At 58.4% G+C, this 115,343-nt stretch carries 78 protein-coding genes and 1 pseudogene (1 of these 79 running past the window's edge); 55 read left to right on the forward strand and 24 right to left on the reverse strand.

Annotated elements, in window-relative coordinates:
- Together PQG80_RS20980 and PQG80_RS20985 are read left to right on the forward strand one after the other, a co-directional pair.
- On the forward strand, positions 1 to 1,525 hold a 1,525-nt coding region (locus PQG80_RS20980; protein ID WP_271753520.1), incomplete at its 5' end, for a Z1 domain-containing protein.
- The gene (locus PQG80_RS20985; protein WP_271753521.1) at positions 1,515 to 2,477 is read left to right on the forward strand and encodes a PD-(D/E)XK motif protein; all 963 of its coding nucleotides are present in this window, start codon (positions 1,515 to 1,517) and stop codon (positions 2,475 to 2,477) included. The genes PQG80_RS20980 and PQG80_RS20985, both read left to right, overlap by 11 nt.
- A 141-nt stretch (positions 2,478 to 2,618) precedes the next feature.
- Here the strand turns inward: PQG80_RS20985 and PQG80_RS20990 are convergent, their stop codons facing one another.
- Positions 2,619 to 2,828, reverse strand: a complete 210-nt coding sequence (locus tag PQG80_RS20990; protein WP_271753522.1) for a helix-turn-helix domain-containing protein — start codon at positions 2,826 to 2,828, stop codon at positions 2,619 to 2,621.
- 345 nt (positions 2,829 to 3,173) lie between these two features.
- On the opposite strand from PQG80_RS20990, the gene PQG80_RS20995 reads away from it, so the two are divergent.
- From PQG80_RS20995 to PQG80_RS21025, 7 genes are all read left to right on the forward strand, one after another.
- Positions 3,174 to 3,467, forward strand: a complete 294-nt coding sequence (locus PQG80_RS20995; protein WP_271753523.1) for a hypothetical protein — start codon at positions 3,174 to 3,176, stop codon at positions 3,465 to 3,467.
- An 88-nt stretch (positions 3,468 to 3,555) separates the two neighbouring features.
- Positions 3,556 to 3,882, forward strand: coding sequence for a nucleoside triphosphate pyrophosphohydrolase (locus PQG80_RS21000; RefSeq protein WP_271753524.1), 327 nt, complete (start codon positions 3,556 to 3,558; stop codon positions 3,880 to 3,882).
- A 14-nt stretch (positions 3,883 to 3,896) separates the two neighbouring features.
- Complete coding sequence (locus tag PQG80_RS21005) at positions 3,897 to 4,481, forward strand: hypothetical protein (protein WP_271753525.1); 585 nt, start codon at positions 3,897 to 3,899, stop codon at positions 4,479 to 4,481.
- Positions 4,482 to 4,508: 27 nt separating this feature from the next.
- Positions 4,509 to 4,772, forward strand: coding sequence for a hypothetical protein (locus PQG80_RS21010; protein WP_271753527.1), 264 nt, complete (start codon positions 4,509 to 4,511; stop codon positions 4,770 to 4,772).
- Positions 4,744 to 5,313 carry a hypothetical protein gene (locus PQG80_RS21015; RefSeq protein ID WP_271753528.1) on the forward strand — a complete coding sequence of 190 codons (570 nt, stop codon included), beginning with the start codon at positions 4,744 to 4,746 and terminating at the stop codon, positions 5,311 to 5,313. The genes PQG80_RS21010 and PQG80_RS21015 overlap by 29 nt, the downstream gene beginning before the upstream one ends.
- A gap of 160 nt (positions 5,314 to 5,473) precedes the next feature.
- Positions 5,474 to 6,430, forward strand: coding sequence for a sigma-70 family RNA polymerase sigma factor (locus PQG80_RS21020; RefSeq protein ID WP_271753529.1), 957 nt, complete (start codon positions 5,474 to 5,476; stop codon positions 6,428 to 6,430).
- A gap of 74 nt (positions 6,431 to 6,504) precedes the next feature.
- The gene (locus PQG80_RS21025; protein WP_271753530.1) at positions 6,505 to 6,930 is read left to right on the forward strand and encodes an SRPBCC family protein; all 426 of its coding nucleotides are present in this window, start codon (positions 6,505 to 6,507) and stop codon (positions 6,928 to 6,930) included.
- 80 nt (positions 6,931 to 7,010) lie between these two features.
- Here the strand turns inward: PQG80_RS21025 and PQG80_RS21030 are convergent, their stop codons facing one another.
- On the reverse strand, positions 7,011 to 7,427 hold the full coding sequence (locus PQG80_RS21030; protein ID WP_271753531.1) for a VOC family protein: 417 nt from the start codon (positions 7,425 to 7,427) through the stop codon (positions 7,011 to 7,013).
- A 445-nt stretch (positions 7,428 to 7,872) separates the two neighbouring features.
- Between PQG80_RS21030 and PQG80_RS21035 the strand changes: the two genes are divergently transcribed.
- From PQG80_RS21035 to PQG80_RS21045, 3 genes are all read left to right on the forward strand, one after another.
- Positions 7,873 to 9,129: a S1 family peptidase gene (locus PQG80_RS21035; RefSeq protein ID WP_271753532.1), complete on the forward strand. Its 1,257-nt coding sequence runs from the start codon at positions 7,873 to 7,875 to the stop codon at positions 9,127 to 9,129.
- Positions 9,130 to 9,235: 106 nt separating this feature from the next.
- Complete coding sequence (locus tag PQG80_RS21040; RefSeq protein WP_271753533.1) at positions 9,236 to 9,667, forward strand: hypothetical protein; 432 nt, start codon at positions 9,236 to 9,238, stop codon at positions 9,665 to 9,667.
- Positions 9,668 to 9,695: 28 nt separating this feature from the next.
- Positions 9,696 to 9,839: an SRPBCC family protein gene (locus PQG80_RS21045; protein ID WP_271753535.1), complete on the forward strand. Its 144-nt coding sequence runs from the start codon at positions 9,696 to 9,698 to the stop codon at positions 9,837 to 9,839.
- A 166-nt stretch (positions 9,840 to 10,005) separates the two neighbouring features.
- Here PQG80_RS21045 and PQG80_RS21050 read toward each other — a convergent pair whose 3' ends face one another.
- A complete protein-coding gene (locus PQG80_RS21050) occupies positions 10,006 to 10,428 on the reverse strand; it encodes a VOC family protein (protein WP_271753536.1) in 423 nt (140 codons plus the stop codon).
- 277 nt (positions 10,429 to 10,705) lie between these two features.
- Between PQG80_RS21050 and PQG80_RS21055 the strand changes: the two genes are divergently transcribed.
- Positions 10,706 to 11,251 carry a hypothetical protein gene (locus PQG80_RS21055; RefSeq protein ID WP_271753537.1) on the forward strand — a complete coding sequence of 182 codons (546 nt, stop codon included), beginning with the start codon at positions 10,706 to 10,708 and terminating at the stop codon, positions 11,249 to 11,251.
- Positions 11,252 to 11,331: 80 nt separating this feature from the next.
- Here PQG80_RS21055 and PQG80_RS21060 read toward each other — a convergent pair whose 3' ends face one another.
- The gene (locus tag PQG80_RS21060) at positions 11,332 to 12,315 is read right to left on the reverse strand and encodes an aldo/keto reductase (RefSeq protein ID WP_271753538.1); all 984 of its coding nucleotides are present in this window, start codon (positions 12,313 to 12,315) and stop codon (positions 11,332 to 11,334) included.
- An 84-nt stretch (positions 12,316 to 12,399) separates the two neighbouring features.
- Positions 12,400 to 13,137, reverse strand: a complete 738-nt coding sequence (locus PQG80_RS21065) for a hypothetical protein (RefSeq protein WP_271753539.1) — start codon at positions 13,135 to 13,137, stop codon at positions 12,400 to 12,402.
- Between the two features lie 769 nt (positions 13,138 to 13,906).
- Here PQG80_RS21065 and PQG80_RS21070 point away from each other — a divergent pair.
- Positions 13,907 to 14,923, forward strand: coding sequence for an SGNH/GDSL hydrolase family protein (locus PQG80_RS21070; protein ID WP_271753540.1), 1,017 nt, complete (start codon positions 13,907 to 13,909; stop codon positions 14,921 to 14,923).
- Between the two features lie 49 nt (positions 14,924 to 14,972).
- Here PQG80_RS21070 and PQG80_RS21075 read toward each other — a convergent pair whose 3' ends face one another.
- Together PQG80_RS21075 and PQG80_RS21080 are read right to left on the reverse strand one after the other, a co-directional pair.
- Complete coding sequence (locus PQG80_RS21075; RefSeq protein ID WP_271753541.1) at positions 14,973 to 16,700, reverse strand: sensor histidine kinase; 1,728 nt, start codon at positions 16,698 to 16,700, stop codon at positions 14,973 to 14,975.
- Positions 16,697 to 18,307, reverse strand: coding sequence for a response regulator transcription factor (locus tag PQG80_RS21080; RefSeq protein ID WP_271753542.1), 1,611 nt, complete (start codon positions 18,305 to 18,307; stop codon positions 16,697 to 16,699). The genes PQG80_RS21075 and PQG80_RS21080 overlap by 4 nt, the downstream gene beginning before the upstream one ends.
- A 221-nt stretch (positions 18,308 to 18,528) precedes the next feature.
- On the opposite strand from PQG80_RS21080, the gene PQG80_RS21085 reads away from it, so the two are divergent.
- The 12 genes from PQG80_RS21085 to PQG80_RS21140 all read left to right on the forward strand — a co-directional run bounded on the left by PQG80_RS21085 (position 18,529) and on the right by PQG80_RS21140 (position 42,228).
- The gene (locus tag PQG80_RS21085; protein ID WP_271753543.1) at positions 18,529 to 19,491 is read left to right on the forward strand and encodes an ABC transporter permease; all 963 of its coding nucleotides are present in this window, start codon (positions 18,529 to 18,531) and stop codon (positions 19,489 to 19,491) included.
- Positions 19,492 to 19,516: 25 nt separating this feature from the next.
- Complete coding sequence (locus tag PQG80_RS21090; protein ID WP_271753545.1) at positions 19,517 to 20,401, forward strand: carbohydrate ABC transporter permease; 885 nt, start codon at positions 19,517 to 19,519, stop codon at positions 20,399 to 20,401.
- A gap of 62 nt (positions 20,402 to 20,463) precedes the next feature.
- A complete protein-coding gene (locus tag PQG80_RS21095; protein ID WP_271753546.1) occupies positions 20,464 to 22,095 on the forward strand; it encodes a type 2 periplasmic-binding domain-containing protein in 1,632 nt (543 codons plus the stop codon).
- Positions 22,096 to 22,199: 104 nt separating this feature from the next.
- Complete coding sequence (locus tag PQG80_RS21100) at positions 22,200 to 23,525, forward strand: alpha-L-fucosidase (protein WP_271753547.1); 1,326 nt, start codon at positions 22,200 to 22,202, stop codon at positions 23,523 to 23,525.
- Positions 23,526 to 23,555: 30 nt separating this feature from the next.
- Positions 23,556 to 25,805 carry an alpha-L-fucosidase gene (locus PQG80_RS21105; RefSeq protein ID WP_271753548.1) on the forward strand — a complete coding sequence of 750 codons (2,250 nt, stop codon included), beginning with the start codon at positions 23,556 to 23,558 and terminating at the stop codon, positions 25,803 to 25,805.
- 231 nt (positions 25,806 to 26,036) lie between these two features.
- Positions 26,037 to 27,788 carry a sensor histidine kinase gene (locus PQG80_RS21110; protein WP_271753550.1) on the forward strand — a complete coding sequence of 584 codons (1,752 nt, stop codon included), beginning with the start codon at positions 26,037 to 26,039 and terminating at the stop codon, positions 27,786 to 27,788.
- A gap of 19 nt (positions 27,789 to 27,807) precedes the next feature.
- Complete coding sequence (locus PQG80_RS21115; RefSeq protein WP_271753551.1) at positions 27,808 to 29,442, forward strand: response regulator; 1,635 nt, start codon at positions 27,808 to 27,810, stop codon at positions 29,440 to 29,442.
- 100 nt (positions 29,443 to 29,542) lie between these two features.
- Positions 29,543 to 31,282, forward strand: coding sequence for an extracellular solute-binding protein (locus tag PQG80_RS21120; protein ID WP_271753552.1), 1,740 nt, complete (start codon positions 29,543 to 29,545; stop codon positions 31,280 to 31,282).
- 59 nt (positions 31,283 to 31,341) lie between these two features.
- Positions 31,342 to 32,241 (forward strand): ABC transporter permease, encoded by a 900-nt coding sequence (locus tag PQG80_RS21125; RefSeq protein WP_271753554.1) that lies wholly within the window; start codon positions 31,342 to 31,344, stop codon positions 32,239 to 32,241.
- Positions 32,242 to 32,264: 23 nt separating this feature from the next.
- Entirely contained in the window at positions 32,265 to 33,152 is an 888-nt protein-coding gene (locus PQG80_RS21130) for a carbohydrate ABC transporter permease (protein WP_271753556.1), read from the forward strand.
- 105 nt (positions 33,153 to 33,257) lie between these two features.
- Positions 33,258 to 37,841, forward strand: a complete 4,584-nt coding sequence (locus tag PQG80_RS21135) for a fibronectin type III domain-containing protein (RefSeq protein WP_271753557.1) — start codon at positions 33,258 to 33,260, stop codon at positions 37,839 to 37,841.
- A gap of 262 nt (positions 37,842 to 38,103) precedes the next feature.
- Positions 38,104 to 42,228 carry an S-layer homology domain-containing protein gene (locus tag PQG80_RS21140; RefSeq protein WP_271753558.1) on the forward strand — a complete coding sequence of 1,375 codons (4,125 nt, stop codon included), beginning with the start codon at positions 38,104 to 38,106 and terminating at the stop codon, positions 42,226 to 42,228.
- A gap of 99 nt (positions 42,229 to 42,327) precedes the next feature.
- Here PQG80_RS21140 and PQG80_RS21145 read toward each other — a convergent pair.
- From PQG80_RS21145 to PQG80_RS21170, 6 genes and pseudogenes are all read right to left on the reverse strand, one after another.
- A pseudogene (locus tag PQG80_RS21145) lies at positions 42,328 to 42,466 on the reverse strand (ArsR/SmtB family transcription factor); the annotation flags it as partial.
- Positions 42,467 to 42,506: 40 nt separating this feature from the next.
- Positions 42,507 to 42,938 (reverse strand): hypothetical protein, encoded by a 432-nt coding sequence (locus PQG80_RS21150; protein WP_271753559.1) that lies wholly within the window; start codon positions 42,936 to 42,938, stop codon positions 42,507 to 42,509.
- Positions 42,935 to 44,389 carry an RCC1 domain-containing protein gene (locus PQG80_RS21155; protein ID WP_271753560.1) on the reverse strand — a complete coding sequence of 485 codons (1,455 nt, stop codon included), beginning with the start codon at positions 44,387 to 44,389 and terminating at the stop codon, positions 42,935 to 42,937. The genes PQG80_RS21150 and PQG80_RS21155 overlap by 4 nt, the downstream gene beginning before the upstream one ends.
- 244 nt (positions 44,390 to 44,633) lie before the next feature.
- Complete coding sequence (locus tag PQG80_RS21160) at positions 44,634 to 45,317, reverse strand: ABC transporter ATP-binding protein (RefSeq protein WP_271753561.1); 684 nt, start codon at positions 45,315 to 45,317, stop codon at positions 44,634 to 44,636.
- Positions 45,317 to 46,438 (reverse strand): ABC transporter permease, encoded by a 1,122-nt coding sequence (locus PQG80_RS21165; protein ID WP_271753562.1) that lies wholly within the window; start codon positions 46,436 to 46,438, stop codon positions 45,317 to 45,319. The genes PQG80_RS21160 and PQG80_RS21165 overlap by 1 nt, the downstream gene beginning before the upstream one ends.
- A 119-nt stretch (positions 46,439 to 46,557) precedes the next feature.
- Positions 46,558 to 47,121, reverse strand: coding sequence for a TetR/AcrR family transcriptional regulator (locus PQG80_RS21170; RefSeq protein ID WP_271753563.1), 564 nt, complete (start codon positions 47,119 to 47,121; stop codon positions 46,558 to 46,560).
- A gap of 334 nt (positions 47,122 to 47,455) precedes the next feature.
- Between PQG80_RS21170 and PQG80_RS21175 the strand changes: the two genes are divergently transcribed.
- From PQG80_RS21175 to PQG80_RS21195, 5 genes are all read left to right on the forward strand, one after another.
- Positions 47,456 to 47,830, forward strand: coding sequence for a hypothetical protein (locus PQG80_RS21175; RefSeq protein WP_271753565.1), 375 nt, complete (start codon positions 47,456 to 47,458; stop codon positions 47,828 to 47,830).
- Positions 47,831 to 48,532: 702 nt separating this feature from the next.
- Entirely contained in the window at positions 48,533 to 49,084 is a 552-nt protein-coding gene (locus PQG80_RS21180) for a VanZ family protein (protein ID WP_271753566.1), read from the forward strand.
- Positions 49,085 to 49,273: 189 nt separating this feature from the next.
- Complete coding sequence (locus PQG80_RS21185) at positions 49,274 to 49,603, forward strand: ArsR/SmtB family transcription factor (RefSeq protein WP_271753567.1); 330 nt, start codon at positions 49,274 to 49,276, stop codon at positions 49,601 to 49,603.
- Complete coding sequence (locus PQG80_RS21190; protein ID WP_271753568.1) at positions 49,600 to 50,019, forward strand: SRPBCC family protein; 420 nt, start codon at positions 49,600 to 49,602, stop codon at positions 50,017 to 50,019. Before PQG80_RS21185 ends, PQG80_RS21190 begins: the two co-directional genes overlap by 4 nt.
- 22 nt (positions 50,020 to 50,041) lie before the next feature.
- A complete protein-coding gene (locus PQG80_RS21195) occupies positions 50,042 to 50,392 on the forward strand; it encodes a DoxX family protein (protein WP_271753569.1) in 351 nt (116 codons plus the stop codon).
- A 76-nt stretch (positions 50,393 to 50,468) separates the two neighbouring features.
- Here the strand turns inward: PQG80_RS21195 and PQG80_RS21200 are convergent, their stop codons facing one another.
- From PQG80_RS21200 to PQG80_RS21210, 3 genes are all read right to left on the reverse strand, one after another.
- Positions 50,469 to 50,846, reverse strand: coding sequence for a hypothetical protein (locus PQG80_RS21200; protein ID WP_271753570.1), 378 nt, complete (start codon positions 50,844 to 50,846; stop codon positions 50,469 to 50,471).
- A 141-nt stretch (positions 50,847 to 50,987) separates the two neighbouring features.
- The gene (locus PQG80_RS21205; protein WP_271753572.1) at positions 50,988 to 51,401 is read right to left on the reverse strand and encodes a cupin domain-containing protein; all 414 of its coding nucleotides are present in this window, start codon (positions 51,399 to 51,401) and stop codon (positions 50,988 to 50,990) included.
- A 21-nt stretch (positions 51,402 to 51,422) separates the two neighbouring features.
- Complete coding sequence (locus PQG80_RS21210) at positions 51,423 to 52,475, reverse strand: NAD(P)-dependent alcohol dehydrogenase (RefSeq protein WP_271753574.1); 1,053 nt, start codon at positions 52,473 to 52,475, stop codon at positions 51,423 to 51,425.
- Between the two features lie 220 nt (positions 52,476 to 52,695).
- On the opposite strand from PQG80_RS21210, the gene PQG80_RS21215 reads away from it, so the two are divergent.
- The 6 genes from PQG80_RS21215 to PQG80_RS21240 all read left to right on the forward strand — a co-directional run bounded on the left by PQG80_RS21215 (position 52,696) and on the right by PQG80_RS21240 (position 61,891).
- Complete coding sequence (locus tag PQG80_RS21215; protein ID WP_271753575.1) at positions 52,696 to 53,244, forward strand: TetR/AcrR family transcriptional regulator; 549 nt, start codon at positions 52,696 to 52,698, stop codon at positions 53,242 to 53,244.
- A 138-nt stretch (positions 53,245 to 53,382) separates the two neighbouring features.
- Positions 53,383 to 55,713 (forward strand): AraC family transcriptional regulator, encoded by a 2,331-nt coding sequence (locus PQG80_RS21220; protein WP_271753576.1) that lies wholly within the window; start codon positions 53,383 to 53,385, stop codon positions 55,711 to 55,713.
- Between the two features lie 184 nt (positions 55,714 to 55,897).
- The gene (locus PQG80_RS21225) at positions 55,898 to 56,830 is read left to right on the forward strand and encodes an ABC transporter permease (RefSeq protein WP_271753577.1); all 933 of its coding nucleotides are present in this window, start codon (positions 55,898 to 55,900) and stop codon (positions 56,828 to 56,830) included.
- Positions 56,831 to 56,865: 35 nt separating this feature from the next.
- Positions 56,866 to 57,732, forward strand: a complete 867-nt coding sequence (locus tag PQG80_RS21230) for a carbohydrate ABC transporter permease (protein ID WP_271753578.1) — start codon at positions 56,866 to 56,868, stop codon at positions 57,730 to 57,732.
- Between the two features lie 131 nt (positions 57,733 to 57,863).
- Positions 57,864 to 59,348, forward strand: coding sequence for an ABC transporter substrate-binding protein (locus tag PQG80_RS21235; protein ID WP_271753579.1), 1,485 nt, complete (start codon positions 57,864 to 57,866; stop codon positions 59,346 to 59,348).
- Between the two features lie 32 nt (positions 59,349 to 59,380).
- Positions 59,381 to 61,891 (forward strand): right-handed parallel beta-helix repeat-containing protein, encoded by a 2,511-nt coding sequence (locus PQG80_RS21240; RefSeq protein WP_271753580.1) that lies wholly within the window; start codon positions 59,381 to 59,383, stop codon positions 61,889 to 61,891.
- A 494-nt stretch (positions 61,892 to 62,385) separates the two neighbouring features.
- Here PQG80_RS21240 and PQG80_RS21245 read toward each other — a convergent pair whose 3' ends face one another.
- The gene (locus PQG80_RS21245; RefSeq protein WP_271753581.1) at positions 62,386 to 63,195 is read right to left on the reverse strand and encodes a Nif3-like dinuclear metal center hexameric protein; all 810 of its coding nucleotides are present in this window, start codon (positions 63,193 to 63,195) and stop codon (positions 62,386 to 62,388) included.
- Positions 63,196 to 63,509: 314 nt separating this feature from the next.
- Here PQG80_RS21245 and PQG80_RS21250 point away from each other — a divergent pair, with 314 nt between their 5' ends.
- The 12 genes from PQG80_RS21250 (at position 63,510) to PQG80_RS21305 (ending at position 85,230) form a co-directional block, all read left to right on the forward strand.
- Positions 63,510 to 65,111, forward strand: a complete 1,602-nt coding sequence (locus PQG80_RS21250) for a response regulator transcription factor (RefSeq protein WP_271753582.1) — start codon at positions 63,510 to 63,512, stop codon at positions 65,109 to 65,111.
- 49 nt (positions 65,112 to 65,160) lie between these two features.
- Positions 65,161 to 66,900, forward strand: a complete 1,740-nt coding sequence (locus PQG80_RS21255; RefSeq protein ID WP_271753583.1) for a cache domain-containing sensor histidine kinase — start codon at positions 65,161 to 65,163, stop codon at positions 66,898 to 66,900.
- Positions 66,901 to 66,993: 93 nt separating this feature from the next.
- Positions 66,994 to 67,650 (forward strand): glycosyltransferase, encoded by a 657-nt coding sequence (locus PQG80_RS21260; protein WP_271753584.1) that lies wholly within the window; start codon positions 66,994 to 66,996, stop codon positions 67,648 to 67,650.
- 198 nt (positions 67,651 to 67,848) lie between these two features.
- Positions 67,849 to 68,742 carry a cation diffusion facilitator family transporter gene (locus tag PQG80_RS21265; RefSeq protein ID WP_271753585.1) on the forward strand — a complete coding sequence of 298 codons (894 nt, stop codon included), beginning with the start codon at positions 67,849 to 67,851 and terminating at the stop codon, positions 68,740 to 68,742.
- A gap of 180 nt (positions 68,743 to 68,922) precedes the next feature.
- On the forward strand, positions 68,923 to 70,650 hold the full coding sequence (locus PQG80_RS21270; protein WP_271753587.1) for a type 2 periplasmic-binding domain-containing protein: 1,728 nt from the start codon (positions 68,923 to 68,925) through the stop codon (positions 70,648 to 70,650).
- A 122-nt stretch (positions 70,651 to 70,772) separates the two neighbouring features.
- Positions 70,773 to 71,747 (forward strand): ABC transporter permease, encoded by a 975-nt coding sequence (locus PQG80_RS21275; RefSeq protein WP_271753589.1) that lies wholly within the window; start codon positions 70,773 to 70,775, stop codon positions 71,745 to 71,747.
- Between the two features lie 16 nt (positions 71,748 to 71,763).
- On the forward strand, positions 71,764 to 72,699 hold the full coding sequence (locus tag PQG80_RS21280) for a carbohydrate ABC transporter permease (RefSeq protein ID WP_271753590.1): 936 nt from the start codon (positions 71,764 to 71,766) through the stop codon (positions 72,697 to 72,699).
- Positions 72,700 to 72,715: 16 nt separating this feature from the next.
- The gene (locus PQG80_RS21285; protein WP_271753591.1) at positions 72,716 to 73,948 is read left to right on the forward strand and encodes a family 8 glycosyl hydrolase; all 1,233 of its coding nucleotides are present in this window, start codon (positions 72,716 to 72,718) and stop codon (positions 73,946 to 73,948) included.
- Positions 73,949 to 74,109: 161 nt separating this feature from the next.
- Positions 74,110 to 76,209 (forward strand): alpha-glucuronidase family glycosyl hydrolase, encoded by a 2,100-nt coding sequence (locus PQG80_RS21290; RefSeq protein WP_271753592.1) that lies wholly within the window; start codon positions 74,110 to 74,112, stop codon positions 76,207 to 76,209.
- 714 nt (positions 76,210 to 76,923) lie between these two features.
- Positions 76,924 to 82,548 carry an endo-1,4-beta-xylanase gene (locus tag PQG80_RS21295; RefSeq protein ID WP_271753593.1) on the forward strand — a complete coding sequence of 1,875 codons (5,625 nt, stop codon included), beginning with the start codon at positions 76,924 to 76,926 and terminating at the stop codon, positions 82,546 to 82,548.
- A 226-nt stretch (positions 82,549 to 82,774) separates the two neighbouring features.
- Positions 82,775 to 84,325 carry an MFS transporter gene (locus tag PQG80_RS21300; RefSeq protein WP_271753594.1) on the forward strand — a complete coding sequence of 517 codons (1,551 nt, stop codon included), beginning with the start codon at positions 82,775 to 82,777 and terminating at the stop codon, positions 84,323 to 84,325.
- A gap of 167 nt (positions 84,326 to 84,492) precedes the next feature.
- On the forward strand, positions 84,493 to 85,230 hold the full coding sequence (locus tag PQG80_RS21305) for a C40 family peptidase (protein ID WP_271753595.1): 738 nt from the start codon (positions 84,493 to 84,495) through the stop codon (positions 85,228 to 85,230).
- A 65-nt stretch (positions 85,231 to 85,295) separates the two neighbouring features.
- Here PQG80_RS21305 and PQG80_RS21310 read toward each other — a convergent pair whose 3' ends face one another.
- Both PQG80_RS21310 and PQG80_RS21315 read right to left on the reverse strand, forming a co-directional pair.
- Positions 85,296 to 89,015, reverse strand: coding sequence for a non-ribosomal peptide synthetase (locus PQG80_RS21310; RefSeq protein ID WP_271753596.1), 3,720 nt, complete (start codon positions 89,013 to 89,015; stop codon positions 85,296 to 85,298).
- A gap of 94 nt (positions 89,016 to 89,109) precedes the next feature.
- Positions 89,110 to 90,861, reverse strand: coding sequence for a methyl-accepting chemotaxis protein (locus PQG80_RS21315; protein ID WP_271753597.1), 1,752 nt, complete (start codon positions 90,859 to 90,861; stop codon positions 89,110 to 89,112).
- 451 nt (positions 90,862 to 91,312) lie between these two features.
- Between PQG80_RS21315 and PQG80_RS21320 the strand changes: the two genes are divergently transcribed.
- Entirely contained in the window at positions 91,313 to 105,364 is a 14,052-nt protein-coding gene (locus tag PQG80_RS21320) for an S-layer homology domain-containing protein (RefSeq protein WP_271753599.1), read from the forward strand.
- A gap of 122 nt (positions 105,365 to 105,486) precedes the next feature.
- On the opposite strand, the gene PQG80_RS21325 is transcribed toward PQG80_RS21320, so the two are convergent.
- Entirely contained in the window at positions 105,487 to 106,317 is an 831-nt protein-coding gene (locus PQG80_RS21325; protein WP_271753626.1) for an AraC family transcriptional regulator, read from the reverse strand.
- A gap of 174 nt (positions 106,318 to 106,491) precedes the next feature.
- On the opposite strand from PQG80_RS21325, the gene PQG80_RS21330 reads away from it, so the two are divergent.
- Positions 106,492 to 107,874, forward strand: coding sequence for a family 4 glycosyl hydrolase (locus tag PQG80_RS21330; protein WP_271753600.1), 1,383 nt, complete (start codon positions 106,492 to 106,494; stop codon positions 107,872 to 107,874).
- 100 nt (positions 107,875 to 107,974) lie between these two features.
- Here the strand turns inward: PQG80_RS21330 and PQG80_RS21335 are convergent, their stop codons facing one another.
- Positions 107,975 to 108,910 carry a VOC family protein gene (locus PQG80_RS21335; protein ID WP_271753601.1) on the reverse strand — a complete coding sequence of 312 codons (936 nt, stop codon included), beginning with the start codon at positions 108,908 to 108,910 and terminating at the stop codon, positions 107,975 to 107,977.
- A gap of 226 nt (positions 108,911 to 109,136) precedes the next feature.
- Between PQG80_RS21335 and PQG80_RS21340 the strand changes: the two genes are divergently transcribed.
- Together PQG80_RS21340 and PQG80_RS21345 are read left to right on the forward strand one after the other, a co-directional pair.
- Positions 109,137 to 110,210 carry a zinc-binding alcohol dehydrogenase family protein gene (locus PQG80_RS21340; RefSeq protein ID WP_271753627.1) on the forward strand — a complete coding sequence of 358 codons (1,074 nt, stop codon included), beginning with the start codon at positions 109,137 to 109,139 and terminating at the stop codon, positions 110,208 to 110,210.
- Positions 110,211 to 110,279: 69 nt separating this feature from the next.
- Positions 110,280 to 110,660: a winged helix-turn-helix transcriptional regulator gene (locus PQG80_RS21345; RefSeq protein ID WP_271753603.1), complete on the forward strand. Its 381-nt coding sequence runs from the start codon at positions 110,280 to 110,282 to the stop codon at positions 110,658 to 110,660.
- Positions 110,661 to 110,807: 147 nt separating this feature from the next.
- Here the strand turns inward: PQG80_RS21345 and PQG80_RS21350 are convergent, their stop codons facing one another.
- The 3 genes from PQG80_RS21350 to PQG80_RS21360 form a co-directional block, all read right to left on the reverse strand.
- Positions 110,808 to 110,984 (reverse strand): YjfB family protein, encoded by a 177-nt coding sequence (locus PQG80_RS21350; RefSeq protein ID WP_271753605.1) that lies wholly within the window; start codon positions 110,982 to 110,984, stop codon positions 110,808 to 110,810.
- Positions 110,985 to 111,048: 64 nt separating this feature from the next.
- Entirely contained in the window at positions 111,049 to 111,825 is a 777-nt protein-coding gene (locus PQG80_RS21355) for a class I SAM-dependent methyltransferase (RefSeq protein WP_271753607.1), read from the reverse strand.
- A 77-nt stretch (positions 111,826 to 111,902) separates the two neighbouring features.
- Positions 111,903 to 113,108 (reverse strand): MFS transporter, encoded by a 1,206-nt coding sequence (locus PQG80_RS21360; RefSeq protein WP_271753608.1) that lies wholly within the window; start codon positions 113,106 to 113,108, stop codon positions 111,903 to 111,905.
- A 194-nt stretch (positions 113,109 to 113,302) separates the two neighbouring features.
- Between PQG80_RS21360 and PQG80_RS21365 the strand changes: the two genes are divergently transcribed.
- Both PQG80_RS21365 and PQG80_RS21370 read left to right on the forward strand, forming a co-directional pair.
- The gene (locus PQG80_RS21365) at positions 113,303 to 113,902 is read left to right on the forward strand and encodes a TetR/AcrR family transcriptional regulator (RefSeq protein ID WP_271753609.1); all 600 of its coding nucleotides are present in this window, start codon (positions 113,303 to 113,305) and stop codon (positions 113,900 to 113,902) included.
- Positions 113,903 to 114,581: 679 nt separating this feature from the next.
- Positions 114,582 to 115,343: the 5' portion of an ABC transporter substrate-binding protein gene (locus PQG80_RS21370; protein ID WP_271753610.1), read on the forward strand. It continues 345 nt past the right edge of the window; only the first 762 of its 1,107 coding nucleotides appear in the window; its start codon is at positions 114,582 to 114,584; its stop codon lies off the right edge, out of view.

The raw sequence follows: 115,343 nt of genomic DNA on the forward strand, positions 1-115,343 counted from the left end.
GCATAAAAAGGGAAAGAAGTCTCCTACTTATGAAGAAATAACAAACTTAATTAATGTTTTTAAAATTCGAGCGTATGTAGCATTTACAGCAACCCCACAAGCAAATTTGCTTATCGACACAATTGATGAATTGTCGCCGGATTTTTGTGTATTAGTTGAACCTGGAGAAGGTTATACTGGCGGCTCTGTTTTTCATGGAGTCAATCAAGATAAATATATTAGGATAATACCAGAAACAGAGTTGCCATTTGATGATTATGTTCCAGAAACACTCAAAAAAGCTCTGGCTACATTTTTTGTAGGGGGGGCGATAAGATCGCTAAGAAAAGATGACGATTATCATTCAATGCTTGTGCATACGAGTGGAACAAAAAATGATCATCATATTACTGGTGAAATAATAAAAACATTAATAGAAAATTGGAGGCAAAAAATTCTGCTTCCTCCCCATGACCCAGCAAGAGCTAGTATAGTGAGTTGCTTGTTTTACGCTTATGAGGATATTGAAACCACCGCAGAGAGTGAATTGCCTGCCTGGGAACTGGTTTTGCCCAAAATTAAAGACGAAATAACTAAACTTATGACCTGGATTGTTAATAGTTCCCCAAATGCAGAGAATCCAACTGAAAAATTAAATTTAAAGAATAATATATTTATAGGAGGAAATATGCTTGAGCGTGGCGTAACACTTGACGGGCTTGCTATTACATACATTACTCGTCGTGCAAAATCCCCTCAAGCTGATACCGTGGAGCAAAGAGCAAGATGGTTTGGTTATAAGAAAAAGTACTTAGATACTTGCCGAATATTTGCGCCACAGAATGTAAAGGATGAGTTTGCTTATTTACTCGGAGATGAAGATGATTTATGGGAGACTTTGAAGTTAAATGAAGAAGAAGGACTAGACATTAATTTGTGGAGCAAAATAATACAATGTTCAGCTCCGTTTAGGCCGACGAGAACAAATGTAGCGTCGGCCAAGAAGGTTGATTATGAGCAGTTTACTACACAAAGTAGAGTCGAACTTTCTGCTGAAATTGCAACTCATAACGTAAAGGTGGTTCAAAAGTTTTTCGACGAAGCAAATGGTGTTGAAACTGATTTTGGAGGCACCATACATTTGCTTGCTTCGGAGTATAGATTAAAAGATCTATTCGAAAAGCTGATTTTGCAAATAAAAACTAGTCGAGTCGATGATGATGCTTTGTCTATCATAAACACTGTAATTAGAAGATTACTACGATTCGATTCCGATCAAGAGATCGAAGTGTTGTATATGAGGCGAGGTAATGTAGGGGATAGAAAGTATACCGGAAACAGTGTAGACCAGGTTATGCAGGGCGCAAGTAAGAAATATAAAGGTGATCGTTATTTCATGGGAGATACATTCCATCTCCAGGTTCATATATTAGAGCCTCATTATAATGATAATCCGCTTGTAAATGCTACTGTTTCTCTCGTATTATACGTTCCCAATTCGTATGTTGAACATGTTCGTAGGCTGGTGAAATTAAGTGGAAACTAATTCTTCATCTGACTTATTAAAAAAGCTGACAGATTTAAATCCAGATATAAAATACGATTATTTTGGTATTGAAGTCAATAACCTAGTTTTTTTGACTATTGATCGAAACAAATTTGTTTCACTTTTAATTAGAACTGAAGACCGAATTAGTTATAAGATGTCAACTGATTTAATTTCGTTATCATTAAGTGAATCATGTACAGTAACGATCAATAACAAACCCATGGCTTCAAGATGCCATGTTATGTGTTGTAAAACTGCGAGTGATGAGATAACAAAATCGTTTTTGGCCTTATGCCAAGCCTTTGCCGTTCAGATCAATGTAACTAAAAATAGCAATCATGTAATCGAGTTTTTCAGTAATTTGACTCAGTTGTTTAAAATAACACCTTCTATGGATCTGACATTGGAGAGACAAGGCTTGTGGGGAGAATTGTTTGTAATACAACACTCCCAAAGAATAAAGTCCTTTGTTACATTTTGGCACAACGAGACGAATAGGAAGTTTGACTTTTCCAAGGAGAACTTAAGGCTTGAGGTTAAGACCACAACCAACTCCAATCGAATTCATATATTCTCTCATAATCAATTGTATCGCAATGACCAAGTGCAGATAATTATTGCTTCAATTATGCTAAAGTATGATGATGCGGGGCTTTCTTTAAGAGAGTTAATAAATGACATTCGAGAGTCATTGCACGGTGACATAGATTTATTATATAAACTTGAAAAGGCTGTCCGAAAAGCAGGCATGTTGGACCAGCATGAGGTTGGGCCGACTTTCGATGTGTCCTATGCAAAAGATCAACTTTATTGGTTCAACTGTAGAGATGTTCCTCGTTTTAATCAATTTGAACCAGAGGGAGTATCTAACACTAAATACTCGGTTGACATTACTAATTCAAGCAGATTATCCGAAGAGTGGGTGGGTGAGTGGTTATCAGCATGGTAATTACAACTTTATAATTATAAATCTTAAATTTTTTTAGTCTTAGTCAATAATTTGCTTAGATATTCTGTGTTCGGGCTATAGAATTTGAAATAGATCCTTATTTTGTTGTTAGTCTTCGACTAAGAGTCGAAGACTTTTATTTTATATTTCTTCGGCTTTCCTCCGATCCCTCCACTCTTCAATCTCACGCGGGTCCACGTCTAAAATTTCGCATATATGCAGCGCGATATTAACGGTTGGAGCACTGAGGCCATGCTCAATATTCTGATAGTGCTTCAGCGATACGTTGATCGCGCGACTTACTTGTTCTTGCGTGAAGCCCTTTTGATTTCTAGCCTCTATGAGTTTCATAACCATCCAATCTCCTCTTGCCTACATTTCTTCCATCGTAGACAATTCCCGAAATTTTAATGACAAAATATAATTGGCGAACTATAATTCCTATAAGAGTTCTTTTCCATGCCATCATGAGGGAGGCCAACCATACTCCACTTACTCCATCAGTATGAGGAGGAAAAGCGAAAGTTAAACGAGCTGGGGCGCCGGTCGTTGGAGCAGGGGATACCGCTGTATATAAATGAGGCGGTGCAGGCGCAGAGTCGGAAGGTGGACGAGCTGATCGTTCAGTTGCATAAGAGGAAGGCAGGACGCGAAGAGCGGCTGCGCAAATAAATAATGCAGGGAGGGGAGAGGTGGATGGAGGTTCCGTCTTGGTTCCGAAATGCAATTCAGCAACGGCTTGATGAGATTACATCCGATAGCGAGGTAGGTCCTGAGCTGCTCCAGGCGCATATAGATGAGCAGAAGGCCTTTGAGTCGTTGTACGATGGCATGGATGCGACACAATTCAACAGGTACATGGCATGGGAAGATCGGCATCTTTTTAGGAGGGCTCTGGAGAATGAGCGTCTGTACATGGAAGGCGTGAAAGACGGAGCTCAGTTGGCTACGGCACTGATGGCTGATTCATGCAAGACATATGATAAATGAAGTTGAGCCTTGGAGCGTGGTGAAGCGAGTTTCTTTGACGCGCTAATATAGAGCTATACCACGCACTTATGCAAAAGGATGAAAATAGATGCCAATCTACAACAAGCTTGTGCGTGACCGGATTCCCGAAGTCATTGAATCCTCGGGCAAGGCTTGCCGGACACGGATCTTGAATGAAGAAGAATATCATACCGAACTCGTCGTTAAACTTAGAGAAGAGTCGGAGGAATACTTCGCTGCTCAGCGTGCGCAGGATTCTCTGGAAGAACTTGCAGATATGCTGGAGGTCATCCGCGCAATAGCAGTCGTGCACGGCGCTTCATGGGAGCAGTTGGAGGCGATCCGGGAAGAGAAGGAGGCAGCTCGCGGCGGATTCCGGGATCGCGTGTATCTCATCGACGTCGAAGAAGTGTGAGGAGGGACGACCGATTGTCCATTCGGTTTAGAAGCACGATAATAACCGTTATCGTCGCGGCGCTTTGCGCAACCCTTTTGTACTACGGCATCGATTATATGAAAAGAAGGACGACTACGCATTCCGACGAGGCCATAGCGACCAATATCGATCAGGCGATTTTGAATGCGCCGATTGTCATTATGGGGATTGTGACAGACGGCAAGGGGGAGCCCCGGAACTTGAGACGGGATGCAACGGACCCAACGAAGGAAGAGGCTCGCGTGGTCGTTCCCGGAACAGACTACAACGTCACCGTGACCCAAGTATTGAAAGGCAATCTGGAGACGGGAAGTCAGATCAAAATTGCAATAGGCGGCGGAAATTACAAATCTAAAAAAGCGCCGTTACGCGCGACGGTACTGGCCGGAGAAGAATATATTTTTACCATTGCGCCTAGTAGCTCGGGTGCTCAGCAGTATTACGGCATTATCGAACCGTTCATTTACCAGCTCAAGGACAATCGTGTAGTAGCGATTAGCAATATTGAAAAGTATAAAGCGGCATTCCAAGAAACCGAGATCAGCGAGGCTGAATTTTGGGATAAGTTTAAGGAATGAGCATGGATTATAAGGAGTGAACGGACCTTGTACAGCTTTGAAAACTTTAAAGAAGATCTCAGTCATGGAGGAGAGGCGAATTTTACATACAAAGGTTTGATTTACGCCATTGTCAGAACCGGTGGCGATAATCCTCTCGATGGTTGGTACTATTGCGATCAGACGAAGTCGCATGAAGAAATCGTTTTTTACGACAGAATGTCTTCGCTGTTAGATAACTCTATAATCGATGGAAGAAGTCTGAAAGAGGTATTTAATAGCGATGAGATTGAAGATATTACGATTTGGTAAAGATGACAACAGCTTCGTCCTAGCGGGCGGCACGACACAGATGAGATACATCTTAAGTTACGGGCTCATCGTTTTGCTTGCTTTTACGATGGTAGCGCGCAGCCAAGAGAGAGCGGACGAACAGTTCACTCAGGTGACCGGCTATATTATCGACATTCAAAATCATGAGATCCTCCTATCCGCCAGTCCGGATCGCCAGCCTCCGATGTGGTTTTCCAATGCGCCTTCGGGCTTGGAGATCGGTCAGCAAGTCACAGTCATTCCAGACGCTCAGGGACCTGTCGCTTTGGAAGTACCATCGCATCTTCTAGCTAAGAAGGTAACCGTGTTGGCTCAATCTTCTGACCATCCTTCCAAGCTGACGGAGCAAGAGGCCGTGCGACAAGCGATTCGTAAGGTTGTGTTTCCGTACTACGCCATTGAAGACGTGACTTACAATTCCGCGGACGCTGCGTGGGAAGTGCGGGTTCGGGAATGGGTGAACGAAGTATTTGTAAGCGAGAATCCAAAGACGACTCGAACGATTGTTGTGCGAGAATAATGAAGACGCCGGCAGATGCGCCCAGCGTCTTTAAGCGTTGCCCACATATGGCCATCCAAAATCCATACAAGATCGCGCCAATTAATTCAATTGAGGCTATCCGCTTCATTGCATATAATGAAGGTACCGCCCTTCGGGGAGATCGTTAAGGGAGGCCGCGATGACCGAGACCGCATTTGACGAACCTTTATTTGCAAGCTTGAAGCCGGGCTTAACCTCGTTCTGTTACCGGATGCTGGGCTCCATGGACGATGCGGACGATGCCGTTCAGGAGACGAGTATTCGGGTCTGGCAGAGCGGGAGCACGTTCAGACAGGATGCCTCGTTCAAAACTTGGGTCTACCGCATTGCGTCCAACCTGTGCTTGGACAAGCTGAGACAATCCAAGCGCCGCGCGCTTCCCGTCGATCTATTCGACCCGGCCGCCGCTATCGTCGAGCCGCGCGATACGCAGCCGGACGCCGCCTGGATCTGGCCGTCTCCCGACTTTGGGGGCAATCCGGAGGATCGGCTAGTTCGCAGAGACACCCTTCAGCTGTGCTTCATTGCGCTCTTGCAGACCTTGCCTCCGCGTCAACGCGCCGTACTCATTTTGAAGGATGTATTTGAATGGTCCTCCAAGCAGATCGCGGAGACGCTCGCGATGTCGCCCGCAGCGGTGAACAGCGCCTTGCAACGAGCACGAGAGACGATGGGCCGGGCGCAGCTTCGCTCGGATGAGCTTAGCAGCATGGACGTTCAGCCGGAGCCGCAGCTGTTGTCCCGGTATGTGGAAGCCTTCGAGCAATTCGATATTAATGCGCTCGTCGCGTTGTTCCACGAGGAAGGCTGCATGTCGATGCCGCCCTTCGAGATGTGGATTCGCGGCAAGGACGATTTGTCCGATTTCTATTCGCTTACGCGCTGGCATTGCGAGGGTTCGCGATTTGTGCCCGTCACAGTGAATGGTGGTTATCCGGCGCTGGCCCAGTATATGCCGGGCAAAGAGGACGCCAGCCTGGTACCCTGGGGCATCCACGTCATCGAAACCAAAGACAATCAAATCCTGCACGTTCAAAACTTTATCAATACGAAATTATTTTCGAGATTTGGGCTGCCTGAGCGAATCGACCGATGAATTTGGTCATTGGCCTACGTCTATATCATTGAGAATACCAAATGACGAATATGATGAGAGAGGTGTCCATTCAAATGGAAACGAATCAACCGACGAAAGTAACCGTGCAAGCCGTCATTCAAGCCCCTGTCGAGAAGGTATGGCGCTATTGGAACGAGCCGGAGCACATCACGAAGTGGAATCAAGCGTCCGAAGACTGGCATGCGCCGAGAGCCGAAAACGATCTGCGGGTCGACGGCAAGTTTACGACACGGATGGAAGCGAAGGATGGCAGCATGGGCTTTGATTTTGGCGGCGTCTACGATGTCGTGAATCAGCATGAGGCGATCGGCTATACCATGGATGACGGAAGAAGAGTGGATATTGCCTTTGTCGATCAAGGCAGCGAGACGAAGGTCATTGAGACGTTCGACGCGGAGAGCTCCAACCCCGTCGAGCTCCAGCAAGCGGGCTGGCAAGCGATCATGGACAGCTTCAAAGCCTATACCGAACAAAACTAATCATCGCGAAGAAGACGCTGGGGAAGGTGCCCGGCGTCTTTTCTTTTCGAATCCAAATACGAACCGTGCTCTGCATAGCCTTAACCTTGAGCTGCATCCGCGTTCATGTAGTTGATCGCCCACAGATGGCCGTCCAAGTCCACGAAGCCCCAATGGTACATGAACCCATGATCCTCAGGTTCAGCGTGTAATTTTCCGCCCAAGGAGACTGCGGTATTCACGATCTCATCGACCTTTTCCCGGCTCTCGAAGGCGAGTGCGATCGTCATCTGCGCATACATGCTCGTATCGACGATCTCCCTCTCTGTGAGCGTAATAAAGAATGCTTGGTTGATCAGCATGACCTGCAGATTGTCGCCGATCACGATGGCTGCTGAATTCTCGTTATCGGGGTATTGCGGGTTGAGCTCGAAGCCGATTCCGGTGAAGAACGCCTTCGATTGCTCTACGTTTTTTACAGGCAGGTTGAGGCTTGTGAATCTCGACGATAATGCCATGTTCAAAACACCTCATCGTCAAATGAATTTGTGGTCCATTGTTGTCTTCGTTTGTATAGACGACAGTCGATTCGGGAATTCATCGGTCTGATTGGTTCGAAAGCCGAAATTTTGAAAATATTTTGTCTTTTTGAGCACAAGGAGTGAATCCCCCAGGAGACCCAAGCGGGATGGATCTTGGCTCGGCATATATTGCGCAAGGCGGGAGTTTAGTAGGTTAGAGAGGTTACACTTTGATAGTAAATTAGACATAAAAAAATGAGTATTGTTAACCAGCAAAAAGTTATCAAAATTTACATAATTCGACTGACTCCTAATAGATTTCATTATATACTTATTTTGTATTAATGACCATTTGTATGGAAGGAGCTGAGAGGGAATAAGTTCGATAGTTTTGGTAAGTTGAGCTGACTTCGTGTAAAAAACTATTAGGAGGATCTAACAGATGAAAAAAGTCAGTAAATCGATTCTTACTATTCTAACAGCTGCAAGCGTAATTTTACCCTCATCTGTATTTGCAGAACCAGCTGAAAGCGAAGCTAATTTAAATATGTCTGCTGAACAACAGGAGCAATACAACATAGAGAAACAGTATTTGAACGATGTTGTTCATACGATTAACTCCACTATTGGGTCGACCGAGGCACTCGACGAATATGGAGAACTTTATATTGATACACAGACTGGATACAAGTTTGTCTTGGCTCTTGCGTCTACGGACGAAAAAACAAATCAACTGGGGGAAAAACTAAAAAGTATCGTACCGAGCGAATTTTTGGAATTTAAATCTGTAAAATATTCAAAGTCTCAACTCGATAAAATGAGAGATGAGATTGCTCAAGATCTTGAAGGATCAGGAGTTACAAACTATGAGATCAATACGAGTGTCAAAGACCAAAAAGTAGAAGTGAATCTCGAAAGGGAGACACAAGCAAGAGGGAATACTATCGAGGCTTTGTTTGACACAAGTGAAATTGATCAAAGTGTAGTCGATGTGAACTACGACGTAGTTATAGATGCGGAACCAGCCTTAGCAAGAACTGCTAACTTTACTACGATGGGCGGCGGAATCGCAATTGATAATAGCAATTGTAGTACAGCCTTTACGGCAACAAAAGACACTAAGGAATTTTTAGTTACGGCAGGGCATTGTGTTACTAGCATAGGCAGCGCTGCGAAACAGAATACAACCAATGTAGGCACTCAACATCTTAGCGCATATGGCGATTATGGTACTGATGTTGGACTGATACTGCTCACAGACACTTCTCGTAGCATTGGGAATGGATATTATTATAACGGTCTTGCAAATGGGGAGTATGACAAGAATTACACGACTACAACTACCGTTATTAACGGACAATTGATCTGTAAATCCGGTATAAAGACGAGTGTAACCTGCGGATCTGTCACTAATACCAGCGCCACTGTAACTTATGGAACAATCCATCTCACAGGGATGATACAGGCTAAGAAAGATGACGGAGGCCTTGTGTTAGGCGGAGACAGCGGCGGAATCGTATTCAATCCGTATAATTACGGTCAATTAATTGGTATCGTATCAGGAAGGAGTCTTGCCACCTCGACTCTACCTGAAGGTTATTACGGTTATTTCACGAAAGTTGGCAATGCACTAGCTAATGGTGGAGCTGTAACATTGTACACAAGTAGTTCCACTAAGGCAGTTAACCCGAACAGTTAATCATTTCGTAAGACAGTGGGTGTTAAATAGTCGGGCACCCACTGTCTGCTGCAACAACTCAGCACTGTAAAACGTTTGAAGATTAAACAACATAAGGGGTGCTGAAATGAAGTTAAAAACCATTTGTGCTTTCTTGTTGACCTTTTGCTTTGTTGTTTTGGTGAGCGGGTGCGGGAAGAGTAGCGATAATGAGACAGGAACTGAAACAGAAATAAATCATTTATTTTTGATTAAACCAGGTGACCTATCTAAAGCGACGATTTTGCTTGGTGATGGTACACTCTCAAAAGAGTTGTCAGAGAAAAGTGACATTGAAGAACTTACAAAGTATTTGGATGAAGCGAAGATTGCCGAAGGTTCTGCAACCGCAGATAAACCGAGGCTGATTAGCCTGCATAAAAACGATGGGACCGTAATTTCAATTGAGCTGACGGGAACAGGGACAATTTTCATCGACAAAAATACAAACATTGCTTATACAACAAATAAGCAAGATGTTCCCTTTCTAACCTGGATTGAAAATAAAGAGAAACAATAAGTTTCTCTTTTTGCATAAAGGGAGAAGAGTGGATATTGCATTCGTCGACCAAGGCAGCGAGACGAAGGTCATTGAAACGTTTGACGCGGACAGCAGCCACCCCGTCGAGTTCCAGCAAGCAGGCTGGCAAGCGATTATGGATAATTTCAAAGCCTATACCGAACAAAACTAATTATCGCGAAGAAGACGCTGGGGAAGGTGCCCGGCGTCTTTTCTTTTTGAATCTAAATACGAACCGTGCTCTCCGTAGCCTTAACTTTGAGCCGCATCCGCGTTCATGCAGTTGATCGCCCACAGATGTCTAAACAACGACTGATGCGTACGAGCTTCGCTCTCCGTTATCCTTCACCTTGAGCCGCATCCGCGTTCATGTAGTTGATGGCCCACAGATGGCCGTCCAAGTCCACGAAGCCCCAATGGTACATAAACCCATGATCCTCAGGTTCAGCGTGCAATTTCCCGCCCAGGGAGACCGCGGTATTCACGATCTCGTCGACCTTTTCCCGGCTCTCGAAGGCCAAGGCGATCGTCAGCTGCGCATACTTGCTCGTATCGACGGTTTCCCTCTCCGTGAGCGTAGTAAAGAATGATTCCGCGATCAGCATGACCTGCAGGTTGTCGCCGACGACGATGGCTACCGCATTCTCATTCTCGGGGAATTGCGGGTTGATCTCGAAGCCGATTCCGGTGAAGAACGCCTTCGATTGCGCTACGTTTTTAACATGCAGGTTCAAGCTCGTGAATGTGGACGTTAATGCCATTTTCAAAACACCTCTTCGTCAATTTGGTATGTGGTCATGAGTGCCTTCGTTTATATAGACGACAGCAGATTCGGGAATTCATCGGTTAATGGGTTCCTACTATCCTAAGAATAGCAGAATTCATTTTTATATGGTTATTTAATGAAATGATACTTTTAGTCCGTCGCAATTTAATGAACCCTATCATATCATAGAAGCTATGTTTCTTGCCGTCGGAGGACCCATCGGTTCTAGCCAAATAATGATGATCACGAAGTAAAAAAGGAGAAAACAAACCATGCCTTCATTTACAAAGACCGCTTCTCTATCCATACTACTTGCACTGGCTTTAACGACTGCTTCAGGTTGCGGACAAGGGGATAAGTCTTCTGAGAACGCTGCCGAAAAATTGATTGAGCAATCTTCAGGCGTTAAGGTTAAAGAAGATGGTAATGGGGTGTCGATCAGTTCGGATAAGGGAGAGGTCCTGTTGAACGGGGAAGCCAAGGAACTTCCAGAGGGATTTCCTCTGTCTGTCTCCCCTGGTTCAAAGATAGAGAGTTCGATGGTGACCGATGCGGAAGAGGGCAAAAATTATATAGTAGCCCTAACTAGCGATACGTCGATTAATGAACTAGCTGAATTTTATGAAAATGCGCTTGAAGAAAAAGGGATAACTCCCGAGCGTACGGATCTCCAGGAAGACGAGGGAGACGGCTTAAATTCCGTATTCCTTAACGGTAAATCGGATTCCCTGAACGTTACCGTGCAAATCGTTAAAAATGAGCAAGAAAAGAACAAGGAGAGTTATCAGCTGAATCTTCTTGTGACGCAACTAAAATAACAAATGAAAAAATATAGGAACCAAAGCAGCGGATCCCCATATGGCGGATCCGCTGCTTTTTGAGCGCCTTTCCCGATCTATTAGTAAGCACCCCGAATATGTTCGCTAACCTGTTCCCGGTAAAACTGTCGCAGCCGCTCGTGTTCTTCCGCAGTGAACGGCTTCGTAGCCAGGACACCGAGGTTGTCCTCGACCTGACGCACGTTCTTGAACCCCGGGATCACGCAGGTGATCTCCTTGAAGTCCAGCAGCCAGCGGAGCGATGCGCGCGTCATGTTGTCGCGGCCTTCCGCGATCCAGGAGAGCTGCGACGCGAGCTCTACGCCTTTGGCGAAGGGAAGGCCTGCGAACGTCTCGCCCACGTTAAAGGCTTCGCCGTTCTGGTTGAAGTTGCGGTGGTCTTCGGCTTCGAAGGAAGCATCCGCCGTAAACTTGCCGGTCAGGAGGCCGCTGGCGAGCGGCAGCCGCACGAGCAGGCCGACACCGCGCTCGGCCGCCCGGGGGAGGAGCTCTGCGATGGGCTTCTGCCGGAAGATGTTGAATATAATCTGCAGCGTCTGCACGCCCGACTTTTCCACACAGAACAAGCCTTCCTCCACGGTCTCGACGCTGACGCCGTAAGCGCGGATCTTGCCTTCCTGCTGCAGCTTGTCCAATACCTCGAACACGGCGCCTTGCTTCAGGATCTCGAACGGCGCGCAGTGGATCTGATACAGATCGATCGTATCGCGTTCCAGCCGCTTCAGGCTGTCCTCGCACCACTGGCGCACCTGCCGCTCCGAATAGGTCTGCGGGTCGTGGATATCGCCCTGGCGGCAGAACTTCGTGGCGATGTGGATCTGGTCTTCCTTGCCCTTGGTGGCGCGTGCGAGCAGCCGCTCGCTCTTGCCGTCGCCGTAGACGTCGGCCGTATCGAAGAAGTTGACGCCCTCTTCCATCGCCTTATCCAAGGCGCGGAGCGACTCCGCATCGTTCGTCTGCCCCCATGAGCCTCCGATCGCCCAAGTACCGAAGCTGACCTCGCTAACCTGCAAGCCCGTTTTGCCGAGCGGTCGTAAGTTCATATGCTCATCCTCCATTGTCAGTACCTGAAGTTTTATCTACCGTATTGTAGCAGACGGATGGTTGAATGCGCTATCACCGTTGCGCTACATCAACCCGGCCGCCTTCTTAATCCGCGTCCGCTCGCTGACGACAACCGTCTTCATCGCCTCGGTGCCATACACGCCTGCCGTGAAGGAGTTCGCGTTCTCGTAGAAGACCATCCGGAAGGAAGTCCCGTCCTGCAGATGAACGCGCAGTAAGATGCCGTATTCGGGCTTATTGTCCTTGTAGATCGTATCGAAGCCAACCAGCTTCAGCTGCGGCAGGTCCCTGGCGAAGATGGCCGACGCCTCCGGCGTAAAGTCGCCGATCGGGCTGCCGTCCATTCCGCTCTCCAGGCTGACCTTGGCGATCTTCCCATCTATGTCCCACAGGTCGCCGATCGTCTTCGCATTCGGATTGCGATCGGCCTCATACACTTTGCCGCCCGCCATCACGCGGTACGACGGTTTATAGCCGTTCATCGCGTAGATCGGCGTGCCGATCGGCAGGTAGGCGGCATCGCCGTTTTTGGTCTTATGCTTCGTACAGGCATGCTCATCTAGCATATAGGATACCTCGCCGACCTTCTCTCCTCGCCAGCCGTCTACGACTTCCTTGGTTCCGTCGGGATTGGACGTATACATAATATCGTTCAGCATGAGAAAGTCGACCCATTCGGTTTCGGCGAAGCAGTCTCCCCCGATCCCGCCGACCAGCGTATTCTTTAGCACGCAGCCGGCCGCGGACAGCATCGCTGCCAGCATGAGTACGGCCACGGCCAGCCGTGTCATTGCCTGCATGGTTTTCACCTCATCACCTAGACGATTCCAGACGAACCATAGTTACATGGATTGCTCTGATAAATAAGGCACAAGACAGCCGCCAATGAATGTGTATAATTTAGGTAGACACGGCGCATATATCCAAAGATAACACAATTAAATAGAATAGGCGGAAACAAATGAATCGGATTCGAATGAATAAGACTTATCAAACGGTTCTTCTCGTCGTATTCCTAATAATGATTCTCCTAGATGCCACCTTGCTCATCCTATTCCTGAACGACTACCTGTTATTTTTCTTTACCGGAAGCAGGATCTTGGCATTAATAGGGGCTCATTTCTTCATGCTGATTTTGTTTTCTCTCGCTTTTTACTGGGCAAGAGCTATCCTAATCATTACAATACCTATGGGGATATGCATCGGAGTGGGATCATATTTGTACGTTCATTACGCGCTTCCCCAATGGAGCTATCAATATTTTGACTCTCCCAGACAGACCAACACGGTTGTCCTTCGTTATCGAGCTGCAACATTAGGGGAGAGCCAGTATTTTTTTGAGTTCTATCAGAAGCCCTCGAATAAAATGCTTATGCATCATAGGACATCGTACGATTTCAAACTGGGGTTAAAGGAACAAGAGAAGTATAGGGGCATCCAAAATGTACAGTGGTTAAATGAGTCCACTATTCAGTTCGATGTACAAGGCGTTTCGAAAACATTATCGTTGGATTGAGGAACGAGGATCAGTCGCAGTAACGACAGCCATATCGGCAAGGGGAGACGAAGATGAGTCAAGGAACCGACTTTTGGAAAAGCCGCGAATACTACCGCAATCTGCTCTTTTTAAAGGAAACGAACGAAGGGGTGCAGCCCGTCCGATTCACGGAACGCCAGTTGGCGCACTTCGCCGCGAACGAGGCGTACCGTCTGCGGTCGCAATGCCCGGCCGGCGCGAGCATCGTCTTGCGGACGGACGCAGAATGGCTTGAGCTGGACATCTTCGTTGAAGGCTCCGTGCGCAATCATATTCACGCCATGGCGCTCGTGAACGATCGTTGGACCAGCCTGCAGGCCTGCGAGCCGCTCGGTTCGTTGCCCCGTGCGGTTACGTTCCGCTTTTTGCTGGATCCCTCGGGACAAGCGAGCGAATCGAGGAAAGTCGAAATCTACTTGTCGCAGTTCTCGCAGCTTACGATTACGAATGTCCGTCTATCGCCCGGCGCATCTGCTTCCCCCGCGGAGGATCGGCCGTCCCGCAGACTGCTCGCCCTGGGAGATTCGATCACGCAAGGGTTCGACAGCCGCAATCCTGCCGGCACCTATGCGGTTCGGCTGTCCAGGCTGCTCGGCGCGGAGCTGCTCAACCAGGGCGTAGGCCAGCATGATTTCGACCCGGCCAGCTTCGATCCGGAGCTGACGTTCGAACCGGATCTGATCACGGTCGCGTACGGCGTCAACGACTGGGCGAAGGATAAATCCGCCGAAGAAATCGCCGCGAATGCCGAGCATTTGCTGAAAAAGATTCGTTCTCGCTACGCGGACACGCCGATGATCGTCATCACGCCGATCTGGGCCTACCACCAGGACGAGCGCAAATCCGCGGGTGCGCTTGACGACGTCCGGGCCGCCATTACAGGCGTCGCCGCCGAATTGGACTTAGTTCACGTGGCCGAAGGGACCGAGCTGGTGCCGGGATTGCCTTTTCTGTTCGCAGACGGCGTGCATCCCACGGAAGAGGGCTTCGGCCACTACGCCGCGTCCCTGCATCGTATCGCGCAGCGCATACTGACCGATCGGCAGTGAATAAGACGCAGGAGCCGACCGCCAGCCGGTAACTCCTACGCGGCATCCTTCACACCACCTGCCGCGGTATCCTCACCCGCATACACGCCCCGGGCCCATCTACCGCCTCGATCGTCAGCCCGAAGTCGGCGCCGAAGATGAGCTTGATGCGCTCGTCGACGTGCTTGAGGCCATAGCCGGCGGTCGGCGTGGAGAGCAGCTCCGCGAGCCGCTCGGGCTCGATGCCCGGCCCGTTGTCCCGCACGCTAAACGCAATGGTATCGTCGTGCAGGCGCGCCGAGATCTCGATCAGGCCCTTGCCGCCGTCGGTCTTGCGGTTGATGCCGTGCTTGACGGCGTTCTCGACCAGCGGCTGCAGGATGAGGTTGATCATGCCATAGGCGTAGATCTCCTCGTCGATGTCGTAGCGCACGTCGAAGCTGTGCCCGCTCGTCGTCAGGATGATGTCCAGATACGACTGGACGTTGATGATCTCGTCCCTCACCGATATGATATTATCCCCGCGGTTGAGCGCGGTGCGGTAGAAGCGGGACAGGCTCGTCACCATGTGGCTGATCTCTTGATCGTCGCTCCGCAGCGCCTTCCAGTTGATGAAGGACAGGGTGTTGTACAGGAAGTGCGGCGTGATCTGCGACTTGAGCGCCTTGAGCTCGGCTTCCTTCTGGATGATCTTGTTCTTGTAGCCTTCGTTGATCAGCTCGTTGATCCGCTGCATCATATGGCCGAACCGCTCGGTCAGCTCGCCGATCTCGTCCCGCGAGGTGTTCTGGATGCGCAGCTCGAGCTCGCCGTCCTCGGCCCGCTTCATCCAGTTGTTCAGCCGGTACAGGCGCCGGATCATGGAGTTGGCGAAGAGGGAGATGACGACGATCAGGATGAGCAGGCAGATGCCGGCGATGATCAGGGTCGCACTCACGATGCTGCCGGAGTCCTCCACGATGTCCCGGTAGGGCACGAGGCAGTACAACGTCCAGTCGGTGCGCGGGATCGCCTGCTTGATCATCAGCATCTGGGTCCCGTCGATGCTCGTCTCGCCCATCTGGCTATTCTGTATTTTCCCCATCAGCGCGACGGTCTGCGTATCCATCACATGGTTGGAGTAGATGGACGCCCCCTGGCCATCCACCAGGAACACCCAGTGCTGGCGCAGGGTATCGGGCAGGTCAGAGAACAGCGTGCGGTTATTGACCCGGATGTACAGCACGTTGTCCTCGCTCGCCGTCACGGCGGACCGGTCGGAGGCATACAGCTTGGGAAATGGGCCGGCGAGAAACAGCGCGTTGCTCTCATGATACCATTTGACGCCCTTCACCTTCTCCACGTCCGCGTACCAGGGCAGCGCCTTGATCCGGTCGATCTTGTTGATATACTCGCCGTATTCGGGCAGCTGGCTGTTGGTGTAGATCGACAGCTGTGTCGTATCCTTGTTCAGATTCATCAGCATGTTGAGGTACGGATTGAGGAACTGGTTGAAGTCCAGATACAGATTGTACAGATCCATATACCTGTTGGACAGGATGCGCTGCACCACGTTGTTGTACAGGATCAGGCTGGACATCGTCTCGTAGTGGTCCATGTTGGACTGGACGCTCTCCGAGATGACGTCCACGTTCCGCTGGAAGCTCTCGAGCGCCTGCTCGCGCAGGAAGGTCTTGGATTGATAGTAGGAGTACATGCCCAGGATCAGGATCGGGATGATGCTGATCACGAGATACGTCAGGATGAGCTTCTGCCGGAACCGCAGCCGGTCCAGGAACCGCCGGGCCAGCCGGATCATGGCAGGTTCCCTTCCCGGATCTGCGTCGGGGTCTTGCCGTAGTAGTTCTTGAACAAGGTGCAGAAATAAGGGAAGTTCGCGTAGCCAACGTCGTGGCTGATGTCGATGATCTTGCGGTTGGTCTCCTGCAGCAGCGCCTTGGCCTTGGCCAGCCGGTGCATGGTCAGATACTTGATCAGGCTGAGCCCGGTCTGCTTGACGAACAGATGGCTGAGATAGCTGGGCGTCAGATAGACGCGCTCGGCGATGAGCTCGACCGACAGCTCGGACCGATACTCCCGCTCGATGATCTGGATGACGTCCGCCACGACCTTGTGCACCGACTCCGGCGGCGGAGTCGGGGAGGCAGGCGCCAGCTGCGCTCCGTAGGCCTCGAAGATGGCGATCATGACGCCGCGCAGATCCTTCAGCACCGCGGTCTTGTAGATCGTCTCCAGGCTGCGCTTGAAGAAGTCCGGATCCTTGGCCTTGGCGGACCTCAGGATCGCGCGCACGATCTCCGAGCAGATGTACTTCACGTAGATGACGGAGAATTGGTCGCTGTTCCTCAGATGGTCGAACAGCGTCTCGAAGCGCGTGCGGACGAGTCCGAATTCCCCCCGTTCGATCAGGCCGTTCATCTCCTCCAGCGTCTGCTCGATATTCTGGGTGTCGCCGGGCTGCTCCGCGAGGGTCGCGGTCAGCCGGACGCCGCCCTCCTCGTAGAAGAACTTGCTCTCCAGGATCGCCTCGACCCTCCGGTATTCATCGCGCATGCCCGCCGCGTCCCGGAACGTCTCGCTGACGATGACGCTTATCTCCTGCTGCGACGGCTGCGACCGCGCCTTGAACCACGCCATGATGTCGCGGCCCAGCTGGACGAACCGCTCCTCGGGCTCCGCAGGCTCCTCAGCCTCGGCCTCCACCTCCAGCAGGATCAGGCTCTGGTATTCGTTCATGTTGATGATGGAGCTGGGGTAGGGCAGCCACTCGGTCAGGCTCTGCTCGAACTCGGGGTCCGCCGAGTCGAAGAACCGCTGCCTCGTATCCAGCATCAGCATGCGGTAACGCCGTTCCCCGGACGGATTCCCGTTCGGCAGCACCTGGTTCCACGGCAGCAGGGCTTGCCTCGGATCGCCCGCCGCCACGGCTTCCGCATCGCCGCCGCTGCTCAGCAGATCCGCCAGGATCCGGTGTTTTTCCCACTGGATGCTCTTCCGGCTCTCCTGGCGGAGCGACTGCTGCGTCCGCTCCTCCTCCTCGAGCATCTGCATCGCCTTCATCAGCACGTCGAGGAAGTTGGTCACGTCCACGGGCTTCAGGATGTACTGAATCGCCTGCAGATGGATCGCCTTCTGCGCGTACTCGAACTCGCCGTAAGCGCTTAAGAAAATGATCTTCACGGACGGCCGCAAGCCGCGAACCTGCTCGGCCAGCTGCAGTCCGTCCATCTCCCGCATGCGGATATCCGTCAGCAGGATGTCGACCGGATGCTCCGATATATACTGAAGCGCCTCTTCGCCGCTCGCCGCCTCCGCGACCTCGAGCGCGAGGCCGTATTTGTCGATAAGGAACTTCACGCCGTCCCGCTCGAAGCGCTCGTCATCCACGATCAGTATGCTGTACACGGCCGATGCCTCCCCCGTAAACCTCGATTCTCCTAGCCGGTGTCTTCCTATATGATTATCAGGCTGCGCCAAAAGTCTCGTCAATATCGCCCGGAGAACATCGCAGTAAAGTGAAACGAATCGAAGATATGAGAAGAATACAGCGCTTCCAAACCTGTGCTACGATGTACCTGCGACCAAGAGCGCAAGTCGTACGCAACCAAGAGAGAGGAGGGGGAACCGTGTCGGACATCGGCGCATCGGCGGAATACCGCGAGCTCCGGCCCAGGGCGGGACCCGGCGAGCGAGCCAGACGCTTCGTCAAATATCGCGCGCTGCTGCTCATGCTCGTACCCGGTTTTATCTTTTTGATCATCTTCAATTATATCCCGATGTACGGGGCGATCCTAGCCTTCAAGGAATTCAAGATTATGGGAGGCATCGCGAACAGTCCCTGGGTGGGCATGAAGTACTTCGACAAGGCCTTCCATGACCCCCACTTCTACGTGGTGCTCAAGAATACGCTGATCATCAGCTTCTACAAACTCCTGTTCGGCTTCCCGGTTCCGATCCTGTTCGCCATCCTGCTGAACGAGCTGCCGGGCCGCCGGTTCAAGCGATGGGTGCAGACGATCTCGTATCTGCCGCACTTTATCTCGTGGATCGTCCTGTCGGGCATCTTCATCACGATCTTCTCGCTGGAAGGCCCGATCAACCTGCTGCTCAAGGCGATGGACCGCCTGCCGATTATCTTCATGGCGGATGAGCATTACTTCCGGTCGATTCTGGTCGGGACCTCCATCTACCAGAGCTTCGGCTGGGGCTCGATCATCTATCTCGCGGCGATCGCGGGCATCGACCCGCAGCTGCACGAGGCGGCCATCATCGACGGCGCGGGACGGTTCAAGCGCATGATCTATATCACGCTGCCGATGCTGGTGCCCGTCATCTCGATCATGCTGATCCTGTCCATGGGGTCCATCCTGGACGCCGGCTTCGATCAGATCTTCAATATGTACAACGCGCAGGTGATGGACGTCGCCGATATCATCGATACGTACGTGTACCGGATCGGACTCATCAATGCCAACTACAGCTACTCCACGGCGGTCGGGCTGTTCAAGTCGGTCGTGGCGCTCATCCTCGTCCTCGGCGTGAATCGGATCGTGAAGGCGATCGGCGGGAACGAGCACACGCTGTGGTGATGCCGCAGAGCAAGGAGGTTCTACGATGACGTACCGCAAGAGTCTTACGGAGAAAATGATTGACGTGCTGCTGTACGCGGGCATGATCGTCCTGATGTTCGTCACGCTGTATCCCTTCTGGAGCCAGATCGTGCTGTCCCTGGAGGAAGGCGCCTCGGCCTATTCGACCGGATTCATGCTCTATCCCCATAAGCTGTCGTTCGAGGCGTACCGCCTAGCCTTCCACTACACGCCGCTCTGGACGGGATATCTCAATACGATCGTCCGCACGGTGCTCGGCGTCGTCCTGATTCTCGTATTCACGGCGCTGACGGCTTATCCGCTGTCCAAGAAGGATCTGCCGTTCAATCGGGCGTTTACCGGGTTCCTGCTGTTCACGATGCTGTTCAGCGGCGGGCTCATCCCGAACTATCTGCTCATCAAGAACCTGGGGCTGCTGAATTCGGTCTGGTCCCTGGTGCTGCCGGGCATGATCAGCGCGTTTAACGTGCTCATCATGCGCAACTTCTTCCGGTCCATCCCCGAGAGCCTCGAGGAGTCGGCCCGGGTGGACGGCGCCGGCTATCTCCGGATCTTCGTCAGCCTGATCGTGCCGCTCTCCGCGCCGGTGCTGGCCACGGTCGCGCTGTGGGTCGGCGTCGGGCACTGGAATGCCTGGTTCGACAGCCTGATCTACATCTCGGACGGCCGCAAGCAGGTGCTGCAGGTCGTGCTGCGCAAGATCGTCATCGAGAACGATACCTCGAACCTGAACGCCATGATCCAGAAGATGAGCACCAACACCAAGTATACCGGCCGGCAGCTGCAATCGACGGTCATCATCCTCTCGATCATTCCGATGCTAGTCGTGTATCCCTTCGTGCAAAAGTACTTCGTCAAAGGCGTCATGGTCGGCGCTATTAAAGGCTAAGCCTTCAAATAGAGCTTCAAACGGAACATCACACAGATCATAAAAAAGGGAGCGGTATCCGGATGGTTAAACGCATGAAGTGGCTCGCTGCAGGTCTAAGTGTCATCCAGGTGGGACTCATCGTCTCGGCTTGCGGCAACTCGAACAACAATGACAGCCCCTCGTCGGCGGCGGCGTCGGGCACGGCCGGCGCGTCGGCTTCCGCAAGCGCTTCTGGGGAAAAAATGAAGCTCATGGTATGGAACTTCGACGCGGACAAGACCAACCTGAACGGCTACGCGATGAACGCCATCCGCGAGAAGTTGGGCGTGGACCTCGACTTCTACACGTCCACCAACGACCCCGACGCGATCCGGGAGAAGCTGCTGCTGCAGATCGCCTCGGGAGAAATCCCGGACTGGTGGAAGGAAGTGCCCTTCGCGGACGCCGACAAGTTCGCGGATCAGGGCGCGGCCGCGGAGATCCCGCTGGACCTGCTGGAGAAGAACGCCCCAAACTATATGAAGTGGATGGAGAAGAATCTCGGCCCCGACCCGATGCGCTACGTCAGACGTCCGGACGGCAAGATCTACAGCCTGCCCGTCCTGTGGACGCTCGCCTCCTCCTCCGAGGTGCTCGGCTACCGCAAGGACTGGCTGGAGAAGGTGGGCATTACCAAGACGCCGGAGACGATCGACGAGATGGGCGAGGCGCTGACCAAGTTCCGGAACGACGATCCGGACGGCAACGGCAAGAAGGACACCTACGGCATGACCGCTACGTCCGCCACGATCTCCGCGATCTTCTCGCCGGTATTCGGCGCCTACGGGGTCTATCCGGGGGCGACCGTGGACATGGACGGCAAGGCGGTTCGCGGCGAGGTGGAGCCCGGCGCCAAGGAAGCGCTGACCACGCTCAACAAATGGTTCAAGAGCGAACTGATCGATCCCGAATTCTTCGTCAATAAAGACACGAACCTCGACGACAAGGTCATCTCCAGCAAGGTCGGCGCCGTGTCCCGATCGTGGTGGGAGTTCCTCCAGCCGGAAGCGTTCTTCAGCGGCAAGTATTACTTGAAGCTGCGCGAGCTGGTGCCGAACGCGGAATGGGCGCTCAGCAGCGGCCCTAAGGGGCCAAGCGGCCAATTCGGCATCACGGAAGGCAACCCGATGCTCGGCACCGGCATTCAGTTCGGCATCCAGCTCGAGAAGGACCAGGCCAAGATGGCCAAGTACCTGCAGATGTTCGACGCCACCTCGTTCGACATGGATCTCTTCACCAAGATCAAGTACGGAGAAGAGGGCGTCACGTACGAGCGCAAGGAAGACGGCAGCTACGTCTATCTGCCGCCGTACGACCAGGAAGAGGAGCGGACGAAGTTCGGTATCGGCCCTTACTACCATGCGCCGGCCAGCTTCAACGACTATGACTTCCAGGCGCCGTTCATGACCCGCAAGGATCTCATGCCGGTCAAGGAAGAGGCGGCGAGCAAGGGCATCGGCAAGTACGACTTCATGACGCCGCTGGCGAAGCCGGTCTATACGGAGTTCAAGGACGCGCTCGACCAGATGACGATCAAGAACTATATCAACTTCATTACGGGCAGACGTCCGATCAGCGAGTTCGACGCCTTCGTCGCGGAGTGGAAGAAGGCGGGCGGCGAGCAGGTGCTGGCCGAGGCGCAAGCCAAGCTGGACGAATTGAACAAAAAATAAAACCGAACAAGGCAGGCAGCGGCTGAAGCGAAGATCGAGGCGGTAGAAGTACGCTCCGGTGTTCGCTTCAGCGCTGTCCAAGGGTCCCGAGGAGCGTGCATCCGATGAGTATCGAAGGCAATTACGAGGTAACGATCGGAGGTTCCCTGCGGAAGAAAAGCCAGCTGCAGGCGGTCATCCGCGCACTCGGCGGCGCGAACGATGGAACCGCAACCGATATCGAACCCACGACAGGAACCAAGGAAATCTCCTATAAATGGTTCAATTCCGAAACGAAGGAGGGAACTTACAACCCGGTGATCGGGGCGGTGCAGGATACGCTGCCGCTCGCCGCCGACGCCGTGGGCCGCTATTACAAATGCGAGGTCACGGTTCGGGAGAATGCCGAGGGCGCCGTGCCGCGGTCCGCGACGAGCGAGGCCGCGGGTCCGATCGCCGACGTGGAGGGCAATCCCGACACGGACTGGCTGCACCGCGCGCGCTACGGCATCTCCCACCACCTGCTGGCGGAGTTCATGAACCGCGTCGCCGCGGAGCCGGAAGAGAAGTGGCAGCCAGGCGAGTCGTGGGACGAGGTCATTCACGGATTCGACGTGGATGCCTATGTGGAGCAGGTTGTGGAGACGGGGGCAGGCTTCGTCATCCTCACGCTTGGGCAGAACAGCGGGTATCTGCTGTCGCCCAATGCGACGTACGACCGCATCGCGGGCGTGAAGCCGGGCGAGCGGGCCTCGACCCGCGACCTGCCGATGGAGATCGCCGAGGCGCTGGCGCCGCACGGCATCCGGCTCATCCTGTATTCGCCGGCGAATCCGCCCAGCAAGGCGCACAAGGAAGAGGGCGACTTCGCCATTAACCGGGCGTTCGATTACCCGGTCGAGATCGCGCCGTCCCAGGAGACGCAGGCCAAGTGGCAGGCGGTCATCCGGGAGTGGTCGGACCGGTACGGGGACAAGGCGGCGGGCTGGTGGTTCGACGGCATGTGGTTCCAGCAGGCCTACGATGACCTGACGCTGCCGTACAACTGGTACAGCCTGGTGAACGTGGCGAAGTCGGGGAACGCCTCGCGGATCGTCGCGTTCAACTCCGGCATCGGCAGCAACATTCTCGTCAACTCCCCGTTCGAGGATTATATCGCGGGAGAGACCAACGAGATCGGTCCGCTGCCGGCAGGCGGGCGTTGGGCGGACGAGGCGAACGGCGTGCAGTGGTTCCACTGGACGTTCCTGGGCGAGTTCGTGAAGGATCTGGCCGGATGGGGCAATACCGGCTTGAACTGGCCCACCGATGATCTCGTCTCCTGGGTGAGGGCGGCGGTCTCCCGCGGCGGCGTTATCTCCCTGGACACGCACGTCAACCGGTTCGGCCGGCTGGACCGGCAGCAGATGGCGCAGCTGCTGGCGATCAAGGACAGCTTGAAGGACAGTTAGGGCGCATATTCCTAGAGGAGGCTCATGAGGATGACGAAGTCGATGACGATGGGATTTCTCAAGAAAAACGCATTATTCCGGATGCTGCTGGTCGCGGCGATGCTGATCGGACTCGCGATACCGAGGCAGCAGGCTTCCGCGCAGACGTACAATGCCAATACGGACTGGTTCATGCAGGGGAAATACGGCCTCTTCGTCCAATGGCTCTATGGCGGCGGCGATATGACGGGCGACTGGAATACGCTGGTGAACGGCTTCAACGTCACGCGATTCGCCCAGCAAGCGAACGAATCCGGGGCAAAGTACGTGGTCTTCACGCTAGGACAGAACTCCGGGTACTTCGCGTCTCCCAATGCGACCTACGACCTGCTGGTCGGCAGAACCGCCGCGACGACCAAGATGTCCACGCGGGATCTGCCGATGGATCTATACGACGCGCTCGCGCCGTACGGCATTAAGCTGATGCTCTACCTCCCCGCGCGCACGCCCTCCGACGATCCCGACGTCGGCGACATCCTCGGGGATCCGGCGCCGATCTACGACCACCTGGCCACGCAGGACTTCCAGGCCAAGTGGGAGAGCATCATTCAGGAATGGTCGGACCGGTACGGCTCCAAGGTCGCCGGCTGGTGGTTCGACGGTACCTACAACAACGGCGCGATGTACGGCAAGCCCGACATTTCCCAGGCGTACACGGACTATACCAAGGCGCATAACTTCCAGACGTTTGCGGCGGCCGCCAAGCACGGCAATGCCAATGCGATCGTCGCCTTCGATCCCGGCCTGGCCGTCGATCTGCCGATGACGACGCATGCCGACTACATCACGGGCGAGCAGAACCAGCTGTCCATTCTTCCGTCGCAGGCCAATGCGGCCCCGTACACCAGATGGATCGGCGGCATCCAGTGGAGCGAGACGGCCTACCAGGGCAACGACTGGAACAGCTTCGGGCTGAAATATACGACGCCCTACATCGTCAACTATCTCTCGAAGGTGACCAATCAGAACGGCGTGCTGTCGTTCGGTCCGCATGTGGACAAGACCGGCAATATCAACGCGCCGCAGCTCGCGCAGCTGGTCGCGATCAAGAACGGCTTGCTCGGAAAAGGGCCGGGCGTCCAGGTGACGGACGATGCGGATGCCGCGTTTACTTATACGGGGACTTGGGGGACGAGCATTCCTTCCGGTACGGGCTACTATAACAATACCGGCCACTTCACCAAGACGCCGGGCAGCTATGTCCAGTACACGTTCAACGGCACCAACGTCGTATGGTCGGGCGTGAAGGGGCCGGATCACGGGACGGCGGACGTCTATATCGACAATGTGCTGGATCAATCGGTCAATCTGTACGCGGCCAACCGGTTCGTTAACGCGGAGATTTACTCAAAGACGGGCCTGATGCCGGGCAGCCATACGATCAAGATCGTGGCCCGCAGCGACAAGGACTCGGCCTCCACCGATTATTACGTCGAGGTCGACCGCATGAACGTCGCGACGGGCACGCCGACGGTGACGGATGACGCCGCGAGCGGCATTACGTACTCGGGCACGTGGCCAACCAGCGTGCCGACCGGGACGGGCTACTACGGAGATACCGGCCATTTCTCGACGACATCGGCCAGTTATGCGCAATATACGTTTACCGGGAAAAGCATCGAGTGGTACGGCGTGCTGGGTCCCGACCACGGGAAGGCCGACGTGTACATCGACGGAACGATGGATCAGACCGTCGACCTGTACAACGCGGAGCGCTACATCGATACGCTGCTCTATACCAAGCGCAATCTGTCCGCCGGCTCGCATACGATCAAGATCGTCGTGCGCAGCGACCGGAACGTCTCCTCGGTAGGCAATTATGTCGAGGTCGATCGCTTTAACGTCTCGCAGGGCACGCCGGTCGTGACCCGGGACGACACCCATCCGAGCTGGAATTATAACGGCACTTGGCTCACCAGCGTATCGGGGGTCGACTACTACAAGCATACGGGACACTACACCTCCACTGCCGGTTCCTATGCCGAGGCTTCCTTCACGGGGACGAGCGTGGAATGGGTGGGCAAGCTGGACGCGGATCACGGCAAGGCTGACGTATACATCGACGGGACGCTGGACCAGACCGTCGACCTCTACAGCCCGAACCGTCATACGGGCATCACGGTCTACAGCAAGCAGGGCTTGTCCACCGGGAACCACACGATCAAGATCGTGGCCCGCAGCGACAAGAACGTGGTTGCGACGAATTATTATGTCGAGGTCGATGCGTTGATTTATCAGTAAAAACGTTGAACGGACTTTTCAGTGGCCCTCCGGCGCGGAGGGCCTTTTCTTTGTTCGAGGATGCACCGCTTTCGCTCATCGAATGCCACAACCAAAAAATGCAACTATTGAATACTATCGCAATTCTATTAGGTGTCCGATAATCGCATCATAAGGAATGTCGGGTAAATCGGCGTTATCCGACATCGTAAGGATGATTTAGGGTAGGAAATCACCGAGAGGAGCGGTACGATGCATGTCGTAGAAGAAGGGATACGTGGCAAGACATGGCGAAAGACCCTTTTTCCCAAGCTGGTGTTAGCGTTCCTGATCGTCGTGACGCCGTTGTACGGGATCGGCCTCGCGATCATCAAGCTGGGCGAATCGAGCGTTCGCGAAGAAGTATCCAATTCGCTGTCATCGAGGGCGAGCTTCTTTGTCGATTCCTTGGAAAAAGAGATGGCGCATACGTTGAATTTGCTGAACCATCTTGCCGTGGACAAGGACTTGCACCGCCTTACGTTCACGGGACAGTATATGAAGATCAACGAATGGTCCGACGCGGTGCTGCGCCTGGAGAGCAAGATGCGTCTCGTGAAGGATTCGAGCGCATTCCTCAAGGGAATCGACGCGCATCTGGTCGAACAACGCCGGACGTTCTCCACGGAGCATTCCATAACGGATCGCTTGTCCGATGATTATATGGCGACGGAGGAAATTTACGATCATCCGGATCAAAGTCTCTTCCCTTGGGAAAATCGATTGTTTCTCGCGGTGCCGTTCCCGGAGTCGAGCTCGATGCATGCGCTTAAGCCGTCCTTCGTGCTGCAGGTCGAGCTCGATCTCCCCGCATTGCGGGAATCGCTGGCTCAGTTCACGGATTACGAGTCGTCCGGCGCGATGCTCGTCAATCTGGAGCAGGGCTGGGACGTCTCGAATGTGAAGGACGAAGCGGTGCTTAAGGCATTGGAGCCGCTGTTGAAGCGTCAGACGGGCAGCGCGGTGCGGAGCGGCGTCGAACGGTTGGACGCGGAGGGGGGGCCGTATTTCGTCGCGTATCATTTTTCCGAGCCGTTGAACAGTTATTTGACGGTATACGTCAAGCAAGACGGATTGCTGGGTCAGATCCAAATGTACCAGAGGATGCTGTGGGGGCTGTCGGCTGTATCGGTTCTGATCATCTTGGCGTATGCCTATTGGCTGTACCGTCTCATTCATCGGCCGCTGAATCGGCTCATCCGATCGTTTCGCAAGGTAGAGGCGGGGCAGTGGACGCCGATGTCGCTGCCGAAGAACGGCGACGAATTCACCGACTTGATTCGCCATTTCAATTCGATGGTTCACCGGTTGAGCGTCCTGGTTCAAGAAGTGGTCGAACAGCAAACCCGCGCGCAGCACGCGGAGCTCAAGCAGCTGCAAGCGCAGATCAATCCGCATTTTTTATATAATACCTACTTTATCTTGTATCGCAAGGCCAAGGACGAGGACCTGGAATCGGTCGTCCGGCTGTGTCAATACATGGGCGATTATTTTCAATATATCACCCGCAACGCATCCGACGAAGTCCCCTTAGAGATTGAAGTGCGGCACGCGATTACGTATGTGGATATTCAGAACATGCGGTTCTCTAACCGGATCGACGTTACGTTCGGCGAGATTCCCGAGGGCTGCGGTCAGACCGCCGTTCCAAGACTCATCCTGCAGCCGCTTCTTGAAAACGCATACAAGCACGGTCTGGAAAAAAAGCTGAGGGACGGAAAAATCGTGGTCGACATTCGGCGGGACGGCCGCCGAATCGTCATCGCCGTCGGGGACAACGGAGAGATGTTGACGGACGAACGGCTGGAGGCGTTGGTCCGAAGCTTAGGTCATCAAACGCCGAACACGGAATACACCGGTCTGTTGAATGTGCATCGGCGGCTGAGGCTTCGGTTCGGCGAGGACGCCGGGGTCGCCGTGTCCCGCAGCGAGCTCGGCGGACTGAGGGTCGAGATCCGGATCTGAATCGAAGGAGGAGACTGATATGTATCGATTGTTGATCGTCGACGACGAGCCGTCGATTGCGGACGGGCTGTACAACTTGTTCCGAAGCGCGGACGAGCTGTCCTTGGAGGTGTACAAGGCGTACGACGGGCTTGAGGCGCTGCAGCTCGCGGGAAGGCTGCGGGTAGACGTACTGTTGTCGGACATCGAGATGCCGGGGCTGAATGGCATCGAGCTGCAGCGGGAGCTCTGCCGAATCTGGCCGAAATGCCGGACGATCTTCTTGAGCGGATATAACTATTTCCACTACATCCAGGATTCGATGCGCGGCGGAGCGCTGGATTACGTCTTGAAGACGGAGGGCGACGAAGCGATCGTCGAAGTCGTGGCGAAAGCGATCCGGCATATCACGGAGCAATCGCAGTACGAAGCGCTGATCCGCGACGCGAAGGACCAATTGACCGTCGCGATGCCGATGCTGCGCAAGGAATACATAGCGGAGCTGCTGAACGGGGAGGCGACTACGGCCGCTTCGCGAAGATCGCAATTGTCCGCCCTGGACATTCCGCTCGAAGCCGAGCGTCCGGTCATGCTGGCGGCGGCGCGGATCGACGCCTGGCGAACGGAGATGGCGCCGAAGGATCGGGCGTTGTTCCACTACGCGATGAATAACATCTTCGAGGAATATTTCGCGCATTCGTACCGGATCTTTCATATCGCCTACGCGTCGGATCGGCTGCTGTGGCTCATGCAGCCGGCGCGGGAAGACCCGGAGGATCCGGAGCAGGCGAACCGCTACATGACGGAGATGATCGAATCGGTGCAATCCGCTTGCAAGACGTATTTGAAGCTTCCTTGTTCCTTCATCGTCGGCGGTCGGCCGTACGAATGGGACGAGCTGTCCGCGGCGGTCGAACGGTTTTCCCTGCTGTTCGGCCGCGGCTTGGGACAGGGGCCGGAGATGATCTTGTCCGATCGCCGGTCGAGCGGGGAGGAGCGACAAGACCGGCAGGAGCGGAGCGCCGTGCAGAAGCTGAAGCTGCTCGCGCAATGCCTCGATCAGAAGCAGCCGCAAAAATTTTATCGGCTGTACGACGAGATTATGTCGCCGCTTGCGGAACGACCGGAGCTCCAGGCCGGCGTCGCGTTGGAGGCGTATCACTCGCTAGCCTCCCTGTTCTTGTCGCATCTGAATCGGAACGAGCTCTTTCAGCGCTTCTCCGAGCGGCCTGGTGTCGGGAGATTGCTGTCCTACGAGGCTCATGACTCCTTCGCGGGCATGGCGAAATATTTCCGATCGCTGGCGGAATCGCTGTTCGCGGAAAGCGAGGACGAAACGAGGACGGTTTCGAACGACGTCGTCGAACGGGTGCGGGCATATATCGGAACGCACCTGGACGGGGACGTGTCGCTCACGCGGCTCGCGGAATCGGTATACTTGACCCCCTTTTATTTATCGCGGCTCTATAAGCAGCAGACCGGACAAAGCTTGACCGACTATATTATCGACATCAAATTGAAGACCGCGATGGACCTCCTGACCGGCACGCAAGCGAAAATTCAGGAGGTCGGAGCGGCGATCGGATACGACACGCCTTCGTATTTCGCCAGGTTTTTCAAAAAATACACGCAAATGACGCCGCAGCAATACCGCGATCTGCATCGAAAGCCATGAAAGGATAAAGAAGTTATGACTGTCTTGTTTCGGCGCATCTTCCCTATCGCCCATAATGGGCATTGAAAGAGAAACACGGGACTACGGGAGGGTTCTATAAATGGGAAGCAGAAGAGGGAGGACGCATTTCATTCTCGTCTCGTCGCTGCTGCTGGCGCTGACGACGGCCGCATGCAACGGGAACGAAGAGACGACTGCGCCGGAAGCGACGGGGAACGGAGGCGCGACGAAGGCATCCGAGTCGGCGAAAAACAGCCCCGCCATGAAAGAGGGACCGTTCGGAAAGTACGATCCGCCGATCACGATGACCACGGTGCGGGCGTTGCCCGACCTGGAGTCCTACCGGAAAGGGGAGTCGATCGACGACAATCTGTGGACGAGAGACTTGAAAGAGATACTCGGCATCGAAGTCGTGAACAAGTGGAAGGTGAACCACAAGCAGTATAACAACAAGATCACGGTGTCCATGATATCCGGAGATATGCCCGATTTCTACCAGGTGGACGCCAAGCAGCTGCAGCAGATCGTCGAAGCGGGACAAGCCGCGGACTTGACGGAAGTTTACCAGAAGTACGCCTCCGACGTCACGCGCCAATCGTACGAAGAGTTCAACTCGATCAAGCTGAAGGGCGCCACCTTCGACGGCAAGCTCATGGCGCTCCCGCTCAATGGTGGCGTTCCGGGCGGCGCGCAGATGATCTGGATCCGCAAGGACTGGCTGGATGCGCTGCACCTCGAACCGCCGCGCACGATGGACGACGTCATCCGGATCGCCCTGGCGTTCACGAACGACGATCCGGACCGGAACGGGAAAGACGACACGTACGGTTTGAATCTGATGAAGGATTTGTTCGGGGGATGGGCGGGTCTCGACGGCTTCATGAACGGGTACCATGCCTATGCGTATAACCCGGCGAACGGTTCGGGCACGGACTTGACCTTCGTCAAGAACGCGGAAGGCAAAGTCGTGCTCGCGGATACGCTGTCGGAGGTGAAGATCGCGCTCGGGAAGCTGCAGGAGCTGTACAAGGCGGGCGCCATTCCGAAGGAATTCAGCGTACTGGACGGAAACAAAGCCGGGGAGCTCGCGACTACGGGCAAGGTCGGCATGGCATACGGCGAGTTCTGGGTGGGCACGTGGCCGATCGCGGGCATGAAGAAGGAAAACCCGGCGGTCGACTGGAGGCCGTACCCGATCGTCTCCGCGGACGACGCTCCCGTTCATCCCGGCGGTCGAGGCGACATTCCGACTTCGTTTATCGTCGTCAACAAGAATGCCAAGCATCCCGAAGCCGCGATCAAAATCTTGAACTACTTCCACGAGAAGGTAAGCGGCCCGAACCGGGACCCGAACTATCACCAAGTGAAGGAAGGCGACGTCAACTATCAGGTGTTCAGCTTGTCTCCGATTATCGGACCCGGCTTCAGCAACCAGAATCAAATCGATAACGATCTGGTTCAAGAAGCACTGCGGACGGGCGATGTATCGAAGCTGACCTCCTCGGCGAAGACGTACTACGACGGCATTATGGATTACAAGAAAGGCAATCTCGACATGTGGCTATGGAATGCGCTGTTCGGCCAGGACGGCGCGTATTCGATCACGAATGCGTACGACCGGAAAACGCCTCCCGTGACGAGCGTGTACATGGGGCAGCCGACGACGGCCATGGTGACCAAAGGACCGATTCTGCGGGACTTGGAAGTGAAGATTTTCACGGAGATCATTAACGGTACGCGACCGGTGGACGACTTCGACGCCGCGTTCGTCGCAGAGTGGTATAAGCAAGGCGGCCAAGAAATCTTGGACGAAGTGGCCGCTAGCGGAAGAATTAAATAACGCGCGGAACCGGGGAGGGAGGGAGATCTCCGTCCCCCTTCCGTTCAGAAGGAGCGACCATGTCTTCGAAGCGATGGAGAATGCAGCTGCCGCTGCACGTCATGATCTGGCCCGGGCTTATCCTCGTGCTGTTGTTTTGCTACGGACCGATGGTAGGACTGATTATCGCGTTTCAAGACTTCGTCCCTACGAACGGGTTGTTCGGTTCGGAGTTCGTAGGTTTGAAGCATTTTGAATATATGTACTCGCTGCCCCAGACGACGGAGGTCATCCGCAACACCCTATTTATCTCCGTGATGAAAATCGTGGCGGGCCTCCTCGCGCCGATCGCCACCGCGCTGCTGCTGAACGAAATTCGAAGAGAGTCGTTCAAGCGGTCCGTGCAGACCCTCATTTACTTGCCGCATTTCCTGTCGTGGGTCATCCTGAGCGGCATTTTGATCGAGGTGTTGTCGCCTACGAATGGCATCGTCAATTCGCTGTTGGCGTCGATGGGAGTCGAGCCGATCTTTTTCCTGGGGGATCAGTCGTGGTTCCCGTTCGTCATGGTCGGCACCGACGTGTGGAAGGAGTTCGGCTTCGGCACGATCGTGTATCTCGCCGCGCTAACCTCCATCAATCCTTCGTTGTACGAGGCCGCTGTCATCGACGGCGCGAATCGATGGCAGCAAACCTTGTACATTACGCTGCCGGGCATGCTGCCGATCATCGTCCTGATGCTGACGCTAAGCCTCGGAAACGTATTGAACGCCGGGTTCGACCAGATCTTCAATCTCTACAACCCATCCGTCTACGCGACGGGGGACATTTTGGATACTTATGTGTACAGACTCGCCTTCGTCAACGCACAATTCAGCGTCGCGACCGCGGTCGGCTTATTTAAATCCGTCATATCCTTTACGCTGATCTCCATTTCCTATTGGGTGGCCTACCGGTTCGCCAACTATCGCATTTTCTAATGCGGAACGAAAGGGGAACACCCATGGTTCATCGGAAGACGCTCGGGCAGCAGGCGGCGTCCGCCGGGATTTACGCGTTTCTTGCGGCGCTATCCATCCTATGCGTCCTGCCGTTGCTTAACGTGCTTGCGATCTCCCTAAGCTCCGCCGCCGCCATTCAATCGGGGAAGGTCAGCTTCTTCCCTGTCGAGATTACGGGAGGCGCGTATGCGTTCGTCGCACAGAAGAAGGCGTTCCTCGCATCGATTGCGGTTTCCGCGGAACGCGTCTTGCTGGGGCTCGCCATTAACATGGTATTGACCGTACTGGTCGCTTATCCGCTGTCCAAGGACGGTTCCCAGTTCAGCTTCCGGACCGGATACGCCTGGTTGTTCGTCTTTACGATGCTCTTTTCAGGCGGATTGGTGCCGAGCTATATCCTCGTCAAGGAGCTGGGAATGCTGGACACGCTGTGGGCGCTCGTGCTGCCTGGCGCCGTGCCGGTATTCAACGTCATTCTGATGCTGAATTTCTTCCGGGCGCTGCCGAAGGAGCTGCAGGAGGCCGCCTTCATGGACGGCTGCGGCTACTGGAAGCTGCTATGGCGCATCGTCGTGCCGTTATCGCTGCCCTCGATGGCGACCGTGGGGCTGTTCACGATCGTCGGTCATTGGAACGAGTGGTTCGCCGGCATTTTGTTCATGAACGATTCTGCGCATTACCCGCTCGCCAGCTACCTGCAGACGGTCGTGGTGCAGATGGATTTTACGAAAATCATGGACGTCGACGACGCGATATATATGCAGAGTCTGGACGATCGCGCCGTCAAAGCCGCACAGATTTTCTTGGGCGCGCTGCCGATCTTTTGCGTGTATCCGTTTTTGCAGCGATTTTTTATGTCCGGCATCGTCCTCGGCAGCGTGAAGGAATGAGGCGGAGGGAATGAAGGGGGGGATTGGCCGTCCGGGCAAGGACGTCGACCATGCAAGGCCGAACGCGACGCCAAGGTATTTACTTAGAGGAGGGAATTGGGTTACATGCAGATGGGAATCGGAAAGCGCGCGCTCTCGACATCGGTTTTTTTCATCGTCGCTATTACGGGTTTACTATCGACTTTGTTCATTGGGTCCGCGACGGCCTCCGCCGCGACGTCGTTCTCGAACGTATCGATGAATACATCGACGCCGGCCGTCTACGAGAAGTTCGAAATGACGTTCGACCTGAGCGCGTCCTACAACAATCCGTTCGATCCCGACGAGGTCGACGCAAGGGCCTACGTTACGACGCCCGGCGGTCAGACGGAAGTCGTGCCGGCCTTCTACCGGTCGCTTTCGTCGCCGAAGTGGGCGATCCGGTACACGCCCCGCGCGGCGGGAACGCACCAAGTCACGCTGAAGGTCACGGATGCGAACGGGACCGGCCAATCGTCCAGCTATTCGTTCAACGCCGGGGCGTCCAGCCAGTCTCGCGGGTTCATGGGCGTGACCGGCAACCGGATCACGGACAGCGGCGGGAAGCAGCTGACGCTGCTCGGAACGAACTACGCCTGGGGCGAAGTGAGCGAGATCTTGAACGCCATGCCGACGTATAAGGCCAATCAGATGAACCTCATGCGCGTATGGTTAAGCTGCTGGTGGGCGAACTATGCGTTAGAGTGGGGCCCGGGCACGACGACGCAAGCCGGCATTACGATGACGTACGAAGGCATCGGCCGGTACAATATGGACAACGCGGCCAGATTCGATACGCTGATGGAGACGGCGGAAGCGAACGATATCTACATTATGCTCACGATGAACAGCTTCGGCGACTTCTATTACGATTGGGAATACAACGCGTACAATACCGCAAACGGCGGACCCTCCTATTGGTCGGACAATAATACCGACTTCTGGACGAATCCGACGGCGATCGACTATCAGAAGCAGCTGCTTCGTTACATCTTCGCCCGTTGGGGCTACAGCACGTCCCTCGGCATGCTCGAATATTGGAACGAGTCGGACAATCACGTGAATACGTACGAGCACAAGCCGTTCTGGCACCAAGCGATCGACACATATTGGAAATCGCTGGACTTCTACAATCATCCGACGACGACGAGCTTCGCCTGGATGGATCATCTCGAGTTCAACCAGACGAGCTGGGAGCCGCTCACGACGCTCGATATCGTGAACATGCACTTCTACCACAGCGCGAATGACGCGGTGGACGTTTGGGAGGACAACATTAAGCGCTCGCTAGCCGATTTTGGCAACCGGCCGACGTTCATCGGCGAGACGGGACTCGACGTGAACGTGCCGAAGAGCGCGCCGATCACGAATCGGTTCGTGCACGACGGCATCTGGGCGCCGATGTTCCGCGCCGGCGCGGCGGGGGCGAATCTGACCTGGGTCGTCGATCAGCACCCGACGAAAAGCGGCTTCGACCTGCCGGCGGAATACAAAGCGTATTACAACGTGTTCGCGGGCTTCGTCAAGCCGGAGGAATATTATCTGCCTTCGATGCCGCATGTCGACTACGGCGAACAAAGCAACGGGGTGAAGGTCGGCGCCTTCAAGAACGCCGACAGGGCGTTGCTATGGCTCAACGACGCGCAATCCAATTACGGCGTGGCCACTCCTCGTACGGTCAGCGGCATGTCGTTTACGCTGCCGTCGATGAATAACGGCACTTATACGGTCAAATATATCGACACGGTGAGCGGGCAGACGGTACAGACCGCGACGGCGACCGCCTCCGGGGGAAGCCTCGCGCTCAGCGGCATTCCTTCGTTCACGCGGGACATCGCCGTAAAGGCCGTGCGCCAAGGCAGCGAAGCGCCGGATACGAGCGCGCCGTCCGCGCCGACGAACGTGGCGTCGCCGGCGAAGACCGATTCGACGATTACGTTGACCTGGGACGCATCGAGCGACAATATCGGCGTCGCCGAATATCGGATATACCGCAACTCGGCGCACGTCGGCACCGTGAACGGCAGTACGGTGTTTACGGATACGGGGCTTGCGCCGAACACGTCTTACACGTACACCGTCTCGGCACGGGACAGTGCGGGCAACGCATCCGCGACTAGCGCGCCGCTCGCGATCTCGACGAATCCGCTCGATACGATTCCGCCATCGGCTCCCGGCGGCTTGTCGGCGATCTCGAAGAGCGACAAGGGCGTCGTCCTGTCATGGACGGCATCGACGGACAACGTCGGCGTCACGGCGTACGACATCGTGCGAGGCACGCAGACGATCGCCACCGTCGACGGGTCGAAGACCACGTTCGCGGATTCGGGTCTGACGCCGGGTACGTCGTATACGTACGCCGTGAAGGCGAAGGACGCGCGGGGCAACGTCTCCGCGCCAAGTACGGCGACGGTCACAACGTTCGCGTCGTCCGACAACTTCCTCGCCAATCCTGGATTCGAGGCGACCGACGGCAGCGGCCGGCCCGCGAGCTGGACTTGCGAGCAAATTTGGTATTGCTACTCGGATGCCGTCGTGAAGCGAAGCGGCAGCGCCTCCATGAAGGTGGACGGCGCAAGCTACGCCTGGTTCGGCTCGCACCAGAGCGTTCCGGCGGAGGCGAACCAAGCATACACGCTCGACGGATACGTGAATATTAGCCGGAACGTCGCGACGACGGTGCGCGTCAATCTGCAGTTCCTGGACGCGGAAAGTAAAGTGATAAGCGATCAAAATATCGCGACCCTCACGGGCACGACGTCCGGGTGGGTCAACGTTCACGGCACGACGACGTCGCCGTCGAACGCGGTATACGTTCGCGCGCAAATCCATTATGCGGACCTGGACGTTACGCTGAATCTCGACGACTTCTCGCTGAAGAAGGCCGCGTCGGATACGACGCCGCCTTCGGCGCCGGCGGGGCTCGTCTCGACGGCGGCGACCGATACGACGGTATCGCTGTGGTGGAACGCATCCACCGATAATTACAGCGTGACGGGCTACAATATCTATCGCAACGGCTCGCTCGCCGGTTCTACGACGGGCGGCGCGACGACCTGGTTCACCGATACGTCGCTGACGCCGGGTACGGCGTACACCTATACGGTGAAGGCGAAGGACGCCGCGGGCAACGTATCCGGCACCAGCAACGCCGTCGTCGCGACGACCACGGGCAACTCGTCGGATACGCAAGCGCCGACGGCGCCCGCTGCGCTGCAGTCGCCGTCCAAGACCGCGAATTCCGTCACGTTGTCCTGGACTGCATCGACCGATAACGTCGGCGTGACGGCGTATGACGTATATCGCGGTTCGACCTTGGCCGGTTCGACGAACGGCTCCACGACGACGTACACGGACAGCGGGCTGTCCGCCGGCACGGCATATACGTATACCGTGAAGGCGAGAGACGCCGCGGGCAATGTATCCGCCGCGAGCGGCGCGGTGAGCGTCACGACGAACGCCGCCGCCGGCAATCTGCTCGCGAATCCGGGCTTCGAGCTGGACAACGGCTCGGGTGTACCGGCCTCGTGGACTTGCGAACAGTCCTACTGTACGCGGAATACGGCCGTCAAGCGGTCGGGCGACGCTTCGCTCAAAGTAGATAACTCGACGGGCGCCTGGTTCGGCATCTATCAAACCGTCGCAGGCACGGCAGGAACGACGTACGATTTGACAGGCTATGTCAACATTCCGAGAAACTCGGGCAGCCAGATCGTGGTCAAGACGCAATTCCTGAACGGAACCGGCGGCGTCATCGCCGAGCATACGGCTGCCGGATTCAACGGCACGACCACGAACGGATGGACGCTCGTCCAAGGCTCGAACGCGGCGCCGGCGGGAACGGCGAGCGTGCGGGCGCTCGTGTACATCTACGGATTGAACGCAGAGCTGTACCTGGATGACTTCAGCGTCTCGGCATCTTCCGGCGGCTCCGGGGATACGACGGCGCCGACGGCGCCGTCGAACGTCGCGTCGCCGTCGAAGACGGCGAGCTCGGTGACCTTGACGTGGACCGCGTCGACGGACAACGTCGGCGTAACGGCTTACGAGGTATACCGCGGCTCGACCCTGGCGGGCACGACGAACGGGACGACGACGACATTCACCGACACGGGACTGTCGGCGAACACGGCATTTACCTACACGGTCGTCGCGAAGGACGGGGCGGGCAATGCGTCATCGGCGAGCGCGGCGCTATCCGTCACGACGCTGTCCGCGAACCTGCTCGTTAACCCGGGCTTCGAAACCGGTAACGGCTCCGGCGGAGCCGCGTCCTGGACGTGCGAGCAGTCATATTGCTCCCGAGATACGTCGGTCGCTCGATCGGGCGGAGCGTCAGCGAAGATCGACGGAAATTCCGGCGCTTGGTTCGGCTTCTACCAAGCCGTCGCGGCGAATGCCGGAACGACGTATACGTTGGACGGATACGTGAACATCGGTAGAAATTCGGGTACGCTGGCACAGGTGCGGTTGCAGTTCCTGAACGGATCGGGCGGCGTACTCTCCGAATCGACGCTCGCATCGTACAACGGCACGACCACGAGCGGCTGGACGAACGTGAACGGATCGCTGACCGCGCCGGCCGGCACGGCCCAAATGCGTGCGATATTCTACATCCAACAATTGGACGCCACGGTCAACCTGGACGATTTCACCCTGACGGCGAACTGACGAGAGACGCTTCATGCAATCTTGCCCTGCGTTCTTATGGGGGACGCAGGCGCAAGATACAGGATATACAAGTCGTTAGACAAGAAGCTTTGGCCTATTAAAAGCCGCTATAATCGCGGCTTTTTTTGTTATACGAACGGCAGGATGGTTTGAATTTTCGGCGGCTTCATCTTTTGATTACATAAAGTCGCATTCTACTTGACATCGGCCCTCTATAATCTCATTTATTGGCAACACGCAATGATGAGAGGATGTGCCTTGCTTGAGAAAAAGTCAAAAGAGCCTTACCCGAATCATCGTCGGATCGATGGCGGTGCTATTAGCCGTTCCCTTCGCCGTACCGGCGACCGCCAAGCATGTCGCGCTCGCGGCCCCGACCGGCGTCATCGACGACAACGGCGTCATGATGCTGGAGGACTTCGAGTCCGGCAATGCAGGCGTCGTCAAGTTAAATCCGAAGCGGGTCGTATCGGCCGGCGCCTCGATCGAGACGGACAAGCAGCACGTGAGGAACGGCAATTATTCGCTTAAGATCGATTACGACATGATCGACGTCGTCGACAATCCGTCGCAGCTGGAGCTGGCTCCCGGCACCGGCAGCATTGCCGTTCAAGGCAAGCCGATCAAGGTCGGACTGTGGGTATACGGCAGCAATGACGGCCATCTGTTAACGACGAAGTTCCGCGACAGCAAAGGCTCTTCGTTCACGCCCGCCTACTATGCGGACGATACCGTCGGCGTGAACTGGACGGGCTGGAAATACATAGAGGTCGACGTTCCGCAGGACAAGATCGAAGGCAGTCTCCTGGAGCTCTACTTTCAGGTGAAGCAATCGGACATGTCCAAGAAGAACAAAGGAGCCATCTGGATCGACGACGTGCAGCTGATCTACGAGGATAAGGGAATCGATCGGGAAGTGCCTGCGATCCAGGCCGTCTCTCCCGCGCCGAATGCGATGCTAACGAGCGACCTCGACAAGTTCGAAGTGCGCATTCAGGATGTTCAGGCGGGCACGGACGAGATGGCCGGCATCGACCCGAGCTCGATCTCGCTGCTCGTGGACGGGAAGGATCTGACGGCACAGACGACCTACTCGGAGGAAACGAAGCTGCTGAGTCTGCCGGCGGCGCTCATCACGAGCGGATACCATGACGTCGTCGTGACCGCCAAGGACATGGCGGGCAATCCGGCGCGGTTAAGCTATTCCTTCACGGAGGATGCCGGCGAGCGTCTCGTCCTGTCGGCGCCGGCAGAAGCGGTCAGCAACGAACTGTACGAAGTGACCGTATCCCTCGCCGGAGACCGGACGAGCAAGTCCTCGAAGATCGCCCTTCAATACGATCCGAGCACGCTGACGGTCGAGCAGATCGTGCCCAAGAACGGCACGACGGCGACCAAGACGTCGGATGCAAGCTGTCAGCTTCAATTCGACGTGAACGATATTCAGGCCTCGGGCGAGCTGGCCACGGTCCAATTTCGCGTCAGCCCAGATGCCGTCCTGAGCCGCGGGGAGCGCTTCAAGCTCGTGAAGATGAGCGCGGGCACGCTCGCTTCGGATGCCGCTACGGTCTCTTCCTTGGCTCAGCCCATCCGTTACACGATTGCCTTTCCTTACCTCATGACGGTTGAAGGCGTCGGACTGAATTCGACGTCGACCTTCAAGGTGACGAAGCATGACGGCACGCCGTTCGCCGGCGCGGACGTCTACCTGCGCGGCATGCTGGAGCAGATGGCCGTCGTGAAGCTAAGCGCGAGTTCGGCGGTGTATGAGGACGACGATACGACGGAGCCCGTGGTGGCCACCCTTCCCGAGGGTGCGCGCGTCTATGGAACCCCGGAAGCGGACGACGGCTGGTTCGAGGTCATGCTGCCCGATGGCGTGACGACCGGGTACGTGGAAGAGGCGAACGTGGATGCCGCATCGATCGTTCCTTTGAACTTGTCCTTGGGCCAGACGGACGAGAAGGGCGAGCTGAAGACGAATCTGACGACATTGGCGCTCGGGACGTACAAGGCGCAAGCGGTCGTCGGCAGCAAAAATAGCGCGGCGATCAGCTTCGAGGTCGTCGAGCCGTACGGCAGTCTGAAGCCGGAATACGTGCAGACGTACGTGACGGAGGATCTGTCGTCGCAGCTGAGCGTGGGGTGGACGACGAGCCCGATGGCCAGGGCGAACTACATTCAATATGTGAAGGCGACGGATTGGGCGAAGGACGCACCGGCCCCGGACGCCTCGAAGGTCGCGACGGTCGAAGCGGAGAGCGCCAATCAAGTGCTGAGCGAGCTGGAAAACGGGCCGAAGGGCGAGATTCGATTCCATACGGCGCTGATCGGGGGCTTAAGCGAATCGACGGCCTACAAGTATCGGGTAGGCAGCGAAGGCGCGTGGAGCGATTGGTACGACTACGCGACAACGGACGCGCAGGCGTCCACGCCGGTATCGTTCGTGTTCGTCACGGACTCCCACGTCAAGGCAGACAACGGCAAGGAGACGTACCAATCCTTAGTCCAAAACGCGCTGGATAAGTATCCGGATACGCAGTTCCTGATGCATGGCGGCGACGCGGTGGACGTGGGCGGCGCGTTCGGGGAGTGGGAGCGATTCTGGGAGGCTTCCGCGAGCTACGCGACGTTCCTTCCTTCGGCGACGACGCTCGGCAACCATGACGTGAAGGGGGAGGGCAAGGAGGTCTACGCCAAAGGCGCGATCCTGCCGGACAACGGACCCGACGCCTACAAGGAGTATGCGTATGCGTACGACGTGGACGATACGCACTTCGTCGTGCTGAATTCCGAAGGCACGAAGGAGCAGATGGCCTTGCAGGCGGAGTGGCTGCGCAAGGACTTGGACGGCAACAAGAAAAAATGGACCATCGCGATGTTTCATCGTCCCGTCTATCACACGGAAGCCGGCCGCGGGAATCTCGCCGAGGACGTAAAGATTTATTTTGCCGATATCCTCGAGAGTCACAAAGTCGATCTGGTGCTGGTCGGTCACGATCACGTGTACGCGCGGACGTATCCGATGGCGGGCGGCAAGATCGCGGCGAACGGCGCGGGCACCGTCTATCTCGACGGCGGCTCCTCCGGCTGGAAGTTCTACGATGGCGAGAAGTACGATTACCTGAACTTCTCGTACGATGACGATGTGCCCGTCTATACGCATGTGCGAGTCGCCGACGACGCGATTAAAGTCGAAGCCAGAACGCTGACCGGCGAACCCGTCGATTCGTTCGCCATCGCCAAGCCGAGCGGGACGACGGATCCCGGCACGCCTGGCCCGGGCACGCCTGGCCCGAGCGCGCCGAACAACCAGACCGGCTCGGGTGATACGAACCAAACGTCGCACGAGCTGACGGAAAAGGAGCTGCAAACGGTCCAGTCGAACGGCGAACTGACGGTGAAGGTGACCGGCACGGTTCGGCAATTGAAGATCGGCACCGGCGTTCTGGCTAAGCTGGCCGCCAACAAAGTCGGTTCCCTGATCATCGAAGGCGACGGTCAGCCTGGAATACGAATCGACGCCGCTCAGCTTAGCGCGCCTGCCGACGGATCGGATCTCGTCCTGGCGTGGAAAAAGGAACCATTCGCGAATACCGGCGCGCTGAAGCAGCTCGCGGCGGCGCCTAACGCGGAAGCGTCCGGCCGCATGGCCTTCACCGTATCCTCGAACGGCAAGGCCTTCGCGTATACGCTGGATTGGAACGGCTTGTCTCTTACGCCTTATACGAATCTGTACAAGGTGACTGAAGGCGGCAGCCTGGAACTCGCGGCCTTCAGCATCGTCAATCAGAAGCAGCCGGCGTCCTTGTCGTCGGGCGCGACCTATGCAGCGGTCGAAGTGAAGCGCGGCTATTCGGATCTGGCGGCTTCCCATTGGGGGTACCCGTACGTTCAGATGCTGTCCGGCATCGGCGTCATTCAAGGCACCGGCAACGGGCAGGTGAGTCCGGACAAGAAGGTGACGAGGGCGGAATTCACGGCGATGATCGCCAGAGCGCTTGGGCTTCAAGCCTCGGGCACGGCTGCCTTCGCGGACGTAAAGGCGAACGCCTGGTACGGCGCCGCTGTCGCAGCGGCCGCGGAGCACGGCATCGCGATGGGCGATCGCGGCGGCCGGTTCAACCCGAACGCGGTGATCTCGCGGCAGGAGATGGCCGTCATGATCAAGCGCGCCTTGGACGAGCGCAAGGTTACGGTTCCTCAGGACGGCGGCGGAGCGAGCTTCGGCGATCAGGCCGAGCTCGCGGACTGGGCGCGGGACGCGGCTCAAGCCTTGAGTCAACTTGGCATGATGGAGGGCGATGCGGCAGGCCGCTTTAATCCGCTTGCCCCGGCCAGCCGCGCGGAGACCGCCAAGGTAATCTCGCTGCTATTGCTCCAATAATCGCTTGCCCTAGGAATCCGCTAGAATGGACAAAAAGCAGACGCTCGCGTCTGCTTTTTGTCTTTTTTGCGCGCGAGGCAAGCGGCGTTGCGCAAGCCTCTAACGGCCGCTTTCTGCGAGCGTTTCTCCCGTTTCCAGCAGCGTCTTCATGCCGGACAATACGATCGGCAGCCCGTTCTCCAGAATTTTCGCAGTGGCGCGCTGCCTGATCGAATCGATCGTGCACGACGGTGACGAGTTGACGCACGTCCCTCCGGAATTTCCTCATTTTCTATTCTTTAATTACAATTCTCCTTCACTTCGACGTTATCGTTATGTATCGTGACGGTGGAATAGCCGGAGACGCTCTCCGTATACGAACAGACTGTTTTCTGGACCGTATCTCCGCGCGAATCGGTGTATTGGAGATAGATGCCGCCTTCGCCGGAAAGGCTCAAGCTGGGCTCGAGGACTTTCTCGCGTCCGGCTTTGATCGGTTTGTTGAAGGATTCTTTAGAGCCGCTCTTGACGATATTTCCCTTGGCGTCGTTGGTTAAGATGCCTGTCTCGACGGAGACGAGGTCGTAATCGGACTGATTGATGACGGTCACGGAGAAGCTTCGGAACTGCCGGAAAAACGAATCGTTCGTCTTCCATGCAAAAAAGAGGGACACCAGGAGAGCCGCTACGATGGAGGGGACCGCCAGCGTTATTAGGGTGCTTCGACTCATGTGTCCGATCCCCCCAACGAGACCGTATTCGTCGCCGCGTTTACGGATACGGAGACGCCCAGCTTCTCGCAAAGATACCGTAGCGGGAACATCGTCGTATTGGAGTAATTGCCGTTAACCGAGAATGGCTGCGGCGCGTCGGCCGCGATCCGTTCTCCGATCCGGTACTGTTTATCGCGCGTGTGGTAAGTAAGGGTCTTATCTCCCTTGGAGAAGCGCCACGTCGTATAGACCGCATTGTACTGATCGGGATCCGGCGCGGAGAAGTCGATCTGCACCTCGATCCCGAGGTCCTTGAACAGCTCCGAGCGGGACACATACAGCATGCCGTCGCGGTACATCGGAGACAACCCGACATTCGCCGGCGCGCCATGGATGGCAAAGCTCAGCGGCCTCTTCACTTGGACCGGCTTATCGAAGATAGAATGATTTGAACCATCGCCGGCATAGCCGCCGCCCCAACTATATACGGTCCCATCCTTCGCCACGGCTAGATTCAAGGCATACCCGGCATCTATCCGAATGACATGCGAGAGTCCCGCGACCTTGCCCTCTACCGTGCTGACCGTGCCGTCCGGGCGCAATGCCAACAACTCGCCGCCCGCGGAGATCGCGGCCGCGCCTTGCAGCGCGCTTAGCTTCGCCGGTTTCTTGCGAATATCCGCCAGCCCGTTAGTCCGGCCCCAGTTCCAGACGCTGCCGTCCGCCAGAAGCGCGTTCGAGCTGTATGTACCGGCGGCGATGGCCTTGGCCTTGCCGATTCCGGCGACGAGGTGCGGCGTAAATTGCATATCCTTCGTCCCATTGCCGATCGCGCCGTAATAATTGTAGCCCCACGTCCACACCTGCCCGTCGCGATCCAGCGCCATCATATGGTAGCCGCCCGCCGACACGGCAGCGATATGCTGCAAGCCCTTCACTTGTACCGGTATCCGCGCGTCTTGAGGCGTGCGGTTGGCGCCTTGCACATCGTTGCCGATCGTCCACACGGTGCCGTCGTTCTTGAGCGCCACCATAAGGTCCGACCCGGCGCTGATCGCGGCGATGTTCGAGAGTCCCTCGATCCGGGTCGGAGGTTCAACAGGGATGTTGTTCGACACGGTGCCCAAGGAGGAGCTGAATTGCCAGACGGTACCGTCTCTTAGCAATGCGTAGGAGGCACGTTCGGCGGCAACCGCCTGCTTCACGTTCGCAAGAGCAGACCACTTGGGCAGGTACTGCTCGTACAACGTGCCGTCGCCGAGCTGGCCGTCCTTATTGGCTCCCCAGCCGGCGGCGCGGCCGTCGGCGTATACGAGGAATTGCGCATTCCACCCGGCATCCATAGACACGATCCGATTCTTCTCGGTACTTGCGGCGGGTACGGTTGCGCGAGCGATTGCGGAGACAGATAGCAGCATGGGAAGGCAGAGCGAACCGATGCCGATCCGTCGAAGTAAAGCGCTGAACATGAACGAGCCTCCTTGGCTTGGTAGATGAATTCTCTAAATTGGACGAAATTGAGAAAAATTAGTTGCGCTGCCAAGAATTAATTCTGCCAAAAAGGAAGTATATAATCCGGCTGGGGGGGCTAACAGGAGCCATTGACAAAAAAAGAAACGGGATGGAGCAGAGCGCGCCTCTGCTTTCTCCCGTCCAACGCTGTCAGGAACTCGTATTCATTTTTTAGACAGCCGTGTGCATCCAATACGATTTTCAAAGGCGTACCAAACTCATCTTTCCGTCTTCCATACGGTATACATGGTTGCAATATTCAAGCATCCGTTCATCGTGAGTAACCATGATCGCCGCTTTCTGACGCGCCTTTACCTCTTTTTCGATGAGACTGACGACTTCATGTGCGCGTTTGGTATCCAAACTTGCCGTCGGCTCATCGGCCAGAATGACGTTAGGATCGTTAACGAGAGAGCGGGCGATCGCTGTACGCTGCTTCTCTCCTCCGGAGAGCTCTTCCGGGAAGCGCTGCAGCTTCGCGCCCATTCCCAGATCTTCCAGCAGTTTGACGGCCCATGCTTTATCCTTCGCTGTGACCTTCCCGGACATCTTCTTGACCAATAGCAATTGATCCAGCACGTTGAGATAGGGGACCAGGTTCGATGACTGCATAATGAACCCGATCTCCTTCAATCTGATGGCTGACAATTGCTTGTCCGGCAGCTTGGTAATATTCTGCCCGTTTAGTTCGACCTCTCCTTCGGAGGCTTGGAGCAGCGCTCCCGCGATAGACAAGAAGGTGCTCTTGCCGGAACCGGACGGCCCGATAACAGCGACCAACTCGCCCGGGGCCACGGAGATCGACACCCGGTCGAGCGCGGCAACCCGATGGCTGCCTTCGTCGTAATACTTGGAGATATTGCGCAGCTGCAGTCCTTTATTCATTACTCGACCCTCCCGAGCGCCTTCAGCGGATCAATTTTTGTGATTCTGCGTACAGATACCAATGAACTAAGCAAGGCTATGACAAGGAGAAGCGCAGAATAGGCGATGACTAGATTGGTTTCAAGCTTGAACGGCATGCCCTTTGGCATAACGGCGGCTGTCCCGTACGTGAGCATTACGGCCACGACTATACTGACCAGAGATAGTACGAAAACCTGAGAGATAATCGCCTTGCTCAAGAATCCGTTTTTCGCTCCGATCGCCTTCATGATGCCGAACTGGTTCGTTTTCTGGATGGTGATGACATAGAAGAATACGCCCAGAACGAATGCGGAGATCGCGAGCAGGAAGGCGAGCATCATCAGAATCGTGCCGTTCTCTTCTTTAAATCCGGGCATGCCCTGCACGGCCCCGGCACGAGTTGCCGTATCCGTACCCGATAGCTTGGCATCGACCGCGTCTGGATCAATCTTGTTGCCCTGCAGCATAATAGCGTTAACCGGATCCGCGATGCCTTTGTCGGAGCCAGGAGCGGCAAAGGCGATCTTGCGCCATTGAGACATCGGAGTGAACACGGCCGCAACGTGATTGTACGTTTGATTCTCGACAAATCCAACAATGGTCAGCGATTCCGCGGAACCGTCTAATTGAAAAGTATCGCCCAGCTTAAAGCCTTCATCCTTCATCGTCACATTCGCAATGACGTTTCCGGGATTGTCGGCAGAAAGGCGTTCCCCCTCAATGACGGCAGGCTCCAGGAAGCTGCCGGGTTCGATGCCGAGAACGGCAATGTCGACTTTATCGTCATTGTTATTGCTTTGGCCCTTGAGCGCTGTCGCCATCGAGCTCCCCATCGGCGCGGCGGCTGTTATATGGGGGATGTCCTCTGCTTCGTCCACCAGATTCTCCGACAGCAGCGATTTGCTCATGGATGACTGCGAGCCCTGTTGGAAAACGACATAATCCGTATCCATGTTTTTGAACACGGACGCGGCAAGGGACGACAAGCCGTTGCCCAAGCCTGAGAGGATGAACACCAGCCATGCGATCAGTACGAATATAATGACGATCATCGTAAACCTCGTCTTGCTGTGCATCATTTCTTTCATAGCCAAGAACATGTGATTCCAGCTCCCCGCCTCTTATAATTGACACATGTGTCTAAATTGGTGTGCGTCACCTGCGTCTGCAACCATTAAAGCATATAACCGACACTTGTGTCAAAAACGGTGGACCAACCTCAGCCTCTTGAGCCCCCGATCCATAATTGAAATAAAAAGCCGCTCCATTGATGCGGAGGGATGTTCATCATATTCGGCGTATTAATCAGGTTAAAAAACGTACCGACCAGGATCGGGAGGGGCATGTCTGTTCTTATTTTTTTTTCCTGCTGCGCGCGTTCGAACAAGCGGGAGAGCTGAACTTTGAGACTTGAATGCGCTTGTTCAACAAATTCAAGATCGTCAAGCGCCTTCACGTTGTCTGTTTTAATTTTGTGCGCATCTCCGAGGAGTTGATGAAGCTTGGATTCTTCTAAGTAAATGTGAAGCAAATGTTGGAGTGCCGTCATCGTGTCCGTCTCATCGAGGAGAGAGGCTTTATTTAAAACATCGGAAATCACGCGCTTCATACAAGCGGCAACGATCTCTTCTTTATTGGCATAGTATTGGTAAATCGTGCTTCGGGCTCCATGCAGATGCTGCGATAATAATTTGAGATGGAATCCGTCATACCCATGTTCGAGGATTAGCCTTTTTGTTACATCCAGCAGCTCGGTTTCCGTGAAGGATTGTTTTCTGCCCAATGGGGGTCGTCTCCTTTTCTTCAGGTACGATCAGTTTATCAAAAGAAAAGAGAAAACAACAACGGGATTCTTAAAGGGAGGTTATAGTCGCTGAGGAGATCATTCATATTTTATAATAGGTACCATGTGATACAAAATGATACAATTATGGTATATCGGAAGCGTCACATCTACCGTAAAGTGAACGGGGGTTAATCGTGAGAAGAGCGCTTTTTTAGCGATCGTAATGCTGTTATTACAGGTTGGGTGTAAATCTAACCCAAGTGGCGACGCTAGATTCGATCGATGGAGTCATGAATTTAAACAGGACGTTGATTTATGGTCATCTATTCATGTGAAAGTAATCGACGACAAGAATGAGATCCTTGAGACTTTGGACAGCGTCAATCCTCAGGATGCCGCCTATCTCTTGGCCGTTACATTTAGAACCGTGAATAAAGGAAAGGAAAAGGCGGAGCGGCTGGACGTTCGCTTTAATGAACCGACGCCTCTGTTGCAACTGAGCGGCAACACCTATAGCGGGGTGACAAACGGCGAGTTAGATACAAACGAGGCATATGAAGGACTTTATTATTTTACCTTTGAAAATCGGGAAGATCTTGCGTCGTTCGCTGCACGGGCAAGCGTCTCCGTCAAGTGGGTCAAAAATAATCAAAGCAACGAACAGAAGGTGATGTTGCCTAACCTGGTTGGATCGATACAGCGATAGGGGGCTAATGATACTTCATTTGTTATAAACGAACTCTGTATTCGGATGAGCGGGTGAGGGACTTTGAGCGTTGGTAGTCCGGCATTAGAATAGGTAACTCGCACGTACTGGCATCCGCTGCATGGAGTTACCTCGAAAAGTTAGGTAACTCGCGCCAATCAGCACTCGCGTGCCGTGAGTTACCTCGAAAAACAAGGTAACTCGCGCCAATCAGCACCCGCGAGCCGTGAGTTACCTCGAAAAACAAGGTAACTCGCGCCAATCAGCACCCGCGTGCTGTAAGTTACCTCGAAAAACAAGGTAACTCGCGCCAATCAGCACCCGCGAGCCGTGAGTTACCTCGAAAAACAAGGTAACTTGCGCCAATCAGCACCCGCGTGCTGTGAGTTACCTCGAAAAACAAGGTAACTCGCACTCATCAGCATCTGCGTGCATGGAGTTACCTCGAAAAACAAGGTAACTCACGAGTTGAGGTCACGATAGCCACGGAGTTACCTCGAAAAACAAGGTTACTCCCGCGCTGGAGCGCCGGTGGCCGCGGCACGCCTGCCGATGACCGCGCCAGCCCTTCGCAGGGCCGCGGAGTCACCTCCATAACCAACCTCTTAAGAAATTTTTATATAAAAGCCTGGAAAATTCTTAAACAATCTGAGCTAAGCTTTACCTTAACCGGTTACCAGTTGCCAAGGAGCGTGGAATGCATTGAACGCCAAATATCTGTCGGCCGCCTTGTGGTTGAAGCTCGGCGCGGCCGCGTTGTTTGCCGGCTACCTGTACGTCTTGATCAAGATCTTCCTGTTCAAGTTCGGCGATGTGGACTTTTCCCAGCTCGGACGCATGCTGCGGGAGACGGCGGAGCAGCCGCAGAGTATCGCGTACCGGTGGCGATTCGCCAACATGACGCCGCTCGCGTCGATCCGTGCGAACCTGGAGGCGCTGCCGCGCGTGCACGATACGCTTAATCTGTTCGGCAATATCGCGCTGTTCGCGCCGTTCGGGCTGTTCCTCGGCCTGTTCGCCTCCTGCCGTCTGCCCGCCGTGCTGTTCTACGCGCTGGCCGTCAGTCTGGCGCTCGAGAGCGCGCAGCTGGTCTTCGCCATGGGCAGCTTCGACGTGGATGACTTGATCTTGAACGCGCTCGGGGCCGCAGTCGGCTACGGACTGTTCGCGAGTACGGCTCTCGCGCGTGCGGCGAGGATCGCTAGCGGGGGCGTGCAGGCTAGAGGCCGCACCCCGAACCCAAGCCGCGTTTAAGCTGCAGCTACATACTACGCTATCGATCTAACGGAATGAAGCCGGCCAACCGCCGCTTCGTTCCGTTTTTTTACTAAGTCTACTCATCTATAAAAAGCCGTTGACACGACACCTATAGGTGTCCTATAATAAAAATGTCACCGAATGGTGTCCGGTTAGAGGATGACAGAGAACTTAGGAGAGGGTGTTGTGAGCGACGACAATCCGTTACGGGATGTGTTTGACGCGATCGCCGATCCGACCCGGCGCCGGCTCATCCGACTATTGGCTGAGGCGGAGGAAGTTCCGCTCCATGAGCTGACGAAGCAGTTCGCCATGGGCCGCACGGCGGTATCGAAGCACCTGGCCATCCTGAAGGAAGCCGGACTGGTCACGGACCGCAAGGTCGGCAGAGAAACCCGATTCAGGCTGAATGCTGCTCCGCTCAGCGAAGTCCAGGCCTGGGTCGCCGACTACAGCAAGTTCTGGAGCAAGAATCTATGGCGCTTGAGCCGACTATTGGAGGATGATGAAGTATGAGTTTAGCCCTGACCCTGGATTTTCAGTACACGACATCGATCGAGAAGCTGTGGTCTGCCTTGACCGATTCAAGCAAGCTGGCCAAGTGGGTGTCCAACATTCACAGCGGCGAGCCGATGGAGAATGACTTTGAGCCGGTCGTCGGACGCCGGTTCCAGTTTCGCACGCAGCCTTCCGAGTATTGGGACGGTATTATCGACGGGGAAGTGCTTATCGTAGAAGCGCCGAACCGGGTGTCCTATAGTTGGGCCAGCGGCGAAGAGAAGCACACGGTCACCTGGACGCTGCAGGACCTGGGCGACGGCAGGGTGAACCTGCATCTCGAGCAAACCGGATTTTCCAATATTCACGGTCTCGAAGGCGCCAAGTACGGCTGGAGCAAATGGTGCGGCGAGTTGGAGAAGGCATTGGCCTAAGCGGAAAGGGGAGAGGCTTTTCATGAATATCGTATTGATCGTACTGCAGACCTTCCTGATCTTCCCTATGGGCTTCGGCGGCGCAACCAAGCTGACCGGTTCGAAGAATTTCGTCGAGATGTTCGATTCGCTCAGACTGCCGCAATGGTTCCGGGTCGTGACGGGAATCGTCCAGATCGTGGGCGCCGTCGGACTGATCATCGGGTATTGGAAACCGGGGGTGCTCCTGTGGGCCGGCATTTGGATCGCCTTCACGATGCTGGTCGCCGTTCTGGCGCACATCCGAGTGAAGCATCCTGCGAGCAGTGCGGTACCGGCCTTGTTCATTACGCTGGTTGCAGTCGCGCTGATCGTCGTGAATGAGGTAGCGTGAAGAGGTATAGACCACCGGCAAATAGACGAGGGGAGGCGCAAGCCGCCCTTCGTCTTTTCTCGTGATTGGATCTTCGTTATGGATTCGGACTGAGAAAGGGGATCGTGCTCATCTCGGCCTGCGTGAAGCGCTGGTCCGTTACCAGATTCCCGAATTCATCGATGCCATAAACGGAGAGCAGGGCATTGGGCGTCGTAATGGAACCCACGTAGATCTGCACTTCATAGGCAACGTTGCCTGCAATAAAAAAGGTTCTGATGTCGTAGGAATTCACGGGGACGTCAAAAGAGGAAACGTATGCGGTATAAAAGGCGTCCGAGTCCACGGAAGCGAAAATTTTAACGATGACGCTGACCGGGAGAGAGGTATCCAAATTCCTTACGTTCAAGACGATGTTGGATGCGGCGGTTCCGAAGTCTCTCGTATTCGTGACCGTACCGGTTGAATAGGGCATGCTGATCACCTCCTCCCGGCGTAGAATGCTGTATAGTATGTAATTTCCAATCGTAGGTTTGGACAAGTGTCGTCCAAGAGGCCATTATAGATAAAAAGCTCCCGTCTCCAATGGAGACGAGAGCTTGAGAGCTGGCGCATTTCATTCACCTAAGCCGTCATAGTGCAGATCCGACACCGGCTCCAGCCATTCCGGCTTCCCGGCCGTTATGGTTATATGTTCGAACCAGCTGTCTTTGGAGGCGCCATGCCAGTGTTTTACGCCGTCATGGGTGACGATCACATCGCCGGCTTTTAAGGATTGAGCGGGTTTTCCTTCTTCCTGATACCAGCCTTCGCCGCCGGTTACTAACAACAGCTGGAATCCGCCGCGATGGATATGCCAATGATTGCGGCATCCCGGCTCGAAGGTTACATTTCCGACGCCCACGTTCACGTTAGGATCCGCCACTAATGTTTTCAGATAACTTTGTCCGACAAAGTACTGCGCAAAAGCTTCATTTTTATCGCCAACCGGGAAGATGACGCCATTCTTCACTTCTTCGTGCTTGGCCATTTTTAATGCCTCCCAATAAACTTAAGCCCCTTGCTCCATCGTGCTGATGTCGATGACGAAGCGGTAGCGGACATCCGACGCCAGCACGCGCTCCCAAGCCTCGTCGATCCGATCGGCAGAGATGACCTCGATCTCGGGGGCGATGCCGTGCTCGGCGCAGAAGTCAAGCATCTCCTGCGTCTCGCGGATGCCGCCGATCATCGATCCGGCGAACGAGCGGCGGTGGCCGATCAGCGAGAATACGTTCACGGACAGCGGCTCCGCCGGCGCGCCGACGTTGACGAGCGTGCCGTCCAGCGCCAGCAGCGACAGGTAGGCGCTCATATCGAGCTTCGCGCTGACGGTGTTCACGATGAGGTCGAACGAGCCCGCCAGCGTCTTAAATGTCTCCGGATCGCTCGTGGCATAATAATGGTCCGCGCCCAGCTTCAGACCGTCTTCTTTTTTCTTGAGCGATTGAGACAGCACCGTAACTTCAGCCCCCATCGCATGCGCGAGTTTCACGGCCATATGACCCAGCCCGCCGAGTCCGACGACGGCGACTCTCTTGCCGGGCGCGGCGCCCCAGTGGCGCAGCGGCGAATAGGTGGTGATGCCGGCGCACAGCAGCGGAGCGGCGGCGTCAAGCTCGATGCCGTCCGGGATCCGCACTACGAAGTCCTCCGTCACCACGATGTGGGTGGAGTAACCGCCCTGCGTATATTGCCCATATTTATCGATCGCGCCATAGGTGCCCGTCATGCCGTTCAGGCAGTACTGCTCCTCGCCCTGGTGGCAGTTCGCGCAGTGTCCGCAGGAGTCGACCATGCAGCCTACGCCGACCCGGTCGCCGACGGCATGCTTGGTGACGGCCTGTCCGACCTGGGCGACGATGCCTGCGATCTCGTGCCCCGGCACGAGCGGATATTCGACCGGGCCCCACTCGCCGCGCGCGGTATGGATATCGGAGTGGCAGATGCCGGCGTACTTAATCTCGATCAGAATGTCATGCGGCTGAAGCTCCCTGCGCTCGATGGCGGTCAGTTTAAAAGGCCCCTCGGGGCTAAAGGTAGCGCGTGCGTTAACGGCGATCATCGTAAAACCTCCTGAATGTTCATGAATGTCGTGGAGCTGCAGCGTGTATGGCCGCTTATGGATCGGGTCAACCACACACCTCGCATTTGTTTAGTCAACTCGTGTCTATTATTATAGGGGGACGAAGCGCACGATCAATGGTTAAAAAATCGCAGACTGTTCATATGTGAACAGATTCGGCGAATGTGTTGATTAACGGAGAAGGTCTGGTGGATGGACGGTGGCAAAAACGGATCGGAGAATACAAAAAACGCGCGAAGCCTTGCAGCTGGCCGTCATGGAGCTGATGACGGAAAAATGCTTCGACGACATTACCATTCAAGATATCGCGAACCGCGCCAACGTCAATCGCGGCACGATCTACCTTCATTACCAGGACAAGTTCGATCTCTTGGATCAGCTCATCGAATCTCATCTTCATGAGATGGGGGAGATGGACGCCTGGGCCTGCCGGTTGGATTGGTCGGATGCCCTGATTCCCTACTTTGAATACTTCGAGAAGAACTATCTGTTCTTCTCGACCATGTTGGCGGGCAAGGGGGCGCCGTCGGCATTCAGAACGCGGCTGCTCGCTGCGTTCGTCGAAGGCTTCAAAGGCGAGATCGACCGGGAGAGCGGGAAAAACGCGGACCTTAGCGAGGACGTCATCCTGCAGTATACCGGGATTGCCTATGTCGGCATGATCGAGTGGTGGATTCAGAACGGAATGCCGTACCCGCCTCAAGAGATGGCCAAGCAGGTCGGAGCGCTCCTAGGGAGGAGTCTCTGACCGCGGCTCCAGCGCTCCAGCGCCTTTAAATGATCGCAGACCCCGCCTATTGACATAGAAAACGAGATTTTTCAGTATCCAATACAGGAAGATTCTGAGATGATCGAAGATATACGGCTATAAAACGGGGCGATGGAGATGAAGTTGTATCAAATCCTTAAATCGAAAAAGTATTTGCTGCGCATCCTCCTTTCCATTTCGGTCATCACGGCGTTTATTTTGATCGGCTCATCCGTCTCCTTTTACTATCTGTCCACCAAATCCATCATCAAAATGCAAAAGGAATACCACGAGGCCACCCTGGCGCAGATCAACTATAACATCTCCTATATGGACGAGATCGCGAAGAACATGATTACCTTCCTGTTCTGGGACTCCGAGCTTACCGCCCTGAGAACGGATGAGAACGTCGAGATTCTGGATCTGGTGAAGAAGCTGAACAAGCTGGACACCATCGTGAGATCAAGCTCATTCCTGGATTCGATCGTCGTTTATAACGGCCATTCCAAGCAGCTCTTATCGGGCGGCAATGCCAAGTTCAGAAGCCAGGTTAGCGAAGAGTCCCGGCGATTGCTTCAATACCTGAATCACGCGGACATACAAAAGATGAAGCTCGTCCCCATGAAATTAACGGATTCGAGCACGAATATCGATTGGTTCTCCTATATCATCTATGAAGAGCTGGGACCGTATTCAGCCGGCGATAGCGCGCTGATCATTAATATTAAGCCGGAGTGGCTAATCAACAACATCAAGTTGATCAACGAATGGGCCGTCAAGCAAGAAGGCGCGATCATCCTGATGGACAAGGAAGGAAATAGGCTGAGCTCGAACGGCAAGCCGGGGGAGGATACGGAGCCGCTGCGGGCGGCGATTGAACAACATGCCGTACAGAATAGCTCGGGCGGCTATTTCATTCACGAGATCGGCGGCGAAAAACAAATCGTCTCGTATTCAAGCACGATTATTCCGGACTGGTATGCGGTAAGCTTGCAGCCTTATTCCGCCGTCATTCACAACACGCGACAAATCCGCAAATTGTCCATCGCGACCACCGTCATCTTCCTGTTGATGGCCGCCGTCGCTTCGTTTTTCGTGTCCCGTCGGTTGTATATGCCGGTGGGCCGTCTCTTCAGTCAGGTGAGGATCGGGCACGGCCACGAAGACAACACCGGCAAAGACGAGCTGTCTTTCTTGTCCGACACGTACAAGAGGGTCATGGATAACCTGCATGAGGTCACGCGGTTCCAGACCGATCATCGGGACATCGTGCAGATGTATTACTTCAGGAAAGTGCTTGCCGAGAGCGCGGATTACAATCAGGAACGATTCACCTCGACTGTGCGGCTGAACGGGCTTAACATCAGCGAGGAAGGCTCTTATTGCTTGCTGCTGATCTCGATGGACGGCATCGGGAAAATGAGCCGGCTGCTGCAAGCAAACGACATCAAGCTTTTCCACTTTGCGATCATGAACATCGCGGAAGAGATTATTAACCAAGAATACCGCTGCACGGGCGCCGAGATGAGAGCGGATCATCTCGTCTTCCTCGTGAGCGCCGGGCAAGCCCTGGATGCCGATCGATTGGTGGAGATGGTCAAGCAGATCCAGAACACCCTTTCCCGCTACTATAAGATTACGGCGAGCGCCGCCCTCAGCGATCCGTTCGACCGATATACGGAGATCACCGAGCAGTATGGCAGGACCCAGCAAGCGATTCGGTACAAGCTTGTGTTCGGCAGGGAGTCCATCATAACGCCCGGCATGATGGAGGACAATATCCGCCACGCCCCTTCGCACATGCCGCCGGAATTGGAGAGGAAGATCGTCGAGGGCATTAAATCGGGCGATTCGCAGCGGATCGATGCCTCCTTGGACAAGTTTGTTCAGTACCTCGCTAGCTGCCCTTACGATCAGATCATGACGAATATCATGCAGATCACGATCACCATCAGGCAGACGTTAAAGGAAATGAACGACCACCGCGTGCTGCCGATCGATATCGACATGAATGCGCTCAGCATGAGAATCTGGGAAATGGAATCGCTGGAAGAGATCCGTCAGGTCATCCTGCAAAGCATGAAGGAAATCAACCAGCAGAAAACCGACGATTCGGGGGGGCGCAACGATATTCTCGTCACCACCATCAAGGATATCGTGAGGCAGAATCATGCGGATCTCAACTTAAGCCTGCAAACGATTGCGACGATGATGAAGCTGTCCGCCGACTATATGGGCCGAATGTTCAAGAAAAGCGAAATGATGTCCGTCGCCGACTACATCAACGAGGTCCGGTTGAACCATGCCAAGGAAATGCTGGAAAACGAGAAATACACGATAACCGAGATCATGGAAAAAGTCGGATTCGCCAATCAGAGCTACTTTTTTAAATTGTTCAAGAAGAAGTTAGGCTCTACGCCGGGCGACTACCGTTTGAAAAAATCGCTGCACAAACAAGGATTGTCGTAGGATCCGGAGGCTGTCTTGCGGCTGGCGCCCGCAGGGCGGCTATTTTTTTGCGGCTGCACGTTCACGTAAAGAAAACCCCGAAAATTGCACGCGATTCACCTAATTATTCCGGGATTTTGCACTAGGAAAAAGAATGGAATTTGATGACAATGAAGGCAGCAAACCAACTATGGGATTTGACGAGGTGAACGAATTGGGGAAGCGAATCAGAAGCGAATGGGGCTTATTTAAAAAAAATTACGAGCTGTTTACCTTGGGATTGCCGGGACTCGCGTTCATCTTCATCTTTTCCTACTTGCCCATGCTGGGGATCATCATGGCGTTCAAGGATTTTCATTACGATAAAGGGATCTGGGGAAGCGCATGGGTCGGGTTCAAAAACTTCGAATTCTTTTTCGTTTCCGATACCGCGTTCAGGATTACCCGCAATACCGTGTTGTACCAAGCCGGATATCTTTTCTTTACGACCGTCTTCTCCCTGGCCTTCGCCGTCATGCTGAACGAGATATCGAGAAAATCGGTCAAGGTGTATCAGACCGCTTTGTTTCTACCCTATTTCTTATCCTGGGTCGTCGTGTATTACATCGTATTCACGCTGCTGGATCTGAAAAACGGGTTGCTGAACACCGTGCTTGCCGCATTCGGCGCCGAGCCGCACAACTGGTATCTGGAGTCGGGGCCCTGGCCGTACATCCTGAACATCGTGAGCCTGTGGAAAAATATCGGCTTCAGCACCCTCGTCTATTTTGCCGCCATCATCGCGATCAGCCCGGAATATTATGAAGCCGCCCGCATCGACGGGGCAACGAGATGGCAAATGGCCAGAAAGATTACGATTCCGCTCATAACGCCGATCATCTCGATCCTGCTCATTCTATCCGTCGGAGGTTTGGTCTCGGGAGACTTCGGACTGCACTACTTCATCCCGAACAACTCGGGGATGACGTTCCCGACGACCGACATTATCGACACGTACGTGTACCGGGCGCTCACCAAGTTGGGCGACGTAGGCATGGCTTCGGCAGTCGGATTGTTTCAATCCACGGTAGGATTGGTCCTGGTGCTGCTCGCGAATGCGATGGCCAAGCGGCTGAACCCGGAAAATTCACTATGGTAGGTGATCCTGTGACGCCGGCTGCGAACCAAACATCCATGGCGAATATCCTCATTCATGCTTTGTTTATCGTGGTATTTCTGGCGATGCTGCTGCCTTTCCTGCTGGTCCTCGCCATCTCCGTCACGCAGGAGAATTCCTTGATCCGGCACGGCTACCGGTTAATCCCCGCCGTATTCAGCCTGGATGCGTATTCTTACATCTTCAGGTCGCCGCTGCTTCTCGTGCGGGCCTACTGGATCACGATCCAGACGACGATTCTCGGGACGCTGGGGAGCCTCATTCTCACCTCGCTGACGGCTTACGTGGTTTCCCGCAAGGATTACCGCTATGTGCGCGGCACGACCTTCTACGTATTTTTCACCATGTTGTTTAACGGGGGTCTCGTTCCTTCCTATATCTTGATGACGCAGTATCTTCATCTGAAGGATACCATCTGGGCGCTTATTCTGCCGGGCATGCTGACTCCCTTTTATATCTTGATCATGAAGGGATTTATCGGGGAGATTCCCCGCGAGCTCATCGAGTCGGCCAAGGTGGACGGCGCGAGGGAATGGCGGATTTTTTTCCGGATCGTGCTGCCCTTGTCCAAGCCCGCGCTCGCGACGCTCGGTTTGTTCATCGCCTTTAACTATTGGAACTCCTGGTTCCCGGCGCTCTTGTACGTCAACAACGAGCGACTGGTCCCGATACAGCTTCTGCTTACCCGCATGATGAACACGATTAACTTTCTGAGCACCAATTCGCAGTTCATGTCCGGCATCTCGATCGATACCTCCAAGTTCCCCAACCTGTCGGCGAGGATGGCCATGACCGTTCTGGCGGCAGGTCCGATGATGTTCGTATTCCCGTTCTTTCAGAAATACTTCGTCAAAGGATTAACGGTTGGCTCGTTGAAAGGCTAAACTGCGGAATTAGTATCCGCAAGGGCCCTGCGGATATTTAATTTGATTGGCCATGCACGTATCACTAAACGGGAGGTCAGCTTGTAATGCCAACAAAAAAAATCAGTCAGCGGAAGTTAGGAATCGTATTGATGCTCTTAGCGCTTTTTGTAAGCGCTTGTTCATCCAAGGCGGATTCTCCTTCGGCATCCGGGGAGTCAGACGCTCCGTCATCCGGATCGTCCGGGAGCGCGGCGGCGCCAAGCGCCGAACTGCCTCCCGTCAAGTTGACCTATTATTTCCCGCAGGGGGAGCTGCAGAAGGACTACGCTTCCGTCGAAGAGGCCGTCAATCAATATATTCAGCCGAAGTTGAACGCGACGGTCAAATTCATGCCCGTGGTATTCGGCGATTACGAACAAAAGCTGAACACCATCGTATCGTCGGGAGAAAACTTCGATATCGGCTGGACGTCCAACTGGATGTTCAACTACGAGAGCAACGCGGAAAAAGGCGCTTTTCAGGATCTGGGCGAGCTGCTCCCTAAATACGGCGCCGATTTCATGAAAAGCTTGCCTGAATCCGTCATCGAAGGCTCCAAAACGTCGAAGGGCAAGCTGATGGCGATACCGAACTACCAAGTGGCGGCTAAAGCCTTTGGCTTCGTCATTCAGAAGGAATACCTCGAGAAATATAATTTCGATGTCAATTCGATCAAGTCGTTCGAGGACTTGGAGCCCTTCCTGGAAGTGATTAAGAAAAACGAACCGGACGCGATCCCCTACTTCTCCTTAGGCAATTCCTTTTCGGCCATCGCTCATGGCTATGCGGGCATCGATAATACGTACTACAAGAAGGGCGATCCGGACTATAAGCTCATTCAACTGGAGTCGGTGCCGGAGTATATGACGCATACCCAGATGCTGTACGATTGGTTCAACAAAGGATATATCCCCAAAGACGTCGCCACCGCGAACTTCGATGAGACGCTGAAAACGGGAAAAATCGTCTCCTATGTCGACTGGACCCTGCAGCCTGGCGGTGAAGCGAATATTTTCAGCCATAACGGCGGGCACGAGGTGGTATTCGTTCCGCTGACGCAGCCTGAATTCTCGGGCGTCCAGCCGACGATGACCTTTATCAGCCGCACCTCCAAAAATCCGGAGAGAGCCATGATGTTCCTGAACCTGATGAACACGGATTCTAAATTGTTCAATCTGATGGCGTACGGGATCGAAGGCAAGCATTATGACAAAGTCGGAGCGAATACCATCAAGCTCAAGCCGGAGGGCGGCTATGCCCCCGACGTAGGTTGGGCGATGGGCAACGTCATCATCGGTTATCTGAAGGAAGGCCAGCCGGAGGATACGTGGCAAAAAACGATCGAGCTCAACAATACGGCTTTTGTACCGGATATCTTCGGCTTCAGCTTCGATCCTTCCGGGGTCAAGACGGAAATAGCCAACCTCGACGCCGTATTCAAGGAATACGATGACGCGGTGAAGTCGGGATCCGTCGACCCGGCCGTCTATCTGCCCAAGATGGTCAATGCGCTAAAGAAAGCAGGCTCGGAAAAGGTGCTGCAGGAACGGCAAAAACAGCTGGACGAATGGTTGAAGAGCAAGGGAAAAAAGTAACGCATTCCACTTTCGATAAGGAGAAGTGAATCATGCGAAAAATTTTCGGAACGATGCTCGGTTTAGTTTTGTCCGCGAGTCTGGTATTTACCGTAGCGCCCATGAACAGAGCGAACGCGGCTACGATTAACGTGAGCGGCTTCACGGCCGCGGCGATCAATAATGCGATTACCGCAGCCGCATCCGGAGACACCGTCTACTTTCCAGCCGGGACTTACAACATTACCTCTCCCATTACAGCGAAGTCGGGCATTAAACTGATCGGCGCGAGTCAGGCCACCACCATCATAAAGTACACGGGAACTTCCGAAGCGGCAATGCTGTATACCAACGGCGCTTCGAATCTGGAGATCTCCAACTTAACCTTCGACGGCAACAACAACGTGAATGCCGCGCAAGGAATCGATGGGACGAACGGTACGGCATTGTGGATTCACCATAATACGTTCAAGAACTTCACGGGCTCCGCTCCGGACGATTGGGGACCGATGGGCATTACTTTTTATGGAGACGTGGCCACGCAATCAGGCGGGGTGACCAACTCCACGATCGAATCCAACACCTTCACCAATATTGCCGTCAATTCGAATTGGGGAGGGGCGATCCGGTTCGAGAGCGGTTCCTCCGGCAACAAAATTATCGGAAATTCGATCACGAATACGGGGCGCGGAGGCATCTTCTGCGCCGCCGGTTCAACGAATACGGTAATTCGCGGCAATACGATTGCGGGAAGCGGACAGTCCGCGGAGGGACTCGGGATCGAGCTGTATAACGGCTGCAATAATTCCATCGTGGAAGACAACGTTGTCGATCACTGGATCAGCCTGGACTCCACCAACAACGTGAGCATTCGCCGCAACACCATCGGCAGCACGACCGTATTGGGTACGCCGGGGATCGAGATCATTAAATCCTCCTACGTCGTCTCGACCGACAACACGATCAATGGCGGCCAGGCGTTCGGATTCTCCATCGCATCGCCGGCGTCCCAAGCCGACGGCTACAATTTTTACGGGAATAACACCGTGAGCAACATGACGCAGTGGGGGATTCAGCTCCAGGGCGCGGCTGGCGGCGATATTCTCAATCAATACTTTTATAACAACCGTTTCCTGAATACGTACGTCAACCATCCGAGCGCGCCATATCCCGGATACGCGGGCCATGGCTTCCGTACGAACGGCTATACGAAGAACGTAACGCTCGAGAGCAACGAGATGTCGAGCAATCAGGCATACGGCATCGAATTCGCGCCGAATGCCGGCGTGGAAGGGTACAGCTTCGTCAACAATAAGATTCAAAACAACGCGGGCGCTTCGATTAACGTCGATCCGAGCATGAGCAACCTGGAATGGAGCGGGAATACGGTGTCGGGCAACGGTACCAATACCCAGCTGACCTCCAGAGGCTACGCCGGCAATGCGAAGCCAACCGCCAACTTCACGGCCAGCGCCACTTCCGTGAATACCAATCAGACGGTCACGTTCACGAATACGTCTACCGATAACGGCAGCATCGCGAAGTCTCTGTGGGACTTTGGCGACGGCATTCCGGTATCCACGAACGGAACCGGCAGCGTGTCCCACGCTTATCCGAACGCCGGTACGTACAAGGTCACGCTGATCGTATGGGACAACACGGGCAGAGCGGCGCGAAAGGAAACGACGATCACCGTGGGGGCGACGACCTCGGTGCAGATCAAGCTTACGGGAACCATCTTCAGCGACGGGGGCGGGGCACAGGGCACGACTCCGACCGCCAACAAAGTATATGACGGCAACACCGCGACCTTCTACGATGCGGCCACGGCCACGGGCGCGTACGCCGGTATCGATCTGGACGCCGGCAATGCCAAGGCCATAACGAAAATCAGGTTTTATCCGAGGGACGGCCAAGCGGCCCGCATGGTCGGAGGCAAGTTCCAGGGGTCCAATACGAGCAGCAGCAGCGGATTCACGGACTTGTACACCGTGACTACGCAGCCTGCTAATGCTGCCTGGGCTGAAGTCTCTATCTCCAACAGCACGCCTTACCGGTATTTAAGATACATCGCCGCCGGCGCGAATAGTTACGGCAATGTCAGCGAAGTGGAGTTTTACGCCACGGTCGCGGTTCCAACGACGCCGTCCGCTAAGCTTGCGGGAACGTTGTTCAGCGACGGGGGGGCGGCCTACGGAACGTCGACAGCCGATAAGGTATACGACGGCAATACCGCGACCTTCTACGACTCCGTGTCGACCACCGAGGTGTATGCGGGGATCGATCTGGGCGCCGGCAATGCCAAGACGGTGACGGAAATCCGGTTCTATCCGAGAGCGACCACGGCGGAAACGTTGGCTCGCATGGTCGGCGCCAGGTTCCAGGGCTCCAACACGAGCAGCAGCAGCGGGTTTACGAACTTATATACCGTAAATGCGCTGCCCACCGCCGCAGGTTGGATTGAAGTGACTATCTCCAGCAGCACGCCTTACCGATATCTGCGGTATATCGGCGGCAACGATAGTCACGGCAATGTCGGCGAGGTGGAGTTCTGGGGCTATTAAGGCCGATGAACGGCAGATTGGAGTATGACCGGACGGCGAGCGTCTGCGACGGGGCGCTGCCGGTCGGGGAATGAGTAACCGGCGGCATGACCGCTCTGAATAGCGTGATCTCATTGAACGCCGGTTAAGCGGAGGAAAGGTACGGTCCCCTGTAGAAGTACGGGGGGCCGTACCTTTTTCTCATTGGCATCGAGGGAGTCGAGGGTGGCGTTAGTGCCCAAATGTAACTATCGCCGCGGCACTCGAGGGAGTCGAGGGTGTCGTTAGTGACCAAATGTAACTATCGGCGCGGCATCGAGGGAGTCGAGGGTGTCGTTAGTGACCAAATGTAACTATCGGCGCGGCATCGAGGGAGTCGAGGGTGCGTTAATGCCCAAATGTAACTAACGGCACGGCATCGGGGGCACGAGGGTGGCGTTAGTGACCAAATGTAACTATCGGCGCGGCATCGAGGGAGTCGAGGGTGGCGTTAGTACTTAAGGTACTTCCCCCATCTACAGCAACCGCAGCGCCGGGCGGTCGGCGAGCCAATGGACCGGCACCTCGGGGCACGCGCGCCGAAGCCGCCGGGCCACGAGACACATGCCGGGCGCTTCGCTTTCGGCGTGGCCGATGAATAGCAGCGCCTTCGCCGCGCCCAGGCGCACGGCGTCCCGCACGTACTCGGGCGTCTCCCACTCGGGCCCTTCGCCGGCGACGAGCAGGTCCAGCCGCTGCTCGAGCAGAAGCGGCACCGCGAGCCCGCCGCCGCCCCGGTAGCCGGCGAGCACGCCGATGCGCCGGCAGATCGCGCCTGGGTCGCCCGCGAAGCGGACGGCCGACAGGCCGAGCCGCGACTTGACGTGCGCGGCCGTTTCGTCCGCCCGCATCGCCGGGACGGCGAGCACCGCCGCGGCGGGCAGCATCCGCTCGAGCGCCGCCTTCCAGCCGAGCGCCCGGACGAGGCCGAGCGTGATCGGATCGGGCGTCTCGCGATGGCAATAGTCATGATGGCGGTAGATGCTGATACCGCTCCGGTGCAGCAAGTCCCGTTTGCGCGCATAGACGGGATCGTCCGCCGGGAGGCGCTCTGACATCCGATGGCTGTAGTAGACGCCCTCGTGGGCGATGAGCAGATTGGCACCGAGCGCCGCCGTGCGCTCTATGATCTCGACCGACGGCATAAAGGCGACGGCCGCGCCGCTGACCGGCGTATCGGGATCGCCGGGTCCGAGCAGGACGTCGACCGTGTCCGCGACGGGCGGCGCGTCGCCGCGGAGCTGGTCGATGAGGTCGCGTATCGTTAGAGGCAGGGTAAGAGGCATAGACAGAATCATCCGCTTTCCGGCGAGAATGGTCCCGCTGCCTGTCGGCGCGGAAGTGGGGCGCCTTTATTTTATAAGACCGCCCGTACGCGGCCAACCCCGCAATCCTTCGATCGGCACCCGCAAAGTTTAGAACTTAAAGTCATGCAAGCAGTTTGTTAAATTTACGAAGAACCGCCTATAGATTTGAAAGTGCGGTCCGGGCGGCGATGCGCTACAATAAGAGCAGCGAAAAAAAGAAGGAAGCCGGGCTTCCTCTCACATGAAAAATGAAAGCGATTGCAAACGGCGGTCAAGCCGGGCGGGAGGGTGCCGTGAGGAAGATTATTCTGGTGGACGACGAGATGTTCGCCCGCAAGGGGCTGGCGGGCTTGATCGCTTGGGAGCAGTACGGCTTCGAGGTGGCGGGCGAGGCGGAGGACGGGGAAGAGGCGCTGGCGCTCATCGGGCGGATCGCGCCGGACGTCGTCGTCACCGATATCCGCATGCCCGTTCTGGACGGCCTCGAGCTGATCCGGGAGGCGAGGGAGCGCGGCTATCCCGATACCCGATTCATCATCATCAGCGGCTACAGCGACTTCAAGTACGCGCAGCAGGCCGTGCGCTTCGGCGTACAGGATTATCTGCTCAAGCCGATCGACGAATACGAGCTCATCGCCTGCCTCGTCCGGATCGGCGAGGAGCTGCGGCGCGAGCAGGCGCGGGCCGCAGCCGAAGACGCGCTGCGGCGGCCGTCGTTGTTCGAGGCGCTGCTGGCGGGTCGCGCGGAGGAGCGGGCGGACGAAGCGGGCCATGACGCATACCGCGACACATTCGGCTGGCCGGCCGGCTTATGCTACCGCTACTATGCCGTCGAGCTCAACGACGCGCCGCCGGAGGAGGACGAGGCTGCCGCGCTCCGCCGCGCGGGCGACGTCGAGCGGGCGCTCGTCCGCGCCATCTCCGGCGCGAGCGCAGTGCCGACGCCCTCCGCCGAGCCCTACGTTCACTATCGCAGCCGCTATGAGCTGGCCTTGCTCGTGCCCGGCGCATCCGAGGCGCGCGAGGCGCACGCGGTGGGCGAGCGTCTCGCGCGGGCGGCAGCCTGCGGCGACGGCACCGTGCCGCGCGTCTACGTCGGCGAGTCCGTGACCGGGCTCCCGCAGGCGCGCCGGTCCTATCTGACCGCGCAGGAGACGCGCAAGCACAAGTTCGCCAGGGACGACGAGACGGTCCTGCTGTACGAGGCGGTGCGGGACGAACCGCCAGGCATCCGCCGCGAGCTCGACGCAGCGCTGTACGCGGCGCTGCTCGAGGGGCTCGAGGAGCATCGCCTGGACGCGATGCGGGGCGCCGCTGACCGGATGCTCGCGGCGTTCCGCGAGCAGCGCTTCCCGCCGGACGCCGTGGCCGCGGCCGTATCCCGCGCCGTGTACGGCGCGACCGGCATCGTCCGCACGATGCAGGGCGACGAGCGCGAGCTGCGAACGATGAACGCCGCGCTCGCTTGGCAGGACGCCCCGCGCACGCTCGCGGGCCTCCGCGGGCTGCTCTTGTCCTTCCTGACCGAGTGCGCCGGTTATATCTCGTCGCTGCGCGAATCGATCGGCAAGGGCGACATCGCCAAGATCAAGGCGTACATCGACCGTCATTTCAGCGAGAATATCAGCCTCAAGAGCATCGCGCAGCGCTATTATATGAATTCCGTCTATCTCGGACAGCTGTTCAAGAAGACGTACCAGGTCTACTTCAACGATTACCTGCTGCAGCTGCGCATCCAGGAAGCCAAGCGTCAGCTGCGCCAGACCGACAAGAAGGTGTACGAGATCGCCGCGAGCGTGGGGTTCTGCAATGCCGACTACTTCGTCACCCAGTTCGAGAAGGTCGAGCGCAAGACGCCGACCGAGTACAAGCACGCCATTCTGGAAAAGATCTGAACGCCGCCGGGGGTAGGGAATGCGATTGATGGGGAAGAGAGCGATCGGCTTGAACGATATCAGGCTGCGCAACAAAATGCTGATCGTCTATTTTTTGTCCGTGTTCATACCGGTCGTGCTGACGAACGTCATCTTCTACAATATCACCACCAACAACGTCAAGAAGCAGAAGATGCGGGACATCTCGCTGGCCATCGAGCAGATCCGCAACGACTTCATGACGCAGGTCAACGTGGCCGTCGGGATCTCCGCCGTCATCTATAACGACGCGCTGCTGATCGAATACATGGACAAAAATTACGACGTTCCGTCGGATTACGTATATAACTATCAGACCTATATCATCAGTATGCTGAACAAGTACAGCCCCGTCTACGAAGCGATCCAGCGCATCACCCTGTACTCGAACAACGATACGCTCATCTACGGCGGCCAGGTGGACCTCGTCACGGCGCGGACGAGAGAGCAGCCGTGGTATCGGCTGGTCCGCGACTCGCCGCTGTCCGCTCCCATCGTGCTGCGGACGACGTCCGACTATCCCGGCGCCACCGGCGACATGCTGAGCGTCGTCCGCAAGATCGGCGGCAGCGAGGGGACGGAGCCTTGGGAGAAGTACATGAAGATCGATCTCCATCCGGAAGCGATCAAGGAGATGTTCCACAACGTGACGCTGGAGGGGGATCTGTTCCTGCTGCAGGGCAACGAGATCCAATACGCGACCAACCCCGGGATCGATCTCGCGCAGACGGTCGACTTTGCCGCGTCTCCGGTATCCAAGGATACGATCGTCATCGACGAGGACTTCCAGGACGTCCCTTATCTGTCCGATTGGCGGATCGTAGGCCGGTTCAAGGAATCCGCGGTGCTGGAGGAGGTGCGCAAGTCCAAGTACTTCGTGCTGTATCTGGCCGTCCCCAACGTGCTGCTGCCGACGCTCCTGATCATTTGGTTCACGCGGTCGCTGAGCGCGAGGCTCGTACGGATCCTCAAGCATATGAAAAAGGTTAAAAATCATTCGTTCGAGACGATCGCCCTGCAGGACGCCCAGGACGAGATCGGGCAGCTCACCGCCGAGTTCAACCGGATGACGCTGCAGATCAAGAGCCTGATCCACGACGTCTACCTCGCGGACATCCAGAAGAAGGAGCTGCTCATCAAGCGCAACCAGTCCCAGCTTCATGCCCTGCAGAGCCAGATCAATCCGCATTTCCTGTTCAATTCGCTCGAGACGATCCGCATGCGCAGCCTGATAAAGAAGGAAGACGAGACGGCGCGCATCATTCATAGCATGGCCAAGATATTCCGCAAATCGCTGGCCTGGGGCAAGGATTGGGTGACGATCCGGGACGAGCTCGATCTCGTCGCCTGCTTCCTCGATATCCAGAAGTACCGGTTCGGGGACAAGCTCGATTACCGGATCGATGCCGACGAGTCGGCGCTGGGCCTCATGATCCCGAAGATGACCCTGCAGCCGCTCGTCGAGAACGCGAGCATCCACGGCATCGAGAAGCTGAAGGAGGGCGGGCTCATCCGGATCGCGGTCAGCAGCACGGGCGAGGGGCTCGTGTGCACCGTGAGCGACAACGGCGCGGGCATACCGCCGGCCAAGCTGGCGTCGATCTTGAGCGAGCTCGAGCAGAGCGAGGATATCGGCGAGAGCGTCGGCATCAAGAACGTCTATTACCGGCTGAAGCTGTATTACAAGGATCAAGTCGACTTTAAAGTGACAAGCAAGGAAGGAGAGGGGACCGAATTCCGCATTGCGGTGCCGGGGGAAGTTTCCGGCTAGACGGCCTCTCGACTGCTGCGCCTGCATAATATTCCGGCTGTGCACCCAAAATAAGCCAGGCTTGTAATCCCAACGCACAGAGGAGCAGATCAGTTGAAAAACAGATGGATGCCGGCGCTGCTGTTGACCTTGGCCATCGCGCTAAGCATGACGAACGGAGCGGGATCCGCGCAGGCGAAGACAAGCAAGGAGAGAGACGCGGCTTGCCTGAGCCCGAAGATGGTTCAGTTGAAAAGCGATATGCAGAAGGCGTGGATCGATCACACGATCTGGTCGAGAAGCTATATCGTCAGCGCCTTGTCCAATCGCCCGGATCAAAAGGATGTACTAGAGCGGCTGCTGCGGAATCAGCAGGACATCGGGGACTTGATCAAGCCTTATTACGGCGAAGCTGCCGGCAATAAGCTCGCCGATCTGCTGAAGGAGCATATTCAGATCGGGGTGAAAATCGTAGCAGCCGCGCAAGCCGGAAACGAGGCGGACGTAAAAAGCTTGCAGGCGGATTGGCGCCGAAACGCCGACGATATCGCCCGATTCTTAAGCGCGGCGAATCTGAACTGGACGTTCAAGACCCTGCAGGACTTGCTGTATACGCATCTTCAGCTGATCACGGAGATCGTCCTTGACTGTCTGAAGGGGGATTGGAAGGGGGACATCGCGGCCACGGATCGCAACGAGATCCATATGATTCATCTGGCGGATACCCTGACAGAAGGCATCGTTCGGCAGTTCCCTGAGAAGTTCAAGTAAAAGCGAGGGACGTTGCAAGGAGATAAGCTTTTTATAATCGCACGCAAGGGCGGCTATAAAAAGCTTTTTTTACGCCGCGCAACTTTGTTGCGAACCGACACGTTTGTAGCCCCGGCGAAAAAACGTTTCTCTAGACCCACTCCGTTCCCGCTTGCTAGTATGGATGGTACTGGATGAGGGAACGAGGGATTCGCGGGCATGGATCAGCAGCAGCGCTATTACAACTTGAAGCTGGGAGAACGCGGCGCGATGATCAGCATCGCGGCTTATATCGTTCTCTCGGCTCTTAAATTAATCGTCGGCTACGTAGCGGGGTCCGAAGCGTTAAAGGCCGACGGCATGAACAACGCCACCGATATCGTCGCGTCCGTCGCCGTCCTGATCGGACTCCGGCTCGCGCAGAAGCCGGCGGATCATAATCACCGGTACGGGCATTGGAAGTCGGAGACGATCGCGTCCCTCGTCTCTTCCTTTATCATGGCCGCAGTCGGGTTGCAGGTCCTGTATGCAGCCGTATTATCGGCGTTCGGCGGGAGCGGGGAATCCCCGGATCCGATCTCGGCCTGGACAGGCATGTTATGCGCCTCCGTCATGTATCTCGTATATAGGTACAACAAGCGGCTGGCGCATCGGATCAACAGCCAGGCCGTGATGGCATCGGCCAAGGACAATCTGTCGGACGCGTTCGTAAGCGCAGGCACGGTAATCGGCATCGTAGGCTCCCAATTCGGTTTGCCGTGGCTGGATCCGATAACGGCCATCGGCGTCGGTCTCCTGATCTGCAAGACGGCTTGGGACATTTTCCGCGACGCCTCCCACCATCTGTCCGACGGGTTCGACGAGACCGCCATTCAATCCTTCAAGGAAGCGATCCTGGAGGTCGACGGCGTCGAGGCGGTTAAAGACATTAAAGCAAGAAATTACGGCAGCAGCGCGGTCGTCGACGTGGTCGTGCTCGTGAATATGGAGCTGGACTTCGCGGAAGCGCACGAGATCGCGACGAGCGTGGAAAATAAGCTAAAGAAGACGTCGGAGGTTTACGAAGTCCACGTCCACTATGAGCCGGTCGATGTTTCGGAAGTGATATCTTGATAACCCGTCACGTAAGCTCCTGCGACCGGTCGCTGGGGCTTATTTTTTTGACTTCCTATCCGCATCCTAAATATCCTAAGTACGATCTTTAGTTTATCCGGTAAACAAACTATAATAATCCCACTATACTGAAAGTGCTTACAAAAACAATGATTCGCTAGGGGAAGGGGTTCGAAAGCAGTGGCAAAAAAACTGTGGACAGCCGGCATGGCTGCCGCCCTGGCCGTATCGATGGCCGCATGCTCAAGCGGCAACAATGGAGGCAACGCGTCTCCGGCCGCGTCCGGCGGCAGTTCGTCGGCGCCGGCGAGCGCTTCGGCATCGTCATCGGCAGCGCCATCGGAGAAACCGCTCGACAAAATCACCGTTACCTTCTTCAACGGCGTGGCCGGCGAGAAGGATCTGAACACCAACGAGACGACGATCGGCAAGATGCTCGAGGACCAGACCGGCGTCAACTTCAAGATCGAGCACCTGGTCGGAGACCTGAACACCAAGATCGGCACGATGATCGCCTCCGATCAATATCCGGACGTCATGATCCCCGACGCCGCGATCGAGGAAGTGCTGAAGGCCGGCGCCTTTATTCCGCTGGACGATCTGATCGAGCAGTATGGCCCGAACATCAAGCGCGTCTACGGCCCGTACTTCGAGCGCATGCGTGCCGACTACGGCGGCAAGATCTACTTCCTGCCCTTCGGGCCGCAGGTAGGCGAGTATGCGGCGGATCCCAATATCAACCAAGGCGCGTTCTGGGTACAGCGCCGCGTGCTCAAGGAAGCGGGCTATCCGAAGATCAAGACGCTGGACGAATACGTCAAGCTGGTCGAGGACTTCGTCGCCAAGCACAAGGACGAGAATCTGACGGGCATGCTCACGCTGACGCACGACTGGCGGTTTTTCGCCACTTCCAATCCGCCGATGCACCTCGCAGGCTTCCCGAACGACGGCAATGTCATGGTCGACATCGCGACGAACGAGGCCAAGACGTACGCCGGCTCGGAGAACGAGAAGCGCTGGCTCAAGACGCTGAATGATCTGAACGGCAAGAACCTGTTCGACAAAGCCTCCTTTGTGGACAATTACGACCAATATATCGCCAAGCTGACCTCTCACAAGGTCGTAGGTTTCTTCGACTACGGCTGGCAGATCGGCAATGCGATGAACGTGCTCAAGGATGCGGCGAGAAAAGATCAGACGCAGGACGACTTCGTCTACTTCCCGCTGCCGGTGACGTTCGACGGCACGCACGACCAGTACCTGGATCCGCCGGGCTGGACCAGCAACCGCGGCGCCGGCATCACCAAGAGCGCCAAGGACCCGGCCCGCATCATCCAGTACTGGGATGCCCTGCTCACGGACGAGAACCAAGTGCTGAAGAGCTGGGGCGTCAAGGGCGAGACGTACGAGATCGACGACAAGGGCCGCTTCTACCGGACGGCCGAGCAGATCGCGAAGCTCGACGACGCGTTTAACGAGAAGTTCGGCTTCAAGACCTACGATTGGGATTGGCCGCAGTACGGCACCTCCTCCACGCTCGCGGACGGCAACGCGCTGGCGCCGGGCTTCCAGCCCGAAGTATTCCAGATGAGCTTGACCGAAGGCGACAAGACGATTCTCGGCAAGTACGGCGTGCAGACGTACGCGCAGATGTTCGACAAGCCCGAAGACCGTCCGTGGTTCCCGGCCTGGAGCATCCCCAAGGAGCAGGGCTCTCCGCAGCAGATCTGGGAGACCAAGAAGGACGATCTGCTCAAGAAGTATTACGCCAAGCTCGTGCTCGCCAAGCCTGCGGACTTCGACGGCGTATGGGCCGATTATATGAAGGAATTCGGCAAGCTCGATACGGCGGGCTACGAGAAATGGTACACGGAGCAGATCAAAAAAGTCGTGGAAGTCGCCAAGTAAGAGACGATCGCCACGCCTAAGTACGGTCGCAAGAAGAAAGGCAAAGCCGGCTTCACGCGCAGCTGCGTGCCGAACGCCGGCTTTCCTTTTTCGCTCTACAGCCCGCGGAAGGAGCAAGCAGGATGGATAACAACGACACGCTGTCCGCGCCGCAGCTCGCGGCGAAGCCGCGACCGGCCGGGCTGAAGCTTTTTATGAAGAAACTCGTCTCGCAGCGCATGCTGGTTCTGATGTCCGTCCCCTTCGTCATCTGGCTTTTTATTTTCAAGTACGTACCAGTCTGGGGCTGGACGATCGCCTTCCAGGATTACCAACCGTCGCTGGCCTTCAAGGAGCAGCAGTGGGTCGGATTCGATCATTTCCGGTCGCTCTTCTCGGAGGATCGCTTCCTGATCTCCTTGCGCAATACGCTCGCGATGAGCGGCATCAATCTCGTGCTCGGATTCGTCACGGCGGTATCGTTCGCTTTGCTGCTCAACGAGGTCCGCAAGGTCGCGTTCAAGCGCGTCGTGCAGACCGTCAGCTATTTGCCCCACTTCATCTCCTGGGTCGTCGCCGCAGGCATCATCCAGACGATGCTGGCGCCCGACGGCGTCGTCAACGAGCTGCTCAAGGGATTCGGCATGATCGAAAAGGGGCAGGAGTACCTGTTCCTCGGCAAGGCGGAATGGTTCTGGGGGATCTTCGGCGCAAGCTCGGTGTGGAAGGACGTAGGCTGGAATACGATCGTCTATCTGGCCGCCATCAGCTCGATCGACCCGGCGCAGTACGAGGCGGCGGAGATGGACGGCGCGGGACGCTTGAGACGGATGTGGTATATCACGCTGCCGGGCATCAAGCCGGTAATTATCGTGCTGCTCATCATGAACATCGGCTATTTGCTGGAATCGGGATTCGAACCGCAGTACCTGCTCGGCAACGGCATGAACGCCGCTTATTCCGAGAACATCGACATTTTCGTGCTCAAATACGGCCTGCAGCAGTTTAACTTCCCGCTCGCCACCGCGGCTGGCATGTTCAAGACGGTCGTCAGCTTCATCCTGCTGTTCTCCGCCAACCATATTGCCAAGCGGTTGGGTCAAGACAGACTGTTCTAGGAAAGAGGTGCTCTCCATGGCGAACGCGACGGCTTCGACTCGGCCGGCCCGCAGTCCGCGGCGGAATTCTTCGCTCGGCGACCGGGTCTTCGATATATTGAATTACGTCTTCCTTACCCTGCTCATGGTCGTGACGCTGTACCCGTTCCTCAACACGCTCGCCGTGTCGCTGAACGCCGCGAGCGATTCGATCAAGGGCGGCATCCATCTGTGGCCCCGCCAGTTCTCCAGCGAGAACTACAAGTTCGTATTCAACGAAGCGACGATCTACAACGCGACGCTCATCTCGGTGCTCCGCACCGTCATCGGCACCTTGGTCACGGTGTTCGCGTCGGCCATGGTCGCCTATACGATCAGCCGGCAGGAATACGTGCTGCGCAAGCTGGTCACGATCGCCTTTATCATCACGATGTACATCAACGGCGGGCTGATCCCGAACTACCTGCTCATCCGGGACCTGGGTCTGATCAACAGCTTCTGGGTGTACATCCTGCCCGGCATTATCGGCGTGTTTAACTTGATTATCATCCGCTCCTTCATCGAGCAGCTGCCGGAGAGCGTGATCGAGTCGGCGCGGATCGACGGCGCGGGGGACTTCCGGACGTTCATCAATATCGTGTTCCCGCTATGCCTGCCCGTGCTGGCGACGGTGGCATTGTTCACGGCGGTGTATCAGTGGAATTCGTGGTTCGACGTGTTCCTGTACAATTCGTCCAACGTCAAGCTGAGCACGCTTCAGTACGAGCTGCAGAAGATCTTGCAGAATTCCAACACGACCTCCAGCGCCGAGACGGCGTTCGCGAATTCGTCGGCGGGCGCGGCGGTCAAGGTATCTCCGCTGTCGATCCGGGCGACGATGACGATCGTGGCGGCCGTCCCGATGATCGTCGTCTACCCGTTCCTGCAGAAGTACTTCGTGAAGGGCATGACCGTCGGCGGCGTGAAGGGATAAGAGAAGGGAGAACGGCATGATGGTAAATGGGACAGGTGCGGGTGCGGGCGTAGGTACAAGTGCAGGTGCAGGTGCAAGTCCGGGTGCAGGTGTAGGTGCTGGTGCAGCCGCAGGCGCAGGCGCATTCGCGACGGGCGCGTATCCGAATTTGCTCGAACGTTACGGCTATGCGCCGGAAGAGATCGAGGCCAGGCTGACGGATACTTGGCGGAGGTTGTTCGGGGACGAAGAGCGCACCCGGATCTACTACCCGTCCGGCGAGAATATGGGGTATATGCTGGACACGGGCAACCTCGACGTGCGGACCGAGGGCATGTCCTACGGCATGATGATGGCCGTGCAGATGGGCGACAAGGATCTGTTCGACCGGCTGTGGCGCTGGACGTGGACTTATATGCACATGAAGGAAGGCCTGCATGCCGGATACTTCGCCTGGTCCTGCGCGACCGATGGGGGGCGGAATTCGTCCGGTCCTGCGCCGGACGGCGAGGAGTACTTCGCGCTGGCGCTGTTCTTCGCGTCGCACCGCTGGGGCGAAGGCGAGCCGCCGCTGGATTACGCGGCCAAGGCGCGGGACATTCTGCGCGCCTGCCTGCATAACGGGGAGCGGGGGCCGGGGCATGCGATGTGGAACCTCGACAACCGGCTCATCAAGTTCGTGCCGGAGTGCGAGTACAGCGACCCGTCGTATCATCTGCCGCATTTCTACGAGCTGTTCGCGCTCTGGGCGGACGAGGCGGACCGGCCGTTCTGGCGCGAGGCCGCCGCGGCGAGCCGGGCCTACCTGCCTCTCGCCTGCCATCCGGAGACCGGGCTCTCGCCCGAGTACGCCCACTATGACGGCACGCCCAACGACGAACGCGGCTACGGGCATTTCTACAGCGATGCGTACCGGGTCGCGGCGAATGTGGGCCTCGAAGCCGCCTGGTTCGGCGCGACGCCGTGGATGGCGAGCGAGGCGGAGGCGATCCTGCGCTTTTTCGCGGACAAGGACCCGGCCGACTACCGGCGCTACCGGATCGACGGGACGCCGTTCGATGAGCCGGCGCTGCACCCGGTCGGCCTCCTCGCGACCAACGCATGCGCGTCGCTCGCAGCGCCGGACGTCCCGCACGCGCGGGACGCGGTCGAACTGTTCTGGCGCACGCCGGTGCGCGAGGGCGAGCGGCGCTATTATGACAACTGCCTGTATATGTTCTCGCTGTTGGCGCTGAGCGGGCGGTACCGAATCTGGATGCCTTCGGCGTGAGGGGCCGCGATTCGTAGCCTGGCGTACAAGATCAATGAAGGAGCAGGAGTCTCTGAATGCCGGAGACTCTTTTTATTTGCACGGGGAGAGGAGCATGAATGATGGATGCCAATCGGGCGGCGGACGGGAGATATGAAGGATGCGGGGAAGAGGCGGGAGCAGTGAACGGGAGATATGAAGGATGCGGAAAAGAGGAAAGAGCGGTTTACGGCGAGTACGAGCAAGCATGGCTGGGTTATAGGCGGATAGAAGACGGGGCGCTGCGCGTAAAGTATGCGGCGGTCTGCGGGCGACTGATCGTTGTGGGAGCCGGCACGGAGTTGGAATCGGCGCGGCTCGAGCTAAGAAGCGCGATCGCGGGTCTGCTCGGCAGCGAGCCGGAGGAAGTGTCTGACGCGGAGTCGGCAGACGTTGGCGGGGTACCGGGAGGGCCGGCGATTATTGTCGGGCTGGCGGATACCGTGAGAGAGAGCCGGTATGCGCCGGCGTCGGCCGCGGCCGACCTGCCGGACGCCGATGCGCTCGGCAGCGAAGGCTACGCGATCCGGTCCGGGACGAACGGCAGCGTCTACCTGCTGGGGGGCGGCGCGAAGGGTGCGCTATATGCCGCGTTCGGCTTCATCCGCATGCTGCAGACGGGCGGCGATATCGGCGGCCTGCGTATCTTGGAGCGGCCTGCGTATCCGCTGCGCATGATCGACCATTGGGACAACGCGGACGGGACGGTCGAGCGCGGATACGCGGGCGGCAGTCTGTTTTTCGACGGGGGACGGATAGGCGAGCGGATGGGGAGAATCCGCGATTATGCGCGCCTCCAGGCGTCGATCGGCATCAATGCGGTGGCGATCAACAATGTCAACGTTCACGCGGAGGAGACGCGGCTGCTCGCACAGGACCGACTGGACGATGTGGCACGGGTGGCCGACGTCCTGCGCGCTTATGGGATCGCGTTATATCTAAGCGTCAACTTCGCCGCGCCGATCGAGCTCGGCGGGCTCGGGACGGCCGACCCGCTGGATCCGGCCGTCGCGGCGTGGTGGCGCGAGACGACGGCGGAGGTGTATAGGCGGATTCCCGGCTTCGGCGGCTACGTCGTCAAGGCGGACTCCGAGCATAGGCCGGGTCCCTTCACCTACGGGCGGAACCACGCGGACGGCGCGAACATGCTGGCCGATGCGCTCGCCACGCACGGCGGCACGGTCATATGGCGCTGCTTCGTCTACGACTGCCGGCAGGACTGGCGTGACCGACGGACGGACCGCGCACGCGCCGCCTACGATCACTTCATGCCGCTCGACGGCGCGTTCCGGGACAATGTCGTGCTGCAGATCAAGCACGGGCCGATGGACTTCCAGGTGCGGGAGCCGGTATCGCCGCTCTTGCTCGGCCTGCGGCGCACGAGGATCGCGCTGGAGCTGCAGATTACGCAGGAGTACACGGGGCAGCAGCGCCATCTCTGTTATCTGCTCCCGATGTGGAAGGAAGTGCTGGACTTCGACGCGGCCGGCGACGACCGCAAGGTAGCCGACGTAGCGGGCGGGTTCGCTGCGGTATCCAATATCGGTACCGACGCCAACTGGACCGGCCACCTGCTGGCGCAGGCCAACTGGTACGGCTACGGGCGGCTGGCTTGGGACCCTTCGTTGCCTGCCGAGGCGATCGGGCGCGAGTGGATTCGCATGGCGCTGGGACCGGACGCGGCCGTCGAAGAGACCGTAATCCGGATGCTCATGGACTCGCATGCCATTTACGAATCGTACACGGCGCCGCTCGGCGTCGGCTGGATGGTCCAGCCCAACCACCATTACGGACCTAGCGTCGATGGCTACGAATACAGTCCGTGGGGCACCTATCACTACGCGGACCGCGACGGGATCGGCGTCGACCGGACCGTCGCCACCGGGACCGGTTACGCGGGACAGTATCCCGCTGCCGCCGCTTCGGCGTACGAGTCTCCGCAGACCTGTCCGGACGAGCTGCTGCTCTTTTTTCACCATGTACCCTACGACACACGGCTTAAGAGCGGCAAAACGGTCATTCAACACATCTACGACACCCGCTTCGAAGGCGCCGACCGGGCGGCCGGCTTGCTCGCAGCCTGGGATAGCATCGCAGACAGCCTTCCATCGCGCACCTATGTCGAAGTCCGGACGCGTCTCGCCCACCAGGCCGAGCACGCGCGGGAGTGGCGGGACCAGCTCAACACCTACTTCTATCGCAAATCCGGCATCCCCGACGCGCTCGGCCGGACGATCTACTAACGGACTCGCGTCGACCGGGATTGCTTGCACGTCGCGGGGAGCTGCTGCTGAGCGAATCGCCTCTTGTAGTGAAGGCGATGGGTCGGCGCATTGGCGCTCGGCTTTGTTCCTAACCGAGACTTCCTGCGCAGAGAGGCGTTGGCGGCGAGCGGGTTTGTTCCTAACTGAGACTACCTACGCAGAGAAGCGTTGGCGACGAGCGGGTTTGTTCCTAACCGAGACTTCCTGCGCAGAGAGGCGTTGGCGGTGAGAGGGTTTGTTCCTAACTGAGACTACCTGCGAGGAGAAGCGCCGGTGGCGAGCGAGTTTGTTCCTATCAGAGACTTCCTACGCAGAGAAGCGTTGGCGACGAGCCGGTTTGTTCCTATCTGAGACTACCTGCGCAGAGAGGCGCCGGTGTCGAGCGGGTTTGTTCCTAACTGAGACTACCTACGCAGAGAGGCGTTGGCGACGAGCGGGTTTGTTCCTATCTGAGACTACCTTCGCATAGAAGCGCCGGCGGCACGCGGATTAGTCCGCATCCAGCAATTCTATAATTTTTATAGTAAGTACCATACTTTGCCGGGTACAGCCCGCCTGCTCGAGATTGCATAATGGAGGAACGCAAGCGACTGTTAAGCGCTTACATTCGAGCCGGGCATCGACGCATCGGCGCAGCGCGACGGCTAGCTCCGCTTGCGAATCCGTAAACGAGGTCTAAGGGGGAATGCCTGGATGTGGAAAAGACGACTCAAAGCCGCGCTTGCGCTTGTACTCGGCATCGCGATCGCGGCGCCGTCCGGCTGGGGCGCAGGTCAAGCGAGCGCGGCGGCGGTGGGAGATACGGTCATGAGCGCGAGCTTCGATACGGGGACGGACGGCTGGTTCAAGCGCGGGACCGAGACCGTCGCGCAGTCGACGGCGACCGCGCAGAGCGGGGCGGGCAGCCTGCTCGCGACCGGCCGCACCGCGACCTGGAACGGACCCGGCGTCAACGCGAACGCGCTGGTACCGGGCGCCACCTATGATTTTTCCATATACGCCAAGCTGAAGGAAGATTCGGCGGTCGCCACGGCGACGGTCGAGCTGACGATCAATCAGCAGGGCCTGCCGCAGAACGACCCGGGCGCGTATGCCAAGATCGACGCTAAGCCGGTCACGGCCGCGGACTGGGTGCTGCTCCAGGGCCGGATGACCGCCGACGCGCGCGCCACCGGGTACCAGGTGTACGTGCAGTCCACCGACAACGCGACGGTCGACTATTATGTGGACGCGTTCGCAGTGAAGCTGGTGTCGCTGCCGTCCGAGGAGCCGCAGCCGTCGACGACGATTCCCGTCGTTCTCTACCACAAGGTGAACGCGGTCGCCGAATCGGGCAACGATTACCAGACGACGCTCGATCTTTTCAAAAAGCAGATGAAGTACCTGTCGGATAACGGCTACACGACGCTGTCCGCGAAGCAGTACGAAGAGATGCTCAGCGGAGATCTGGCGCCGCCGGAACGGCCGATTCTGCTGACCTTCGACGACGGTACGCCGGACTTCTATACCAACGCCTGGCCCGTCCTGAAGCAGTACGGCATGAAGGCGACGCTCTTCATCGTGGCCGACTGGATCGGGGAAGGTAAGTACGGGATGACGACCGCGCAGCTGGAGGCGCTGGCGGCAGACCCCAATCTCGATCTGCAAAACCACACGAAGACGCATGGTGACCTGACGCAGATGGCGAAGTCGACCGCGCAGGCCGATATCGCCGCCGGCGGCGCGTTCCTGGAGAGCCTGACGGGCGAGCGGCCGCGGATGCTGGCCTATCCGAACGGCGCCTTCAACGCGGACGTCGCGCAGGCTGCGGCAGCCGAGGGCATCGAGCTGGCCTTCAAGGTAGGCAGCGGCATCACGCGGCCGACCGACGACAAGCTCGCGCTCGGCCGCGAGATGGTGCTGGCGGGCGACACGCTCGCGACCTTCGCCTCCAAGATCGGCGGACCGACGCCGCCGGCCGAGCCGGGGCCGGTCTCCGGCACCGTCGTGCTGTCCCAGAGCTTCGAGGACGGGCAGGCGGGCGGCTGGGAAAACCTGAGCTGGGGCGGCACCGGTACGATCGGCGTATCTCCGGATACGGCCTCGGACGGCGCCAAGTCGCTTAAATACAGCGGACGCGGCTCGCGTGCCAGCAGTCCGACGCTGAATCTGACGGGCGTCATGCAGTCGGGACGCACGTACGATCTATCCCTGAAGGTAAGGCTGGGCGAAGGGACCGATACGCTGCATCTCGCGTCCAAGGTCGCGTCGCCGCTGCTGGAGAATCAGTATCCGTGGCTGGCGGGCGAGCGCGAGGCGGGCGCGGACGGCTGGACGACGTTCGAGGTCAAGAGCTACGAGGTGCCGGCGAGTACGTCCGAGCTGCGTATCTGGGTCGAATCCGCGACGAGCTCGACCTCCGTGGCGGACATGTACATCGACGAGGTCGTCGTGAAGGACGTCACGCCGGACGACGGCACGCCCGGAGGAGGCGAGCAGGATCAGAGCGGCGTGCTGGCCGACTTCGAAGACGGGCAAGGCGACTGGGTGCGCCGGTTCGGCGACGGGAATATTGCCGTATCGGACGCAGCCAATCATACGGCAGGCGGTTCGAGCAGTCTGCTCACCACCGTTTCCCAGCAGTACGACGGTCCCCTGCTCGACGTGATGGGCAAGATGCATAAGGGCTTCAAGTACAGCCTGTCGGCTTGGGTGCGGATGGCGCCTGGGCAGTCGCCGACGGCGCTGCGGATCTCCGTGCAGTCCGGCGACAGCGCGTTCACCAACGTATCCGCCAATGCGAACGTGACTGCGGACGGCTGGGTACAGCTCAGCGGCACGTTCACCGTCGCGACGACGCCGTCCGTACTGCGGGCGTACGTTGAAGCGGCCGACAGTATCGGAGACGAGCGCTCCTTTTACCTGGACGACTTCGCGCTCGCCTACGTCGGGCCGGTGGCCGGACCGCTGCCGATCCAGACGGACATCGACCCGCTGAAGGAAGCGTACGCGGATGCGTTCAAGATCGGCGCGGCCGTGGAGCCGGCGCAGATCGAAGGCGACGCCAAGGCGCTGGTCGACTATCACTACAGCTCGATCGTGGCGGAGAACTCCACCAAGCCGGCTTCGCTCAACCCGTCCGAGGGCGAGTGGAACTGGGCTTCTGCGGACAAGATCGCGCTGTATGCCAAGGATCACGGCCTGGACTTCCGTCTGCATACGCTCGCCTGGCATTCGCAGGCCGCCGAGTGGATGTTCCGGGACGAGGCGGGCCAGCCGCTGGCCGCGACGCCGGCCAACAAGACGCTCGTGCTGGAGCGGCTCACGACGTACATCGAGACGGTAGCGCGGCATTTCAAGGCGCTCGGCGTCCAGATCCAGTCCGTCGACGTCGTGAACGAAGTGATCGACGAGGGCCAGCCGGACGGCATGCGGAAGAGCGAGTGGTTCCGCCTGACCGGCACGGACTTCATTAAGACGGCGTTTACCGTCGCGCGCCGGGAGCTTCCGGACGCCAAGCTGTATATCAACGACTACAATACGCACGATCCCAAGAAGCGCGATTTCCTGTTCAACCTCGCGACGACGTTGAGAGACGCAGGCGTGCCGATCGACGGCGTGGGCCATCAGACGCACATCAACGTCAGCGGGCCATCGGTCCAGCAGATCTCGGACTCGATCCGCAAGTTCGGCGAAGCCGGCTTCGACAACCAGCTGACCGAGCTCGACGTGTCGGTCTACACGAATAACAGCACGAGCTACGAGCCGATCCCGGAAGACATTCTGGTCAAGCAGGGCTATCGCTTCAAGGAGCTGTTCAAGGAGCTGGTCCGGCTCGACGAGGCGGGCAAGGCGGCGGGCAACACGGAGGGCTGGATCAGCAATGTCACGCTGTGGGGCGTCGCGGACGACTATACGTGGCTGCACAACCGCGGCACGACCCGTCAGGACGCGCCGTTCCCGTTCGACAAGCGGCACCAGGCCAAGTATGCCTATTGGGGCATGATCGAGGCTGTGAAAACGTTGGTTCCCTCCAAGCTGCCGCTCACCGCGAAGGCCGCGAACGCGTCGCAGGGCAAGCCGGCGAACGCGGCGGATAAAGCCTGGCAGACGGTGCCGGCGCTGCATACCGAGAGCCTCGGCACGCTGGGGGCCGAAGTGAAGACGCTGTGGGATGCGCAGCATCTATACGTGCGCGTGGCGGTCCAGGATCTTACCGATACCGTGACCGATCAGGTCGAGCTGTTCGTCGACGACGGCGGCATCCGCAAGCTGACCTTCCCGCGGGATTATGCCGACATCGCCAAGACGACGGACGGTTACGTGCTGCAGACGGCGATTCCGTTCGAAGGCGCGCTGGGCGCGCAGGTGAAGTTCGACGTGCGGGTCACCGACAAAGGCATCAACGACGGCTCGGAGCAAGGCGGCAACGGCGTCATCGTCTCTTGGAGCGATCCGCGCAGCGCGCAGGACGGCGACAGCCTCGGCTACGGCGTGCTGACCTACATCGAGGCGACGCGTCTCGGCAAGGCCATGCGCGGCACGCCGGTCATCGACGGCGAAGCCGACGGCATCTGGTCGGCGGCGCCGGCCTACCGGACCGACGTCGTCGTCGAGCAGCAGGGCGGCGCGGCGGCCAAGGCCGAGTTCCGCGCGCTGTGGGATGCCGAGTACCTGTACGTCTACGCCGTCGTGACGGACAGCGTGCTGAGCGACGCCATCGCGAACGCCTGGGAGCAGGACTCGGTGGAGATCTTCGTCGATCCGAACAACGGCAAGACGGCGAGCTACGAGGACGACGACGGTCAATACCGCATCAGTTATAAAAATGCCAAAACGGTAGGCGGTCATGCCACCGACTCGAACTACACCTCGGCGACCAAGCTGACGGACGGCGGTTACGCCGTGGAGGCAGCGATCGCGCTCGACACGATCTCGCCGGCCGTAGGCAGCCTCATCGGCTTCGACCTGCAGGTCAACAACGATCAGGACGCCGGGACGCGCGACAGCGTATTTACTTGGAACGACCCGACCGGCCAATCCTATGCGAACACGTCGAGGTTCGGCGTGCTGGAGCTCGCGGAGATGGGCGGGGAGCAGCCGAACCCTGGCACGGGCACCCTCGGCTCCGGGACGAATCCGGGAACGCCGTCGGTCGCCGGCCAGATCCAGGCGACCGTGGATGCGAGCGGCCAAGCGACGGCGAGCGTAGGCGCTGCGGCGTTCGCCGCGGCGCTGAAGGAGGCGAAAGACGGGCGCATCAGCTTCGGCATCCGTCTGCCGGACGATGCGAAGGGCGTCGCGGTCAAGCTGCCGCTCGCGCAGGTCAAGGCGGCAGTCGATGCGGGCGTCCGGGAAATCCGGATCGATACGGGTCTGGCCGCGGTGGCGCTCCCCGTGTCGCTGTTTGAAGGCGCGGGCCAAGCCGGCGACGTCGAGCTGAGCGTGAGCCGCGCCGATCCCGCGGCGTTGTCCGAGGAGGCGCGGGGCCGGATCGGAGACCGGCCGGTCTACGATTTCAGTCTCAGCGCAGGCGGGCAGCGCATCGGGGCGTTCGGCGAGGGCGAGCGCGTTAACGTAACCATTCCGTATGCCTTGGAGCCCGGCGTGCTGCCGGGGCAGATCGTAATTTACTATATTTCCGAAGACACGGGAAGCCTCGAAGTGGTCAAGAACGGCCGATACGATGCGTCCGCCGGCACGGCGACGTTTAGCGCCAGCCACTTTAGCCTCTACGCGGCCGCGCCATCGCAAGTCCGCTTCGCGGACGAGAATCGGGCGGTCTGGGCAAGAGACAGTATCCTCGCATTGGCGGCGCGCGGCATCGTGAACGGTTTCGCCGGCGCATCCGGCGCGCCAGTTGCCTCCTTCGCGCCGGACCGGTCGGTGACGCGGGCGGAATTCGCGCAGATGCTCGTGCGCGCGCTCGATCTGAAGCCCGGCGAAGCGTCCGCGAGCCTGCCGTTCGCGGACGTGAAGGCGGATGCGTGGTACGCAGGCGCCGCTGCGGCAGCTTACCAAGCGGGGATCGTACAGGGCAGGGACGACGGCACCTTCGGCGGTCAGGACCGGATCAGCCGCCAGGATATGGCGGTCATGACGTACCGGGCGCTGATCGCATCCGGGCAGCCGGACCTGGACGCGACGGACGCGGAGACTGCAGAAGGCTTCGCGGACGAAGGGGCCATCGCGGTCTATGCCCGCGAGGCCGTGGCGGCCCTGAGGCCATCCGGCATCGCCCATGGCATGCCGGATGGCAGCTTTGCGCCGGGCGGCACGTCCAACCGGGCGCAGGCCGCGGTCATGCTGGATCGGCTGCTGCAACTGGAGCTGCGGTGATCGGGGCGGCGATGCCCTCCCGACATGCTGGCGATTAACGACGACGTTGCCGAAATACAGAGAGACAAGAAGACCCCGCGCCAACCGGCGCGAGGTCTTCTTGTCTTGGAGGGCGGCATAAAAATCAAAATTAGTACTTGAAGCTTACGTAACGTAATGAATTATGCTGCGGATACCGGTGAAAAACCTTGTTATAACGAGGTTCGCTAAGGAGGATTAATCAACGATGATAAACGGAATTAAAAGGCAGGCCGGCATGCGTGAGTGGGTCGGGCTCGCGGTTCTTGCCCTGCCAGCCCTTCTTGTGTCGATCGATCTCTCGGTCATGATCCTGGCTCTGCCGCACATCGGCGCCGACCTGGGCGCCGATAGCGCGCAGCAGTTGTGGATCATCGACATCTACGGGTTCATGCTCGCGGGCTTCTTGATTACGATGGGCACGCTGGGCGATCGGATCGGGCGGCGCAGACTGCTGCTCATCGGCGGAACGGCGTTTATGATCGCCTCGGTATGGGCCGCCTTCTCCACAAGCGCCGGGATGCTCATTGCGGCACGAGCCCTTCTCGGTATCGCCGGCGCGACCGTGTCGCCGTCCACGCTAGCCTTGATCGGCAATATGTTCGGCAACCCCAAGCAGCGCTCTCTTGCCATCGGCATATGGATGACATGCTCGATGGGCGGCATGGCGCTCGGACCGGTCGTCGGCGGCATGGTGCTGGATCAATTCCGGTGGGGCTCGGTATTCCTGCTGGGCGTGCCGGTCATGCTGCTTCTGTTGCTCGCCGGTCCAGCGTTGCTGCCCGAATACCGGCACCCCCAAGCCGGTCGGCTGGATATGATGAGCGTAGCGTTGTCGCTGGGCACGATCCTGCCCGTCATTTACGGACTCAAGGAGATGGCCAAGTACGGGCTGCAGACCGTACCTGTACTGCTCATACTAGCCGGTCTTGTCCTCGGGGCCGCATTCGTATCGCGGCAGCGCAAGCTCGCCAGTCCTCTGCTGGATCTAAGGCTGTTCGCGAGTCCCGGCTTCGGTGCTGCGCTAGGGGGTATGTTCGGTATCACGCTGACAGGAGCGACCATGCTCTTTGTCGCGCAATACCTTCAATTGGTGCAGGGAATGTCGCCCCTTCAGACAGGCTTGCTTACGCTTCCGGGGGTCATGGCCTCGATGCTCGGCATGTTTTTCTCGCCGCTGATCGCGCGTCGGATCCGACCGGCGCGATTAATCGGAGCGGGGCTGCTGATATCGGCCGCAGGTTGTTTTATGCTCACGCAGACAGGCGTTGAATCGGGTCTTGCGGTGCTGGTGCTCGGATACGTCTGCTTCAATCTCGGTTCGGCTCCTCTGCCGAGCCTGTCTAGCGATCTTGTCGTCGGTTCCGCCCCGCCGGAAAAGGCAGGATCTGCGGCCGCCTTGCTGCAAACGAGCGGCGAGTTCGCTTTTGCGCTGGGTATCGCAATCTTGGGCAGCGTCGGCACGGGCGTTTACCGCAACCAGGTGGCGAGCGCGATTCCGGCCGGCCTGCCGGCGTCCGCCGTACAAGCCGCGCGCGACAATCTGGCCGGCGCCACAGCCGTATCTCAAGGTCTTTCCGGACAGGTCGGCGAGACCTTGCTCGCGGGAGCGCGCGCAGCCTTTACGAGCGGGTTGCATGCCGTCGCTGGAGCCAGCGGCGTAATTATGCTCGCGGTCGTCGTCCTTGCCATTACACGACTGCGACACTTGCGACCGATCGGCGAGCATCAGGCGAACACCGTCGATCCAAGGTCATAGGAGAAGGCGGATGCAAATGATGAGAAGATTCTCAATATATTCTAATAAATAACGAAAAAATATGATGGGGCGGCGTTTTCTTCTCTTTGTGGGAAATATTAGGGTGTTTCAAATGTGCTATCGTGGGTTTCGGCGATACACATTACATACATCCGGGAGGAACTCACATGTCTAAAACGAAGCCTATACTACGTCGGATTCTATCTGTCGGTTTATGCGCGGCGATCGGCTTGGGGGTCGCTACGGTCGGACAAGCCTCGTTCACGCCAAAAGCATCCGCGGCTACCGTATACGAGACGAAGGTGACGAGCGGCGTCAACCTGCGGGTCAGCGCGTCCGCGAGCTCGGGCGTTATTCGAATGATTCATGCGGGAGAAAAGGTCCACGTCGTCGGTCAGGCGAACAGTTACTGGCTGCATGTATTCGATCAGAAGGGCAACTCGGGATACATATCCTCCGGCGATCAATATACCAATTACGGCGGCAGCGGCGGCGGTTCGGCGCCGGCCTCCGGCGGCGCGAGGGCCGATCAAGTCATCGCGATCGCCAAGAGCTACATGGGCCGCGTCAGTTACGACTACGGCACGCGCAATCCGTCCAGACTGATCTTCGACTGCTCGTCGTTCACCGAATTCGTCTTCGCCAAGGTCGGCGTCGACCTGAAGTGGGGCACCAAGCACCAGAAATCCGCCGGCTCCTTCGTGAGCAAGGGCAATCTGGCCAAAGGGGACCTGGTGTTCTTCGATACGGTAGGCAGCAACAACGGGGTCATCAATCACGTCGGGATCTACATGGGCAACGGGCAGGTCATCCACGACACGCCTTCCGTCGACGGACTATTGATCAGCTCGGTGAATTCGGGCTACTGGTCTTCGCACTACGTATCCGCGCGCCGCGTCCTGTAACTTCGAGTCAACCGAAAAAGAGGGTTACCCTGCCGGCAATCATGCCGGTGCAGGGTAACCCTTTTTCATACGCTTGCCGTTCCGCCGCGCGGATCCGCCTGCAGGAGCGACTTCGGCTCCGGAAAATAACCGATCGAAACCGCGTAGCCGATCATTTTGCGAAGATAACTTTCGTCCGCCGGCGCGCAGCGGATGTCCGTATCCGCAAGGAACGAGGACGTGACCCGACAGCCGTAGCGGTAATCGGAATCCTTGGCGCCGTCGCCTTCCAGTTGGGCGATCGCCAGCTTTAACGCTTCCGGGTCTTTGGGAACGGCAGCGTCGAACAGCCAGTTCGCGTAGTCCGCAAAATCGAGCGTCTCCACCGGGTAACCGAAAGCGCCCAGCATCTCGATCATCCGATCGTAACGAACGGGTTCCGGGTTGCAAATGTGGAAGAGGCGTCCCGCCGTGTCCGGCCGCAGCGCGAGGTGTACGATCGATCGGCCCGCGTAGTCGATGGGAGTGAAGTCCACGTCCCAGTTCGCTGCCGGCGCTTTTCCGAGCAGCAGCATCGCCTTGATCATCCGGTAGAACGCGTTGTTGTCGATATTCTGCTGAAACTGCCCGCTGTCGGCGTGGCAGGATAGGTTGCCCGCCCTGTAGACGTTGACGTCCAGTCCGCGGTTCGCTGCGGCCATGAGCCATTTCTCGGCTTCGAGCTTGCTCTGCGTGTACAGATTGTCGACCTTCAGGCCCTCGTCGAACGCGGGGCGGGAGAGCTGGTCTTCCCACTGTCCGCTGAGCGCGAGATCTTCCGGAATGCCGAGCGTCGAGATGTGGTGGAACCTCACGCCGCGATCCAATGTCTCGGCGAGCTCGATCAGACGGCGCGTCGCGAGGACGTTCGACCTGTCGAAATGTTCGGCGTCGCCGAAATGCCGTACGTCCGCCGCGCTGTGGAGGATGGCATCCACGTTCGAACGGACGAACTGTCCGTCCGCGGGCGACAGTCCCAGCCCGGGCTGCGACAAGTCTCCTTCCACGACATAGACCCGGCCGTCCAGCAGATCGAGCGACGAGGGTCCGAAGTAATGCGCCATCGTCTTCTGAATCCTGAACTGCGCGGAGTCGGCCCCGCTTGAACGCGCGATGCAGATGATCTTGGCCTCGCTCTGGACGAGCAGCTCATATAGCAGATATGCGCCGAGATAGCCGGTCGCGCCGGTCAGCAGTACGGCGGCAGGCGAGCTATGGCGGACCGCGGAGGCCGACGCCTGCCCCAGAACGGCAGGATGCTCTTCAAGCGGAATGACCTCGCCTCCCACGTAGGCTTTGCGGGAGCCCGCGGCCTTCGATTTTAACTGCTCCGCGCGCTCCGCCAGCTTCTCGATCGTTCTGCATTCGAAAAAGTCGTTGATGCCGATGTCGGGCAACCGCGGTTTGAGCAGGACGAGCACGTGGATGATCGCCAAGGAATCGCCGCCGATCTCGAAGAAGTCGTCATGGATGCCGATCTTGCTCAATTCGAGACCCTCCTGCCAGGCGGCCGCGATGGCGGCTTGGGTCTCGTTGGCGGGCGGCGCATAGCGATCGTCATGCGGCTGGTCCTCGCGCAGCTCGTAGCCCGCAAGCTTCTTGCGGTCGATTTTCCCGGTCGGAGAGATCGGCATGTCCTCCAGCTGAACGACCTGCTTCGGCACGAAGTAGGAGGGGAGCTTCTCGCCCAGCAGCCGCTTGATCTCGGCAGCCGGCACCCGTCCTCCGTCCTTGGACGTGAAGAAGCCGACGAGCATGTTCTGACCGTCCTTCTCCTTTTTCGGCACGACGGCGATGTTCTGCACGTTCGGAATCTTGGCAAAAGCATCCTCGATCTCGCCGATCTCGATCCGATGTCCGCGGATCTTGATCTGCGAGTCCCTGCGGCCCACGTACTCGATCGTGCCGTCGGGCAGCAGCTTCGCGAAGTCTCCCGACTTGTAGATCCACCCGCCCGGCTCGAACGGATTCGGCACGAACGCTTCCCTCGTCTTCTCGGGCTGGTTGAGATAGCCCTTGGCCAGCCCCACCGTGGAGATGAGCACCTCGCCGTGGACGTTGACCGGGCACAGACGGTTCTCCTCGTTGACGATGTAGACTTTGTAATTGCCGATGGGCCTTCCGATCGGCACGTTCGCCAGATCGTCGGGGATGTAGTCCCTGATCGTATGGGTGGTCGTGCACACCGTGCACTCGGTTGGCCCGTATACGTTCACGATCGAGACGGCATCCTTGAATTTGCGCTGAAAGGCGCGTACTTGCTCGCCGTAGAGCGCTTCGCCGGCTACCGTGATCAGGTGGACCCGTGATAGCTTGCGATATCCTTCATCTGATAGATACGCCGACAGCTGATTGAAGAATACGGTCGGCAGGATCGCGACGATCGTCGTCCCCGTCCGCTCAACGGCCGAAGCGAACGCTTCGACCGACATCCGCTCGGCGGGGGACAGCAGGTACAGCTCGGCGCCGTAGAACAACGCGCCGATCGTATCCCATACGGAGGCGTCGAAGCTGTACGTGGCGAATTGGGTCAGGACGTCGTCCGGCCCGATCCGGCAATCTCTCCGGACGGATTCCCCCAGATTGACGACGCCCTCATGCGCGATGAGCGCGCCCTTCGGGCGACCGGTCGATCCCGACGTATAGATGACATAAGCGAGATCGCCCGGATCGGAACCCGCGTTGGGATTGGTCGAGCCGTCGTATGCAGGAAAGCCCGCTTCGACGTCGATGATGGCCTTGACCGTCCCGATTCCCGCGCACAGCCGGTCCGCGATCGGCGCGTATCTGCCTTTCGTCAGCACGAATGCCGATTCCGTATCCTCCACGATATAGCGGTTCCGCTCGTCGGGATGCTCCGGGTCCACCGGTACGTATGCCCCGCCGGCCTTCAGGACGCCGAGCAGGCTCGCGACGAGCGCCGTGCTGCGCTCCATGAGGATCGTAACGAATTGGCCCTTGCGCAGTCCGCGGTCGATCAGCATCCGGGCGGTTTGGTTCGCTCTCTCGTTCAATTGCCGGTACGTCAGTTTTCCTTCGTCGGAGGATACCGCCGTCTTGTCCGGATAACGCGCCGCCGCCCGTTCGATCATGCCGTGAATCGTCGCGGCTCTGTCGTACGGCGCTTCCGTCGCGTTCAGCGCCGCATATACCGCGGCATCCTCCTCCGTCAGCAGGTCGACCCCGGCGAAGCTTGCGGACGGGTCCGCCAGCGCGGCTTCCAGCAGCGCGACGTAATAACGGATATAGCGGACGATGGTCGCCTCCCGGAAGAGAGAGGCGTCGTATTCGACGACGATGCGCCAGCCGCCGTCGCTCTCGCGAAGCTGCCAGTTCAGCAGCTCGCGCTCCGCGCGAAGGGAGGTGCCGACGGCGAAGCGGGTCTCGCATTCGCCGTCATACGGCGGCTCCGTCGAGGTCAGTCCGCCGCGAACCGCGTCGCGCAGATCGCCGAACGACTTGGCCGATGCCGCGGAGACGAACACGGGCACGTCGCCCGCCGTCATCGCGAGCCCTGCAGCCATCTCTTGCTCGCCCGACAGCCGATAGATCCATGCGAAGTACGCGGCCGCCGGCAAGGCGATATCATGAATTCCCTCCCGACTCGATTCCCGGATCGTCCGGGTTAATGGCTCGCTCAATGCGTATTCGGTCGTAGCGTAAGCATAAGTGCGGTTATGACGGGAGAAATCCATCGGCAGCAATAGAACCGGCGGATGCGATTCTCTCGCGGGGTACCGGTCGGTTGCAGAACGATTCAAAGACATTTTTTTATTGCCTCCATGGCTAGAATGGAGACGCACCCCATCCCGGAGAATAGAGTGCGTCTCGGGGAGATCCGGGTGAGTGGCCGATATCGTGTTACCGTTGAACCCTGAACCGCTCGACCAGCTGCTGCAGCTCGACGGACATCTCCGTCAAGCCCGTCGAAGACTCGACGATCGCGCGCATCGATTCCTTCTGGTCCGCGATGGATTCGTTAATCTTGGAACTGTTGGCTGCGGTCTTGCCGGCCGAAGCGGACAGCTCCGCCGACGTGGCGGTCAATTCCTCAGTGCCGGCCGACATCTGCTCGGTCGAACTGGATACCTCTTGAATCTGGAAGGCGACATTGTTCGTGGCATCCAGGATGCCTCCGAACATCCGCTCCGCGTCGGAGGCGATTTCCTTGCCGATCCTGACTTCGTTCGTCCCTTGCTCCATGGCCAGGGCCGCGATGCCGATCTCGTCCTGAATTTCTTTGATCAGCTCGGTGATCTGGTTGGCCGACTGCGCCGACATCTCCGCGAGTTTCCGGACCTCATGCGCGACGACGGCGAAGCCTGCGCCGTGCTCGCCGACCCGTGCGGCCTCGATCGCGGCGTTGAGCGCCAGCAGGTTGGTCTGGCTGGAGATGCCGGTGATGATCGCTACGATATTTTCGATTTCCTGGGAGCGGCCTTCCAGCAAACGAACCGCGTTCGTCGTCCGGGCTACGAAGTCTTCGATTTGCGCCATTTGATCAGACACTTGCCTGACGATCTTATTGCCCTCGAGCGAGAGTTTTTCCATCTCTGTCGCTTCGTCCGCGACTTTAGAGGAGTTGGCGGCGATATTCTGGATGACGTTGGCCATTTCGGCCATCGCTTTAGCCCCGTCGCCTGCGGCCTGCTCCTGGGTCACGACGCTGACGGTGATCTCCTGCATGCTCGAGGTCATCGTATTCATGTTGGCGTTGTTTTTTTCCGAGACGGCATGCAGCGCTCTCGCGGAGGAAGTCAACGAGAGGGAGGTCTGCTGAACCTTGGCGATCGTATCGTTAATCCGGGCGACCATGGCGTTGAACTTGTCGTTCAGCATGCCGAGATCGCTGCTGCCCGTCTGCAGTTTGACGTCCAGATTGCCCTGGCTCACTTGCTCGATGCCCCGGATCAATTCCTTGATCGGCCTCATCGTGCGGCGGGAAACGAAGTACTGGACGAACAAAATGACGGTCAGCAGGATGAGCAAAATGGAAATGCCGTACGTCAGCAATTTGCTCAAACCCTTCGGAACCGCGCTGGCATCGACGTCGACCGCGAAATAGGCGAATATGTCTCCGTCGGCGTTTTTGACCGGATAAGCGATGGTCGTCCAGGTTCCGAAGTCGTCGGAATAAATGCTCGTGAAGGTGGGCTTCCCGGTATGTAGCATATCGGAGAGTGCGCTGGCGACTTTTTTCGGCTGCTCGTACATATCGCCGACGTTTAACTTCGCTTCCTCGAACGCGGCGACGAGGCTGGTCGGCATGGCCGCGATCGACGTTTGGTTGCCGTTCGTCAGCTCCGTGCCGAAGACGTATGCCTGCGCGATGTTCGGATTGTTCTTGTTCACCTGGTCCAGATAAGCCGTCAGCTCGGTCTGAACGGGATCTTTATAGCTTTTCTCCGCCATCGCCTGTGCGATTTTGCCCGCGTCGATGCCTTTGGCCCAGTTTTCCGTGACGACCTTGATCTGGCCTCTCAGCTGGTCGATCAGAATATTTTTTTCGACGATGTATCCGGAGGTGATCAGCGCAGCTCCGATAAGAATGATGTTGATAAAGGATAACAATAGATTTTTGGAGAAAAACGACATCTTAAACAGTTTCTTCACGAATCCCCGCTCCTGTTGTCTAATTTGCATCTAAATCCGGCCCGGCCCGATCGCGTAACCCTCCTCTTAAGACCTAAGTCTTTGGTTCCGATCGCCACAGTAAAACTGGTTTTCGTGAATAAAATTCCCTCCCTACCCAAATAACCACCATACATTTATCGAATGGATCAAAGTCGAAAGTAATAGATTTGCTTAATTTTCTGACATAATAATCTAATTTACCTATGTAAATTGTTACATAAGTCCTATGTTTGGCGGAACGCGACTGGCGAAGCCGCCGGGCCGCAATTTTTTTTGTTCTCGGGAAAAAGCCACAAAGCCTTGTACGATGCGGATTTTTGTCTATTTTTGTCCGAATCTTTCATTATTCTTTTATTCATGCCCCGTAGACTTATTCCTAGAATGCTCGTCATCCGTCTGCTTCCGGGTGCGAGGGAAGGGGATTTGTGCGATGGGAAAAAGAGGAACGAGAAATAAACGAGGCGCCGCGCTCGCGTGGATCCTCATCGTGTCGCTGCTGAGCGGTCTGGTCGTGCCGGGCTTCGGGCCGGGAGCCGCGGCCGCCGCGTCTTCAGATGCGGGGGGCTTCGGCGCGTTGAACGTCAAGGCGCCGGCAGCCGTCGCTGCGGCAGCGGGCGATACGGCGGGCCACTGGGCCGGCGATACGATGGCGGAGTGGCAGCGTCTGGGGCTGATCAACGGCTTCCAGGACGGCACGCTGCGGCCGGATCAGGCGATCAGCCGGATTGAATTCGTAGCGCTCGCGAACCGTCTTTTCGCTTATAAGGGCGCCTCGAGCCGGCTTTTTGCCGACGTGCCGGGGGATGCCTGGTTCGCCTCCCAGGTGCAGGCGGCCGTGGCGGCTGGCTATATTAACGGCTTCCCGGACGGTACCTTTAAGCCGAACCGGCCACTCTCCCGCGCGGAAGCGGCGGCGATGCTGGCGAAGCTCGTCCCGGTCGTCGAGCGCGACGGCGTCCATGCGCTCGGCGCGTTCGGCGACCGCGGCGACGTGCCGGCCTATGCCCGGGCGGCACTGGGCGCGCTGGTCGAAGGCGGCTTCGTGCAGGGCTTCTCCGACGGGACGGTGCGTCCCGGCCGGCAGCTTACGCGCGCGGAGGCCGTCGCGCTGCTGGACCGGATTCGCGCGCGGTCCGCGACAGGCGCCGGCGGCGGCATCGTTCCCGCCGCGCTTCGCTTGACGGCAGCGGGTACATACGGTCCGGCATCGGGCGCCTTCGAGGTGGCCGGCGATGTCGTCCTCGACGCGCCCGGCATCACGCTGCGGAACGTGACGGTGCGCGGCAGCCTGACGATCGGCGAGGCCGTCGGCGAAGGGGACGTCAAACTGACGGGCGTCGACGTGAAGGGGAGCACGTCCGTACGCGGAGGAGGAGCGAACAGCGTCCATATCGACGACTCGCGGCTGGGCACGGTCGTCATCGAGAAGAAGGACGGCGTGATCCGGGTCGTCGTCGGCGGTACGACGGTCATCCATCAGATGGACGTGCGCACGGAGGCCAAGATCGAGTCGAACGGGACGTCGGAGAACGGCGGAATCGCAGGCGTCACCATCACTGCGACCGGCGAGGTCGTGCTGTCGGGCCGCTACGGCAAGGTCGAGGTCGCGAGCGACGTGACGCTGACCGTCAGCGCGGGGACGATCGGCGAGCTGCAGGTCGCGGAGGGCGTGAAGTCCGCCGCCGTCGCGCTCGGCGACGGCGTAGCGGTGACAAACGCGGAGCTGCACGGCGGCACGAAGATCACGGGAGCGGGGACGATCGGCCGGGCGCTGGTGGATGCGGCGGGCGTAAGCTTCGAGAAGCAGCCCGCCGACGTGGAAGTGACGGACCGCGGCAGCGTGGCCGGCGGAACAGGCGGCACCGGAGGTTCGGGCGGCAGCGGGGGAAACGGAGGCAATGGAGGCAACGGAAGTAACGGAGGTAACGGAGGTAACGGAGGCAGCAATGGCGGCGGCGGACAGCCTACGCCTACGCCGCCGGTCGATACGACGGTGACGGTCGTCCCGACGTTGGTTCAGGCGCGCGCGGCCGGCTTCAAGGTGGCGCTCAGCCCGCCGGTGCCGGTCCTCGCGGCGGCGAACTTTGTCCTGAAGGACGAGACAGGCGGCATCGTCCCCGTGGCGTACGCCGCGACGCTTGACGGCGGCGCGACCTATGCGGCGTCCGCAGCGCTGGCGGAGGGCAGGACGTATACGCTGACGCTCGCCAAGACGGGCTATAACTTCGGAGTGGGACTCGCGGTAGCCGTGACCGTCACGCAGCCGGAGGACGTTCTCGTCGCGGCGTCGCTCGCCGGCGCTGCCGGTCCGACCGGCTTCGCGCTGGCGCTGAACGGACCGGTGGCGGACCTGACGGCTGCCGATCTCGCGCTGACGCATGGCGGCGAGCCCGTACAGGTCGTATCCCTCGACAGCGCCGACGGCGGCGCTACGTATGCGGTCGCCGCGACGTTGACGGCCGGCGAGAGCTACGTGCTGACGATCGCGAAGAGCGGGTACCGGTTCGGCGGCGCGCTGACGATCAACGTGCCGGAGGAGGGGACCGAAGAGATCGCCGTCACGCCCACGCTTGCGGGGGTCGCCGGCCCGACGGGATTCTCCGTCAGTCTGAGCGTCGCGGTCCCGGATCTGACGGCCGCGCAGTTCCAGCTGACGCATGGCGGAGACAGCGTGGCCGTGACGAGCGCGGCCAGCGAAGACGGCGGCGTCACTTACGCCATCGCGGCTGCGCTGGCAGAGGGCGAGACGTACCGGCTGACCATCGTCAAGCCGGGCTACGGCTTCGGCGGCGGCTTGACCGTGACGGTGCCGGGCGGCCTCGTCGTGGTCACCCCTAGCGTCGACCGTCTATCTTCCTCGGGCTTTATCCTGTCGCTGGACAAGCCGGTCCCGGAGCTGGAGATGGACAGCTTCTCGATCACGGACAGCGGCGAGACGGCCGTCGGCATCAACATGCTGGAGACCGAGTCCACGCATACGATCGTCGAGGTATACGCGCCGCTCGAGCTGGGCGACACGTACACCGTATCGCTGAACAAGCCGGGCTACGCCTTCGCCGAGCCGTTGGTGCTGTCCGTGCAGGCGGCCGAGATGCCTTCTACCCTTGATTGGGTGTCTTACCAAGGCTTCTCCATCCGCTTCAGCTCGCCGGTCCGGGGCTTGTCCGCTGACGGGATCGCGCTGACCGGGGAGTCGGGCGCGGCGGTCGCCGTACAGCACGTTCAGCTCGCAGCGGACGGCCTGTCCGCTGTGGTGACGGCCGATCTGTCCGCCCCGGGCGCTTACAGCTACCGAATCGTCTCCTCCGACCTCGCTTTTTCCGGAGAGATCGAGGTACCCGATACGATTGCGGTCAACCGCTATACGACCTTTGAATCGGTAAATTACATGGACGCAGGCTTGCGCGTGCATCTCAGCCTCCCGGTTAAGGGACTGCCCGCCGAAGCGTTCGGGCTGACGCACCGTGACGGCACGCCTTACGTTCTCGCGTCGGCGACGACGGATGACGAAGGCCGAAGCTACCTGCTCGTGCCCGAGCAAATGACGTACAGCGATTACGCGCTCGACATTCAATATGCTGGCTACGACTTCGGCGGCGCGCAGCAGATTATACGCCCGACGATTAATTATTGGGGCGGAGAGGCCGATCCGGCTGCCTTCGTCGGACTCAATCCGTACGTAGCGACGACAAAGGACAATTACCGGATCACGGACGCATCGGGTGCCGAGATGACGGTGAAGGCGCTCATCCCGTTCCAAGGCGCTGTGATCGCAACCTTCGACGGTACGCCAGGGCATAGCTACTACGTGACCGTGGCCAAGGAAGGCTACGACATCGGCGGTCCGCGCCGGATCAACGTGTTCGCGGACAATACGATCGTCGAGCCCTCCAAGACCGGCTTCACGCTGGCGCTGAACCCGCCTGTCGCGATCGATACCGCGCACGCTTTTGCGCTGCACAGGGCGAAGAACGGCGTAACGGTCGGCAGCGCGCTGCGGATCGACTCCGTCACGACAAGCGACAACGGGGCGAGCTATCGGTTTACTGCCGCACTGACGCCCGGTGATTACAAGCTGTCGGTAGATGCCGATATCGAGGAGGATGCGTTCTACTTCACGGTGCCGGTCGTCGCCACGATGACCGTCGATCATATCACTGACAGCGGGTTGACCGTAAATCTGAGCGAGGCGCTGAGCGATCTGACCGTCAACAGCTTCCAGCTCGACGATGCGGGCACAGGCATGCCTGTCGCGATCGGCTCGGCGACGACGGCCGATCAGGGCCGCACCTACCGGCTGTCGGCCCAACTGACCGGCGGCAGCTACATACTGCGGCTGTCCGGTCACCTGCCTGCTGAAGGTGTCGCGTTCCAGGCGGACGGCACGGTGGATGCCGGCGTCCCGGTCGTGGATCATATCGCGGCGGACGGCTTCGACCTTGCGTTCGATACCGCAGTACCCGGCTTGCTGCCGGCCAATCTCGACCTGCGCGACGCGGGCGGCAGCCGTCTGAGCGGCGTGACGCTGTCCACGGCGAACGGCGGGGTCGGCTACCGCGTCCATGCCGCTCTGACCAGCGGCCGGGACTACACCCTGACGCTGAAGAAGGACTTCGTTCGCTTCGCGTCTACGGTATCGTTCCACGTCGGCTATTTCCTGTCTGCGACGATCGCGCAGACGACGCTGGACGGCCGCATCGAGATCCGTCTCTCGTCCGCGCTGCCGCAAGCCGAGTACGGCGGCGTGTTCGTCCGGGACGAAGAAGGGAACGACTACTATCCCTTTGAATACGTCATGTCCGGCGGCGGCACCGTCTACCGGATTCGAATTTCTAATTTTTCCCCGGCTCATACGTACAGCATCGTGCTGAACCCGGCGGCCGTGCCGGAGCTCGCGGATTATGCGTTGAACTCGCCGGCGTTCGGATTCCCGGCGGCGATCTCGGCTGCGGCCGGTACGGCGACGGGGCTGGCGGTGCGGCTAAGTTCGCCTGTCGGCGGACTGACCGGCGCGAGCTTCATCGTCCGCGACGCCGCGGGCGCGAAGATCCCCGTGACCGGCGCGGTCTCCGAGGACGGCGGCGCCAGCTACGCGCTGACGGCCGTATTGACGCCCGGCAAGTTTTACACCGTACAATATCAATCTCCGTCCTCCTATCAGCAGACGCAGCCGGTTCAATTCGCCGTACGCAAGTCGCTGGCGCCGACGATCAAGAACGTGACGTCGACGGGCTTCACGCTGCAGTTCGGCGAGAAGGTCGCGGGATTGAAGGGGTCGGAGGTCGTCCTGCGCGATCCGGACGGCAACGTCCTCGGCACGCATCTGTACAGCTTCGGCACGACGGATCAAGGCCTGAGCTATCTATTCCGCTACACGGTCGGCGCCGGCGCCATCGAGCCGGGACCCGGGTATACGCTCGACGTGCAGCGGGATGAATTCGCGCTCGACGCGCCGCTCGCGTTCGATATCCCGATCCCGGCGACGGTCGCGGTCTCGCTGACGACGAGCACGGATCTGCTGCTGTCGATCGGCAGCTATTCCGGAGCTGCGCTCGCGCTGGATCAGAGCAGCTTCGACCTGCGCGACAGCAAGGGCCGTCCGGTTGCGTTCGCCGCTGCGCAAGTCGGCGGCGGCTCGTACAAGCTGACCGGCGCTTTCGACGCCCGCGAGTCCTACACGCTGACCGTCTCCAAGCCGGGCTACGACTTTGGCAAGCCGCTCACGTTCGGCCTCAGCATCTCGGTCGGCATCACGACGATGTTCCAGAACCAGCAAGGGTTCCGGCTGTTCCTGGGCACGCCTATTCCGGATCTGGCCGCAGCGGAGATCGCCGTGAAGGACGCGGGAGGCACCGCCTATCCGGTGACGTCCGCCGTGTCCGCTGATGGCGGCGCTACCTACCAGGTGTCGATGCCGTTGTCCGCGGGCAAGACGTACACCGTCACGATCGTCAAGCCGAATTACACGGTGAAGTTTACGATTCCGTTCAGTCTGAACCGGCGGGCGGCGTCGGTGGATAGGGTCTCGGTTCACGGCTTCCGGCTGAACTTCGACCGGGCCGTGAATTGGAGCAGCGAGCTCAAGCTCAGCGTTCTGGACGATCAGGGCAACGCCGTCAAGACCGGCGGCATCGTGTCCAAGGACAACGGGCTGAGCTACGAGATTGATGCGACGCTCGTGCCTGATACGAACTACACCGTCACGATCGCCAAACCCGGCGACGACTATGGACCGGGGATCCCGCTCATCGTGAAGCAGGCAGCGGCGACCTTCGACGGCCTGGCAGGCGGCGGCAGCCGCATATTCCAGATGTCGCTCGATCAGCCGATTCCGGACATGCGTCCCGGAGAGTTCATTCTGCGCCGGGCTTCCGACGGCAGGCGTCTCCCGCTGCTGTCGGCCGAATCGACGGACGGCGGCACGACGTACATGCTGTCCGCCGACTTCCTGCAATCCGAGAGCTACACGATCGTGCCGGAAAAGGACGGCTTCGCGTTCGGCGATCCGATCCCGTTCAACGTGCCGGTCTTCGAGCGGACGGCCGTGATCGGCGCCGGGCCGCGCGAGATCACCGTCGGCTTCAATCCGGCTGTGCCGGATCTGGACGAAGGCCACTTCGCGCTGGAGAGCGGCGCAGGCGCAGCGCTTCCCGTCGGTTCGGTCTCGACCGACGACGGCGGGGCGACGTACCGGATCGCCGCCGATTATGCGGGCGGCGAGACGTATACGGTGACGGTCGCCAAGGGCGGCTACGAATTCGGCGATCCGCTGACGGCGGACATTCCGGATTCGGTGTCGGCTGCGGTCTCGGCCGTCTCCGAGGCGGGCGCGACCGTGACGCTCTCTCCGGCCGTCGACGGACTGACCGCTGCGAGCTTCGAGCTGCGGGATACGTCCGGCAACGCTGTCGCGGTGACAGGCGCGGTGACGGCAAACGGCGGCGGCACCTATACGCTGAGCGCCGGACTGAGGGGCGGCAGCAGCTACTCGCTGGCGATCGCGCTGGCCGGCTATGACTTCGGCTCCACACTGACGCTGAACGTGCCGATCCCGGTCGCGGCAGCCTACGCGGATGTCGGAACGGCCGGGCTGACGATCCGACTGGATGCTCCGGTACCGGGGCTTAACGCCGCGAATGTCACGCTGCTCGATCAGGACGGAGCGCCCGTCGACGTCGCTTCCATGACGACAGCCGACGGAGGCGGCACGTATACCGTTCGGGCGGGTCTGCAGGCGAAGAAGCGCTACAGTCTGCGCCTATCGAAGACGGGCTACGACTTCGGCGCCGATGCCGGCTTTGTCGTACCGGCGGCCGTACAAGCGGCGGTGATGCCGCTGCTGACGACCGGCTTCACGATCCGGCTGGATCAGGCGGTGTCCGGGCTGGCCGCCGGCAATCTGACGCTGAAGGACAGCGCCGGCGCGACCGTCGCCGTCGCCTCTTGGACGGAAGCCGAGAACGGACGGATCTATCAGGCTTCGGCTGCACTTCATGCGCATGAGACGTACACGCTGCAGCTCGCCGCGAACGGCTACGACTTCGGTCCGGCGCTGCAGCGCGAAGCCCAGCCGGCGCTCGCGCTGTCGGCGAGCAGCATCTCCGATGCCGGCTTCGTGCTGAATCTCGGCGACGCCGTGCCGAATCTGAATCCGGACGACGTGTATCTGACCGATGCGTCCGGTTCGCGGATTGCTCTGAATGCAAGCAGGTTCTATGATTTATCAGGCGCTTCCCATACCGGACGCCTCTACCAGGTCATCGTTCCGCTGACGAGAGGCAAGGCGTACGCGATCGACGTCCGCGATCCTGCGCATCCGGCCGCGGCTCCGCTGCAGGTCATTCTGCCGATCCAGGTTCAGACCCAGGTATCCGGCGTGTCCAAGGACGGCTTGACGCTTACCTTTAACCAAGCGGTGCCCGGGCTGAGCGCGGCCGACATCACGCTGCTCACGGAAAGCGGCGATCCGGTCGCCGTCGGCCATGCGGTCGCGGGGGATACGGAAGCCTCCTATAAGGTCGGCGTCAAGCTGACGGAAGGCCGAACCTATACGCTGAAACTGAACATGACGGGCTACAGCTTCGGGGCAGGAGGCGAGGCGTCGGTACAGGTGCCGATCGCCGTGACGGCCACGGTGCTTAACCCGAACGAGGCGGGCTTTACGATCGCATTGTCCGCCGCTGTGCCGGATCTGGACATCAAGCTGTTCAAGGACGACTACTTCGACGCCTACTACGATTTGACGATCTCGACGCCCGACGGGGGGCTGACCTACAAGGTCGGGGTATCCTGGCCGAGCGATTATCCGCTGACGCTCACGCTATCCAAGCCAGGGTATGCGCTCGGCGCCGATCGGATCGTGCAGTATGCGAAGAAGCCGCCCGTCATGCTCCGCGCGGTATCCGGCGCTGACAGCGCGAGCGTGCAGCTGACCTTCGACGCACCGCTCATCTCGATGTCCGAGAGTTCCGGATTTACGCTGAAAATCAATGGCCAGTGGCAGAGCGGGGTTAAGTCGTTATTCGTCAATGCGACGACGGTCAAGCTGACCTGGAGCGGACCGCTCATCCGTTCGACCGACGAGCTGGCGGTCGCCTATACCGGCGTAAATCGGGTTAGAGGCGTAAATGGCGCGTTTCTGGCCCAATTCGGCGCTACGCCGGCGCTCAACGCGTCGAGCGAGCTCGGTCTCGTGCAGAGCTACGTCGACAGCCGCAACGCCGATACGCCTGCAGCCATGCTGCATACGCAATTCGGCCGCACGGCGCTGGACACCGCGAAGCTGCTGCGGGAGGGCGGATTCTCCGCCGCGCAGTACGCGGTCGCCGTCCGCAGGGAGTACCGGCTGGAATTCCCGGCCGTACTCGACCTAATGTATAAGATGGACACGGATGCGTTGACCGCGTTCGGCGCGCTTCGGGCCATGATGTATTTGCCTATGACACCCGACGAGTGGATCGCAGGTCTCCTGACGGCAGGCTATGCGCCTGAGGCGGTTGCGGGCGTGTTCCGCGACGGCGGCTATCAGACGCGCGACATTATACATGCGCTGAAGGCGGCAGGGGTGTCCGCGGACACGGCGGCGAAGACAATAAACCGCGCGCTCCTTGAAACGGGCGCGATCGCCGTGGCGCAGCTAAGGCGTTGGTACGGCTCCGCGGCGACCGCAGGCGCGGTGCAGAGCGCGTATGCGCTGACCGATGCCGGGACGGTGCAGGCGCTTGCTGCCGGCGGTATGTCTGCGGCCGATGCCGCGGCGGCGATCGAGGCGCTGTATGCCGCCGATGCTGCGACCGCTGCAGAGCTGCTGAGCGGCGCCGGCTATCCGGCGAAGGCGATCGGCGAAGCCGTCCGGCAGCTCTATACGTTCGCGGATGCGGCAGCGGCCGTTCAGGCGCTTGCGCAAGCAGGTCTGTCCGGCGCTGAATTGTATGCCGCAGCCAGCGGGATCTTCCCGCCGGCGGACGCGGCTGCGGCCATGCTCGATCAAGGGCTGTCCGCGTTCGAGGTAGCGGACGCCATACGGGCGTCAGGCGGCGTCGCGGCGACGGCCGTCTCCGCCCTGCTGAGCAAGGGAGGGGATCCGGAGGCGATCGCCAGTCAGGTGATGAACGCGTGGGGGACTTCGCTGACGCTGAGGGAGACGGCCAGCCAGTTCGTCCAGGGCGGCTTCAGCAAAACTACGGCGGCGGCGGCGCTGCGCACCGTGTACGGGGCCGATACGGCTTCCGCGTACGATGCGCTCGAACCGATGTTCCATCCGTGGGGCTTTGATGCCAAGGGCCTGTTCACGACGCTGCTCCAGGGCGGCTACGATCCGGTGCAGGTGGCGGATTACTTCCTGAAGCATGTCTATGCCGGCCGCAGTCCGGTGCTTGAAAACTTCCTCGAGGAAGCGCACTACCCGCTTGCGGCCTCGCTAGCCTACGTACATGACGCCGTGACGGCCGACGGCACGACTTATTCGATGAAGGATGTTGTCCGTGATATGTTCGCGACCGGTGCGCGATATACCGCGGAGCAGGCGCTTGCCGCGCTGCGCACCGCGTATGCCGGCGATGAGGCCGAACCGGCGAACGCCGCGAATCTGGCAGCGGGTATGAGCGAGATGTATTCGTTCTATGACTATCAGAGGGCGCTGATCCAGCAGCTTGGCCTGACGATGCCGCTCTGGATCGATCAGCAGACGGCGAATTGCAGCTGTGACGCCGCCAAGCTCGCCAAGGACGCGAAGTTCCTGTTCGGCAGCGTATCCGTCGGCGACATCACGACGACGATGAGCGCGACAGGCAAGTTCACCCTGCAGCAGATTATCGATGGCACGATCTCGCTTTATCCCGGCAGCTCGCGGGAGTCGCAGATGGCGGCGCTCACCGCCGTGCTGAGCAGTACCGGTTATCCGATCGCGGACCTCGCCGCCGTGTACGATAGCGAGGGCTGGGACTGGATCAAGGTATTCAGCCGATACGGCATCGCGGCCAAGGAAGCCGCGCTGTACCTGCAGTCCAAGGGGCAGACCGAGGCCCAGATCGTCGTCAGACTGCGGCCGTATCCGCTGAAGGACATTGCGCTCGTGCTTCGGGAGCAATACGAACTGGACGAGTCCGGTACGATCGCCGCGCTGCTGGCGGTACAGTTCTACGATCAGGACGAGATCGGCGCCGCAGTCGCCTGGGCGTTCGGCGGCAATCCCGTCGCGCTGTGGGTGAAGACGCTGAAGGCCCAAGGCGCAACGGCGGGCTCCGTCATCACGCTGCTGGCTTCCCGTTATACGGAATACAAGGAGCCAAGCGTGTCGGGGCCTGCGCTCATACGCGGCGGCTACGGCATGGACGAAGTGATGCAGGCGCTGATCGCCCGTTCGAGCAATCCGAACCTGCAAAACACGATTGCCGTACTCCAGGCGCTGTACGCGCAGGATCAGGTGACGGTCGCACAGCTGCTGGCCGCATCGGGCAGCGCCGCGCCGGCCGACGGCATCAGCTTCCTGAAGAATGCGAAGTATTCGTTGTCTGAGATCGCCCGCAGCTTGAAGAGTTATTACGGACTCGAATCCGGCGAAGCGGCAAGGCTGCTTGCGGACGCTTATCCTTACGAGCTGACGGGCGTCATTCAGGTCGTGTCGGGCATATACGGCGACAGCAAGGCGGCTGTGGCGGCCGCCGCACTCGCGGCCGAAGGCATCACGACGCCGGATGCTGCGATTCCGTATCTAAGGGATGCCGGCTTCGCGCTGCAGGATATCGCCGCGATCGCCCGCGATCACTTCGGCGCGCCGCTCGGCCGGACGGCACAGGCGCTGCTGGCGCAGAGCAGCGAGAGCGACAGCGTCGTCCTCTATGCGGCAGCCGGCGCTTATGACGGGACGGTGGAGCATGCGATTCACGAGCTGCTGACCACGGGCGGACAAGCGTCCTTCGCCGAGGCAATCGCCTTTATCTACGCACAGCAGCGGTTCGATCTTCGGACCGGAGCGCGGCTGGCGAAGGAAGAGTACGGTCTCTCCTCCGGGGAAGCGCTGCAGGCCTTCCGTACGTTCGGGATGTATACGGACAAGGATGTCGTCGCTACGGTGGCCAGCGTGTACGGCATGTCCGGCGATGCGAGCGTCGTCGATTCGCTTGAAGCCGCCGGGCTCAGCACATTGACCGATGCCGTGTCGTATCTGCTGCGGATGAACTTCGACCTGCGGAGCATCGTCCGCGTCGGTAGCGATCACTACGGGCTGACGCAAGGGCAAACGGCGTCGGCGCTCGACGCGTCCGGCTTCTTCGATGGAGACGGCAGCGATGTCGTCGCCGCGATCGCCTCTGTATACGGCCAGACGATGAGCCAGGCGCTCGTCGCCGCGCTGGATGGGCTGGGCGCGGATACTTTCGAAGAGGCTATTCCCGACCTGCGCGCCGCCAGTCTGACGCTGGACGATCTGGTACTGGCCGCGCGGGATCACTACAGGCTGACCGCCGGACAGGCACTCGGCGCACTGCTGCCGGTCGCCGCATATACGGCAGACGCAGTGACGGCCGCAGTGCTCGAATATTACGGCAAGCCGTATGGGGAGAGCGCAGGGGACCTGCTGCGGGGCGCAGGAGCCGTCACGCTTCAGGACGGCGCGCCGATGCTGCGGCAGATGGGCTACTCGCTCAAGGAGATCGTAGCGGCATCGCGTTCGTACTACGGCCTTTCCGCCGAGCAGACTGCCGCGGAGCTCGCCGCGCTGGACTTCGACAGCGCGTCCTTGATCGGGGCCGCCGTGTCGGACGTCTACGCGCCGGCTTCGGCCGCCGATGCGGACGAGGTGCTCGCAGGCGGCGAGGAGATCGCAGATCCGGCCGATGCTGTCAGGCTTCTGTGGCAGGCGGGCATCCCGCTGGCCGATATCGCCGGCGCGCTGAGCCGCCATTACAGTCTGGCGCAGGGAGAGATCGCCGGGGTGCTGGCGGGAACGGGGATATTCGACCCGGCCACGATCGTCTATGTGCTGGCAGCCGGGGCCGAAGGCCTGACCGGGGCTGCAGTCGCTGCCGTGCTGAGCGCGGTAGGCGTCGGTTCTGCGGCTGAGGCCGCGGGCATGCTGCGGCAGGCCGGTTACGGCGCGGCGGACATTGCCGGCGCGCTCATGAACGGCTATGCCCAATCGGAGACGGACACGAAGGCCATCCTGTCCGGGCTGGGCGTCTATACGGCGCAGACGGTCGAAGCCGCCGTGAACGAGGCTCGCGGACAAGGTCCGACGTCCGCCGACCTCCTGTCGGATGTCCTCGACCTGTATGGGATCGCTACGGCTGAAGGGGCGGTCTCCTTCCTGAAGCAGACGAACAATTCGCTCGCCGACATCGCGCTGCAGCTGAAGAACCGGTACAAAGTAGACGCGGCGCGCGCGACCGAGCTGCTCAAGCCGTACGATCAGGCCGGAGATATCGCGCTGGCGATCGCTGCCGTCTACTATGCCGATACCAATCTGTCTTACCTGAGGCAGATGGTACCGGCCGGCTATGCCGGCAATCCGACCAATATGGCCGGCTACATGTCCGGGAAGTTCCCGCTGTCGGATATCGTGCTGGCGCTCAAGCTGCTGTTCGGCCTCGATGCGCTCGGCGCCAAGGATGCGATGATCAACGTGGACGCTCCGGTTGCGCAGATCAACGGCAAGATCGCAGAAGTGTACGGGGTCGACCCTGTGCTCGCGCTCCTCACGCGGATGAAGGCCGAGGGCGACAGTGCAAGCGATCTTGCGGTCGAGATGCAGCGCAACGGCAAGCTGGAGATTAGCGACGCCTATCTGGTCGATACGCTCGCCGCGCTCGGCTATGACGGAGCGACGATACTGAATTTGCGGTACAGACACTTCAACCGGGGCTTTAAAAACGAAGGCACGATAGAAGAGCAAGGCGCGCTGCTCGTCCGGTTCGGCCTCGATACGCCCGCGGAGATGGCGGACTTCCTGGTGTACAGGAGCAACGGCGGAGGCTCGGCCGGGGCGATCGCGGTGATGACGATCATCCGCGCAGGGCTGCCGAACGTCTCGATCAGCGACATCGCGTTGGCCGCTGCCGGGAACGGCTTCGGGCGTCTGCCGATCGAGGATGCGATGCAGGCGATGGGCGAGCTGAGCGGAGCGATCGCGGAGGAAGCCATTCTGAAGCGCCTCGGCTACACCGCCTATGATGCGGCGGGCTTCGTGAGTCGCATGTTCACGAGCTCGAACGATCGTTTGCGGCTGCTCGCCCTCAACGGGTACAAGCTGACGGATTATCTGAAGTATGTATACAGAGGCGCAGAGTCTGTCGCCTATCTCAAGCAAACCGGACTTAACGCCACAGACATCGTGGTTGCGATCGTCCAGTCGGGAGCGTCGAATAACTACGCGACAATCGCGCAGAACCTGAAGCTGGGGGGCTTCACGGATCTGAACGATATCGTAAAGGCTGTGTATAAAGCCGGTCTCCGTCCGGAATGGATACCCGGTGACTTGCGCGAGATGGCGCCGATGCTGGATATCGCTCAAGGCATGGCCAATACGGGCGAGATCTCGCTCACCGTCATCGTCAAAGCGCTGCAGATCGCGCAGACGAGCAACAAGCAGATTTACGACATCATCAAAGCCATCAGCAAAAACGAGCAGACCGCGTTCCTCGGCGAGCTGTCCGCGGTCGAACGCCGCGCGCTTGATGACGACGAGGCCGCGATCATCGTGACGCTCGGCACGCTGCGAGGCGCCGGACTGAGCGCGCACAATTCGGCGAACCTGCTCACGTGGGAGATGGGCGATTGGATGAAGGCGACGGCGCTGCTCATCCTGTCCGGCTACGAGTGGGACGATGCGCTCGGCGCGGTATGGGACGAGTACCGCGGGGCGATCGGATTTTTCATCCTCCAATCGATGATGGGCAGTACGATCTCGAACTTCATGAAGGACTTCCAGAACTACTGGAAGATCGGCAAGATCGTCATGAAGATCGTCAAGCGCGAAGTGTCCTGACCACCCAAAGAAGTCTCTTTCCCTAAGGGGGAGGAGACTTCTTTGCTGTCGGGCCGATCGCCGCCAAAGTGCGAATCGCCTTCACTACGAAAGGCGAAGCGGGGCTCTTCCCTCTCGTCTTGTCAATCGAATTTGGACGGCGGCACGTTATAGTATTTTTTGAACGCCTTTGAGAAGGTGAAGGGATCGGGATAGCCGAGGAAGCCGGCGACCTGCTGCACCGTGTACTTCTTTTCATAGAGATAATCGCGGGCGCGGTTCATTTTAATCTGGTACACGTATTGTCCCGGCGTGATGCCGACGGCTTTTTTAAAGTAGGAAATAAAGTACTTCTCGGATATGCCTGCAAGCGGCGCAAGCTGGTTCATCCTGATGGAGGTGTGCAGATGGTCCTCGATGTACCGGAATATCGGTTGCAGGACATCCAGATCCCGGTCTGATCTCCTAGGCGAAGTCGCGTCCAGAAAGGCGCCGCTGTATTGGCCTTGTCCGTGGCGCTCGATGATCTTGGCGACGACGGCCGTCAGGCAAGCCTTCAGATACAGACGATTCCCCGGCCTGCCGCTTCGTTGCTCCGATTGCGCGAAGGCCTGGACGAACCGATCGGCATCCTCCCGGATGAGCTCTCCGTTAATAATGCCCGAGAGCTGGAAATCGCCGAGAATCTGCTGCTGCTCGCCTATGCCATAGTCGAAATGAACATAAATAAACCGGCAGCCTTCCCCGCCGCATGAGGCGATATAAGGAACCCGGGGATAAAAAAAGACCGCGTCGCCCGGATGCGCCGTATGCTCGATGCCGGCTATTTGAACCTTGACCGTTCCGGATTGAACCAGCCACAGATCGTAGTCTGCATGCGCCTTATGCTCGATCCAGTCTCCGCCGGGAGCATACGACCGGCACGATTTCATGCGAAGCGAGATGAATTCGGAGAGCTCATTAAAAATCTCCATGTCCGGCACGGTATCATCCTCCACCCATAGACATCGCGAGCTAGGATTGATTATATCATTGAATTTATAAGCGATAGATATTCGTACTATTTGACATGAATGCAAGACCATCGCATATTCCGCTTTTCGGCCATTCTCCTATAATGAGGCTATCACGTGCGGGGAGGCTGGAATGTGAACGTGTCAAACGCGCATCAACCGAAAGTCGTCGTGCTCGGAGCGGGCAGTCTGTTTTTTGGCCGACAGTCGATTTGGCAGATGGTTCATTCCTCTTACTTAAATAACGGTACGCTCGCCCTAGTCGACACGGACGAAGACCGGCTGGCCAAAATGGTGAATCTGGCCAAAGCGGTAGCCAAGGAAAATAAGGTGCCGCTTCGAGTAGAAGGCTCGACGAACCGGCGAGAGGTATTAAAGGGCGCCGACTTTGTCGTGCTCAGCTTTGCGGAGGATACGGTCAAATATCGGGGCATCGACTGTCAGGTGTCTTTGAAGTATGGGATACGCATGTGCTCGGGGGATACGATCGGACCCGGAGGCATCTTCAGGGCGATGAGGGAGTTGCCGGTCATCATGGCTTGCGCCAAGGACATCGAGGAGCTCTGCCCCGACGCTTGGGTCATCAACTATATTAATCCTTCCGCCGTTCATGGGATCGCGCTGAGCCGCTACGCGCCGAAGCTGAAGTCGTTCGCGCTGTGCGACGGTCATCATATGCCGCATATCAAAGCGCAATATGCCGTTCGCGCGGGAATCATCGCGGATCCGGGGGACTTCACCGCAGCGATCGATCGGCAATTCGATTTTCGGGTAGCCGGCGTCAATCACTTTACCTGGCTGCTCAAGGCGGTGTACGAAGGGCAGGACGTCACGCCGGCGATCGCAGCGTCGATCCGGAAGAAGGCGGAACAGGAAACCGCCGATAGGGACGCCAAATCGCTCTTCAACGATTCGATCGCCTGCCAGCTCTACGATATATTCGGCTATATCCCGACCTGCACGGCGCATACGAAAGAATACGTCCCGTACTGGCAAGGGCTGGGGAAGACGAAGGACGTCCTTCCGCAGTTGGCGATCTGGGAGACGGACGAGCGGTACAAGCGCCATGAGGAGATGTGGAGGCAAGTGGACGGTTTCCTGTCGGGCGAACTGCCGATCGCCGGTTATATGCGGTCGTTCGGCCCCGATCATGCGACGGATATCATCGAGAGCATGGTGGGGAACCTGGGCAAGCGCTTCTTCATCAATACGCTTAACGACGGGGCGGTGACCAACATGAATAACGACGCGTTCCTAGAGCTGCTATGCGAGGTTAGCATGGAGGGCGTCAGGCCGCTTCCCGTAGGCGAGATGCCGAGGGGCATTCGAGGCATGCAGGAGCTCGTGCTGGATACGCACGAACTCACCGCGGAGGCGGTCGCCGAACGGAGCTTCGCCAAATTGCGCAGGGCGATGCTGACCGATCCGCTCGTGAATTCGATCCATGACGCGGACATGATCATCAAGGAGCTGCTGGATCAGGAAAAGGAAGTCCTCCCGAAATACTGGTACGAGTAAGGGCGGCATCATTCGCCTCTCTAAAAACAAGAACCGCGAAGCCTCGTCGCTTGGCGGTTCTTGCCTTTGCTCGCCCTATGCGGGCGTCGTCGCGGATCCGTTATGCTTCGCCGCGATACGCCTGTTCCAGCTTCGCGAGGTCGAGCTTTTTCATGGGCATAAAGGCCGCTGTCACGCGCTCGATCTGCTCGGGCGTGCCGCTGGCCATCATGTCGTCCATCGCCGCGGGCGCGATCTGCCATGACAGTCCGAACTTGTCCTTGAGCCAGCCGCACGACTCGGCCTCCGGAACGGCGGACAGCCCGCTCCAGTAGGCGTCGATCTGCTCCTGCGTGTCGCAGCGAACGAGCAGGGAGATCGCTTCGTTGAACCCGAAGCCATGGTTGTGCGCGCTGTCCATCGCAGTCAGCCATGTATTTTCCAGCATGAAATCGGAGAACATGACCGTGCCCTCCCGATCAGGCGCCATGCCGGGACCGTAGCGGTGCAGCTGGCCGGGACGCGAACGCTCGAATACGGACAGGTACAGCTCGCGCGCTTCCTCCGCTCGGCCGGCATTGTCCCCGGTGAACATGAGGGAGGGGATGATCGTCGGCCGCGGCTCTCCTTCCGGATTCGTCAGCATGAGCTGCCACGTGACGCCATACTTGTCCCGGATCCAGCCGAACCGCTCGCTGAACGGATACTCGCCTAGCGGCATCAATGCGGTGCCGTGCTCGGCCAGCTTGTCCCATGTCTCGTCCAGCAACTCGCGCGCGCGGCTCTCCCGCGACGGATCGAAGTTCACAATAAACGATACGGACGGGTTGAACTTGAACAGGGGACCTGCGGAGATGGCCATGAACGGACAGCCCCAGATCGTGAACGAGACGAGCTCGGCGTCGCCGGAGGGCGTGTCGCGCAGCGTCGTCGCGCTCGTGATGCGGGAGTCGGGGAATACGGAACTATAAAACGTAGCGGCTTCCTTGGCTTCTTTGTCGTACCACAGATGCGGGATGATCCGGGGACCGGACGAGCCGGCGGTAGCGTCATTCATAACGGCAGCCTCCTTTTTGCTTCCATTTTAACATGGAACGGCATGTCGGCATTTCTCATGGATTGCTGTGTTAAAGAACTGCAGGACCCACGGCCGCCGTCCAATAGTATCAATAGTGTGCCTATAACACATCAATGTGCGTACTTCCGCGAATATCGTGTATGCCGTATATTGCGAATATACAAACCAAAGGTAACCCATCAAAGGAGAGAATGATATGACGAACATGAATGGGACGAATGCGTATGGGACGGATGCGAGTGGGACGGATGCAAAAGGGACGATGAGAGCCGTGGGGTTGTACGAATACCTGCCGATCGAGCATCCGGAGAGCCTCGTCGACGTGGAGGTGGAGAAGCCGGCGCCGACGGGGCGGGATCTGCTCGTGAAGGTGCGCGCGATCTCGGTGAACCCCGTGGACTACAAGGTTCGCTCGCCCAAGACCCGCGTGGAGAGCGCGCCGCGCATCCTTGGCTGGGACGTTGCGGGCGTGGTGGAGCAGGTCGGGCCCGAAGCGGAGCTGTTCCAGCCGGGCGACGAAGTCTACTACGCCGGCAGCATCACGCGGCCGGGCGGCAACAGCGAGTACCACTTGGTCGACGAGAGGATCGTCGGCGCGAAGCCGGCATCGCTGGACTTCGCGCAGGCGGCCGCGCTGCCGCTGACGACGATCACGGCTTGGGAGAGCCTATACGACCGGCTGGGCATATCCCGGGATCCGGCCGCCAACGCCGGCAAGACGATCCTCATCATCGGTGCGGCGGGCGGCGTCGGATCGATCGCGACGCAGCTGGCCAAGCATGCGGGGCTGACCGTCGTCGGCACGGCCTCCCGTCCCGAATCGGCCGCATGGGCCCGTGAGCTCGGCGCCGACCGGGTGATCGACCACTTCGAAGCGTTCGTGCCGCAGCTGAAGAACGTGGGGTACGACCAGGTCGCTTATATCCTCTGCCTCAACGGCACGGAGAAGCACTGGGCGAACATGGCGGAGGCGATCGCGCCGCAGGGCAAGATCTGCTCGATCGTTGAGACGGACGAGCCGCTCAATCTGACGCTGCTCAAGAACAAGAGCGCGACCTTCGTATGGGAATTTATGTTCACCCGGTCGACGTACGGGACGCCGGACATGATCGAGCAGCATCGGCTGCTGAACGAAGTCGCGCGGCTGGTGGACGCGGGGGCGATCCGGACGACCGCGAGCGAGACGCTCTCACCGATCCATGCGGACAATCTGCGCAAGGCGCACGCCATGCTGGAGACGGGCCGCACGGTAGGCAAGGTGGTGCTCGAAGGATTTTAATCGACGCGCGTAAATGCTAGTATCAGGAGAAGGGTAGGTATAAGAACGGTACGAAGGAGCTGAGCGCGCGTGCGAGACCGCAAGAGCGGATACGGATTTTGCCCGGACGAAGAGGGCTGCCCGGTCGAATTCACGCTGGACGTGATCGGCGGCAAGTGGAAGGGCGTGCTCCTCTATCATCTGATGGAAGGTCCCAAGCGCTTTAATGAATTTCGCAGGATCTGTCCGACCATCACCCAGCGGATGCTCACGCTGCAGCTCAGAGAGCTGGAGGAAGACGGCGTCGTGCACCGGGAAGTCTACAATCAGGTCCCGCCCAAGGTGGAGTATTCGCTGACGGCGTTCGGGCGGACCTTGATCCCGATCATCGCGGCGATGCGGGATTGGGGCGAGAGCTTCAAGCGGACGGTCCGGGATCCGATGGAACGGACGGACGCGCTGGACGGTTAATCCGTCGGCATCGGAGTAGGCGCGCGAGGCGGCAGACCAAAGGCCGGATAGGCAGCTTAGCTGCCAGTCCGGCCTTTGGTTCATGAACCCGTTATTTAGCCGCATATCGCATCCCGGTATTCACGCATCCGGGGCGTTATGCACGGCTCAGACCCGTACGTCGATACTGCCGCCAAGATGCGGCTGCGCGGCATGCTGCGCCATCTGCACGAGCGCTTGGCCGTTCTGCCGGGCGCTGTCGAGCGCCTTGCCGATGACGGCGATGCCAACCTGCTGCCGCAGATCGTTCATGGCCATTCCGGTTGAGATGGCTGCAATATCCATTATCCATACCTCCTTTTCAACTCCTATATCGGATGCTGCGCGCCCGTATGTGAGTCCTGCTGTGTTAGCCGTGCGGCTTAACGGCCACGATGCGCAGCCGGCTCGTATCGATGATCCATCGGCCGTCCCGGTATAGGCGCGGCCTGACCGCGGCTTCCACTGCGTCGTAGATCGAGGCGCGGTCCGCGGCGTCGACGTCCGCGAAGAAATAGCCTGCGAATCCGTCTAGCCATGCCCGGATCCCCGCATCGTTCTTGAGCGGCGATGGATTGTCGAAGTGCTGGGCGTACGCGACGCGGAAGCCGGTCCGCTCCAGCAGGCCGGCGTATTCGCCGATGGTGGGCAAATACCAGGGGATGCGCCCCTCAGGCGCGTAGCCATGCGCGGTCAACGCCTGCGCGATCACGTCGGTATACGCCGCGACGTTGCCGCTGCCCGCGAATTCGGCCGCGAACCGGCCGCCCTCCCGGAGCGCCAGCCATATCGTGCGGGCGGCGGCGTCCGCATCCTTGATCCAATGCAGCGCGGCGCGGGAAAAGACGGCGTCATAGCGTATCTCTGTCCTGTACCGGCAGGCGTCCGCCGCTTGCAGGTCCAAGCCGGGATGACGCTGTCTCGCGCGCTCCACCGACTCCGGCGACAGGTCGATCCCTGTCGCGAACGCGCCTGCGGCGGCGATCCGGGCGGTGAGGTCTCCGTTTCCGCAGCCGATGTCCAGGATGCGCTCGCCGGGGAGCGGCCGGAGCAGGGAGACTATATCGGCTCCGGGATAGGCGGACGCAGCCGGTTCACTCGGCTCGCCCTTCGGATTCGCTTCCGGAAGGGAAGGATCGTTGTGCATCGTCCAGGTCTCCTTTTATTATGGATATTATATATCCATAATAGTATTGATGGGCGACGCAGTCAACTTCGATATTCTCATGTGCGGTCGTTCCTGCGGCCCTTTTCCGTAAAGGCGTACAGCAGCGCGAGCAGCGGCAAGGCCGCTCCGATGAGCGAAGCGAGCGCCCATCCGCCGTGCGCGTACGCCCAACCGCCGAGCGCCGACCCGACGGCCCCGCCGATGAAGAAGATGGACATGAACAGCCCGTTCAGACGTCCGCGCGCCTCGCTGCCGAGCGCGTAGACGACGCGCTGCCCGAGCACCAGATTGCCGGACACGGCCATATCGAGCGCGATCGCGGACACGAAGAGCACGACGAGCGAAGCGGTGGAGTGGCCGTGGAAAAAGTAAGGGAGCAGAAACGAAAGGAGGGCGACGCTCATGGCGAGCCAGGTGAGCGTCCGGCTCCAGCCTTTGTCAGCCAGTCGGCCGGAGATCGGCGCGGCGACCGCGCCGCCGACGCCGACCAGCGCGAACCAGGCGATACCCTGCTGCGACATGCCGTACGCGTCGGCTAGGCGAAGCGGCGCGACCGTCCAGAAGAGGCTGAAGGCGCCGAACAAGAAGGCCTGATACAAGGCGCGGCGGCGCAGGGCGGGCGTGCGGGCGAGCAGCGGTCCGAGCGAGCGGACCAGCCGGCCGTAGGACACGCTGGGCGCCGGCCTCCGCGCGGGCAGCTTGCGAGACAGCAAGATGGCCAGCAGCGCCACGGCTACGGCCGAGGCGACGAATACATGACGCCAGCTCCAGATGCCGGCGATGAAGCTCGCGACCGGGCGGGCGAGCATGATGCCGAGCAGCAGCCCGCTCATTACGTTGCCGACCGCGCGGCCTCGCTCCGCCTCGGAGGATAGCGAGGCCGCATAGGGCACCAGCACCTGCGCGACGACCGATGCCGTCCCGACGAAGAGCGACGCGGTCAGGAACACCTGCGCGTTCGGCGCGAACGCGGCGGCGATCAGCGCGACGACCGCCGCGGCCAACGCCGCGACCGTCAGGCGGCGATTCTCGACGATGTCGGCCAGCGGCACGATGAAGAGCAAGCCCGCCACATAACCGATTTGCGTCAGCGTCACGATCAGGCCTGCGGCCGCGGCGGACAGCCCGGTCGCAGCGCCGATCGGTCCGACCAGCGTCTGGGCATAATACAGATTCGCCACGATAAGGCCGCATGCCGCCGCCAGCAGGATCGTCAGCCCCCTCGGCAACCCGCTATTCTTCGTTTCCTTTACCTTTTGCATAATGGCAGCTCCCATCCGATACGTTCTGTACATTAACAATACTGAACGTACAGTTTATTAATTGATGACCTTATGATATACTGAACGGAGCGTTTTGTAAATAGCCGTTTTATTTTTCTCGCGGCTGATTTTTTGTATACTGAACGTATTGTATTTTATCGTTCAGATTTAAATGGATTCGGGAGCTGAGAGAGATGAGCGATAACATGCAGGAGCGGGGAAAACGGGGGCGGCCGCGCGATCCGAAGACGCAGCAGGCGATTCTGGCCGCGTCGTACCAACTGCTGCTGGAGATCGGCTTCGGCGCGGTGACCGTGGAGAAGATCGCGGAGCGAGCGGGCGTGAGCAAGGCCACCATCTACAAATGGTGGCCGAACAAAGCCGCGGTCGTCATGGACGGCTTTCTGTCGGCGGCCTCCGCCAGATTGCCGGTGCCCGACACGGGCGACGTATTTGAGGACGTGCTGATTCATGCCGTGAACGTAACCCGCTTTTTGACCAGCAGCGAAGGGAAGATCATCACGTCGTTGATCGGCGAGGGACAATTCGACCCGGGGGTAGCGGAAGCCTACCGGACGCGATACTTCCAGCCGCGCCGGCAGGAGGCCAAGGGAATCTTGGACAAAGGCATCCGGCGCGGACAGCTCCAGGATACGCTCGACGTCGGGCTCGGCGTGGACCTGTTGTACGGCCCCGTGTTCTACCGGTTGCTGGTGACCGGCGAGCCGCTCGACGACGATTATGTGCGCCGGCTCGTGACGAGCGGGTTCGAGGGGATTCGCGCGCAGCGGTAACAAGTGCCCGAAAAAGCGCTGCCTGAGATCGGAGGAGCCCAGTAAGAGAGCTGCAAGCGCAAAATTTGAGCTTACAGAGGCGGAGGAGCTCAGCAAGAGAGCTGCAAGCTCAAAATATGAGCCTACAGGGGCGGAGGAGCCCAGCAAGAGAGCGATCCTTCTGAGCTTCCCAAGGGACAGAACATTTATTTCAAGCGAGCTTTTTGAGCGGTCTCCTGCGATGGAGGCCGCTCTTTTTGCGCTTTCAAAGTTCGGTCAGTCTTGCTTCCCGCCGGATCCAATATCGATCTCCTCCAGCCAGCGCCGCACTTCCCGTCCGATGCTTGAGGGTTCTCCTCCAACAGATGGTGGAAGCCCGTCCCGAAGTCGAATATCTTCAGATTACGCAAATGGGTCCGGCACCACGCCATCTGAGGCGCCCGCACCGTGCAGCCGGATGTCGCGTAGAACAGCAGCTTGGGCATAGGAGACGCCGTGGACCATTCGTTGTTTTTTTTCAACATTCCACTAGATACGACTCCCCTATAAATCCCCTATAAAATCCCCCATAGGATTTAACAAACATGCCCGGTTCGGATAATCCAGCGTAAATAGTCGCGAACTACACTCTAGTGGTAGGGAAAACAACAAGAATATAGACATAGTCCACAATAATCCACGCGGGAGTGAAGGGGAAACCATGAAAATCGCATTGAAGAAAAGGTTGGCCGCGGGTCTTGTCTTGACTACGCTCGCGCTGCCGCTGGCAGCTTGCGCGGAGAAGAGCGCGGACGGCGCGGAAGCAAGCGTCGCTCCTCAGGAAATCTCGGTAGCGGATCTTGAAACGAAAGCGAAGGAAGAGGGCTCCGTCGTGAGCGTCGGCATGCCGGACACATGGGCGAACTGGAAGGATACGTGGGCGGATCTTAAGACGAAGTACGGCCTGGCCCACACGGATACGGATATGTCCAGCGCCGAGGAGATCGCCAAGTTCGACGCGGAAAAGGATAAGCCCACCGCGGATATCGGCGACGTGGGCATCGCCTTCGGCTCGGTCGCGGTCGACAAGGGCGTCACGCAAGCGTACAAGACATCCTACTGGGACGAAGTGCCCGCCTGGGCCAAGGATCAGGACGGCCACTGGATCGTAGGCTATCAAGGCTCGATCGCGTTTCTGACCAACAAGAAGCTGGTCGCGAATCCGCCCAAGAGCTGGGAGGACCTGAAGAGCGGCGACTACAAGATCATCGTCGGCGACGTCACCAAGGCCGCGCAGGCGCAGATGGCCGTATTGGCGGCCGCGATCGCGTTCGGCGGCAGCGAGACGAACATCGAGCCGGGCATCGCGTACTTCGAAGGGCTGGCGAAGGAAGGGCGTCTGTCCAACGCGGACGCGAGCCTCGCGAACATCGAGAAGGGCGAGGTGCAGGTGACCCTGCTCTGGGACTTCAATGCGCTCAAC

The organism is Cohnella rhizoplanae, from assembly GCF_948329515.1.
GTDB classification, from domain to species: domain Bacteria; phylum Bacillota; class Bacilli; order Paenibacillales; family Paenibacillaceae; genus Cohnella; species Cohnella rhizoplanae.

What these genes read in the sequence shown, in the direction of transcription:
- PQG80_RS20990 (WP_271753522.1), bottom strand. Translation starts at nt 2,828, where the DNA reads ATGAAACTCATAGAGGCTAGAAATCAAAAGGGCTTCACGCAAGAACAA.
- PQG80_RS20995 (WP_271753523.1), top strand. Translation starts at nt 3,174, where the DNA reads ATGGAGGTTCCGTCTTGGTTCCGAAATGCAATTCAGCAACGGCTTGAT.
- PQG80_RS21000 (WP_271753524.1), top strand. Translation starts at nt 3,556, where the DNA reads ATGCCAATCTACAACAAGCTTGTGCGTGACCGGATTCCCGAAGTCATT.
- PQG80_RS21015 (WP_271753528.1), top strand. Translation starts at nt 4,744, where the DNA reads ATGAGATTGAAGATATTACGATTTGGTAAAGATGACAACAGCTTCGTC.
- PQG80_RS21020 (WP_271753529.1), top strand. Translation starts at nt 5,474, where the DNA reads ATGACCGAGACCGCATTTGACGAACCTTTATTTGCAAGCTTGAAGCCG.
- PQG80_RS21025 (WP_271753530.1), top strand. Translation starts at nt 6,505, where the DNA reads ATGGAAACGAATCAACCGACGAAAGTAACCGTGCAAGCCGTCATTCAA.
- PQG80_RS21030 (WP_271753531.1), bottom strand. Translation starts at nt 7,427, where the DNA reads ATGGCATTATCGTCGAGATTCACAAGCCTCAACCTGCCTGTAAAAAAC.
- PQG80_RS21035 (WP_271753532.1), top strand. Translation starts at nt 7,873, where the DNA reads ATGAAAAAAGTCAGTAAATCGATTCTTACTATTCTAACAGCTGCAAGC.
- PQG80_RS21040 (WP_271753533.1), top strand. Translation starts at nt 9,236, where the DNA reads ATGAAGTTAAAAACCATTTGTGCTTTCTTGTTGACCTTTTGCTTTGTT.
- PQG80_RS21050 (WP_271753536.1), bottom strand. Translation starts at nt 10,428, where the DNA reads ATGGCATTAACGTCCACATTCACGAGCTTGAACCTGCATGTTAAAAAC.
- PQG80_RS21055 (WP_271753537.1), top strand. Translation starts at nt 10,706, where the DNA reads ATGCCTTCATTTACAAAGACCGCTTCTCTATCCATACTACTTGCACTG.
- PQG80_RS21060 (WP_271753538.1), bottom strand. Translation starts at nt 12,315, where the DNA reads ATGAACTTACGACCGCTCGGCAAAACGGGCTTGCAGGTTAGCGAGGTC.
- PQG80_RS21065 (WP_271753539.1), bottom strand. Translation starts at nt 13,137, where the DNA reads ATGCAGGCAATGACACGGCTGGCCGTGGCCGTACTCATGCTGGCAGCG.
- PQG80_RS21070 (WP_271753540.1), top strand. Translation starts at nt 13,907, where the DNA reads ATGAGTCAAGGAACCGACTTTTGGAAAAGCCGCGAATACTACCGCAAT.
- PQG80_RS21075 (WP_271753541.1), bottom strand. Translation starts at nt 16,700, where the DNA reads ATGATCCGGCTGGCCCGGCGGTTCCTGGACCGGCTGCGGTTCCGGCAG.
- PQG80_RS21090 (WP_271753545.1), top strand. Translation starts at nt 19,517, where the DNA reads ATGACGTACCGCAAGAGTCTTACGGAGAAAATGATTGACGTGCTGCTG.
- PQG80_RS21095 (WP_271753546.1), top strand. Translation starts at nt 20,464, where the DNA reads ATGGTTAAACGCATGAAGTGGCTCGCTGCAGGTCTAAGTGTCATCCAG.
- PQG80_RS21100 (WP_271753547.1), top strand. Translation starts at nt 22,200, where the DNA reads ATGAGTATCGAAGGCAATTACGAGGTAACGATCGGAGGTTCCCTGCGG.
- PQG80_RS21105 (WP_271753548.1), top strand. Translation starts at nt 23,556, where the DNA reads ATGACGAAGTCGATGACGATGGGATTTCTCAAGAAAAACGCATTATTC.
- PQG80_RS21110 (WP_271753550.1), top strand. Translation starts at nt 26,037, where the DNA reads ATGCATGTCGTAGAAGAAGGGATACGTGGCAAGACATGGCGAAAGACC.
- PQG80_RS21115 (WP_271753551.1), top strand. Translation starts at nt 27,808, where the DNA reads ATGTATCGATTGTTGATCGTCGACGACGAGCCGTCGATTGCGGACGGG.
- PQG80_RS21120 (WP_271753552.1), top strand. Translation starts at nt 29,543, where the DNA reads ATGGGAAGCAGAAGAGGGAGGACGCATTTCATTCTCGTCTCGTCGCTG.
- PQG80_RS21125 (WP_271753554.1), top strand. Translation starts at nt 31,342, where the DNA reads ATGTCTTCGAAGCGATGGAGAATGCAGCTGCCGCTGCACGTCATGATC.
- PQG80_RS21130 (WP_271753556.1), top strand. Translation starts at nt 32,265, where the DNA reads ATGGTTCATCGGAAGACGCTCGGGCAGCAGGCGGCGTCCGCCGGGATT.
- PQG80_RS21135 (WP_271753557.1), top strand. Translation starts at nt 33,258, where the DNA reads ATGCAGATGGGAATCGGAAAGCGCGCGCTCTCGACATCGGTTTTTTTC.
- PQG80_RS21150 (WP_271753559.1), bottom strand. Translation starts at nt 42,938, where the DNA reads ATGAGTCGAAGCACCCTAATAACGCTGGCGGTCCCCTCCATCGTAGCG.
- PQG80_RS21155 (WP_271753560.1), bottom strand. Translation starts at nt 44,389, where the DNA reads ATGTTCAGCGCTTTACTTCGACGGATCGGCATCGGTTCGCTCTGCCTT.
- PQG80_RS21160 (WP_271753561.1), bottom strand. Translation starts at nt 45,317, where the DNA reads ATGAATAAAGGACTGCAGCTGCGCAATATCTCCAAGTATTACGACGAA.
- PQG80_RS21165 (WP_271753562.1), bottom strand. Translation starts at nt 46,438, where the DNA reads ATGTTCTTGGCTATGAAAGAAATGATGCACAGCAAGACGAGGTTTACG.
- PQG80_RS21190 (WP_271753568.1), top strand. Translation starts at nt 49,600, where the DNA reads ATGAGTTTAGCCCTGACCCTGGATTTTCAGTACACGACATCGATCGAG.
- PQG80_RS21195 (WP_271753569.1), top strand. Translation starts at nt 50,042, where the DNA reads ATGAATATCGTATTGATCGTACTGCAGACCTTCCTGATCTTCCCTATG.
- PQG80_RS21200 (WP_271753570.1), bottom strand. Translation starts at nt 50,846, where the DNA reads ATGCCCTATTCAACCGGTACGGTCACGAATACGAGAGACTTCGGAACC.
- PQG80_RS21205 (WP_271753572.1), bottom strand. Translation starts at nt 51,401, where the DNA reads ATGGCCAAGCACGAAGAAGTGAAGAATGGCGTCATCTTCCCGGTTGGC.
- PQG80_RS21210 (WP_271753574.1), bottom strand. Translation starts at nt 52,475, where the DNA reads ATGATCGCCGTTAACGCACGCGCTACCTTTAGCCCCGAGGGGCCTTTT.
- PQG80_RS21220 (WP_271753576.1), top strand. Translation starts at nt 53,383, where the DNA reads ATGAAGTTGTATCAAATCCTTAAATCGAAAAAGTATTTGCTGCGCATC.
- PQG80_RS21230 (WP_271753578.1), top strand. Translation starts at nt 56,866, where the DNA reads ATGGCGAATATCCTCATTCATGCTTTGTTTATCGTGGTATTTCTGGCG.
- PQG80_RS21235 (WP_271753579.1), top strand. Translation starts at nt 57,864, where the DNA reads ATGCTCTTAGCGCTTTTTGTAAGCGCTTGTTCATCCAAGGCGGATTCT.
- PQG80_RS21240 (WP_271753580.1), top strand. Translation starts at nt 59,381, where the DNA reads ATGCGAAAAATTTTCGGAACGATGCTCGGTTTAGTTTTGTCCGCGAGT.
- PQG80_RS21245 (WP_271753581.1), bottom strand. Translation starts at nt 63,195, where the DNA reads ATGCCTCTTACCCTGCCTCTAACGATACGCGACCTCATCGACCAGCTC.
- PQG80_RS21265 (WP_271753585.1), top strand. Translation starts at nt 67,849, where the DNA reads ATGGATCAGCAGCAGCGCTATTACAACTTGAAGCTGGGAGAACGCGGC.
- PQG80_RS21275 (WP_271753589.1), top strand. Translation starts at nt 70,773, where the DNA reads ATGGATAACAACGACACGCTGTCCGCGCCGCAGCTCGCGGCGAAGCCG.
- PQG80_RS21280 (WP_271753590.1), top strand. Translation starts at nt 71,764, where the DNA reads ATGGCGAACGCGACGGCTTCGACTCGGCCGGCCCGCAGTCCGCGGCGG.
- PQG80_RS21285 (WP_271753591.1), top strand. Translation starts at nt 72,716, where the DNA reads ATGATGGTAAATGGGACAGGTGCGGGTGCGGGCGTAGGTACAAGTGCA.
- PQG80_RS21295 (WP_271753593.1), top strand. Translation starts at nt 76,924, where the DNA reads ATGTGGAAAAGACGACTCAAAGCCGCGCTTGCGCTTGTACTCGGCATC.
- PQG80_RS21300 (WP_271753594.1), top strand. Translation starts at nt 82,775, where the DNA reads ATGATAAACGGAATTAAAAGGCAGGCCGGCATGCGTGAGTGGGTCGGG.
- PQG80_RS21305 (WP_271753595.1), top strand. Translation starts at nt 84,493, where the DNA reads ATGTCTAAAACGAAGCCTATACTACGTCGGATTCTATCTGTCGGTTTA.
- PQG80_RS21310 (WP_271753596.1), bottom strand. Translation starts at nt 89,015, where the DNA reads ATGTCTTTGAATCGTTCTGCAACCGACCGGTACCCCGCGAGAGAATCG.
- PQG80_RS21320 (WP_271753599.1), top strand. Translation starts at nt 91,313, where the DNA reads ATGGGAAAAAGAGGAACGAGAAATAAACGAGGCGCCGCGCTCGCGTGG.
- PQG80_RS21325 (WP_271753626.1), bottom strand. Translation starts at nt 106,317, where the DNA reads ATGGAGATTTTTAATGAGCTCTCCGAATTCATCTCGCTTCGCATGAAA.
- PQG80_RS21335 (WP_271753601.1), bottom strand. Translation starts at nt 108,910, where the DNA reads ATGAATGACGCTACCGCCGGCTCGTCCGGTCCCCGGATCATCCCGCAT.
- PQG80_RS21340 (WP_271753627.1), top strand. Translation starts at nt 109,137, where the DNA reads ATGAATGGGACGAATGCGTATGGGACGGATGCGAGTGGGACGGATGCA.
- PQG80_RS21350 (WP_271753605.1), bottom strand. Translation starts at nt 110,984, where the DNA reads ATGGATATTGCAGCCATCTCAACCGGAATGGCCATGAACGATCTGCGG.
- PQG80_RS21355 (WP_271753607.1), bottom strand. Translation starts at nt 111,825, where the DNA reads ATGCACAACGATCCTTCCCTTCCGGAAGCGAATCCGAAGGGCGAGCCG.
- PQG80_RS21360 (WP_271753608.1), bottom strand. Translation starts at nt 113,108, where the DNA reads ATGCAAAAGGTAAAGGAAACGAAGAATAGCGGGTTGCCGAGGGGGCTG.
- PQG80_RS21365 (WP_271753609.1), top strand. Translation starts at nt 113,303, where the DNA reads ATGAGCGATAACATGCAGGAGCGGGGAAAACGGGGGCGGCCGCGCGAT.